Consider the following 115,343-nt stretch of genomic DNA (forward strand, 5'->3'; position numbering starts at 1 on the left):
CAGGACCTGCGCGACTGGGTGCACGGCTTCGCCGCCCAGGTGGTGCGCCCGGCAGCCGCCGAGTGGGACGCCCGCGAGGAGACGCCCTGGCCGGTCATCCAGGAGGCGGCCCGGATCGGACTGTACGGCTTCGAGTCACTGGCCGACATGTACGGCGACCCGTCGGGGCTGTCCCTCCAGATAGCCAACGAGGAACTGTTCTGGGGCGATGCCGGCATCGGCATGGCGCTCTTCGGCACCTCCCTCGCCGTCGCCGGGATCTTCGCCTCCGGCACACCGGACCAGCTCGCCGAGTGGGTGCCGCAGTGCTACGGGGACGAGGACGACCCCAAGGTCGCGGCGTTCTGCGTCTCCGAACCGCAGGCCGGGTCCGACGTCTCCGCGATGGCCACGAAGGCCCGCTACGACGAGGCCAGGGACGAGTGGGTGCTCTCCGGCCAGAAGGCGTGGATCACCAACGGCGGGATCGCCGAGATCCATGTCGTCGTCGCCTCGGTCGACCCGTCGCTCGGGGCGCGGGGACAGGCCGCGTTCATCGTGCCGCCCGCCACGAAGGGCCTTGCCGCGAGCCGCACCATCAAGAAGCTCGGACTGCGCGCCTCGCACACCGCGGACGTCTTCCTCGACGACGTGCGGGTCCCCGGGCACTGCCTGCTCGGCGGAAAGGAGAAGCTGGACGCCCGGCTCGCCCGCGCCCGCGAGGGCACGACCGGCAAGGGCCAGGCGGCGATGGCGACCTTCGAGGTCAGCCGCCCCACCGTCGGGGCACAGGCACTGGGCATCGCGCGTGCGGCGTACGAGTACGCGCTGGAGTACGCGGGACAGCGCGAGGCCTTCGGCCGGCCCATCATCGAGAACCAGTCGATCGCCTTCGCGCTCGCCGACATCCGTACCGAGATCGAGTCCGTGCGGCTGCTGATCTGGCAGGCCGCCTGGATGGCCCGCAACGACCGGACCTTCGACGCGGGGCAGGGTTCCATGTCCAAACTCCGCGCGGGAGAACTCGCCGTCTCCGCGACGGAGAAGGCCGTGCAGATCCTGGGCGGAGCCGGGTACAGCCGCGAGCACCCGGTCGAACGGATGTACCGCGACGCGAAGATCTACACCATCTTCGAGGGGACCAGCGAGATCCAGCGCCTCGTCATCGCGCGGGCGATCTCGGGGCGCCACATCCGCTGACCGGCCGGCCGCGCCCGTCCGGGGCGGAGGCCGCTCATCGAGCGGCCGAGGCCTCCACGGCGGCCTTGATCCGCTGCCCGAAGGCGGGCGCGTCCTTGCGGGCCGCGCCTCCGGCGAACCCGACGAGGAGCTTGCCGATGCCATGGCCCTCCAGTGTGTTGAAGAGCCGGACGCTCGTGCCGCCGTTGGCCGTCGGTTCGAGGTCGTAGCCGCCGTCCACCGCCGTGACGAGGTTCTTCGAACGCTCCTGCCAGCGGATGCGGCCGGGCGCCACGAGTTCGGTGATCTCGAACTCCCGGCTGGACTTCATGCCGGCGTCCTTGACCGTGCTGCGGAAGACGGTGCCGACGGCGGTCGGCCCGGCGGGTTCCTTCTCGATCCGCTGGACCCGCGGGCTGAACTCCGGGTCGTGCGTCCCGTCGGCGAGATAGGCGAAGACCTCGTCGATCGGCCGGTCGATCTCCACCGTCGCGTCGAACCGCGTGGCCATGGCTGCTCCTCGTGATCAGCGCGGGCCGGCATCTCGCCGGTCCGCGTCGCACCGTGTTCCGATCGTAGGCCCGCCGGACGGGGACGGCCCCTCGGCGGCCACGAGGCCACGCACCCGCTCCGCCGAGGCGGCCGCCTCGCCCGCCGTCCTCCCGCTCAGCCGGCGACCGGGGTGAACCGCACCGGCAGCGAACGCGGGCCCCGGGTGAAGACGCCCTCCTCGGACGGGGTGAATCCGTCCGCGAGCCGTACGTCGGGCATCGCGTCCAGCAACTGGTTCACCCCGGTCTCGACCTCGGCCCTGGCCAGCAGCGCGCCCACGCAGAAGTGCCTGCCCAGGGCGAATGCCAGATGGTCGGCCGCCGCGGAGAAGGCGGTGGTGCTGGTCAGGTCGGTGCGGAAGATGTCGAACCGGTCCGGATCGCGGTAGCGGGCCGCGTCCCGGTTGGCCGAGCCGATCAGGCAGGTGACGGTCGACCCCGCGGGCACCCGCCCGCCGCCGAGCTCCACGTCGGTCGCCGTCTGCCGCATGATCATGTGCACCGGCGGGGTGAGACGCAGCGTCTCGGCGAACGCCCGCTCGATGAGGGAGCGGTCCTCCCGTACGGCGGCGAGCTGCTCGGGGTGGGTCAGCAGGTTGGCGAAGATCGAGGCGATGGCCTTGTCGGTGGTCTCGCCGCCCGCAGCCAGCAGCAGACTGCAGAAGGCCTTGATGTCCTCGTCGCTCATCCGGACACCGTCGACCTCGGCCGCACAGAGTACGGAGAGCAGGTCGTCGCCTGGGTCGGCACGCCGCTGCTGGATGACCGGGATCATGTACGCGGCGAATTCCTGCCGGGTCCGTTCGCCGGCCGCCGCCACCTCCTGGTCGCCCGCCAGATTGCCCAGGAAGGCGATGACACTGGTGTACCAGCCGTGGAAGCGGTCGTGGTCCGCCTTGTCCAGACCGAGCATGTCGGCGATGACCAGGACGGGGAAGCGGGTCGCGAACGCGTCGACGAGGTCGGCCTCGCCGGTGTGCCGGAAGGTGTCGATCAGCTCGCGGGCGTTGCGCTCGATGACCGGGAGGAACTTCTCCTGGAGGTCCGTGCCCCGGAAGGCCGGGGCGACCAGGGCCCGGCGCACGGCGTGCTCACGGCCGCTGAGCTGGAGGATGGTCCTGCCGTGGACGGGCTCGATCTGCCAGTCGTAGTTGTCGGTGGTGAATTCCCCGGCCTTGTCCTTGAAGACCCGCTCGACGTCCTCGTACCGGGAGACGATGTAGCTGTCCGTGGCGTCGTGCCTGATCAGCGGGGCACTCTCGCGCATGATCCGGTAGGCCCCGTAGGGATCGGCGGCGAAGGCGGGCGAGAGAATGTCGGGAACGGGCTGCGCTTGCGAGGCGAGCGACTCTTGAGGGGCAGATGACATGACACTCCAGGGTCGTTGACGGGCAACGCCGCCAAGGTTATTGACCGACCGTCCGCTGACACACCCCCTGGGGGAACACCATGGCCGCCGCCGGCCCACGCCCTTCCGTCCTGTTCGTCACCGACCTCGCCTACGAGGCCCGCGGGCGCCGCTACTGCGACGAGGACATCCACCTGACTTCGCGGCTGCGTGAGGACTTCGACGTGGCGCTCTGTCACCCGCGCGACGCCGCCGCGCTGCTGGACGGCTTCGATGCGGTCGTCGTACGCAACAGCGGCCCGGTACTGCACTACCAGGAGGCGTACGACGCCTTCTGCGCACGGGCCAGGGAGCGGGACGCGCGGGTGTACAACCCGCTCACCGGCCGGGGCGACATGGCGGGCAAGCAGTACCTGGTCGACCTGAGCCGCGCCGGCTTCCCGGTGATCCCGACCGTGGACCGGGTGGCGGACCTCGGGCTGCTGCCCGAGGCGGACGGTTATGTGATCAAGCCCAAGCTGGGTGCGGACTCGGTCGGACTGCGGTTCGTACGGCACCCGGAGCTGTCGCCCGAGGAGGACGGGACCCAGCTGATCCAGCCGCGGATCGACTTCCGCTACGAGGTGTCCTTCTACTTCGTCGACCACGACTTCCAGTACGCGCTGCACGCGCCGCACCCGGAGCGGCGGTGGCTGCTGGAACCGTACGCGGCGAGTGCGGCGGATCTGGAGTTCGCCCGGTCGTTCGTGGAGTGGAACACCCTGGACCACGGCATCCAGCGCGTCGACGCCTGCCGCACGGCCCAGGGCGAGCTGCTGCTGGTCGAGCTTGAGGACCTCAATCCCTATCTCTCCCTGGACCGGGTGGCGGAGCCGGTGCGGGAGGCTTTCACCGACCGGATGAAGGCGTCGCTGCGGGATCTGCTGGCCTGACACGACCGGCCGTCCCCGGCATGCGGGTGACGGGGCGTGATGTGAGGGTGCAGACGTGACCACTGCCAGCGAGACCGCCCCCGCCGTGCAGAGTGCCGCCGCGCCGCCGCTGCTCGATCCGCGTCGCAGGAACATCGTCTTCGCCACGATCGTGCTGGGTATTCTGCTGGCCGCCCTGGACCAGACGATCGTGGGAACGGCGCTGCCCACCATCGTCTCGGACCTCGGAGGCGCCGCCCACATGTCCTGGGTGGTCACCGCCTACCTCCTGGCGGAGACGGTGGCGACGGTCCTGGTCGGCAAGTTCGGCGACCTGTTCGGCCGGAAGATCGTCTTCCAGCTCTCGGCGATCATCTTCATCACCGGCTCGTTCCTCTGCGGGCTCGCCACCAACATGACCCTGCTGATCGTGTGGCGCGGTCTGCAGGGCATCGGCGCCGGCGGTCTGATGGTCACGGCGATGGCCCTGATCGCCGATGTGATCCCGCTGCGTGACCGCGGCAAGTACCAGGGGGCGATCGGCGCGGTCTTCGGTGTCTCCACCGTCATCGGACCACTGCTCGGCGGCCTCTTCACCGACCATCTGACCTGGCGCTGGGCGTTCTACGTCAACGTGCCGATCGCCATCGTGGTGGTGATCGCCGCGGCCCGCACCATTCCGTCCGTGAAGGCGGCGGGGCGCCCGGTCATCGACTATCTGGGCATCGCGATGGTCACGGTCGGGGCGAGCTCCCTGATCCTGGCGACGAGCTGGGGCGGCAATCAGTACGCCTGGGGCTCCTCGGTCATCATCGGCCTGTTCGCGCTCGGTCTGGCCGCGCTCGCGCTGTTCTGCCTCGTCGAGTTCCGGGCGAAGGAACCGATGCTGCCGATGCGCCTCTTCGGGAACCCGGTCTTCACGGTCTGCTCGATCCTGAGCTTCATCGTGGGGTTCGCGATGCTCGGCGCGATGATCTTCCTGCCGACGTATCTGCAGTACGTGGACGGGGACTCGGCGACGCTCTCGGGGGTCCGGACACTGCCGATGGTCGTCGGTCTGCTGGCCGCGTCGATCTTCAGCGGCAACGTGGTCAGCAAGACCGGCCGGTACCGGATCTTCCCCATCGTGGGTTCGCTGATCATGGCGGTCGGCCTGTTCCTGCTCTCCCGGATGGGTCCGGACAGCGGGGTGTGGCTGGAGTCGCTGTACATGCTGGTGCTCGGGCTCGGCATCGGGCTCTCCATGCAGGTGCTGACGATCGCGGTGCAGAACACCGTCGACTACTCGGACCTGGGTACGGCGACCTCGGGCGTGACGTTCTTCCGTACGCTCGGCAGCTCCTTCGGCACGGCCGTGTTCGGCACGATCTACGCCAACGCGCTGGGCCCCAACCTGGAGGAGGGCATCGCGGCCGCGGCGCGGGCCGGCGGTGATCCGGCCGTGCTGGCGAAGGCCGCCCAGAGCCCGGAGGGACTGCATGACCTGCCCGGCGCCCAGTCGGCCCCGCTGGCCCAGGCCTACGCCGACACCCTGCACACCGTGTTCCTGTGGACGGTGCCGGTGGCGCTGCTCGGATTCGTCGTGGCGCTGTTCCTGAAACAGGTGAAGCTGCGTGACACGGTGCGCGCCGGCTCGACCGACATGGGTGAGGGGTTCGCCTCGCCGAACACCGGGGACTCCGCCCGGCTGCTCGAATTCTCCGTGGCCAAGATCCTGCGGCGCGCGGACCCGGACACGGCAGCGCGGATCGTGGCCGCTTCGGACACCCGGCTCGACATGGCGGGGGCCTGGGCCGTGATGCAGGTCGAGCTGTTCACCCGCATGGTCGGCCACGCGGGACTCCGGCTGATCGCGGCCCGGCACCGGATCCCGCCGCAGGTGCTGGTGCCCGTCTTCGACCGGATGATCGAGGAGGGCTACCTCACCGGGAACGGCCACGTCTTCACGCACACGGAGGCCGGCGCCAGGGAGGCCGCGACCATCACCCAGGCATGGGCGGACTGGCTCAACGAACAGCTGGGCAACGACGTCGAACGCCCGGACGACGCGCGTCTGCGCGCCGCGGTCGACGTCATCGCCAAGCAGCTGCTGGCGGAGGACCTCACCCAGGAGCTGTCCCCGGTCGCCCCGGCCGGCGCACCGGTCTGACGTGCCGCCCGTGCCTGCCCTGTGCGCGGCCGGCCCGGCTCCTGCACGTCAGTCGGCGAAGACCGCCGACTCGTAGACCCAGGCGCCCTCGTACCGGACGAAGCGGCTCTTCTCGTGGAGCGAGTCGGCGCGGCCGCCGTCCGTGAAGTGGGCCCGGAAGGTGACCGTGCCGGTGGTGTGGAAGGCGCTGCCCTCCGTCGTCTCCAGGATCTCCAGACCCTGCCAGCGCTGTCCGGGATCGAGGTCGAGGACACCGGGCCGGTGGTCCGGATGCCAGGTGCGCAGCAGATACGCAGCGTCCCGCACGACGAAGGCCGCGTACCGCGACCGCATCAGCGCCTCACAGGTCGGCGCAGCGGCCCCGGCGTGCAGCCGCCCGCAGCACTCCGCGTACGTGGCGGGCAGCCCGCAGGGGCACGGCGAGGCCGCCGTGACAGCGGCGGCGGGGGCGGTTCGGGTACGCGCGGCGGACGGCCGCCCGGGGCGTGAGCTGCGTCGGGACATGGGTCCATTGTGGCCTGCGGCGGGTCGGGAACCGCTCGTCAGGGCGCCCGGTGCGCCCGGCAGGCCGAACGGCGCCTCGCACGGAGGGGGTTGACACCGGGAAGGCGGGCGGGTGAGAGTCCCGCCGATGGAGATCACCGAGCTGACCGCCGCCGAACGCCTGGTCCGGGCCGCCTTCCCGAGCGGCTCCCCCGTCGACTTCCGCACCGGGGACGAGGCGGCGGACGACCCGGAGGGCGGGGACGGCTGGGGTGCGGAACGCACGGTGCGCGGCGAGGTGCTGCGCGCGCTGCTGGTGGGCGGCCCGCAGGAGGACGGGGAGGTGGCCGGGCTACGGGTGACCGGCGCGCGCATCACCGGTTCCCTGAACCTGCGGTACGCGGACTCCCTCTGCCCGGTGGTGCTGATCGGCTGCCGGTTCGACCAGGAACCGACGCTGTACGGGGCGCAGCTGCGCCAGCTCAACCTCAGCGACTCGGTGCTGCCCGGCCTCAGGGCGGCCACAGCCCGGATCGACGGGGTGCTCCGGCTCACCGGCTGCCGGATCCCGGGTCCGGTCCGGCTGGGCGGCGCCAAGATCGGCCATGCGCTGTTCGGCGACCGGGCGAGGATCGGGGTGAACGCCGACGGCTCGACCGCGCCGAACGAGGAACCCGTACTCCAGTTGAACCACTCGGTCATCGAGGATGATCTGTGGCTGCCGGAACTCGTAGTGCACGGTGAGTTCGGACTCAGCGGTGCCTCCGTCGCCGGTCAGGTCAGGCTCGACGACGCCCGGCTGCTGAATCCCGGGGCCACGGCCCTGAAGGCGGAGACCCTGACCGTGGGAACGGACCTGCACGGCATGAGGATGCAGGTCCACGGTCGGATGAACGTGCGCGGTATCCGCATACCGGGGCAGTTCAATCTCGCCAAGGCCGGCCTCTTCAATCCCGGCGGGGTAGCCCTGCGGGCGAGCAGTTGCACGGTAGGTGAATTCTGGCTGCGGGAGGCGCCTCCGATGGTGGGCGCCGTGAATCTGCGTCGCGCCCAGATCGACGTCATCCACGCGCACCCGGCAGTCTGGCCCCGCGACGTACAGCTCGACGGGCTGACGTACACGGCACTGCTGCCGCACCTGCCGGCCCGGCAGCGGCTGCCCTTGCTGGAGAGGGAGACGGACGGGTACGTCCCGCACGCGTACGAGCAGTTGACGGCGGCGTACCGGCGGATCGGCGACGACGACGCGGCTCGCACCGTGCTCCTCGCCAAGCAGCGCCGTCACCGCGTCACCCTGTCCGGATACGCCCGTGCCTGGGGTCACCTCCAGGACGTGACCGTGGGATACGGCTTCCGGCCGGTGCGGGCCGCGGCCTGGCTCCTCTCGCTGCTGCTGCTCGGCACACTGACGTACGCGCTGCACCAGCCCGCCCCCCTCAAGGCGGGCGAGGCGCCGCCGTTCAACGCGCCCTTCTACACCCTGGACCTGCTGCTGCCCCTCGTCGACTTCGGGCAGGAGAAGGCGTTCGATCCACAGGGTCCGTACCAGTGGCTGTCATACCTGCTGATCGTGACGGGGTGGCTGCTCGCCACGACGATCGCCGCGGGCATCACCCGCTCGGTCAGCCGTCAGTGAGGACGCGAGCCGCCGCTCAGGCCTTGCGGGCCACGCCCGCGTACCCCGGGATCGGTTCGTCGCCCGGGACGTCGATGACCTCGCCGAGCTCCGGGTGCCAGTCGGCGGAGAGCGAGACGCCGGGGTCCACGAGGTCCAGGCCGTGGAAGAAGGCGGTGAGTTCGGCGCGGCTGCGGGGGCGCAGGGTCATGCCGCGGGCCCGGTACATGGCAGCCGCCTCGGCCGCGCCCTCCGGGTCGAAGTCACCGGTGGTCTGGGAGAGCACCAGGTAGCTGCCCGGCGCGAGCTGGTCGACCAGGCGGTCCACCAGTTCGGCGGCGCCGTCCTCGTCGTCCAGGAAGTGCAGCAGCGCCAGCAGGCTCAGGGCGATGGGTCTGCCGAAGTCGAGGACCTCGCCGGCCGCTGCCAGGATCGCCTCGGGCCTGCGGGCGTCGGCCTGGATGTACTCGGTGGCGCCTTCGGGGGTGGAGCGCAGCAGGGCTGCCGCGTGGGCGAGGACGATCGGGTCGTTGTCGCAGTAGACGACGCGCGCGCCCGGCACGGTCTGCTGGGCGATCTGGTGGAGGTTGGGCTCGGTCGGTATGCCGGTGCCGATGTCCAGGAACTGCCGGATGCCGTTCTCCGCGAGCCAGCGGGTGGCGCGGTGCATGAACGCCCGGTTGACCCGGGCCATATCCCGGCCCCGGGAGTCCAGGGCCAGCAGCTGCCGGGCCATCTGCTCGTCGACCGGGTAGTTGTCCTTGCCGCCCAGGAACCAGTCGTACATCCGCGCGGGATGCGGCTTGCTGGTGTCGATCTCGACGGCGGGGGGCTCGTGCCCGGTCATGGCGCGCTCCTTGGGTCCGTGGGTCGGCGAACAGGGAAGAACGAAGAGGGTGCGCGACGAGCGGGTCCACCGGCGTGCTGCGGGTCAGGTCAGCAGGAAGTCCGCCTGGCCGGCCTTGGCGCCCTGGATGAAAGCGGCGATCTCGCGGTGGGTGTAGATCAGGGCCGGACCGTCGGGGTCGGCGGACTGGCGCATGGCGATTCTTCCGTCGGACAGCTTCATGGCCTCTACGCAGTTGCCGCCGTTGCCGCCGCTCCACGGCTTGTACCAGCCCTCGGAGCCGAGTTCGGCGGCCGGCATGCCGTTGTATATCGGTGTCATCACAGCTCCTTGCGGAAGTCCCGGAGGATTTCCTTCGTGCGTTGTGCAGTCGCGGCCTGGGCCGCCATGCGGTCCATGACCTCGAGGTAGGACGCCACCTCGGGCGCGCGTCGAAGTAGACGGCCCCGGTCAGGTACTCGCTGTAGACCATGTCGGGGAGCTCGGGGACCGCGAACCGGAAAAGCACGAAGGGCCCGTAGGTGCCGGGGTGATGGCCGGTGGAGAACTCAGCGATCTGCAGGGTCACGTTGGGCATCGCGGTCGCCTCCAGCAGCCGGTCGGCCTGGGCGCGCATGGTGTCCGGGCTGCCCACCGGGCGGCGCAGCACCGTCTCGTCCATCACCACCCAGAGCCGTGGGGCGTCCGGCCGGGTGAGGAGGGACTGGCGCTCCATCCGCAGCGCCACATGGCGCTCGATGTCCTCGGGCCTGGTCTGGCCGACGGCTCCGGTGCGCATCACCGACCGTGCGTAGTCCTCGGTCTGCAGCAGCCCGGGCACGAAGTGCGGCTCGTACATGCGCAGCAGGCTCGCGGCGCCTTCCAGGCTGACGTACATGCTGAACCAGTCGGGCAGCACGTCGTGGAAACGCTGCCACCAGCCCGGCTTGTTGGCCTCCTCGGCGAGGTCGGCGAAGGCGTCGGCCTCCTCCTCGGCGATTCCGTAGGCCTTCAGGAGCAGTTGCACATAGGGGATCTTGAGAGAGACCTCGGCCGTCTCCATCCTGCGGATCGTCGCGGGTGCGACGCGCAGCACCTTGGCAGCCTGGTCCCGGCTCAGGCCGACACGCTCCCGCAGATCCTGCAGGCGCTTGCCGAGAACGACCTGACCCACGGTCGGGGCGGACCGCGGTTCACTCACTTCAGACCTCCCCATGCACTGTTTGCGAGCAGTGTGCCATGCGGGTGCCCTCAAGGACACAGTCACTCTGGAAATTTCAGAGTGCCCCTTGCCAAGTGTTCACGACAGGGGGAGAGTTGGTGAGTGAACCAGTTCACTAGTCATGCCCGCTCTCTTCGATGAAGATCGCGAAGCGTGACGCAGCCCCCACTGTGAGGATTCGGTCGTGGCACCTGGCAGTGCGCTCATCCCCCGGCTCATGGACCTCAGCCCCGGGACGGAAGCGCTCCGGTACTGCTTCGCGCTGCCCGCGCACCCGGAGTCGGTGGCCGGTGCCCGGCGGCTGACGCGGGCCCGGCTGGACGAGTGGCGGGTGGACGACGACGCACACGAGGCGGCGGTCCTCATCGTGTCCGAACTGGTCACCAACGCGGTGGTGCACACCGCCAGCTCTCGCGTCGTGTGCGAGCTGCGCTGCCTGGATCACCGGCTGCGCATAGCCGTTCAGGACCAAGGACACCAGCCCGGCGGACCGCGGCTGTGCCGCACCGCCGACGACGAGCACGGACGCGGCCTGCTGCTCGTCGACGCGATGTGCAGCGCCTGGGGGTCCCGCGACGCCGGGGACGGCTCGGGCCGCATCGTCTGGGCAGAACTGCCGCACGGCTCGGAGCGCTCATGCTGAAGAACGCCATGTCCCATTTCCTCGGAGCCCGCCGCTCCCGTGAGCCGGAGTACGCCGGTGCCGGCGGCCGGGTGCAACTGGCGCTCCCGTCAGCCCTCTCCGCCAGCCTCGGCTGCGACGCGGTGGGGGTGCCCGCACGCTACGGCTTCCGGCTGATGTCTCATCTGCCGCGCACCGGCTGCGTCTTCGCGGACGGCGACCGCTGGTGGTGGATCGTCCCGGCGGGCTCCGACCTCGATCTGGACTGGCCCGCACAGGCCGCGTACGTGCGAGGGGCCTACGTCCCCGCGGTGCGGCCCCGGCTGATCCACGAGCCCGACAGCCGTACGCCGTACACCCCGCCCATCCCGCTGTTCCTGATGGTCTGCCAGGTGACCGGGGTGACGCCTTCCTGGGCTGCCGCGGGCGGGCAGCGGGCCGTCTCCGCTCCTTGACATCCCGACCGGACGGAATGGCCGGCCGGCCGGCGGGGGCCGTGCCCGCCCACCGGCGTGCGGCGCGCGTCAGCTCAGGTAGGCGAGCCCCGGATGGACCTTCGTGTAGCCGTCGACCAGCCGGTGGGCGACCGACACCGAGTCGACCAGGGGGTGCAGGGCGAAGGCCCGGACCGCGTCGGCGCGTGAGCCGCTCGCCGCGGCGTCGAGCACCGCGCGTTCGACGGCCTTCACCGAGGTGACCAGGCCGACGGCGTGGTACGGAAGCGGATCCACCGCGACGGGATGGGCGCCGTTCGCGTCGACGAGACACGGCACCTCGATGACGGCATCCGCGTCCAGCACCGAAAGGGTGGTGCGGTTGCGGACGTTGAGGATCAGGGAAGTGCGCTCGTTACGGGCGACGGCCCGCATGAGGGCCAGCGCGACCTGCTCGTAGCCCCCGGAGTCCAGATCGCTCTCGTCGCGCTCTCCGGCCCCTGCGACGTCCCGGTTCTCCGACATGTACGTCGCCTCGCGCTCGGCACGGGTGCGGTCCCAGGTGGCCAGCGCGGCTGTGGCCGGGTCCTTCATCCGGCCGTAGAACCCCTCCTGCTGTTCGCGGAGGAAGGCGCCCCGGGTCTGCTCGGCGTCCTGGTAGGCGCGGACGGCCTCGCGGTTGAAGTAGTAGTAGTGCAGGTATTCGTTGGGGATCGCGCCCAGGGAGCGCAGCCAGTCGGTGCCGAAGAGCCTGCCCTCCTCGAACGAGCCGAGCAGCTCCGGATCGGCGAGCAGGCGCGGCAGTTCGTCCCGGCCCTCGACGTACAGCCCGCGCACCCAGCCGAGGTGGTTGAGGCCGACGTAGTCGACCCGGGCCCGGTCGGGGTCCGCGCCGAGCACCCGGGCGATGCGGCGGCCGAGGCCGACCGGCGAGTCGCAGATGCCGATGACACGGTCGCCGAGGTGCCGGGACATGGCCTCGGTGACCAGGCCCGCGGGGTTGGTGAAGTTGATGACCCAGGCGTGCGGCGCGAGCCGGGCGATGCGCCGGGCCAGCTCGACGGCGACCGGCACGGTGCGCAGCCCGTAGGCGATTCCGCCCGCGCCGACCGTCTCCTGGCCCAGCACGCCTTCGTCGAGGGCTACCCTCTCGTCGGCGGCCCGGCCCGCGAGCCCGCCGACCCGGATCGCCGAGAAGACGAAGTCGGCGCCACGCAACGCCTCGTCGAGCTCGGTGGTGGCGAGGACGGCGGGGGCGTCCGGGACGCCTGCCGCCTGCTCGGTCAGCACCCGGGCGACGGCGGTGAGCCGGTCGGCGTCAGTGTCGTAGAGGGTCACGGCGGTGACCCGGCCCTCGGCGTGATCGGCGAGCAGCGCCCCGTAGACCAGTGGAACCCGGAACCCGCCGCCACCCAGAATTGTCAGCTTCACGCTTCCGCATGGTACGTGGGGCGGGGCGAGGGGGCCCGCGCGACCGGCCGGTGCCCCGGGGCAGCGGGCGGCCCGGGGGCAGCGGGCCTGCTGGTCCGGCGCCCCCGGGCCGTCGTCGTCATCCGCTGCCGGTCAGTAGCCGTTCCACCAGCGGGTCACCGCGCGCCACATCCGGGCCGGAACCGCGGGCCTGCGCTGCTGCGGGATCAGGCCCTGCGCTGTCGGAGGGGCGGACGTGTCCGCCGTCGCCCCGGCCGGTGCCGGAGCCGGGCCCGGCTCCGCCGCGGCGGGTGCGGGTGGCGACGGGACGGGGGCGCGGACCGGGGTCGGCGCGGTGTGGCGTACCGCCGACTGCACCTCCCAGTCCTGGCGCGCCGGGTTCGGCTTGCCCATGGAGGGGGGTGCGCTGTCGTCCTGCGGGGGGCGCGACATGAAATCGGCGGGCAGGTCCACCAGATGGCGGCCCATGATGTTGCCGATCCACTGCAGCTCGCTCTCCTTGACCGCGAGTTCGAGGTCGGGGAGCCGCATCAGCAGGGCGTCGACACCGACGTCCGCGATGGCGCGCCCGATGTCCTGCCCCGGGCATTCGTGCGGGCCCCCGCTGAACGCGAGGTGGGCGCGGTTGCCGTCCATGTTGGCGTTGATGTCGGGACGTACCAGCGGGTCGGTGTTGGCCGGTGCGATGCCGACGATCAACGCGTCACCGGCCTTGATCCGCTGGCCGCCCAGCTCCGTGTCACCGACCGCCCAGCGACCGAACACCGCGGTGAACGGCGGCTCGTCCCACAGGGTCTGCTCGACCGCTTCGGGGACGGTCATGTGTCCGCCGCTGAGCCTGGCCCGGAAGCGGGGATCGGTGAGCACCATGCGGAGCACGTTGGCGATCAGGTTGGCGGTCGACTCGTAGGAGGCGATCAGGATCAGCCGCAGGTGCTCGGCGACCTCCTGGTCGTTCATCGCCGCGGGGTGCTCGACGAGCCAGGTGGCGAAGTCGTCCGCGGGTTCCCGGCGGCGCCGCTCCACCAGGCGGTTCAGGGCGGCGAGCACATAGGCGTTGCTCTGCACCGCGGTCGCGGTCCCGCGGGTCATGTCACGGGCGGCCTGCACCATGCGGTCGTTGTACTCCTCGGGCATGCCGAGGATCGCGCACATCACCATCATGGGCAGCCGCTCGGCGAAGGCGCTGACCAGGTCGACGCGCCCCTCCCGGCAGAAGTCGTTGACGAGCCGGTTGCTGTAGCGGTTGACGTGGCGGCGCACGCCGCGGGTGTCGATGCGCTCCATGGAGTCGGTGACGGCGCCGCGCTGACGCTCGTGGGTCGCACCGTCGGCGAAGGCGCAGATCGGCTGCCAGGTGAAGATCGGGGCCAGCGGGTGGTCCGGCGCGACGCTGCCGTCCTGCAGGGCGCGCCAGCGGCGCGAGTCGCGGGAGAACTGCGAGGGCGTACGGGTCACGTGCAGGTTCTCGCTGTGCCCGAGGACCAGCCAGGCCGGCACGTCGCCGTGCAGCAGGACGGGCGCCACCGTGCCGTGCTCGGCGCGCAGCTTCGCGTACAGGCCGTGCGGGTCCTGTTCGGCCTCGGGTCCGTAGAACCTTCGCAGACCGCCGGGGCCGATGCCGAGGCCGTGGGCCGGGCACTCGGGGGGCGGAAGGGGTCCGGTGGCCGCGCCGGGTTCGTAGTGGAATGGGGATGTCACGATCGCTCCAGGGATCAGGCTGCCAAGGGCCGGACGGATGGGGGCGCGCCGGGGCACGCGGAAGCTGCGGGGGGACATCAGCCGAGCGGGACGGCCAGACTGTGCAGATAGCGCATCAGGGTCATCAGCACATCGCGGCTGGAGGCGCGCAGCCGGGCGTCGCAGTCGATCATCGGCACCTCTTCCGACAGGTCCAGGGCGCTGCGCAGAGCCTCTACCGGGTGATTCGGCGCGTCGGGGAAGGTGTTGACGGCGACGACGAACGGCACACCGCGCTCCTCCAGCCGTCCGATGACGTCGAAGCTGACCTCCAGCCGGCGGGTGTCGATGAGGACGACGGCGCCGAGGGCGCCCTCGAAGAGGCCGTTCCACAGGAACCAGAAGCGTTCCTGTCCCGGGGTGCCGAACAGGTAGAGGATCAGCTCGTCGCTGATGCTGATCCGGCCGAAGTCCATGGCGACGGTGGTGGCGGTCTTGCTCTCCACCCCGAAGTTGTCGTCCACGCCGACGCCGGCCTGGGTCATGGTCTCTTCGGTGGTGAGCGGCCGGATCTCGCTGACGGAGCCGACCATGGTCGTCTTGCCGACCCCGAACCCGCCGACGATCACGACCTTCACCGCGGCGGTGGCCGTGGTGGGAAGGACGTCCTCGCTCCGGGGGCCCGTGATCGTGTCAGAGCTTCTGAAGTCCATGCATCACCGCTTCGAGGAGGGACCTGTCCGGGAGGGTTGCGCGGACGATCGGTGCGCGCGATTCGATCAGGTGCGTCGAGAGGAGCTCGGTGAGGAGCGAGGTCACCACGCTGAAGGGCAGGCTGAGGTAGGCGGACAGCTCGGCGACGGATAAGGGTGCCTGACAGAGCCGCAGGATCACGGCCTGTTCCGGCTGGACCGTCGGGCTGGGCTCCGACTTCGAGACCACCATCGTGACCAGGTCGAGTGCCGCCCGCTCGCTGCCGTCGGGATCGCCGGTGATCACGTACAGCCTTTCCGGGTCGCTCAGCGCCGGATCGGCCTTCCGGCGTTCTCGTCGGGTCGAACTCATCCGGCCTGCCCGTCGTGGCGGGGCGGGCTCGTCAGATGGGCGCCGATCCGTACGACCATGTCGCGCATCCGCGATCCGACGAGCCCGGCGTCCACCGTCTCCCCGGCGAGCACCGCGAGGTACGCGCCGGCCCCGGCGGCCATCAAGTAGAAGAAGCCGCCGGTGACTTCGATGACGACGAGCCGCATCCGGCCGTCGCTGTACGGGATCTCCGAGGCGACCGCGGCGGCCAGGCTCTGCAGCCCGGCGCAGGCGGCCGCGAGGCGGTCGGCGACATCGGGGTCGCCGCCGTGCCGGGCGATGCGCAGACCGTCCGCGGAGAGCACCACGATCTGGTGAATGTCCGGAACGTCGTCGGCCAGCTCTTTGAGCATCCAGTCCATGTTGCCCCGTTGCTGGATCACTCCAGGTCTCCCTTGTCCCACGCGTCATCGGAGTCTTCGTCGGCCCTTGGCTCCCGAGGCACGCCGTTGGCGCCCTTGGTGAACGCCTCCAGCCAGATCCCGGGGGGCGGTTCCTTGCCGTTGTCATGGCCGTTGCCGTGGCCGTTGGTCCGGCCGGCGGTGGGGTCCGCGGCCTGCGCGGGGAGGTTGTGCGAACCCAGCGGTGCGCGGCCGCGGCTGCGGCGCTGCGGGAGTCCGCCCGCGGTCCACTCCGTCACCACGGGGAGCTCGTCCTCCATGGCGACGGCCGGGGTGACGACGGCCGGGCGGGTGGCGGGTGCCACCGGGCCGGTGGACGGACGGACGGCCACGGGGCTCGGCTTGCGGTGGGTGCTTCGTGCCGGCACGACATGCTTCATGTCGGCGAGGTCGATGTCGCTGGTGGGCCGCGACGTGGCGCCGATGCCGTGGGCGATGCCGGGCGCGGGACCGGTGGTGATCATGGCGCGGGGCACGATGAGCACGGCGCGGACCCCGCCGTACGCGGACTGCCGCAGCGAGACCTGGAGGTCGTACATCCGCGACAGCCGGCCGACGACCGCCATGCCGAGGCGCGGGGACTCCCCGAGGTCGTTCATGCTGGAGCCGGCCTGGGCCCTGGCGAGCATGTTCTCGGCCCGTGCGCGGGCCTCCTCGCTGAGGCTGACGCCGCCGTCCTCGATCTCGATGGCGATGCCCGTCTGCACCTCGACCGCGGTGACGTGCACCCGGGTCTGCGGCGGCGAGTACCGGGTGGCGTTGTCGAGGAGTTCGGCGCAGGCGTGGATGAGCGGTTCGACCGCGGTGCCGATGATGGCCACCTTGGCGATCGAGTGCAGATCGACGCGCGGGTACTCCAGGATTCGCGACATCGCGCCGCGCAGCACGCTGAACAGCGGTACGGGCTTGGGCCACTGACGGCTCGGGCGGGCTCCGCCGAGCACCGCGATGGAGTCGGCGAGCCGGCCGATCAGCGCGGTGCCGTGGTCGATGCGGAGCAGGTCGTCGAAGACGTCGGGGTTGCGCCCGTGGTGCTCCTCCATCTCCCGCAGCTCACTGGCCTGGCGGTGGACGATCGCCTGGACCCGCCGGGCGACGTTGACGAAGGCGCGCTGCGCGGAGTCACGCGTCGCCTCCTCGTTGTCGATGATGTCCAGCACCGTGTAGACGAGGGCGCGCTGGGCGTCGGGGAGATGGCGGTAGACCTCGTCGCCGTCCACGACGTCACGCAGCACCTCGTCGGGCGAATTGCCCACGCGCAGCCGGTGGATCGCGGCGGGCAGAAGCTCCTTGCTGATCCGGACGGTCTCCTCGTCGTGGCTGGCGATACGCCGTTCCAGGACGTTGCAGCGCTGCTCGTAGTCGGCGCGCTGCCGGCGGATCGTGCGTCCGCGGCGGGAGAGTTCGGCGGCGAGGGCGGCGACCACAACGGTGGCGAACACGCCGCACCAGACGACTGGAATCCGCGCGGCCTCGGCAACCAGTGCCACGGCGGCGGCAGTAGCGCCCGCCATCACGACGACGGGCAGCAACAAGGCGCGGACGACGGGTGTTTCTCGGTCGATCGGCGGTGATTCAGCACGAACCATCTAAGACCTCTGGCGGTTGATTCGGGAGATATACGCGCTTACAGGGCAGTCGGGAACAAGCGCTCGAATTCGCATCAACTCGACTTCACTGCGCGTGAGCTTAGTCAGATCGAAACAGTGCTTCGGCACATTCACCCAACCCCCTGCGCGAGCACGCCGGCGGTAATACACTCACGAGTTTTTACACGCACCGCCTCCGAGCGTGCGCAGGGAGTGACCATGGGGAGGAACGGCAAGAAACCAACCCCTCACGTCCCACCGTGCGGGACACTTGCTTCCGGTTCCACCCCTCCACGCACCACCGAGCCCGTAAAAACGGCACGGACAACGGGGAGTTGCCGAGCAGATCGATTCACGAGCGATCCCGTCCGTCCCGCACCGAGGGACAGACGCACATGTGATCGAAGCGGATCGAAAGGAGCAGATTCATGACCGACGGAAGGGTGCACGGCGCAATCGCCCCGCAGCACCGGGAACGAAGGGGAACACACGTCTCATGGGGCCGTCGCGGGACCACACGATCGAATCGCTCGACACCGGGCTCCGGCTGATGCAGTTGTTCCTCACCCACGACTCGCTCACCGTCACCGAGGCCGCCGGGCTGCTCTCCATCGGCCGCTCCACCGCCCATCGGGTGCTGAGCACCCTGGAGGGCCGGGGCTTCGCGATCCGGGAGTCCCCGGGCCGCGGCTACTCGGCGGGTCCCGAACTGGCCCGCCTGGGCCGCCCCGCCGGATTCGCCGGCGCCGTCCGGGAACAGGTCGCCGCGGTACTGGAGGACGCGGTGCTGCGCACCGGAGAGACCGTGCAGAGTGCGGCGCTCATCGGCGACCAGATCATGATCACTGACGGCCGCGAGTCCCCGCATCCGGTGCGGGTGATGCTGGAGACGGGCCGCACCCACCCCGCGCACGCCACATCGGGCGGCAAGATGCTGCTCTCCCGGATGACCACGGAACAGCTCTGCACCCTGTATCCGCAGGAGCGGCTGGCCGAGGTCACGCCGCACACGATCACCTCGCGGGCGGCGCTGCTCGCGGAGCTCGCGGACATCCGTGCCTGCGGTTACGCGCTCAGCCGCGGCGAGTCGGTGCGGGGCATGAACGCGGTCGCCGTACCGCTGACCGGCCCCGGCCGGCGGGACCGGCTCGCGCTGACAGCCGCCGCGCCCGCCGACCGGGGCGGCGACGCCGCACTGGTGCGCCGCGCCGAGGAACTGCGGCTCTCCGCCGCGCTGCTGGGCGCGGCCGGCGAGCCCGCCGCGCACCCACACTGACGGCGGCGCCAAGGGCGGTCAGGGGCGGGCGCCGCCGATACGTCCCTCCAGCTGGACGAGCAGTTCGCTGAGCTGGGCGCTGAGCCGCTCGCGGGACGCCGCGTCGAGACCGGAGAGCACCGCGCGTTCGTACGCCAGCTGCTGAGGCAGCAGCCCGTCGACCAGCTCCCGTCCCGTGTCGGTGAGCCGGACATGCGCGACCCGGCGGTCCCGGGCGTCGCCGCGGCGGTCGACGAGGCCGCGCTCCTGGAGGGTCCGCAGCCGCTTGGTCACGGCGGCGCCCGACGAGAAGGTCTTCCTGGCCAGTTCGCCCGGGGTGAGCTCACGGCCGGTACGGCGTACGGCGCCCAGCAGGTCGAACTCCGCGCGGGTCAGTCCGGCCGCCCGCAGCGGGGCGTCCTCGGCCTGCTGGAGCAGGGCGGAACAGCGGTTGATCCGGCCGATGAGCTCCATGGGGCCGGTGTCGAGCTCCGGGTTCACTGCCTGCCACTGCCGTACCACCGAGGCGACGATGTCGTCGGTCACACCGCTCCGTTCTCCGGGGCCGGGGCGATCAGCCCCTGCCGTGTTGCTGTCGCCGCGAGCGTACGGTGTCCTGCCTGCTCGGCCGCCAGTACCTCCTCCTGCGGCAGGGCGCGCTGCCACCATTCGCCCGCCGCCGCGTCGTCCGCCTCCCGCAGTTCGACCAGGGATCCGGTGAGCCTGTGGCGGGCGGCGTCGAGGGCGGCCCGGGTGGACCGGGGAGCCGCGAGGGTCTGCACGGCGTGGAGGCGGGCCAGTTCGGCGGCGGCGAGTGCGGATTCGACCCGGCCGGCGGCGCGGCGGTTGGTGACGAGCACCGCGGCGAGGAAGCCGACGCCGGCGCCGATGACGGTGTCCAGGACCCGGTCGCCGATGAGTTCACCGGCCGGATGGCTGCCGGCGTACTCCAGGACCAGCAGGGCCATCGGGGTCACCGCGACGGAGCCGAGCCAGTAGTTGCGGGTGATCAGGGCCTCGGCGGCGAAGCTGAAGAAGAGGCAGCAGCCGATCAGGGCCGGCGGGCCGGTCCGGGTGACCGGGAGCACGGCGGCGAAGACCAGGACACCGAGGAGGTTGCCGAGGGTGCGCTGCAGGGTCCGGTTCCAGGAGAGCGTGACGTTGGCCTGGTAGAGGGAGGCCGCGGTGACGATCGCCCAGTAGGGGCGGCCCACGCCGGCGGCGGCGGAAAGGGAGCCGGCCAGGGCGCATCCGACGAGGGTGCGGGCCGCGACCGGCAGCAGCGGCGACCCTGGGCCCAGGCGCCGGAGCAGGGCGCGGCGGTCCGCACCGGCGGCGGCAGGGCGCAGGACGGCACGCTCGGCGTCGATGCCGAAGAGTTCGGCGGCGGTTCCGGGTGCGGCCGGCGGCGTGGGCACCGGCCCGCGCCCCCGGGTCCGCACGGCCCAGGCCCGCAGAAGGGCGGGATCGGTTGCGGGGCTTCCGATGCCCACCGCGGGGTCGGCTGCGGGGCTTCCGGTGCCCGCTGCGGGCCCGCCCGCGCCACCGGCCGCGATGGGCGCGCCTGCGGAGAGGGTGGCTTCGGCATGCACGACGAGACGTTCCAGCGCTCGGCGTACGGGGGTGGGGCGGCCGGCGGCGAGGAGGGTCTGCCACGCCGCGTGCACGGCGGTGACCGTGGCGCGCCTGGTGCGGTGGCCGGGCTCGGCGGCGTACGCGGCGGCGGCGTTCAGGGCCCTGGCCGTGGCCTGGCGCTCGGGCCCTTGGCGCCGGATCAGCGCGGGACCGGCGACGGTGACCAGCCAGGAGACCGCACCCGCGCCGAGTGTCAGGGCGAGGTGACCGGGCACCTGGCCGAGCCGCTGCGGGGCGAAGAGGGAGGCGGAGCTGACGAACGAGAAGATCACCGGTCCGGGAGGCCCGATCCGGGTGGCGTCGCAGAGCAGCTTCTGCCCGGCGGCGAGGAGCGCGCCGACGGCGATCAGGACAGCGACGGAATCGGTCAGCGAGGCCGTGACCAGGGAGACCGCCAGGCCGGCGAGCATCCCGAGGACGACCCTGACGACGGTCCGGGCGCGTCGCGCGTAGGGGAGGTTGTGGCCGTACAGCGCACAGAGCGAGCCGGCCATGGTGTACATCACCAGGTCGAGGCGGTCGACGGAGAACAGCACCAGATTGGGTATCGCCGTGGCCACGACCACGCTGGTCGCCGGCTTGAGCCACATGTCCGAGGGCCGCGCCAGGCGAAGCGGACCTGCCAGCGGGAGGCTTCGGGCGGAGGGCCGCCGGGACGGGATGGTTGTATCACTCACCCAAATACCTTAGCAGGTATTACACACGTAAAAGACTTAGACTCGCCCCCTCATCGCATGGCCGCCGCGGTGCGCAGTCATAGCGTTCAGGTACGCGCTGCGGAGTGCCTGCGCAGGCAAGTGCTGCTGAACTGCTGTGAGGTGCTGCTCGCAGGTAGTGCAGGGCGAATGTGGCTGTGCGCAGGAAGTGCACAGCGAATGCGGCTGCCCGCATGTCGACACACCCACGGAGGAGTCCGAATGAAGCTCACCGCCCCGGTGCCCGGTGGTCCCTGCTGGATCGAGCTGAGCACCTCCGACGTACCGGCCGCGAAGTCGTTCTACGCGGCACTCTTCGGCTGGCGGTCCGAGACCGATCCGCGCCCGGAGGCGGGCGGCTACACCATGGCTCACCTCGGGAACGACCGCGTCGCCGCGCTCAGCCCGTCTACCAGCCGGGACAGCCGCCGGCCTGGACGGTCTCGTTCGCCGCCGAGGACACGGACGCCGCGGTCGAGAAGGTGACGGCGGCGGGCGGTTCGCTGCTGGTCGGCCCGATGGACGTCTTCGACCAGGGCAGGTTCGCCGTGGTCGCCGACCCGTCCGGGGCGGTGTTCTCACTCTGGCAGGGCCGCGCCTTCGCGGGCGCCGACCTGTTCAACGCGCCGGGTGCGCTGGGCTGGACCGAGCTCGTCACCCGCGAGAGCGAACCGGCACTCGCCTTCTACCCCGCCGTCTTCGACTGGACGGTCGACGCCTCGGCGGAGTATCCGCAGTGGGGCATCGACGGGGCAGACTTCGGCGGCGTACTGACGATGGACGAGAACTTCCCGCCCGAGGTGCCGCCGCACTGGCTGCCGTACTTCGCCGTCGCGGACGTCGACGCGAGCGCGGCCACCGCACAGGGCGCCGGCGGGGAACTGCTGATGCCGCCGACGAGCATTCCGCACGGCCCGCGGATCGCCGTGATCCGGGACCCGCAGGGCGCCGCGTTCGGCATTCACCGGGTGGCCGAGGAGGAGTAGTCCGCGGCTCGGTACCCTGCCGTCATGATCAACAGGGCAGCGGGGGAAGCGGTCGGCGTCGGCACGGAGGACGAGCAAGGGGGGCCAACACCCTTACCTGGGTGGAGAACGGGCTGCCCGCGGGGGCTCGCGTCGTCGGCGCCGAGCGGCTGCGCGGCGGATGGACCTCGCAGATGCGGCGGCTGAGCGTCGCGGGCGACGGTGCACCGGGGCCGCTGGTGCTGCGCTCCTTCGTCAAGCCGTTCTTCGTCCTGCACGCGGAAGGCCTGCTCACCCGCGAGGCCGACGTCCTGACACTGCTCGGCGACACGGACGTACCGGCGGCCTCCCTGCGCGGGGTGGACGCGACAGCTGCGCATTGCGACCACCCCTCCCTGCTGATGTCCCTGCTGCCCGGAAGCGTGCGTCTGTCCGACGACGGCGCCGACCGGCGGGCCGAGTTGCTGGCGGACCAGTTGGTCCGCATCCACCGGGTCCGGGTCACGGCGCAGAACCGCCCGCGCTCCTACCAGGCCTGGACCGCACCGGAGCGGGTGCGCGTACCGGAGACCACCGAGCGGCCCGAGTTGTGGCAGCGGGCGGTGGACGTCATCCGCCGGGAGGCTCCGGAGTACTGGCCCTGCTTCCTCCACCGGGACTTCCATCCCGGCAACGTGCTGTTCGACGAAGTGGGCGATGCGGAGGGCTTCGGCAGGGAGGGCCACGCGGAGGGCGGTGGCGCGGAGGGCGACGCGGTGAGCGGCGCAGAGTGCCACGCACTGCGCATCAGCGGCGTCGTCGACTGGGTGGAGACCTCCTGGGGGCCGGCCGACCTGGACGTGGCGCATTGCTCGACCGCTCTGGCCCTTCTGCACGGTGCCCACGCCGGCATGCGGTTCGCCGATGCGTACACCGCCGCGGGTGGCCTGCTGACCGAGAAGCCCGGGGACCATCTCTACTGGCGCATGCTGGACGCGCTCGCCTTCGCCCCCGATGCCGAGAAGGTGGCTGGGCCGTGGCGTGAGCTGGGACGCGACGACCTGACGCCGGAGTTGCTCACCCGTCGGCTGGAGGACTACCTCCAGGAGCTGTTCCTCCGCTACGGCTGAGGCACGCCGCACTCCCCGGACCCGGCTGCCGCGCGCCCGGCGCCGGACTCCGTCGGCCCTTGGCGTCGTAAGCCCTCGGCGTCCTCAGCCCTCGGCGTCGTCAGCGCGGACGCGGGCGTGCACGTGCATGTCGTGCCAGCCGTCGGTGTGCAGGTGCCCCCGCCTTCTGGTCCCCTCCAGGACGAAGCCGCATCTGTGGGCGACCCGGCACGACGCCTCGTTCGCGACGGAGTGCGCGAGTTCCAGCCGCTCGAAACCGATCGTCTCGAACGCCCAGCGCGACACGGCGTCGACCGCCCGTGCCGCGACGCCCGTTCCGCGCGCGGCGGGCAGCACCCAGTAGGCGCACTCCGCCAGGCCCATGCCGAGGTTCATCGAGCGGAGCGAGACCCGGCCGAGCACGTTGTCACCCGCTGCGTCCGCCCCTGTGCCCGGCCTGACGACCGCCCAGTGCGCAGCGCTCTCGGCACTCCAGGCGCCCTGCCATTGCGCGATCCAGCCGCGGGCCTCGTCCACCGAATCCGCCCGCCGCACGTGCCAGCGCTGGATGGCCGGATCGGTGAACGCGGCGACGACGGCCGGAGCGTCCGTGGGCTGCCAGGGCCGCAACAGCAGGTCACCGGCCACCGGGAGGAGGGGCTGGGCGGAGCTCGCGAGGCGGCCCTGGGGAATGAGTGGAGGCACCAGGTACGGCATGTGCGGATCATCGCATGGGAGTTCGGGCGCACCCAGCCGCGCGCACCCCGTGCGATCGGGCGCGGCGGTGGACGAGACGCCCGCGCCCTCCGCCCTCCGCCCTCCGCAGGACGGCGGAGGGGCACGGACGGTTTGGTGAACGAGACCGCCCGCGCCCCTTGCGCGACGGCGCGAGGGGCACGGGCGGATTCACGTCAGGGCGGGGCCGCAGGCGGTCCGGGCCGTCGGCCGGAATCAGCCGAGGCCGCGGGCGTCCTGCTTGAGGGCGGTGTCCACCGTCAGCGCCGTCGCCACCACGAGACTCAGCAGCGGCTCGGGCAGCTGGTAGTGGATCTGCAGCACGTAGTTGTCCGCGGTGGTGAACAGCGTCTTCGCGAGGCCTTCCCAGGTCTTGGTGATCCGGGCTATCTCGGCGTCGTTGTGGTCGACGATCGCGAAGTTCCAGGCACGCCAGTTCTCGGCCTTGATCGCGCCGATCTGCTGCCCGTCCACCATGATCGCGAAGTTGATCTTCCCGATGGCGTTCTGCTGGACGATCTCGCCGACCTGCCCGCCGTCCGGCCGCTGCACGATCACCCGGGACTTGATGAACTTCGCCGGGCGGGTGAGCAGCAGCTGCGGCTGACCGTAGGCGTCGCGGATTTCGAGACGGTGGGTCAGGTACTGGTCGATGCTGGTGAGGAACCGCAGGATCTTGCGGAACGCGCCCTGCCCGACCTGGACGACCGAGCCGACGGTGTTGCCCTGCTGGTCGAAGACGCTGTACTCGTTCGTCACCTCGATCAGCTTGGCCTTCTGGTTCACCACCAGGACCTGCTGGTTGAAGAGCGTGCCCGCACCCGGGGCGCCACCCTGCTGCGGCTGAACTCCCTGCTGCGGCACCGCGGACGGCTGCTGGACGGCCGCCTGCTGCTGGTACTGCTGCTGCGCAGCCGCCTGCGGCTGGTGCTGCGGGGCCGCCTGCTGCTGGTACTGCTGCGGCTGCTGGTGCTGGACCTGCTGCTGCGGGGCCGCCTGCTGCTGCGGCACCTGGGCCTGAGCGGGGTTCTGGCCCTGGGCCGGAGCCTGCTGACCGCCGGCCGGGTTGGTGTGCTCGGTCCACTGGGAGCCGTCCCAGTAGCGCAGCAGCTGGGGCGCGCCGTGCGGATCCGGATACCAGCCCGCAGATACGTTCGAGTGCGTTGTCACCGGGGCACACTATCCCGCCGCACCTTGGACGGAACCCCCTCCCCGCACATCCACAGGTTCGCGATCAGGCACCCGTACTCATTGAAACTTCACACACCGCGTACGATGTCCGGGATGAACAGTCGGAGTGGACGGACGGACCGGTGGCGCGGTGCCCGTGCCCCGATGGTGCTCGGCTGGGTGTTCGTCCTGCTCGCCATGGTGTCGTGCTGTTCGCTCACGTCCACGCAGCCGACTCCCCCGCATCACGGCCCCTTCTCCCTCGCCGCCCCCCGGACCACCGCCCCTGCGCCGCCCGCTGTCGGCACCGTGGTGGCCGAAGCCCCCGGAGCACGGGGCATCGGGAGTTCCTGCCACCACGCGTCCGAGCACGCGACACCGGTCGTGCTGCCCGCCCAGCCGGCGCCGGCCGCGCTCCCCTCCGCCACGACCGCTCTCGCGGCCGGGACCCTGACCGGCTCCGCCGGTATCCGCGGCCCCACCAATGACGCCGTCAGCGACGTCGACCACTTGCGCCTTCAGGTTCAACGGATCTAGGGCCTCTCGTTCGGATCGTGCCGGGCTCGCATGCCCCGGCACCGCACCTCGCGGCGTTGTCCGAACGAAAGACCCCGGCAGCAGGCCCCGTTCCCCGGCCCGCCCGAGGACACCACCGCCTGCCGGCAACCCGTCCGTCTTGTCGAACCCAAGGACGCAAGGACCCACCATGGCCTCCGCCAAGAAGCAGCACAGCCCTGCCACCGCCCGCCGCGCCAAGCTGGAGGAGGCCCGCCGCAAGGAACGGGCCCGCGAGCGCCGCAGCCGCCTGATCACGCTCACCGCCGCCGTAGCCGTCGTGGCCGGCCTCGTCGTGGGCGGCGGGTATCTGATGAACGCCGCCGATGAGCAGGACAAGGCCGAGACGGCCGCCAAGTCCTCACCCGTCCAGGGTGAGAAGAGCTGGGACAAGCTCACCCAGAACCATGTCGAGAAGAAGGTCGACTACCCGATGAACCCGCCCGTCGGCGGCGACCACGACCCGGTGTGGATGAACTGCGACGCCGACGTCTACACGGAGGCGATACCGAAGGAGAACGCGGTCCACTCGCTGGAGCACGGCGCCGTCTGGGTCACGTACACCGGGAAGGCGAAGCCCACCGACGTCAAGAAGCTCGGCGAACGGGTCGCGGCCACCCCGTACTCCCTGATGAGCCCCGTCGAGGACCAGGCCGCCCCGCTGATGCTCAGCGCCTGGGGCAAGCAGCTGACCGTGCAGAGCGCCTCCGACGCCCGGGTGGCGCAGTTCTTCACGAAGTACGTCCAGGGCCCGCAGACCCCCGAGCCGGGCGCGGCCTGCAGCGGCGGGGTCGCGAAGTGACGTCCGCGGCACGTGTGTCACGCCCGCTGGTGGCGGCCGGGGGTGCGGTGCTGCTGCTGGCGCTGGCCCTCGTCGCGCTGATGCTGGTGCGGCCCTCCTCCTCGGCCCCCGCCACCACGTCCTCGTCGTCGGCCCCCGCCGAGACCTCGGCAGACGTGGGGTTCGCCCGCGACATGGCGGTCCACCACCAGCAGGCGGTCGAGATGGCGTTCATCGTCCGCGACCGCACCTCCGATGTGGCGGTGCGCCGGCTCGCGTTCGACATCATCAACACCCAGGCCAATCAGCGCGGCATGATGCTGGGCTGGCTGGAGATGTGGGGCCGCGCGAAGAGTTCCCCCCGGCCGCCCATGGAGTGGATGGGCCACCCCGTCACCCCGAGGGGCGACGGGGCGCTGATGCCCGGCATGGCGACCGACGCCGAACTCGACGCGCTGCGGGCGGCCCGTGGCAGGGACGCCGAGGTGCGGTTCCTGCGGCTGATGACGGCGCACCACCGGGCCGGTGCGGACATGGCACAGGCCGCGTCGGCCGCGGCGAGCAGCGACGAGATCAGGAACCTGGCGTCGGGCATGGTCCTCGGTCAGCGGTCGGAGATCGCGCTCATGGCGGACATGATCGAGGAGCGCGGGGCCGCGGCCTGAGCCCGGGGTCCCGGGTCCCCCCGTGCGCGGGGTGGCCCCGGGACCCGGGATGCCCGGATCGCGACCGTACTGACGTGCGGGATCGCATAGGCTCGGGACCGATATGAAGAGCAACCTCACGCCGCTGGGGCCCAAGGCCGACAAGGACACCGTCCGGCGCAGCAACCTCAGCCTCGTGCTGCGGGCCGTCCGTGACGAGGGCGAGGGCGAGGCGACCCGGGCCGGGGTCGCCGCGCGGGTGGGGCTGACCCGGGCCGCCGTGTCCTCGCTGGTCGAGCAGCTGCTCGACAGCGGGTTCCTCACCGAGTCCGGCAAGACGTTCAGCGGGCAGGCGGGCCGGCCCGGCACCGCACTCAAGATGGCCCGCACCGGTCCGGCCGGACTCGGCGTCGAGGTCAACATCGACTACGTGTCGGTGTGCGTCGTCGATCTGGCCGGCACCGGCCGGGTCCGGCTCACCGAGCACCTCGACAACCGCGGCGCACCGCCCGACGAGGTGCTGGCGCGCGCGGCCCGGATCGCCGCACGCACCCTCGAATCGGCGCGCGAGCAGGAACTGTTCCCGGTCGGTGTGACTCTCGCCCTGCCCGGCCTGGTCTCCGACGGGTCGGTGCGCCAGGCTCCCAACCTGGGCTGGAACCAGGTCCCGGCCCAGGAGCTGTTCGCGGCCTCGCTGGCCGCCGAGCGCCCCGGCCACGAGCCGCTGACCGTGAGTTCGGAGAACGAGGCCAACCTGGCGGCGCTGGCCGAGCTCTGGTTCGGCGGGCTGGAGCGGATCCGGAACTTTCTGTATCTGACCGGCGAGATCGGCGTCGGCGGCGCCCTGGTGATCAACGGCGAGCTGCTGCGCGGGGCGCACGGGTTCGCCGGGGAGATCGGGCATGTCGTGGTGGACTCGGACGGCCCGCAGTGCCGGTGCGGTTCGCGCGGCTGCCTGGAGCAGTACGCGGGACAGGCGGCGCTCCTGCGGGCGGCCGGGATCGAGGAGAGCGGCAGCGGCATCGCGGTCACCGAACTGGAACGGCGCGCCCGGGCCGGGGACGAGCGGGCGGTGGCCGCGGTCGCCGGTGCGGGCCGGATGCTGGGGCGGGTGCTGTCCGGGGCGGTGAATCTGCTGGACCCCGACGCCGTGGTGCTCGGCGGGATCTACCGCAACCTGATGCCGTGGCTGTCACCGCCCGTCGACCAGGAGCTGACGGACCGGGTGGTGTCCGGTCTGTGGACCCCGGGCAACGGCAGGCTGCGCGCCTCATCCGTCGCGGGTGACGCGGCGCGGGGTGCGGCGGCGCTGGTGATGACGGACGTGCTCGCCGACCCGGTCGCGTACGCGGGGCGGGCCACGGCCTGAGCGGGTGACGGGGGCGGACGCGCTGTGCGCCCACCCCCGCTGTCAGTGCTTCACCCGTGCGGCCGGGTCAGCGGATGCCGAGCAGGTGGTCCATGGCCAGCTGGTCCAGGGCCTCGAACGCCATGCCGCGCTCCGCAGCCGCGGTCACGTCGAAGTCCTCGTAGGCGGAGCGGTCGGCCAGCAGTCCGGCCACGCCGTCCTCGGCGGTGCGCTGTGCCAGCTCGTCCAGCCGGGACGCGCGCAGCGCCTCCTGCACCGCCGGGTCGGCGCGGAAGGCCGCGGCGCGCTCCTTGAGGATCAGGTAGTTGCGCATGCAGCCCGCGGCCGAGGCCCAGACGCCGTCGTAGTCCTCGGTCCGCGGCGGCTTGAAGTCGAAGTGGCGCGGGCCCTCGTAGCCGGCCGTCTCCAGCAGGTCGACCAGCCAGAACGCCTGGCGCAGGTCACCGGCGCCGAAGCGGAGGTCCTGGTCGTACTTGATGCCGGACTGGCCGTTGAGGTCGATGTGGAAGAGCTTGCCCGCCCAGATCGCCTGCGCGATGCCGTGCGGGAAGTTCAGCCCCGCCATCTGCTCGTGGCCGGTCTCCGGGTTGACGCCCACCATCTCCGGGCGCTCCAGGCGCTCGATGAAGGCGAGGGCGTGGCCGATCGTCGGCAGCAGGATGTCGCCGCGCGGCTCGTTCGGCTTGGGCTCGATGGCGAACCGGAGGTCGTAGCCCTGTTCGGTGACGTAGTCGCCCAGCAGGTCGAAGGCCTCCTTCATCCGGTCGAGCGCGACCCGGATGTCCTTGGCGGCGCCGGACTCGGAGCCCTCGCGGCCGCCCCAGGCGACATAGGTGGTGGCGCCGAGCTCGACGGCGAGGTCGATGTTGCGGATGACCTTGCGCAGCGCGTACCGGCGGACGTCGAGGTCGTTGGAGGTGAACGCGCCGTCCTTGAAGACGGGGTGGGTGAAGAGGTTCGTGGTGGCCATGGGGACGACGAGCCCGGCGGCGTCCAGCGCCTGCCGGAACCGCTTCACGATGCCTTCGCGCTCGGAGTCCGACGAGCCGAACGGGATCAGGTCGTCGTCGTGGAACGTCACACCGTAGGCGCCGAGCTCCGCGAGCCGCTGGACGGAGTCCACCGGGTCGATCGCCGCCCGGGTCGCGTCGCCGAACGGGTCGCGCCCCTGCCAGCCCACGGTCCACAGACCGAAGGTGAACCTGTCCTGCGGGGTGGGGGTGAAGCGTTCCGTCATGCCTGCCGCCTTCGCGCCATGGGCCCGTAGCCGGCCGGGCGGCCGGACCTCAATTTGTTCACTGTCATGACTAATCATGCACGGACCACCCCGCTGACGTAACCCCTCCATCGCCGGAAAACCGTGACGCCCCCTGTGCCGACCGGGATCGATCGCGTAATTTGTTTTTCTTACGATCAAATCCCGCCGGGCGAGAACCGGCAGCCCGGGAACCCCCGAACCAGAGAATGAGGTCGCCCATGCCGCCGCAGACAGTCGTCATCGGTGTGGACAGCTCCACCCAGTCCACCAAAGCGGCGTTCGTCGACAGCGCCACCGGCCGGCTGCTCGCCGTCGGCCGCGCCCCGCACGTCGTCACCGGCGAGGCCGGGGCCCGCGAGAGCGACCCCGAGGTGTGGTGGCAGGCACTGCGTGACGCGGTCGCGGCCGGGCTGAAGGAGTCCGGCGTCGCCCCTGCGGACATCGCCGGGATCGCCGTCGCCGGGCAGCAGCACGGCCTGGTCGTCCTCGACGCGGCGGGCCGCCCGCTGCGTCCGGCGCTGCTCTGGAACGACACCCGCTCCGCCCCGCAGGCCGCGGCACTCACCGCGGCGCTGGGCGGGGACGACGCCTGGACGGCACGCACCGGATCGGTGCCGGTGGCCGCGATGACCGCCTCGAAGTGGCAGTGGCTGCGGGAGAACGAACCGGAGACCGCCGCCGCGACCGCGGCGATCCGCCTGCCCCACGACTTCCTGACCGAGCGGCTGTCCGGCCGCGCCGTCACCGACCCCGGCGACGCGTCCGGCACCTGCTGGTACTCCACCGCCACCGGCGCCTATGACCCGGAGCTGCTCGAACTCCTCGCCATCGACGTCGCGGCGCTGCCGGAGGTGGCGGCGAGCGGGGCGGCCCGCATCGGCGCGCTGACCGCCGAGGCGGCACAGGCGCTCGGCCTGCCCGCAGGTATCGCAGTCGCGGCGGGCACCGGTGACAACATGAGCGCCGCCGTCGGCCTCGGGCTCGGCGGCGCCGGACTCCTGGACCACCCGGTCCTCAGCCTCGGCACCTCCGGCACGGTCTTCGCCGCCTCCCGGACCAGGCCCGCCTCCCCCGCGCTCTCCGGCTTCGCCGCGGCCGACGGTACGTACCTCCCGCTGGCCTGCACCCTCAACTGCACGCTCGCCGTGGACAAGGTCGCCGCACTGCTGGGCCTGGACCGCGAGGACGCCGCCCCCGGCGGCGAGGCCGTCCTCCTCCCCTACCTGGACGGCGAACGCACCCCCGACCTCCCCACCGCCGCGGGCCTCCTCACCGGCCTGCGGCACGACACCACCCCCAGCAGCTCCTGGGCGCCGCCTACGAGGGCGCGGTCTTCACGGTGCTGCGGGCGCTGGACGAACTGCTGCGGGCCTGCGGACTCGACCCGGCCGATCCCGAGGTGGCGGCCCGGCCACTGCGGCTGATCGGCGGCGGCGCCCAGGGTCGTCAGTGGGTGGAGACCGTGCGGCGGCTGTCCGGCCGGCCGGTGACCGTGCCGGCCGGCGGGGAGCTCGTCGCCGTGGGCGCTGCCGCGCTCGCGGCAGCGGCGGCCACCGGCAAGGACCCGGTCGCGATCGCCTCCGGCTGGGGCACCGGCGAGGACCTGCAACTGGAGGCGGTGGAAAGGGATCTGGCCGGCTGGACACGGATCGGCTCGGTACTGGACCGGGCGTCCGCTCCCCTGCTGGGCAAGGACCGGCGGGGCTGAGCGGCAGACCACCGGAGCCGGGCCGGACCGCTCCGCGGCTGACCTGTTGTCACATTTCGCGACACCTGCCGCGCGGGCGGGCGGGACGGCCAACGACCCGTTTTGGAAAGCGAACTGATGTTCACTACTATCCGGCGATGATCATAAGAAGAAGGCTGACGGTCGGGGTGGGCATTCTGCTCGCCACCCTGACCGCCGGGCTCGGCTCGGCCCTCCCCGCCGCGGCCGATGAAACCCCCACCAAAGCCGCCCCAAGGTCGAGCTGGTGCTCGACGTCAGTGGCTCCATGCGGACCCGGGACATCGACGGCCAGTCCCGGATGACCGCGGCGAAGCAGGCCTTCAACGAGGTCCTCGACTCGGTGCCCGAGCAGGTGCAGCTCGGCATCCGTACCCTCGGTGCCGACTACCCCGGCGACGACCGCAAGGTCGGCTGCAAGGACACCAAGCAGCTCTACCCGGTCGGCCCGCTGGACCGCACCGAGGCCAAGACCGCGGTGGCCACCCTGGCGCCCACCGGCTGGACCCCGATCGGCCCTGCGCTGCTGGGCGCAGCCGACGACCTGGACGGCGGTGACTCCACCCGCCGGATCGTGCTGATCAGCGACGGCGAGGACACCTGCGGGCCGCTCGACCCGTGCGAAGTGGCACGTGACATCGCGGCGCGCGGCATCCACCTGGTCATCGACACCCTCGGCCTGGTGCCGAACGCGAAGATCCGCAAGCAGCTGACCTGCATCGCGGAGGCCACCGGCGGCACCTACACCGCCGTCCAGCACACCGATCAACTCTCCGGCCGTGTGAAGCAGTTGGTGGACCGGGCGGCCGAACCCGTCGTCACCCCGGTCGCGACCGAGGGCGCGGGCAGCTGCACCGACGCCCCGCAGCTCAAGCCCGGTCTCTACACCGACCGCGAGAAGTTCGCCGAGCACCGCTGGTACCGGGTCGACGTGCTGCCCGGTCAGGAACTGCGCGCCTCGGTCAGTGTCTTCGCCGACCGCGCCGTCAACAACGACTACGGCATGCTGCTGCGCGCGGTGACGGTGCACGGCAGAGAGATCGTCAGGGGTTCGGAGTCCGGCACCGGACGCACGGACGCCATCTCGTCCGGGCTGCGATACCCGAAGCCCGACGAGGACACGGACGGTGACGTGAAGCCCGCAGCGGAGACCGTGTGTCTCCAGGTCAGCAACTCCTTCTCGGCCCCCGCCTCGGTGAAGACCGCACCCGGCATGCCGGTCGAGCTGACCGTCGACGTCGTGGACGCCCCCGACGCCGCGGCCGACCCCGCCGCGTTCGGTCTCGGCCGCGGCTGGTGGCTGCTCGGCGTGCTGGTCCTCACCGGACTGATCGCCGGCCTGCTGACCGGCTGGATCTCGCGCTGGCGCATCGCCGTCTGGAGGACCAACCGATGATCCGTACGACACGCGTGCTCGCGGGCGCGCTGCTCACCGGCCTCGCCCTGCTCACCGGGGCGGGGGCCGCGGTCGCGGACGACCCGTCGGCGAGTCCGAGCCCCGGTTCCTCCGCCGAGGGCTCCGGCCCCACCGAGGCGGGCACCACCTTCCGTACCGCCACGGCGATCCAGCAGGACCAGACCGCCACCGCCGGGGGCTCCACGGGCGACTACCTCTACTGGGTGTTCCCGGCCGACGCGGGCCAGCGGGCCACGGTCAAGGCGAAGGTCACCCTGCCCGAGAGCGCCACCCGGCACGGCGCCTCGACCTGGCAGGTCGATGTGTACGACGGGCTGCGCCGCCGCCAGGCCTGCATGTACGGCCGGCAGACCGGCACGGCCGCGGCCGACGCCACCGCGGTCGAGCTCACCTGCGTCCTGCGCACCGTCAGGGCCTGGTCGGAGCCGTGGGCCAACGACCCGCTGCCCGGCAGCTACTACGTCCGCCTCACGGTCGTCGACCTGCCTTCGGCGGATCTCGGGCTTCCGGTACGGACCGAGGTCGAGGTCACGTCGGCCGGCCAGGGCGGCGCCGGGGACGTCGACGGCACGCTGTCCGAACCGCTGGTGCCCGGCGTGTCCTCGGTCGGGCAGGCGACCCACGACGCGTCGTCCGGCTCGGTCCCGGCCGCCGGTGAACCCGAGGACGGCTGGGCCTCCGGCTGGTGGACCGACCGCTGGCTGTGGACCGTCGGCGGCGGGGTGCTGGGCGCGTTCGCGGCCGTCTTCGGCTACTCGCTGACCCGCGGCAACGGCCGCCCGTCCCGGGTCCCGCCGGGCGCCTGACGCCGGGCCGTCAGCCGGACCGGCCCGCTCCCGGGCCCGGCTGACGGCTCCGCGCACCCTGTCCGAGCTCCGGAGCCCGCGGCCGCGGCCGCTCATGGTGCCGGATGCCCCTCCGCCCCGGCCCGCCCCGGTCAGGAGGCCCGGTCCGCGGCGAACGGGCCTCCCTGGGCGAAGGCGAGGGCCGCGAAGCGGTCACCGATGCGGCGGTGGGTGGCGGCGTCCGGGTGGATCTGGTCCGGCAGCGGCAGTTCGGCGAAGTCCTCCTCGCCGTAGAGGCTGCGGCCGTCGAGGTAGTGCAGGTGCGGGTCGTCGGCCGAGCGCTGCTTCACCAGTCGGCTCAGCTCGTCCCTGATGACGTTGAGCGTCAGCTTCCCGGCGGCCCGCTCGGCAGGGTCGCCCACGGCCACGAACTGGAGCCTTCCCTCACCGAGGTTACTGAAGTCCGGGGCACTGGGGCCCGGGGTGTCCTCGTGGATGGGGCACAGGAGGGGCGAGACGACCAGGAGCGGCGTGCTGGGGTGCCCCTCGCGGATGGTGTCGAGGAAGCCGTGCACCGCCGGGGTGAAGGCGCGCAGCCGCATCAGATCGACGTTGACGAGGTTGATGCCGATCTTGACGCTGATCAGGTCCGCGGGGGTGTCGCGCATGGCCCGGGCGGTGAACGGGTCGAGCAGGGCGCTGCCGCCCAGGCCCAGGTTGATCAGCTCCACCCCGCCGAGCGAGGCGGCGAGTGCGGGCCAGGTGGTGGTGGGGCTCGCCGCGTCGGAGCCGTGGCTGATCGAACTCCCGTGGTGCAGCCACACCTTGCGGCCGCTGTCCGGTGCGGGCTCGACAGGGGCGTCGGTGCGCAGCTCGACGAGCTCGGCGGTCTCGTTGTACGGCAGCCAGATCTCGACGTCCTTGTCACCGTCGGGCAGCCCGGAGAACCCGACACTGCCGACCGGGCCGGGCCGGAACTCCCTGGACCCCTTGGTCATGTCGACCGTGAGGACGTTGCCGCCGGTAGCACTCCCCTGCCCTGCGAGTCGGCCGTCGACGAGCAGGTCGTACACACCGTCCGGGCGTGCCGGCACGCCCTCGTAGGCGGTCCTGGTCCGGAGTACGGCCAGCTCCAACGCCGTGGCCCGGGTACGGAACACCAGCCGTACGCCGGAGGGCTGGGCCTCCACCATGGCCAGCTGCCCGTCGTCGCACTGCGCGCGGGCCCGGTCGGGCAGCCGGTGCGGACGCAGCCCGCGCTCGGTGCGCTCCAGGTCGAGCGCGCCGCGCAGGAGGGCCGCGGTGATCGGTGTGGTGATCCAGTCGGTCTCGGTGTGCATGTCTCCACCCGTCGCTCAGTGTCTGTGTAGGGGGGCTTCGCTCTCGCCGGCGGGCGGTCAGGCCGGCCGGCGCGGTGTTCCTGTCAGGGTGCGGGCCAGTTCCGCAGGAGGGCGTCGAGCGCGTCCAGCACCCGCGCCCAGCTTTCCTGCGAGTCCGGGGCGCTGTGGCTGAACCCGCCCTGCATCTCCAGGCTCACGTAGCCGTGGAAGACGCTGCCCAGCAGCCGTACGGCGTGCGTCTGGTCGGGCTCGGTCAGGTCGTACCCGCGCAGGATCGCCCGGGTCATCTGCGCGTGCCTGCCGCCCGCGCTGGCTGCCGCCGCCTCCGGATCGAGCCGCAACTGGGCCGCGGCGTAGCGGCCGGGGTGCTCCCGGGCGTAGTCGCGGTAGACGTCGGCGAAGGCGCTCAGGGCGTCCTTGCCGGCCCTCCCGGCCAGGGCGGCGGCGCCCCGGTCGGCGAGCTCCTCCAGGGCGAGCAGGGCGATTCTGGTCTTGAGGTCGTGGGAGTTCTTCAGGTGCGAGTACAGGCTCGCGACCTTGACGTCGAACTGCCGGGCGAGCGCCGAGACGGTCACCTGGTCGAAGCCGACCTCGTCGGCCAGCTCGGCCCCGGCCTGGGCCAGACGTTCCGCGGTCAGTCCTGCACGCACCATACTCATCCCCTTGTTCGGCATCACCCATTATGCAGGTGCCTAATACCTTTAGGCAAATGAGCGAGTAACGCCGGTGCACCTGACCGGCCGGGGCCGGATCCGGCCGTAGCGGCACGACCACCCCCCACTCCGTGCCACCGCCCGGCTACCCTCGACAACTCACGTACTCCACAAGGCCGGTGACGGATCCAGGGTCAGCGGATCCACCGGAGTCATGTCACCGCGCACCGACCGTGGTGCGCCCCATGGAGCGGAGAGCTCACATGTCCACGGAGACCGGCCCGGCCGTCGATGCCGAGGCGCGCGGCCACCGGATCGTGCCGGGCCCGAAAGGGCTGCCGCTCCTCGGGAACATGCCGCAGTTCGCCAGGAACCCCCTCGCGTTCTTCGAGCGGCTGCGCGGCCACGGGGACATGGTCCGGTGGCGCTTCGGCCCCAACTCCTGTGTTTTCGTGGCCGATCCCGAGTGCATAGGCGAACTGCTCACCGAGACGGAACGCACCTTCGACCAGCCGGCCCTCGGTATCGCGTTCCGCACCGTGATGGGCAATGGAGTCGTGGTGGCGCGCGGGTCCGACTGGCGGCGCAAGCGTTCACTGGTGCAGCCGTCCGTGCGGCCCAAGCAGGTGCGCTCGTACGCGGCGACCATGGCGGGCAGCACGGTGGAGCTGGCCGACACCTGGTCGGGGGGTGAACGCATCGACATCAAGCGGGAGATGGCGGCGCTGACGCAGAAGATCGCCGTCCGCACCATCTTCGGCGTCGACACACCCGCCGACGCCGAGGCGATGGGCCGGGCCATGGACGTGGCCCAGACGGAGATCGGCAAGGAGTTCGCCGGAATCGGCGCCCTGCTGCCGGACTGGGTGCCCACCCCGGGACGGGCCAGGATCCGGAAGGCCGCCGCGGTCATCGACGCCGAGGTGGGCCGGGTGGTCGCCCGCCACCGCGACGGCGGGGACGACCGCCCGGACCTGCTCAGCCGGCTGCTCACCGCGGTGGACGAGACGGGCGCCCGGCTCACGGACCAGGAGATCCGCGACGAGACGGTCACGCTGTACATCGGCGGCCACGAGACGACGAGTTCGACACTGGTGTGGGCGTGGTACCTGCTCTCCCGCAACCCGCGGGCGCGCGCCGCACTCAGCGAGGAGCTGGACCTGGTACTCGGCGACCGCGAGCCGGAGTTCGACGACTACGCACGGCTGACGTACACCCAGGCGGTCGTCAAGGAGACGCTGCGGCTGTACCCGACGATATGGCTGGTCACCGGGGTCGCCAAGGAGGGGCACGGATCGGCGGCGTGCCCATGGCGCAGGGCACCCGGGTGTGGAGCAGCCAGTGGGCCACACACCGTGACGAGAGGTGGTTCCCCGAACCGGAGGAGTTCCGCCCGGAGCGCTGGGCCGCGGACGCGGACGCGGCCGACGAGATCGCGGAGTACGCCTGGTTCCCGTTCGGCGGCGGCCCCGGGTCTGCCTGGGCACACGGTTCGCGATGGTCGAGGCGGTGCTGGTACTGGCAGTGCTCGCCCGCCGGTTCGAGCTGGACGTGGACCCCGGCACGATCAACCCCGTGCCGACACTGACGCTGCAGCCGGACCGCGAGGTGCGGGCCACGGTGCGTGCGAGGTAACGCCGGCGGCAGCGGTCAGCGCGTACGGTCCGGCCGGGAGCCGGGAGCCAGGAGGGGGATCGGGAGCCAGGAGCCGGAGGCCGCTGGAGCTGCGGTCGGGCATCCCCGTCGCCGCCTCGGCCCGTCACGAGGCACGGCGCGCCGAGGTACGGGTGAATGGGGGCGTTTCCCCGGCCCGGTCGCTTTGCTGACCGGGCAGCACCCCCCCACCCCCCAGCCAAGGACAGCAACCATGCGCATGCGTACCGCTCTCGCACTCCCCGCGCTCGCCGTCATCGCGATCGTCGGCCTGGCCGGCACGGCCGCGGCCGACGGCGACGCCGGCAACGGCAACGGTGACGGCACCACCGCGACCCAGACGGTCAGCGGCAACACGGTCTCCGACTCGGAGTTCCTGGGGCACGTGTTCCACGTGGGCAACACCGGCATCCAGCAGACGCCGATCACGGTCACGTTCGCCGGGATCAGCCACTGACGACGCCTCCCGCGCACCGGCCGCACGGCAGCCGCCGGGCGGCCGGTGCGCGCTCGGGAGCCGTGGGCGGGCGCCGGCCGAGCGACAGATACTGAACCGATATGTCCGATCTATCGCCAAGAACGCGGCATACCGTCCAGAATGTCCCTGTCGGCCTCATCGGCCACCGAGGCCCTCCGGCCACGACCGCAGGCTGTCGATCCAAGGGGAGAAACATCATGCGTCTGTGCTCCACCCTCACCGCCGCCCTCACCGCCGCGGCCGCCGTGACCCTGACGGCCACTGGGGCCTCCGCCGCCCCGGGCTCCGCCTCCGCCGGGAGTTCGAGCCGCCCGGCCGTCTGCCAGGAGAAGGCCCTCAGGATCTCCGCCTCGCCCGGCGGGCGACAGAACACCGCCCGGATCGCCGTGACCAACCGGGGCGGCCGCACCTGTGTGGTGGACCGGATCCCGACCGTCACCTTCCGGGGTCTGGACGGCTCGGCCCAGCCCGTACCGCCCGCCACCAGCGGCTCCTACGTGCTCTCGCCCGGCGAGCACGGATACGCCGCCGTGCGTACGGCGGCGCCGCGGACCCGCGAGGGGCACGTCGTGCGCAGCCTGTCCGTGGCAGCCGACCCCTCGCACTACGGGGTGACCTTCGGCGCCGCGAAGGTGGGCATGGACCGCGGCATCCGGGTGTGGGAGCCGGTCACCACGCTGTGGCACACCTCCCGGGGCGCGGCCGACCGCGCGTTGGCCGCGGCGACGCGCTGAACCACCGGGACGGGACCGGGCCCGCCCGTCCGCAGCCGTATCCGGGGCCCCGCCCAAAACGGGACCCCGCACCCCGCACCCGTCAGGCGCCTCGCACCGTCACCGTGCCGGACCCCTCCCCGGTGGCTCCCGTCGTCTCCGCGACCACCCGGAACAGCCGGTCCGTGCCTTCGGCGGTGACGGTCAGGGCGCCCCCGTTCTCCTGCGCCCGGAACGTCGCGGCGGGCGCGCCCGTCAGGTCCGGCACCGTCACCACGGCGCCGGCGGCCGCGGTCGCGGGGCCGAACACCCGCAGGGTGAGGCCGTCCAGCCAGTCGCCGTCCGGGCGCCGGTCGTCCGAGCCCCAGGGCAGCACCGCGCCCGGCCGCACCAGGACCGGCAGGCTGTCGAAGCCGTGGGTCTCGTGGCGCCAGCCCGGTCCGGTGACCGTCTCGCCGGTCAGCAGGGACGTCCAGGCGCCCTCCGGGACGTAGTACTCGACCTGCCCGTCCTCCGTGAACACCGGCGCGATCAGCAGGTCAGGTCCGAGCATGTACTGGCGGTCCAGCATCCGGGTCGTCGGATCGCCCGGGAACTCCAACAGCATGGGGCGCATCATCGGGACGCCCGTCCGGTGGGCGGTGGCCGCGGCCCCGTACAGGTACGGCATCAGCCGGTGCTTGAGCAGCGTGAACTTCCGGGTGACGTCGACCGCCTCCTCGCCGAACGCCCACGGCACCCGGTACGACACGTTGCCGTGCAGCCTGCTGTGCGAGGACATCAGGCCGAAGGCGAGCCAGCGCTTGAAGACGGCGGGGTCGGGGGTGCCCTCGAAGCCGCCGATGTCGTGGCTCCAGAAGCCGAAGCCGGACAGGCTCAGCGAGAGCCCGCCGCGCAGCGACTCGGCCATCGCGGTGAACGAGGCGAAGCAGTCGCCGCCCCAGTGCACCGGGAACTGCTGGCCGCCGGCCGTCGCGGAACGGGCGAAGAGCACCGCCTCACCGTGACCGCGCTCCTTCTCCAGGAGTTCGAAGACCGTGCGGTTGTAGATCTGCGCGTAGTAGTTGTGCATCCGCTCCGGGTCGGAGCCGTCGTGCCAGACGACGTCGGTGGGGATGCGCTCGCCGAAGTCCGTCTTGAAGCAGTCGACGCCCTGGTCCAGCAGGACCCGCAGCTTGCTGTTGTACCAGTCCCGCGCCGCGGGATCGGTGAAGTCGACCAGCGCCATGCCCGGCTGCCACAGGTCCCACTGCCAGATGTCGCCGTCGGCCCGGCGCACCAGGTAGCCGAGTTCGGCGGCCTCCGCGAACAGCGAGGACTTCTGGGCGATGTAGGGGTTGATCCACATGCTGATCCGCAGACCGCGTTCCTTGAGCCGGGCCAGCATGCCCTCCGGGTCGGGGAACACCTCCGGGTCCCAGAGGAAGTCCGACCACTGGTACTCGCGCATCCAGAAACAGTCGAAGTGGAAGACGGACAACGGGATCTCGCGCTCGGCCATGCCGTCGACGAACGAGGTGACGGTCGCCTCGTCGTACGACGTGCAGAACGACGTGGTCAGCCAGAGGCCGAACGACCAGGCCGGCGGCAGGGCCGGGCGGCCGGTGAGGGCGGTGTAGCGGGCCAGCACCTCCTTGGGTGTCGGCCCGGCCACCACGTAGTACTCCAACGACTGGTCCTCGACGCTGAACTGCACCTGGCCCACCGACTCCGAACCGATCTCGAAGGAGACCTTGCCGGGGTGGTTGACGAAGACGCCGTAGCCGCGCGAGGAGAGGTAGAACGGGATGTTCTTGTAGGCCTGTTCGCTGCTCGTGCCGCCGTCCGCCTGCCAGATGTCGACGCTCTGGCCGTTCTTCACGTACGGGGTGAAGCGCTCGCCCAGGCCGTAGACGTTCTCGCCGATGTCCAGGGCGAGTTGGGCGATCATGTGGTGGGTGCCGTCCGGGGCGGTGGCGAAGGCGGTGCCCTTGGCGTCGACTCCGGTGAGGCGGCGTCCGTCGGCGTCGAGGAAGGTCATGCCCCAGGGGCCGTCGCCGTCCGTGCGCAGGGTCAGCGGTCCGCTGGTCAGTTCGGTGACCGCCCCGTCCCGGCGGGTACGGGCGCCGGCGGCTGCCGGGTCCAGGCCGGGCAGGCCGAAATCGGGTCCGCGGTGCACCTTTCCGGCGTGGTGCGTGGCGCGGACCCCGATGATTCCCTCCGCCGGGGAGAAGCACTCGACCGTGATGAGCGGGGTGTTGAGGGTGTCGCCGCGTCCGGAGACGTGCTTGACCGCGGCATGGGCGGTGAACCGGTCGGCGCTGACGCGCAGATCGCGGATCTCGGTCGCGTAGCAGGCGGTGACGCCCTCACGCATGAGCCAGAAGCCGTCGGTGAACTTCATGCGGACTCCTTGCCGGGGGCAACTGGAGGAGGAGGGAGGGGGACGGGCCGGGCGATCCGGTTCACTCGGCGGCCGCCGTGAAGGTGATCCCGGCCAGACGTACTGCGCCGCGCAGGGTGACGCGCAGGTCGCGGATGCCGGAGGCGCTGAGCTCGGCCCGCAGGGTGCGGTAGTCGTACGGTCCGTCGGTGGCGGCGACCGGGACGGTGACGGTGGTGCCGTCGACGGTGATCAGCACCGCCCCCTCCCCCGACGCCGACACCGCGACGCCGCCCGCTCCGGCTGCGAAGTCGCAGCGTCGGTAGAGGAGTTCGTTGCCCGTGACGAGGGCGGTGACCGCGTCGCCGTCCGTCCTCGCCCGGTCGACGATCTCGGTGCCCAGCTGCTCGTCGTAGTCGGCCGCCGCCACGCCGCGCGCCATCACGGGTCGCGGTCCGGTCGGTTCGCCGTCGACGGTGACGACGGCCGCGATCCGGATGTCCGCGCTGGACGCGCCGGCCTGGATCTCGTACGCGCCCGGCTCGACGGTCCAGCGGCCGTGCGCCACGTCCCAGTGGCCGAGTTCGGCCACCGGCACCGTGAAGTCGACACGTGCGCCCGCCCCGGGTGCCAGGTGCAGCCTGCGGTGCCCGGCCAGCTGGCGCAGCGGCCGGACGACGGACGGCGCCACCTCCCGTACGTACAGCTGGGCGACCTCGTCGGCGGCGACGCCGCCGGTGTTGGTGACGGTCAGCGACACCCGCAGCAGGTCCCCCTCGCGCTCGGCGGTCAGGGAGTCGTAGCCGAAGTCGCTGTACGAGAGCCCGTGGCCGAACGGGTAGAGCGGGGTGCCCCGGTAGTAGAGGTAGGTCTGGCGGGAGCCGATGATGTCGTAGTCCAGCAGGCCGGGCAGTTCCGCGTCGGATGCGTACCAGGTCTGCGGCAGCCGGCCTGCCGGGGAGACGTCGCCGGCCAGGACGCGGGCGAGGGCCGTGCCGGCGGCCTGGCCGCCGTGCGCGGTCCACAGCATTGCGGGGAGTGCGGCAGCCGCGTCGGCGAGGGCGTACGGGTAGGCGGAGGTGACCGCCAGGACCGTGCGCGGGTTGGCCGCATGAGCGGCGCGCCAGAGGCGTTCCTGCTGTGGGGGCAAGTCGAGGGTGGCGCGGTCCTCGGTCTCGCGCCCGTTGATGTGCGCGTCGTTGCCGACGACGACGACCACCGTGTCGGCCGCGGCGGCGGCGCGGGCCACGGCGTCCTCGCCGCGTTCGGTCACCTCGATCTCGAAGACGGTTCCGTCGGCCCTGCCCGGTCCGGAAGTTATCTCGCCCGGGGCGGCAACCTTTACGCCGTCGGCGGCGACAGAGACATACCTACCCGTTCCGATGTGCAGAAGGCGCTGACCGCCGTCATGACCCTCCACCGCTTCCAGCCGGAACGTCTCCTGGACGATCCAGCCGCCCGGTTCGTCCGCGGAGGCGCGCACGAAGCCGTCCTCGGCCACCGACAGGTAACGTCCGGCGGGTTCCCGCAGGGTGAGCACGCCGTTGCCCCAGTCCACAAGTGCCAGCTCCGACGGGGTGTCACCGCAGGTCAGCGGAGGCAGGTCGGTGCGGCCCGCGAGCAGCGCCGGGTCGAGCGCGCCCTCCGTGCCGCGGACCGGCTCCCGGTCCGCGTCCGCCGCGGGAATCCGCAGCCAGCCCTCCGCGCACTTCAGCCGGACCAGGTCGGCGCCCTCCGCGAAGACGACGTGCTCGGCGCCGAAGCGTTCCCTGAGCCCGTCGAGCGGGGTGGAGCGGTGGATCAGCGTGCCGCTGTACCAGTCGAGCTTGCAGGCGTCCGCGAGGAGCCCGACCACGGCGACGGTCCTGCCCGCGGTGGGGTCCAGGGGCAGCAGGCCGTCGTTCTTGAGCAGCACGACGGCCTGCTCGGCGGCCTCCAGGGCGAGCGCCCGGTGGTCTTCGGTGTCGAAGTCGGCGGTGTCCGCGTACGGATCGATGTCCGGGTCGAACTCGCCCAGCGAGAAGCGCAGTTCGAGCAGCCGGCGGACGGCCGTGTCGATGTCGTGCTCGTCGAGCAGGCCGCGTTCCAGGGCGCCGCGGATGCGGCCGGTCATCACGGCGGAGTCCTGTCCGTGGTCGGTAAAGCTGTCGACACCGGCCCGCAGTGCGGCGGCCGTCGCCTCCTCGTGGGTGTCGAAGTAGTGCTCGGAGTCGACGAGGTTGGACGGCGCCCCGGCGTCGGAGCAGACCACCAGGGACCGCTCGGTCCAGCTGCGCAACTGCTGGGCGAGCAGCGGCGAGAGGTGGTTGGGCCGCCCGTTGACCAGGTTGTACGCGGGCATGACCCCGGCCACCGCACCTGCCTGCACAGCGCCGCGGAAGGCCTTGAGGTCGTACTCGTGCAGGACTCGCGGGCGGACCGAGGAGGAGGCGGTGTCGCGGTCGGTCTCGTTGTTGTGGGCGAGCCAGTGCTTGAGGACCGGGGCGGTCCGCCAGTAGAGCGGATGGTCGCCGCGCAGCCCCCGGGTGTACGCGACCGCGAGGGCGGAGGTCAGGCCGGCGTCCTCGGAGTACCCCTCCTCGCCGCGTCCCCACAGCGGGTTGCGCAGCAGATTCACGGTCGGGGCCCAGACGTTGAGCCCGACCCGGTCGTCCTCGGCCCGCTTGGCCCGCACCTCGTTGCCGACCGCCTCACCGACCCGGCGCACCAGCTCGTCGTTCCAGGTGGCCCCGAGCCCGACGGCCTGCGGGAAGACCGTGGCCGGACCCATCCAGGCGACGCCGTGCAGGGCCTCCTGGCCGGTCCTGAAGGCACCGAGACCGAGCCGGTCGACCGCCGGGGCGAACTGGTGCAGCATCGCGACGCGCTCGTCGAGCGTGAGCCGCTGAAGCAGATCGTCGATGCGCTTGGCGAAGGGCAGCTGCGGGTCGCGGAAGGGCTGCGGTTGTTCCGTCACGTGCGGGTCCCCTTGGAGAGGTGGGAGGTATTCCGGTGCCAGGACCTCTTCGGAGCCCTCACGGAGCGTCGGAAGATCCTTCGAAGCGCTTCGATGCTCCGTGGCCGACCCCGCGCGTGTCAAGGGTCCGCCCGTGACCTCCGTACCGTCCAGGCTTACATTGCGCCAGGAAACGGTTCGGAAACAGGTCGGAGGAATCTGGAAACGGACTCTTGTGCGGCCGGGGCCCTTCACTTAACCTCGCTGCAACATCGAAGCGCTTCGACAGAGCTTCGACGGGGCGCCCGGCGCCCTTGACCTCCCGGGACGGTGACAGGCTCTGCCGCCTCCCTGTTGAACCGCTTCACCTGCGGCCGGTCATACCGGCTCAGTCAGCAACGCTCCACCTCAGACACAGGAACCGAGCGGCGGTCACCCGCCACGTGTCGTCCTGGTGCGCCTCGAAGGGTTGACGCAATGACGCCGAATTCCTCCCCTCCTCCACGGCTCCGAGCCGGCGAAGCTTCCTCGCCACGGGCGCGGTCGCCGCCGTCGCCGTGGCCGGCGGGGTGCCGCTGCTCGCCGCGTGCGGCGGCTCCGGTTCCGGTTCCAAGGACAAGGAGGGCACGACCTCGGGCAAGGCTCTGAAGAAGGTCGTGCCGGCCTTCGCTCCGCTGAACCTGGTCGAGCCCGATGTCGCGAGCGTCAACGGTTCGAGCCCCGGCTTCACCAAGCTGCCTGACCCGCTGGTCGTCTCGGTCAAGTCCGTTCCGGGCAAGGGCTCGAAGTTCCGGGTCATGACACCGCTGTGGGGAACCGTTCCGAAGAAGAACAACCCGTACTACACGGCGGTGAACAAGGCGGTCGGCGCGACGCTGAACTTCGACCCGCAGGACGGCAACACCTACCAGGACAAGATCGGCGCGGTGCTGGCCGGTTCGGACATCCCGGATGTCATGACCATCCCGGGCTGGAACATGGTGGGCCAGATCCGCAACGCGATCAGCGCCAAGTTCGCAGACCTGTCCCCCTACTTGGCGGGCGACGCCGTCAAGAAGTACCCGAACCTGGCGAACATCCCCACGGGCGCCTGGCAGTTCTCCGTGTTCGGCGGGAAGCTGCGCGGACTGCCCATGCCGACGCCGGTCATCGGCAACGCGATCTTCTACCGCAAGGACCTGATCGGTTCCGGCGCCGTACCGGCCAGCGCGGACGACCTGCTGGCCTTCGGCAAGGAGTACACCGCTCCCCGGAAGAAGGTGTGGGCCTTCGACGACCTCTGGACCGTCATCCAGAAGATCTACGGACTGCTGCCCGACGCGCCGCACTACTGGCAGTTGGAGAACGGCAAGCTGGTCCACAAGATCGAGACGAAGGAGTACCGCGAGGCGCTCGCCTTCGCCCGCAAGCTCCACGACGGCGGGTACGTCCACCCGGACGCCGAGGCCAACAAGGACGCCGACTCCAAGATCCGCTTCACCAGCGGCCACGTGGTGATGTACAACGACGGCACCGGTGGCTGGAAGGGCATGGTCACCGAGCAGGCGACCGCCAACCCCGACTTCGACATGCAGGCGCTGGACCTGTTCAACCACGACGGCGGCAAGCCGATCCTGTGGCAGGACGACCCGGCGGGCATCTTCACCTTCCTCAGCAAGAAGCTCTCCAAGGCACAGATCGAGGAGTTCCTCGCGATCGCCGACTACGCGGCCGCGCCGTACGGCACCGAGGAGTTCATGCTCACCAACTACGGCGTGAAGGGCACCCACTACACGATCAAGGACGGCGCCCCGACCTTCACCCCGCAGGGTGTCCAGGAGGCGCAGCCCTCCACCTTCCTGTACCTCGCCTCGCCGCCGACCTCGATCGCCTACCCGGACCAGCCGCAGCTGGCCAAGGACTACGCGGGCTGGATGGCACGTCAGGCCCCGCACATCAAGAAGCCGCTCTTCTTCGGCATGCAGGTCGTCGAACCGCAGCGCTACGCCTCCCTGTACACCCCCTTCGACGACCTGCAGAAGGACATCCGCCGCGGCCGCAAGAAGGTCAGCGACATCGACGACGCGGTGGAGACCTGGAAGAAGAGCGGCGGCGAGAAGCTGCGCGCCTGGTACCAGGACATTTTCGACAAGAACGGCTCCGGCAACTGACGCGTACGACGCGCGACACCCGTACGCAGGACAGCAACGACCGGATGAGGTCGTCAGAGGGCCGCCGGGCGCACGAAGCCCGGCGGCCGGGGCGGAGAGCACGACATGGGGAGCACACGGTGAAGCCACGGGCCACGGTCGCGACCGACCCGGACCGCACCTGCGACGGGGCCGGCGCCCCGGCCGGCGGCGGCAGCGGTGACGGCAGGGACGGCAACGGCGGTCGGACGGGCAGGTCCCGGGCGATCGGTACCCGCAACTCCGGTACGAGGAGGAGCGGACCGGCGAGGAAGGGGCCAACGGGCACCGGACCGCGGGCGGGCGGCATCACCTGGCGCCAGCGGCTGCACCGCGACCGCACCCTGGTGCTGATGACGCTGCCGGCCATCGCCCTGCTGCTGGTCTTCAACTACATCCCGCTGCTCGGCAACATCGTGGCCTTCCAGGACTACGACGTCTACGACCTGGGCATCACCGGCAGTCCGTTCGTCGGCTTCGACAACTTCACCCGGATCTTCGAGGACTACCGCTTCTGGGAAGTCCTCATCAACACCCTGGTCATCTTCCTCACCCAGCTCGTCCTCTTCTTCCCCATCCCGATCGCCATCGCGCTGCTGCTCAACACGATCATGAGCGCACGGGTGCGGGCCTGGGTCCAGGCGGTCGTTTATCTGCCGCATTTCTTCTCGTGGGTGCTCGTCGTCACCGTCTTCCAGCAGATGTTCGGCGGCGCGGGCCTGGTCGCCCAGTGGCTGCGCGAGCACGGTCATGAGGGTTTCGACCTGATGACCGATCCGGGCTTCTTCAAGTTCCTGGTCTCCGCCCAGGCCGTGTGGAAGGACGCCGGCTGGGGTGTGATCGTCTTCCTCGCCGCGCTCGCCGCCGTCAACACCGACCTCTACGAGGCCGCGGCGGTGGACGGCGCGGGCCGCTGGCGCCGGATGTGGCACGTGACGCTGCCCGCCCTGCGTCCGGTCATCGCGCTGCTGCTCGTGCTCCGGGTGGGCAGCGCGCTCAACCTCGACTTCGAACAGATCCTGCTCCAGCGCGACCAGGTCGGCGCCGGCGCTTCGGAAATCCTCGACACCTACATCTGGTGGACGGGCATCAAGACCGGCGACTTCGGCTACGCCGCCGCCGCCGGGATCTTCAAGGGGCTGTTCAGCGTCGCCATGGTGCTGGGTGCCAACAAGGTCGCCCACATGCTGGGCGAGCAGGGGGTGTACTCCAAAAAATGACAACTCTCCTGGAACTCGAGAAGGACCCCACGGGGCCGGCACCCCGCGCGGAGACCCCGCTCCAGCGCGCGCTGCGCATGGAACCGCGCCCCGTGTGGGAGGAGGAGCCCACCAAGGCGGGTCTCGCCTTCAAGGGCGTCGGTCTCGTCGCGATCTGCGCCGTCGTCATCGTCCCGATCTGGGTGGTGCTCGTCACCAGCCTCTCCGACACCCGGACGATCAACGACGCCGGCGGTCTGGTCGTCTGGCCGAAACACCTCACCTTCGTCGCCTACAAGGAGCTCCTCAGCGGGGGCGCGGTGACCCGCGCGGCCGCCGTGAGCGTGGGCCTCACCGCCGTCGGCACGGTGGTCAGCATGGTGGTCTCGATCCTGTGCGCGTACGGGCTGAGCCGCCGCGACTCGTACGCCCACCGGCCGCTGCTGATGACCCTGATGGCGACGATGTTCTTCGGCGCCGGGCTCATCCCCACGTATCTGCTGGTCACGGGCATCGGGCTGAGCGACAGCTACTGGTCGATGATCCTGCCGAGCGCGATCAGCGTCTTCAACGTGCTGGTGCTGCGCGGCTTCTTCATGGACACCGCGCCCGAACTGATCGACGCGGCCCGGATCGACGGCGCCGGCGAGTGGCGGATCCTGCTCCAGATCATCATGCCGCTGTCGCGTGCGGTGATCGCCGTGATCTCGCTGTTCTACGCGGTCGGGTACTGGAGCCAGTGGTTCAACGCGATGCTCTACATCCAGGACAGCGAGAAGTACCCGCTGCAGATGATCCTGCGTCAGCTGGTCCTCCAGCACCAGGTGCCGCCCGGCGCCATGGGCGCGGCGGTCAGCGACGGGTCGATCAACAGCCTCGCCGTGCAGATGGCGGTCATGATCCTCGCGCTGATCCCGGTGGCGGTGCTGTCGCCGTTCGTCCAGAAGCACTTCCAGAAGGGCATGCTCACCGGCGCCGTGAAGGGCTGATCCCCCCGGCACCCGGGCCGGACCGGCCGGTCCCCCGGCCCGGCACCGCTCCTCCTCCCCTCCCCCGTCCGGAAGGTGTTCGTCATGCGCGCTTCGTCCGCGCCCACGCCCAGCCGCCGTACCGTGCTCGCCGGGGCGGCCGTCGCCGCCGCTGCCGTGGCACTGCCTGCCGCGGCCCCCGCCGCTGCCGCCCCGGCCCGCCGCCACGACGACAGCCATCAGCCGCACCGCTGGCGGACGGCCGCGATCGGCGGGACCGGATTCGTCACCGGGCTGCTCTTCCACCCGGCCGTGCCGGGACTCGTCTACGCCCGCACCGACATCGGGGGCGCCTACCGGTGGGACGCGTCGAAGGCCCGCTGGACCGCGCTCACCGACCACCTCGGCTGGGACGACTGGAACCTCCTGGGCATCGAGGCGCTCGCCGTCGACCCCGCGCACCCGGACCGCCTCTATCTCGCCTGCGGTACCTACGCCCAGGACTGGGCGGGCCCCGGCGCGGTACTGCGTTCCGAGGACCGGGGGGCGAGCTGGCAGCGGGCCGACCTGACCGTGCGTCTCGGCGCCAACGAGGACGGGCGCGGCGCCGGCGAGCGGCTGCTGGTGGATCCCCGGGACAGCGGGACGCTCTGGCTGGGCACCCGGCACGACGGTCTGCTGCGCTCCACCGACCGGGGGGCGACCTGGGCGCCCGCCGCCTTCCCCGCCACGCCTTCGGCGAGCGGCCAGGGCGTCGTGTTCCTCACCGCGGCGGGCCGCACGGTGTACGCGGGCTGGGGCGACGGCTCCACCACGCTCTACCGTACGGACGGGGCCGGCGGCTGGCAGGCGGTGCCGGGCCGGCCGTCGGGAAGCGCGGCGACGAAGGTGCCGATCCGGGCCGCGTACGACGCCCGCGGCCGGGCGCTGTACGTCACCTACGCGGATGCCCCGGGCCCCAACGGCCAGTCCGACGGCTCGGTGCACCGGCTGGACACGGTGAGCGACACCTGGAGCGAGGTCACGCCGGTGAAGCCCGACGCCGCGGCCGGGGACGGCTTCGGCTACGGCGGCGTGGCGGTCGACGCGCGCCGCGCCGGCACCCTGGTCGTCACCACCGACAACCGCTGGTCGCAGGTCGACACCGTGTTCCGGTCCACCGACGGCGGCGCGAGCTGGACCTCGCTCAAGGACACCGCGGTGCTCGACGTGTCGGAGACGCCGTACCTGCGCTGGGGCGAGGCCGAGGCGAAGTTCGGCTGGTGGATCCAGTCCGTGGCGGTGGACCCGTTCGACTCGAAGCACGTCGTGTTCGGGACCGGCGCCACGGTCTTCGGGACCCGGGACCTGGTCCACTGGGCCCCGGAGATCCGGGGCCTGGAGGAGTCTGCGGTCAAGTTCCTCATCGCCCCGCCCGGGAAGGGTGCCCGGCTCCTCAGCGGTCTTGGCGACATCGGGGTGATGTACCACGACTCGCTCACCGCCTCCCCGTCCCGCGGCATGGCGTCGAACCCGGTCTCCGGCACGGCCACCGGGCTCGCCCTGGCGGCGCTCAGGCCCTCGTACGTCGTACGGACGGGCTGGCCGTCCGGCGCAGGCGCGGCGGGCGCCTCGTCCCTCGACGGCGGCCGGAGCTGGCAGCCGTTCGCCGCCCAGCCGGAGATCGCGGCGTCGGCCCCCGGGCCGGTCGCGGTCTCGGCGGACGGGGCGACGCTGCTCTGGTCCTTCATCCACTGGGACGGCACGAAGTATCCGGCGCACCGGTCCACGGACGGCGGTGCGAGCTGGACCGAGGTCACGACCTTCCCCAAGGGCGGCACCCCGGTCGCCGATCCGCTCGATCCCCGGCGCTTCTACGTCTACGACACCGACACCGGCGCGGTCTTCCTGTCCGGTGACGCCGGGGCGACCTTCACCCGGGGCGCGACCGGACTCCCGTCGGGCGACGTGCAGTTCAAGGTGGCGGCCGCGCCGGGCCGCAGCGGTGACCTGTGGCTGTCGGCGAAGGACCACGGACTGTTCCGCTCGACGGACGGCGGGGTGACGTTCACGGCGGTGGCCGGCTGCCAGGCCTCGCACGCCCTGGGCTTCGGCCGGGCGGCTCCGGTCAGGGGCAGGAAGCGGCCCGGCGCCGGGTATCCCGCCGTCTTCCAGACCGGACGGGTCTCCGCGACGTTCGACGGCGTGGCGGTGCTGCGCTCCGACGACGCGGGTGCCACCTGGGTCCGGATCAACGACGACACCCATCAGTGGGGCTGGACCGGCGAAGTGATCACCGGTGACCCCCGTGTCCACGGCCGGGTCCATCTGGGCACCAACGGCCGCGGCATCCAGTACGCAGAACCGGAATAAGGAACGAGAGACGCCATGCCGTCCCTGCGCGACGCGGCCCGTGGCCGCATCCTCTTCGGAGGCGACTACAACCCCGAACAGTGGCCCGAGGACGTGTGGGAGGACGACGCCCGGCTGATGAAGGAGGCCGGGGTCAACTCCGTCACCCTCGGCGTCTTCTCCTGGGCGAAGATGGAACCACGCCCAGGTGAGCGGGAGTTCGGCTGGCTGGACCGGCTGATGGACCTGATGCACGCCCATGGCATCGGTGTCGTGCTCGCCACGCCGACCGCGTCCCCGCCGCCCTGGATGGGGGCCCGGCATCCGGAGACCCTGCCGCGCACGGAGGACGGGGCGGTCGTCTGGTACGGGTCGCGGCAGCAGTTCTGTGCGAGCTCCCCCGTCTACCGGCGCTACGCCGCGGCGCTCACCGAGGACCTCGCGGCGCGGTACGCGAACCACCCGGCGCTCACCGTGTGGCACATCAACAACGAGTACTGCACCCACTGCTGGTGCGACGGAACGGCCGCGCACTTCCGCCGCTGGCTGCGGAGCCGGTACGGCACGGTCGGTGCTCTCAACGAGGCCTGGGGCACGGCGTTCTGGAGCCAGCGCTACGACACCTGGGAGGAGATCCTGCCGCCGCGCAAGGCGCAGTACATGAGGAACCCTGCGCAGGTGCTGGACTTCAAGCGGTTCACGTCCGACGCGCTGATGGAGTGCTACGTCGCCGAGCGCGACATCGTCGCCCGGCACACCCCGCACATTCCGGTGACGACCAACTTCATGCCGCTGTGGTCGGGGCAGGACGCCTGGGCCTGGTCGGCCCAGGAGGACATCGTCTCCGTCGACATCTATCCGGACCCCAGGGACCCGCAGGGCGGGCAGTACAACGCGATGCTCGCCGACATGACGCGTTCGCAGGCCGCCGGGCCGTGGATGCTCATGGAACAGGCGGCCGGCCCGGTCAACTGGCGGGGTGTCAACCATCCCAAGCCCGAAGGTCTCAACCGGCTCTGGTCGCTGCAGTCGGTGGCGCGCGGCGCGGACGCCGTCTGCTACTTCCAGTGGCGGCAGTCCCGGCAGGGCTCGGAGAAGTTCCACTCCGGGATGCTCACCCACGCCGGCGAACAGGGGCGTACCTTCCGCGAGATCAAGCGGCTCGGGGCGGAACTGGCCGCGATCGGCCCGGCGGTCGGCGGCAGCGACGTGCCCGCCGAGGTGGCGATCCTGCACGACTGGGACTCCTGGTGGGCAGGCGCGCAGGAGGGCCGGCCGTCCTCGCTGCTGGACTACGCGGAGGTCGTGCAGAGCTGGCACCGGGCGCTGTGGGAGAACGGCGTCGTCACGGAGTTCGCCCGCCCCGACGCCGATCTGAGCCGGTTCAGGGCCGTGGCCGTGCCGCACCTGTATCTGCTGACGGACCGCGCCGTCGAGAACCTCGTGGCGTACGTGCGCGGCGGCGGGACGCTGGTCTGCGGCTTCTTCAGCGGGGTCGCGGACGTGGACGACCGGATCAGGCCGGGTGGCATGGACGCACGGCTGCGTGAGCTGTTCGGCATCCGCACACTGCATGAGTGGTGGCCGCTCGACGCGGGCTCGTCCGTGGAGTGCGACGGCTTCCGCGGCGGGATCTGGTCGGAGGAGCTGGAGGCGGAGGCGGACACCGAGGTGGTGGCCGCCTACCGCGACGGTGAGCTCGCCGGGCTGCCCGCGGTGCTGCGCAGGGGCCGGGCCTGGTACCTGTCGACACTGCCCGAACCGAAGGCGCTGCGCGCACTGCTCGGCGGGGTGGTGCGGGAGGCCGGTGCGGAACCGGTGCTGCCGGGGCTGCCCGACGGCGTGGAGGCGGTCCGCCGCGGCGAGCTGCTCTTCCTGCTCAACCACGGCAGGGCCGCGGTCACCGTGACCGTGCCGGGCGGCGCCCAGGAGGACCTGCTGACCGGCCGCGCGGTGGACGGACCGGTCGAGCTGGGCCGGTACGGCGTGGCCGTGCTGCGAAGCGCCGCGCCATGACCGGCCGCTCGCCCATCGACGGCACGTGGGAGCCGCGCCCCGCCACCCGCTGGGAGGACGCCTTCCTCAGCGGCAACGGCCGGCACGGCGCGATGGTGTACGGGGACCCGGCCGACGACCGGGTCGTCGTCAACCACCACACCCTGGTCAGGCCGAACGGCAGCGAGCACACCCGTCCGCCCGAGCTCGCGGACCGGCTGGACCGGCTGCGGGACTCCCTGCTTGCCGGGGACACCACGGCCGCCGAGCGGTTCGGCGCGGGACGGCCGCTGGTGTGGGTGCAGCCCTTCCACCCGGCGTTCCAGACCCGGATCCGTCCGGCCTCCGGCTCAGGCTCCGGGCACGTGTCCGGCTCCGGCTCCGCCGAGGAGGCGCCGCCGGCCGGCTACCGCCGCACGGTCGACTTCGCCACCGGGGAGGTCACGGCCGTCTGCGAGGGCCGGCGCAGCCAGGTCTTCGTCTCCCGCGCCGACGACGTGATCGTCCAGTACGTCGCAGGCCCCGGGCTCGCGGTGGACCTGACCCTGGACCACGCACTGCCCGGGGCGCCGCCGGGACTGGGCATCGGGCGCAGCACCGTACTGGCTCCGGGCGGCGGCCGGCTGGCGCTGCGCGTGGGCTACCCGGACAGCGAGCTCGGCTACACGGGTGTGACCGTGGTCCGGGCGGACGGCGGCAGGGTGTCGGTGGCCGGTGAGGGCGTCCGCGTCGAGGGGGCCCGGAGTCTGCTGCTGCTCACCCGGGTGCGCCGCCACGCGGGCGACCTCGACCTCGCGGCGGAGTGCGCCGCGCTCCCTCGCGACGACTACCCGACGCTGCTCGCCCGGCACCGTTCGCTACACCGCAAGGCGTTCCGGCGGGCCTCCCTCACCCTGGACGCGGAGCCGACCGAACGCCTGCTGCCCGGGAGCGAGTTGACCCGCCTGGCCGGCAGTCCCGCACTCCTGGAGCGGCTGTTCGCGGCCGGGCGCTACCACCTGCTCTCGTCCTCGGGCGTGCTGCCGCCCCGGCTGACCGGTCTGTGGACGGGCGACTGGGACACGGCGTGGTCGGGGGCGTTCACCACCAATGCCAACCTCAACCTCCAGATCGCGTCGGCCGCGGCCGCTGCGCTCCCCGAGGTCTCCCTGGCCCACGCCGCCCTGGTGTACGGACAGCTGGGCGACTGGCGGGACAACGCCCGGGCGATCTTCGGCGCGCGGGGAATCGTCGCCCCGTCCCACACCGACGGTGAGTCCGGCCACACCCGGCACTACCAGCGCGCGTATCCGCTGCACCTGTGGACGGCCGGCGCGGACTGGCTCCTGCACCCGCTGCTCGAACACGCGGAGACCAGCGGGGTGACGGACCCCCGGCTGGTGGAGGCGCTGCATGAAGCCGCCCTGTTCTACGAGGACTTCCTCACCCGCACCGCCCCCGACGGCACCGTCGCCGTCGTGCCGTCGTACTCGCCGGAGAACCGCCCGGCCAACGCGAGCTGGGGGACGGTCAACGCGACGATGGACCTCGCGGCCGCCCGCCACGCGCTGACCACGTCGGCAGCCCACTGCCCCGCCCCTTCGGTGGCCGTGCGCCGGCGCGCTCTGGCGGACCGGCTGCCCGGCCACCTCGTCAACGAGGACGGCGCACTCGCCGAATGGGCGTGGCCGGGTCTCAGGGAGAGTTACGACCACCGCCACCTCAGCCATCTCTACCCGGTGTGGCCGCTGGACGCGGTCAACCCGTACGACACCCCGGAGCTGTCGGCCGCCGCACACCGCGCCCTGGAGCTGCGCGGCCCGGAGAACGACTCCGCCCACGGCCATCTGCACCACGCCCTGATCGCCGCGCGGCTGCGGGACGGCGCGCGGGCCTCCGCGGCGCTGGGCGCGGTGCTGGCGGGCGACTACTTCCACGATTCCCTGATGAGCGCGCACTATCCGTCCCGCGACGTCTACAACGCGGACGCCGCCCATGCGCTGCCCGCGGCGGTGATCGAGTCGCTCGTCCAGTCGACACCGCACCGGCTGGTCCTGCTGCCCGCACCGCTGTCCGGCTGCCCGAGCGGTGAACTGCGCGGTGTCCGCACCAGGTTCGGAGCGGGCCTGGACCTGCGCTGGTCCGCCGACGGCACCGCGACCGCGGTGCTGCACCCCACCCGTGACGCCCGGGTCGATGTCCGTACGGGCGACGGGAGCATCCTCACCGATTCCTCCGCCGGCAGCACCGCGGCTCCGCTGGAGCTGACAGCCGGCGTGGACCGCATCCTCGAACTGAGGCCGCGGTAGCACTCCCCCCACCCCATCCCCCCACCATGGAAGGGACAACCATGGCAACACACACCCGCACCCGCACCCTCAGCAGGTTCGCGATGGCTCCGATAACGGCATTGGCGGCCCTCATCGGCTTCGCCGCCGCCCCCGCCCAGGCCGCGATCTGGTCCTCCTCGGACCAGTGGGGCAACTACACCACCTCCGACGGCTACACCCTGTACAACAACATCTGGGGTTCCGGCGCGGGCTCGCAGTCCATCTGGGCCAACTCCTCCAGCAACTGGGGCGTCTCGGCCGACCACCCGAACACCGGCGGCATCAAGTCGTACCCCAACGCCAAGAAGGTCGTCGGCAAGTCCATCACCTCGCTGGCGTCGCTGACCAGCAACTACAACGTCACCGTCCCGTCGTCCGGCGCGTACAACACCTCGTACGACATCTGGGACACCGACTACGACTACGAGGTCATGCTCTGGGTCAACTACAACGGCGCGGTGGGTCCGCTCGGCACCTCGCAGGGCACGGTGAGCCTCGGCGGTCACTCCTGGACCGTCTACAAGGGCGACAACGGGGCCAACCAGGTCTTCTCGTTCCTGCGCACCTCGGACTCCACCTCGGGTTCGGTGGACATCCTGCCGATCCTGAAGTGGATCAAGGACACCAAGGGCTGGTGGGGCAACGAGACCATCGGTGACGTGCAGTTCGGCTACGAGGTCACCTCGTCCGCGGGCGGCCTGGACTTCACGACGAACGGGTTCGGCGTCTCCGCGAGCTGAGCCGTACGCACAAGGAGCCGGCTCCCTCGCGGGGGCCGGCTCGTGCGCGCGCTCACCTCGGGGCGGGGCCGGTACTCTCCCGTACCGTCAACTCCGGTGCCAGCAGCTCCACTTCGTCCGTGCCCCGACCGGAGAGCTTGGCGACGACCTGTTCGACCGCGCGGCGCCCCATCTCCTGGGCGGGTATGGCCACCGAGGTCAGGCGCACCGAGGCCTGCGAGGCCACCTGCTCGGGGCAGATCGCGACCACGGACACGTCCTCGGGTACGGCCCGGCCCTGCTGGCGCAGCAGGTTGAGCAGCGGCTCCACCGCCGACTCGTTCTGCACGATGAACCCGGTGGTGCCGGGGCGCTCGTCGAATATCCGCGACAGGGTCTGCGCCATCGCCGGATAGCCGCCCTCGCAGGGCCGGTGCAGGACCCGCACGCCGGCCTCCTGCGCCTTGGCCCGAACGCCGTCGACGGTCCGCTCGGCGAAGCCGGTGTGCCGTTCGTACACCGCGGCCGCCTCGCCGATCACGGCGACCTCGCGGTGCCCGAGACCGGCGAGGTGCTCCACGCAGAGCGCTCCGGTCGCCTCGAAGTCGAGGTCCACACAGGTGAGCCCGTCGGTGCCGGCGGGCAGCCCGATGAGCACGGCCGTGCGCTCGGTCTCCCGCAGCAGCGGCAGCCGTTCGTCGTGCAGCTCGACGTCCATCAGGATCATGGCGTCGGCGAGCGAGCTCCCGGCGATACGCCGTACCGCGGCGGGACCCTCCTCGCCGGTGAGGAGAAGGACGTCGTAGCCGTGGGTGCGGGCCGTGGTGGCGACCGCTATGGCGATCTCCATCATCACCGGGACGTACATGTCGGTGCGCAGCGGCACCATCAGCGCGATGATGTTCGACCGGCTGCTCGCGAGGGCGCGTGCGCCCGCGTTGGGGTGGTAGCCGAGCTGCTGGATGCTCCGCTCCACCCGCTCCCTGGTGGGTACCGAGATGGACCGCTTCCCGCTGAGGACGTAGCTCACCGTGCTTGCGGAGACTCCGGCGTGCTGCGCGACCTCGGCAAGGGTGACCATTCGGCTCTCCATCACAGGACGACTCGGCAACCGGCACACCTGCCGGCCGGGCCGGCAGCCACGACGAGATGCGGCGAAGCGCTTCGACTTCCTGCCATCTACCTGTGACATGCACGGATGATGCGAAGCCTAGACCTGGATACAGAGCGTGTCCATAGCACTGTCGAAGCGCTTCGACTCCTGGCCCCGAGCCCGTACGGACAGTCACGGTCGAGCCGACGCTCACGGTCAACCGTACGGCCACCGCCACGATATGCCCGACTCCCGGCCCCGGACACCGTCGGCACCGGGATCTCCCTGGCCCAGGAAGGGCCGGCAGGGGCTCAGGAGGCCGACGGGGTCCAGCCTCCCAGCCAGTCGGCGGTCTCCTGTCCGGCCGCCTGGGCATCCGTCAGCTGCGGCCGGTCACCGCTCGCCGGACCCGAACCCGGCCCGCTGTTGCGGTACTCGGCGAACCGGTCGTCCTTCCAGGAGAAGCCGCTCATGTCGGTCCACGGCGCCGCCTTGACCGCGGCGCTCAGGGTGGTGTTACGGAAGGTGGCCATCGGGTCCAGCGAGGCGTCGCCGCCGGCGTGCCAGGGGCGGCCGAGGTAGAAGGAGGCCCCGGAGACACTCCCCTCGACCGTGCAGTCGTTGATCAGGAAGCCCTTGCGGCCGGCGGCCGTACTGGGCGCGGTGACGTACCCCGCCGAGCTCCCGTCCCACCGCTTCTTCAGGGTGATCACCGACGCGTCGATCACCGCGCTCGCCCGGCCGAAGACGAAGTCCACGTTGCCCACGACGGACGAGCCGGTCATGTAGACCCGGCCCGGCCTGTCCTTGGACGCGGTGTCGAGCAGCAGGGTGTCCTGGTCGCCCTCGGTGACGATCGAGTCGAGGAACACCTTGTCGGCCGCGGTGCGCAGCGCGACCGCCTGCAGTCCGCTCATGCCCTGGTGGGAGGCCTCGTCGAAGTCGTTGGAGATGGTGAGGTTGCGGGCCTGGAAGCCGTCCGCCTCGGCCGCGACGGTCGCGCTGCCGCTCGTGCCGTACGTCCCCGAACCGTCGGGCTTCTCGGTGCCTGAGGCGTTGTCGTGGACGATGACGGTGCTCGTGCGGCTGGGGCCGCTGCCCTGCAGGGTGACGTTCTGCTTGGTGGCGGGGACCTTCACCGTCTCGCGGTACGTCCCGGGCGCGATGGAGATGACGGTCCGGGCCGTGTTGCCGGCGGGCACGGCGTCCACGGCGGCCTGCACGGTGGTGTACCGGCCGCTGCCGTCCTTGGCGACGGTGAGCGTGCTCGCGGCGGGGGCCTCGGGTGCGGCCTCCGCCCGGACCGAGGAGGCGGCCGCCGTCACGGCGGTGACGCCGGCGGTGTCCGGCACCTTCGGCGCACCGGTCGCCGTGGTGGCGGCGAAGGCGGCCGCCAGGGCGGTGCCGGCCGCTGTCGCCACTCCCAGCCCGGTTCTGCGGCTGAGGTGACTGCTGCGGCGCTTACCGCCTGCGGACATGTGGGGGGCGTGCTGCGCCGTTCGGCAATCCGCTGTCATGACCTGAACCGTTCCGTCGGGGGAAGAGGGCGTTCAGGTACTGGTTGCCGCCGGGCGGCCGGATGGTTGCTGCCCGCACCCGGCCGTCCGCGTGGTGCGGCTCGGGCGCGGGCAGGGTCAGTAGGCGACGGGCCAACCGCTGCTCCAGTTCAGGAGGTTGACCCCGAGCTTCGGGGTCCCGTTGTCCTGGCCGTCGTAGTAGTGGTAGACGAGCAGATCGCCGTCGGAGTCGGCCAGCACCGACTGCCCGCCGGGACCGATGTAGCGGCCGTGCGACTCCAGCACCGCCGTACCGCCGTTGTTCAACATGTTCACGCCGTCGCGGTCGTAGTACGGACCGGTGACAGCGGTGGCACGGCCGACCTTGACCTTGTACGTGGAGGAAGTGCCCGCGCAGCACGTGTCGTACGAGGCGAACAGGTAGTAGTAGCCGCCCCGTTTCACGACGGACGGCGCCTCGACCGCCTTGGTCCCGGTGGGGCGGGAGGCCAGTGCGCGGCGGGCGGTGTCACCGGCGTACTGCTTGCCGGTCGACGGATCGAGCCGGATCATCTTGATCCCGGTCCACCAGGAGCCGAAGGACAGCCACCACTTCCCGTCGTCGTCCACGAAGAGGTTGGGGTCGATGGCGTTGTAGTCGCTCGACGCGCCCGAGGTGTAGACCGTGCCGCTGTCCGTCCAGCTGCCCGGCTGCCCGGTGGTGGAGACGGCCAGCCCGATGGCGGAGGTGTTCGACCCGAAGGACGAGACCGCGTAGTACATCAGGTACTTGCCACCGTGATACGAGATGTCCGGCGCCCACGGGTCGGAGGCGGAGGAGTACTTCGTCCACCAGCTCGGCGGTGCGGTAAACGCGGATCCGGAACGGCCGAAGGCGGTGCGGTCGGTGGAGGTGCGCAGCTGGAGGTTGTCGCCGGTGGAGTAGAGCAGGTACTGGCCCGAGGGCGTGCGCACCATCGAGGGGTCGTGGACGACGATGTCGCCGGTGACGGCGCCCGGGTTGGGGTAGGCGGACGCACTGCCTGGCACGAGGGCCAGGAGGAACGCGGCGGTGATGACGGCGAGGGACCTGCTGCGGATGGTGCGGCTCATGAGGGGGCCTCCTGCGTTCGATTTACGGGAGGAGCGTGGGGTCGCAAAGCAGTCGTCGCCGGACGAGTTCCGGTTGCCATGAACGCGACACAATTCACCGCTGCTTCGGCGCCGCTCCTGAGTGCAGCAGCAGGCCGGGCCCCTCCGGCTTCATCCCGTGCCCTCCTCGGGCCTCCGTCCCCAGACGGTGAACATGCCGGCCGACAGCGCGGCGCACTCTTCGGACCCCAGATACTCGACCGCCTCGTCAACGGCCGCATCGTCGACCAGGCCGGTGGCGAGCATCGCCGCCCTGCTGCGCTCCCAGGTGTCCACCCAGAACCGGCTGAGGGCACTGTCCGGCAGCAGCGGCGGCGCATGGAGTTCGGCCGCGACGGGCTTGAGCCCCACCCCGCGCAGCAGTTGCGGGTACGAGGGCACCCAGCTGACATCGGTGCCGATCGTGGCGCGCAGCCCCTGCCACATCGCCCGCATCGCCGCGGAGTACGGCGTCGCGGGCGTACGGTCGCTCGTCAGGTCGACCGCGTCGCTGAGCACCAGCACACCGCCGGGTGCGACGAGTTCGGCCAGCGCCGCGATCAGTCGCTCGCGCCCGGGCACGTGCATCAGCACGAAGCGGGCGTGGACCAGCTGGAACCGGCCGGAGACGAAGTCCGGGGCGGTGATGTCGGCCTCCAGCACGTCGAGTCCGGGCAGCGGCCGCTCCCTGAGGAACCGTACGTCGCGGTCCACGGCGAGCACGCTGTCCACCCCGGCCTCGTCCAGCAGCCGGCGGGAGACGGTTCCGGTGCCGGCTCCGACGTCGAGACAGCGCCACCCCGGGCCGGCCCCGACCGCCCGCAGCCGGGCCATGGTGATGTCGTCGTAGGCGAGGGCCCCGAAGTCGATGCGTTCCCCCTCCCCCGCCTGTTCGGGACGGAAGACGGCCTCTCCGTAGCGGCCGTCGCCCGGCACGGCGCTCACGCCTCCTCCGGCGCGAGCGTGTCGTCCTTGACGAGTCCCCGCGCCTGGGCGGCAAGGGACGGAAACAGCGGGTCGCAAGACGGTTTCATGACCGGGCCTCTCCACGCGGTGGGCGGTGCCGGGCAGCCCACCCGGGGCCGCCGCGCCACCGATCCTGCACCGGAGGCCGCCCCCACGGCCGAGGCGCGCCGCGCCTGAGCCGATCAGCCCTGGGGCGCGGCACACGGAGCAGCCACGGTTGGTGACCTTCGCGCCCCGGTCCGGGCTCACGCTTGCCGCCCCGCTCTCGCGGCCGGAAGGGACGGGGCAGGTATTTAATCGGATGTGCGCGGGGCGCGGGGTTGTTAGGTTCGCCGTGTGCCGAAGCTGAATCAGATCATCGCAGTCGAAAAGGGCGTCAAGTCCAAGGCCCTCCAAGAGCTCACCCAGGCTCACCAGGACGTGCAGAAGCCCGCCCTGCTGGCCGGAATCTCCCGGACCTACCAGCCCAAGGACGAGGAGGGCGAGCAGCTGCCGCCCGAGTCCACCCGGGTGCAGATCAAGGCCGAGGACGCCCTGCGGGCGACCGCCGGGACGCTGACGCGGCTCTTCGACGTCACCGCGACGAAGGACTGGGCGAACCGGTCCGCGGTCGCGGACGTGGTGGTCGACGGTACGGTGCTGCTGCCCCAGGTGCCCGTCCCGTACCTGTTGTTCCTGGAGAAGCAACTCACCGACCTGCACACCTTCGTGCGCAAGCTGCCGGTGCTCGACGCCTCCGAGTCGTGGAACCTGGACCCCTCGACGGACTCGTGGAAGACGGACCCGGTGCGGACCATCCGCACGAAGAAGGTTCCGCGCAACCACGTGAAGGCCGAGGCCACGGAGAAGCACCCGGCGCAGGTCGAGGTGTACTACGAGGACGTCCCGGTCGGTTACTGGACCACGGTGAAGTTCTCCGGCGCGCTGCCCGCCCGGCGGGTCAACGAGCTCCTCGATCGCGTCGAGAAGCTCCAGCAGTCCGTCAAGTTCGCCCGCGAGGAGGCGAACAGCACAGAGGTCACCGACCAGCGGGTCGGTGACGCGGTATTCGGCTACCTCTTCCGGTAGCCCCCACATACGCCCTCCGTCGCGAGCGGAGGGTGCGCGATGAGCGCAAGCTGAAACTGATGTTGAAGCTGATGAAGGGGTGTCAGTTGGGGGTTCGAATCCCTCTCCCCGCACCACATGCGGGGGTGGCCCAAGCCTGGCAGAGGCGGCCCCGTGAAACTCAGATTCTCGCTCCAGTCTCAGTATTCGCCGCCGAACACCGGATCGACCGAGCGTGGGCGAACATCGACGGATGGGGGTTCAAGTCCCCTCGGCGCCTCTCTCGTGGCGCTGTAGTTCAAAGGCAGAACACGTCGATCTCAACATGACCCGCGGTTCTTAAACGCCGCCGGTGTGCGCAAATGGGTGGCAAGCTGGAGCCCGGGAGCTGGACATGCTCCCGGGCTCCGTCACGTTCCGGCCCGCGGCTTGTGCGGTGACCGGGACGGTTCCCCGGGTTGAGGGGTCAGGCCGCGGTGGGCGGGGGTCCCCCGCCCCAGGGGATGCTTCTTTCCCTGCGGATTCGCCGATTCCACTCGGGGCGGTCGGTCAAGGCAGGATCTCGATGTACCCGCCGGTTCCGTGCACCCGGATCCGCTGTCCGTCCCGGATCAGCCGGGTGGCCTGCTCCACGCCCACGACGGCCGGCAGACCGTACTCCCGGGCGATCACCGCCCCATGGGTCATCAGGCCGCCCACCTCCGTCACCAGGCCCGCGATCCCGACGAACAGCGGGGACCAGCTGGGGTCCGTGAAGGTCGTGACCAGGATGTCGTCCGCTTCGAGATCGGCATCCGCCATGTCGAGGATGACGCGGGCCCGCCCCTCGATCGTCCCGGTGGAGACCGCCAGACCGATCAGCGCGCCGGCCGGGACGTCGTCGCGCCGGTACGCCCCGCTGATGGCCTCACCGTCCGAGGTGAGCACCCGGGGCGGTGTGAGCGCCCGGTAGGACCGGAAGGCGTCCTTGCGCTGCTGGACGAGCTGTTCATCCGCCCGGTCCGAGCGCACGACGTCGTGGAGTTCCTGAAACGTGAGGTAGAAGATGTCCTCCGCCTCGCGGAGCACGTCGGCCCGCACGAGGCGCTCCGCCTCCGCCAGCAGCGCCTGCTTGTAGACGGAGTAGCGGCTGATGATGCCGTACTTCGGGTACTCCCGGTACCCGATGAAGGTCCTGACCCGGTCGATCATCCGCTTGGCCTCGTCGGCCTTCCGGTCCCCGTCCGGCAGGGCCCGCAGGCGTGTCAGCACGTCCAGTTCCTTCTTCTGCGCCTTCAGCCGCCCTTGTTCGAAGCGCCGCTCGGCGGCGCCCGGCTCGAAGTTCCTGACGTTGTCGAGGATCACGGGCACGAGGGTGCTGGGGCGTTCGCGCCAGCGTGGCCTCGTGATGTCGATCTCGGCGACGCAGCGCATGCCGTACCGGTCGAGGTAGGCCTCGATGGCGTCGCGCGCTGCCGTCCCGCCCGCGAGCTTGGCCAGCTCGTCCAGGAAGCCGTCGTCCTCGACGCCCTGCAGGAACTCGACCACCTCCGGCAGCGGGCGGATCACGTCCGCGACGTCGAGCAGCGCCAGTCCCATCTCCGACGTGATGTTGCCGGGGGCGGACAGCGTGAGCGTGTCAGCCGCGTTCTTCTCGCCGAGCCACTCCTGCAGCTTGTCGTTGAGCCACCAGGTGGCCTCCATCCCCGCCATGATCACCTGCATGCTCAGCGGATCGCTGAGGACCCGCTTGTGCTCCTCGAACGCCTCCAGCAGGAAGTCGAACAGCGCCGGGCCCGCCTTCGTCCGGATGTCGCGCTCCAGGGCGGCGACGGACACCTGGCTGCGCTCGATCAGCTCGGTGACGAGGGCCGGATCGGTCTCGATCGGGGCGGACCGACCGCGGGCCGGCGCAGCGCCGGGAGCCGCGTCCGGGAGCGACGGGACGAAGCCGTCGCGGTCGAGGACGGTCTCCAGCGCGTCCCTGACCAGCGGATCGCCTTTCCCCATGACGTCCAGCAGAGCGGCGCGGCTCGCGGGCGAGGCCAGGCGCCCGGTGACGTCGACGAAGAGCCGCCCGCCGGCCTCGTGCATCGCCACCATGGCCGTCCGCTGCCACATGGAGTACCCAGAGGCCTCATGGCGTCGGTCATCATCTGCTGATGGCCGACGGACACGTAGACGTGGTTCTCCTCGTCGCCGGTCTCGGGGACGGGGACGGGGAACAGTGTCGTGATCGGCCGGCTCTGAACGATCCGGAAGCCGTCATCGGCCAGGCACCATTCGATGTCCTGCGGGCTGCCGAAGTGCGCTTCGATCCGCCGCCCGAGCTCCACCAGCCGCACGGCCTGCGCGTCCGTCAGCGCCGGCTGCTCCTGCCGCTCCGAGCCGATCGCCACTTCCTGCGTACCGCCGGCCGGCAGCGCCTCGACGGCACGCTGCTTGGCGGCGATCGTCCTGGCCTCGACCTCGCCGTTTCGCACCTTGAAGACGTCCGGGTTCACCAGGCCGGAGACCAGTGCCTCGCCGAGGCCGAAGCCGGCGTCCACGGTGGCGACCTTCCGGTTGCCGGTGACGGGGTCGGCCGTGAACAGGATGCCGGACGCGTGCGGGAAGACCATCCGCTGCACGACCACGGCCATGTGGACCGTGCGGTGGTCGATGCCGTTCCGCCGGCGGTAGGTCACGGCCCGCTCGGTGAACAGCGAGGCCCAGCAACGACTGAGGTGCTGGAGGATCGCCGCAGGCCCCACGACGTTCAGGTACGTGTCCTGCTGGCCCGCGAAGGAGGCCGTCGGCAGGTCCTCCGCCGTCGCGCTGGACCGGACGGCGTACGCGGCCTGCTCGCCGAGCCGGGAGAGCGCGCGCGTGACCGCCGTCGCGAGATCGCCCGGAATCGCAGTCCCTTCGACGGCCCGGCGGATCTGCGCGCTGAGCGTGCGGATCGCCTCCCGGTCGTCCGGGTTCACGCGCGACAGCTCTTCAAGCAGCTCGTCGATCGACGGCACTTGCGCCATGATCCGGCGGAAGGCGTCCGTCGTCACGCAGAAGCCATCAGGCACGGCGATGCCGTCGATCCGCGACAGCCCGCCCAGGTGGGCGCCCTTGCCGCCGACGACGGCGACCTGCGTCTCCTCGATGTCCTGAAGATCCAGCACGTACTGCCCGGTCATCGCGATACCTCCGAGGCAGTCGTGCTCCGTCGCGCTGCGGTGGCCGATCGGATCACCGACGCCTCCCACCCTGTCGAGCCATTGGTCGAGCACTTCCTCATCCTTGGTTGCCTTCGCTCAGCCGAACCGGCCGGCCGCTCCGCCGAGCCGCCGACGCGTACCCCCGCACCTGCGCGCCGAGCACCCGCAACTGCACTGCCGGTCCCGGTCCCTCCGCTGGTTCGACGTCTCCTCGTCCCTCATACGTCGGCAACAGCACACGCACGTCGTGGCCCCATTTCCGCAAATTGTGGCATCGGCCGACGATTGTGCACCGCGACCAGGGCCTTGCGGCAAGCCCCCCAGTGCGCTATAAGTTGAGAGTGGCAAGGAGAGCTCTCTCCTTGCCTTTTGTTTTTTGCCGCCCCTGGGACCTGACAAGCACCTCGCGAAGCGGGCGGTGGTGCCTCGCGTACGGATACACGGCCGTCGGCCGCGGCACTGCCGTGGTGTCCGCCATCCGCCTCCGGGTCAGGCGCGTGCCCGATGGAGCGACACCTGGGCAGCCATCGGTCAGCGACCGGGCTGGACCACGGACCGGTAGAGGTGCTCCCGCCCGTCGTTGTCCTCGAACTCCAGGGTGAAGGGCATGCCCAGCTCCTTCAGGGCCGCCAGCAGGACAGTGAGGCGGCCGGGGTCCACGAACCCGCTGAACAGCACGGGATCCGCCGGCATCAGCTCAAGCTCGGCGAAGGAACTCCCGACCTCGAAATCGGTCCAGCTCGACCGGCGGACCGCCCAGCCGGCGGAGTGAAAGACCTCGGCCGCGTGTGGAGCGCCGGCTGTTGCCGTGAGGGATCCCCAGATGTTGTTCCCACGACCGGCCTGCGCCCTGGCAGCCGCGTCGAGGCCCGGCCCGCCTGTCCCGCCGGAGGTGAAGTCCACGCCGGACGGTAGCAGGCGGCCCTGCCCGGGTGTACCGCCCCGTGAGGTCGGTCAGTACTCCGGCCGCAGTTCGTGGTGACGCGTGGGGCAGAGTGGGGGCATGGCTACGTACGAGACGATGTCGTTCCGGCTCGAGACCGAGCGGTTGGTACTGCGGCCGTGGGCCGAGTCGGACGCCGCTGAGTTCCGCGACCTGCTCTGCGAACGCGGCAAGGGGACCCCCACGGTTGAGCACGCCCGGACGTCGATCGCGAAGCTGCTCACCGCGACGGCGACAACGGGGATCGCCCTGCTGCCCATCCAGCGCCGCGACGAAGGTGACTTCATAGGCTATTGCGGGTTGATCATCGGCCGCTCCAGCCTGGAGGAACCCGAGATCGCGTATGAGCTGTTCCAGCGCGTGCACGGGCGTGGCTACGCCACCGAGGCAGCCGGCGCGGTACTCGACGCCGCTGCTGCGACCGGACGCAGGCGGCTCTGGTCGACCGTCGGCGCGTGGAACGCACCGTCGTTGCGCGTCCTTGAGAAGCTCGGCTTCGACCGGGATCACGTCTCCACGGAAGACAGCGGTGAAGTGGTATGGCTCACGCGCGAGTTGCCGTGACGCGCGGTCGCGCCCCCGCGGTTTCGCGCCCACATGATCGCGTGGGCTGGGGCGGCTAGGTGTATTGATCACGAGCGTTGTTGACACTCGGCAGGTCTTGAACATGACGAAGACCTCCGATGTGGTGGAGCTGTCTAGGACTGCACCACACGGAGGTCTTCGTGTCCCACCGTAATGCCCGGCTGACCGTTCACGGCAGGCGGATCCTGGTCGAACGAGTCCTTGCGGGCCGTCCGGTCGCCCACATCGCCGCGGAGATGGGCATATCGCGGCCCACCGCCCATAAATGGGTCCGCAGGTGGCGGGTCGAGGGCGAGGCCGGCCTGCACGACCGCTCCAGCCGTCCGCACTCGACGCCGCACCGCACGGCCTCCGACACGGAAGCCGCCGTCTGTGATCTGCGGCAGGCCCGCAAACTCGGCCCGGCCCGCATCGGCCCGATTCTGGGGCTGCCCGCCTCCACAGTCCACCGGATCCTTACTCGCCACGGCCTGAACCGGCTGGCCTGGCTGGACCGGCCGACCGGAGAGCCGATCCGCCGCTACGAGCGCGACCGCCCCGGCGAGCTGGTCCACGTCGACATCAAGAAACTCGGCAACATTCCCGACGGCGGCGGCTGGCGCACCGTCGGCCGCACAGCCGGCGACCACAACCGCCAGGCCACCACCGACCAGCGCAAGAGCTGCAAACCAGTGATCGGCTACAGCTACATCCACTCCGCCGTCGACGACCACTCCCGCCTCGCCTACAGCGAAGTCCTCACCAACGAAAGGCAGGAAACCGCAGCCGGATTCTGGCAACGGGCCCAAGCGTTCTTCACCGCCCACGGCATCACCGTCGAACGCGTCCTGACCGACAACGGCTCCTGCTACAAATCCAGGCTCTTCACCCAGACCCTGGCCGCGGCTGGCATCACCCACAAGAAGATCAGGCCCTACCGACCGCAGACCAACGGCAAAGTCGAGCGCTTCAACCGCACCCTGCTGGACGAGTGGGCCTACCTACGGCCGTACACCACCAACACCGAACGAACCCAAGCCCTGGCAGACTTCCTCCACACCTACAACCACCACCGCTGCCACACCGCACTCGGAGGCCAGCCCCGATCAGCCGAGTGAACAACGCTCCGGGTCAATACAGCTAGGGCGTGTTTTGAAAGTAGCGTCCGCCGCCGGGCAGGCGGGACTTTCAAAACACGCCCTAAGGGCGGGGACAGCCCTTAGGACGAGGTCAGTCGCCGAGGATCCGCTCCCACAGCAGGCCGTCCCGCCAGCTCCCGTCGAGGAAGATCGCGGAGTGCGTGACTCCGTACGGGTGGAACCCGTTGCGGCGCAGCACCCGCTGCGACGGCAGGTTCTCCAGATTCGTGGACGCCTCGGCGCGGTGCAGCCCGAGTTCGTCCGTCATCACCCGGAGCACAAGCCCGACGGCGTGCCCGGCGTGCCCCTGGTTCTGGGCGATGCCGGCGATCCAGTAGCCGACGGAGCCGCGGCGCAGGTGCGGCTGCGGCAGAATGCCTCCGACCGTGACCTGTCCGATCACCTGGCCGTCGGCGAGCACCACGCCCGGCCAGACCGTGCCGGCCCGGTGTCCCGCCAGCAGGCTGTCGATCCGCTGCGCCTGGCCCTGCGGGGTGAAGAAGTCGGCCGGCTGGGCCGGTTCCCACGGCCGGAAAGCCTCGAAGTCCCGCTCCCGGTGCGCGGCGATGGCGGCGGCGTCGGCGGGCTCGATCAGACGGATCGTGGTGCCGCTGTGCATGGGCTGGTCCTCGTCACGGTGCGTCGGATGGCGCGGCAATCCTAAGCGCGGGGGCCCGCGCCTCCGCAGCCGCGTCCGCAGGAGGACCGAAATCCCCTCGCGGGCCCGCCCTGCCGCTTCCGGCGTCAGGAAGGACCCCCAGCCAGCCGCCCCCGTACCGGCCGGCCCTGCGGAGTCCGGCGGGCGCGCTGCCGGCGAGCCGCATGTCCAGGGGCGTTGCGGGCAGCGGCCCGATCCGTGCGGACGCGACCGTGAGGTACTCCCCGGCGAAGTCGACGACTTCCCCGCTCAGCGCGGCCCGCAGCAGCTCCAGGGACTCATCGATTCAGTAGTGGAGCAGTTCGGCCGACGAGTGGATTCAGGCGTTGAGCAGAACGGGAAACGCCTCCATGTCGTTCTGGGTCATCACGGGAAGCTTGCGGATGTCCGCATCCGGCACCGCGAGCCGCAGTCCGGGGAAGCGGGCGAAGAGGGCGGGCAGGGCGATCCCCGCCTCGACGCGGGACAGCGCCGCCCCGGGGCAGATGTGCGGGCCGTGGCCGAAGGTCATGTGCCGGATGGGGGTGGGGCGGGTGATGTCGAAGGCGTCCGCGTCGGCACCGTGCTGCTCGACGTCCCGGCCGATCGCCCGGTACGAGATGACCACTCCCTCGCCCTTGGCGATGACACCGTCACCGACCTGGATGTCCTCGGTGGCGAATCGCATCAGCAGATGGGTGGTCGGGGTGTCCCAGCGCAGCGTCTCCTCGATGACGGTCTCCCACGGGACCTCCCCGTCGAGGACCATCCGCAACTGCTCCGGGTGGGAGAGCAGGGCCCGTACGGCGTTGAGGATGAGCCCGATGGTGGTCTCGTGCCCGGCCGCGACCATCGCCTTGAGGTTGCCGACCACCTCTTCCTCGGTGAGGGGCTCGCCGCCCTCGTCGGCCAGGATCAGCGCGGAGGTCAGGTCGTCGGTGGGCCGTGCGGTCTTCTCGCGCACGAGCCCGGCGTAGAAGACATCCAACTCGGCCAGCAGGGCGAGGCGTTCGTCCTGCGGGGTGAGCATGGAGAAGAAGGCCTTGTACTGCCTGGTGAGCATGGCGTTCTCGGCGGGATCCACACCCATCAGCATGCCGACGACCCGCATGGGCAGCGGCTGGGCGAACACGGACTTGAGGTCGACGACGGCCCCGTCCCTGCCGCCTTCGGCAAGCGCGTCGAGCAGTTCCTCGGTGAACTTCTCGATGTCAGGCCGTATCGCCTCCAGCCGGCGAGGGGTGAGCGCCTGGGAGGTCTTGGTGCGCAGCCGCCGGTGCTCGGCTCCGTCCACGGTGAACATGGACCGTCCGGCGTCGATCATCCCGATGAGCGGCCACGCGTGCGTGACCTCGCCGCTCTGCCACAGCCCCCAGGCGTCGAGGTCCTTCACGAGCCGCGGGTCGACGAGGAGCTGACGGGCGTCAGCGTACCGGGTGATGGTCCAGGCGGGTACGCCGAGCAGCTCGATCCGGGCGAGCCGCCCGGCGTCGCGCAGCCGCTCCGTCTCCCCGTCCAGGTCCTGGACCATGGGGTCGATGACGACGGTCCCGGCGTCCGGGCCGGCGGCGTGAGGGCAGGTCACGAGAGGTCTCCTGTCATGTGTACGGGGGTGAACCGAACGGGGAGCGAGGTACTGCCGCGCAGGAACGCCGAAGGCCGCCGCGTGAGTTCCCCTACGGCGACACCGAGTTCGAGGTCGGGCAACCGGTCGAGAAGCACCTCGATACCGGTACGGGCGATGATCTCGGCGATCTCCTGGGCCGGGAACGGGCAGCGGTACTCGCCGTGGCTGAAGGCGAGATGGGCGCCGTTGCCTCCTTGGCCGGGGTTCCGTCGCCGGACAGGCCCTGCCGGATCAGCGGATCGGTGTTGGCCGCGCCGAGGCCGAGGAGCAGCATGTCCCCCGCCTTGATGCGCTGACCGCCGAGCTGCGTGTCCCGGACGGCCCAGCGTCCGGCCAGGATCTGGGTGGGTCCGTCCTCCCAGAGCACTTCGTTCATGGTCTCGGCCACGCTGCGCCGGCCGCCGGCCATCGAATCGGCGAACTCGTCCTCGGTGAGCATCAGCCGCAGCGAGTTGCTGATCCAGTCCGCGGTGGTGAGGTGCCCGGCAGCCGTGATGGCCATCAGGTCGAGCATGTACTCCTCGTCGGTGAACGCCTCGGGGAAGGCGAGCATGCGGGAGGTCACGTCGTCACCGGGCACGGCGCGCTTGGCGGCCACCAGCCGCTGCATGTGCGCCCCGAAGCTCAGGTGGGCCTCCTGTGCGCCAGGACCGCCGTCGGCCAGATCCTGCAGAACCTGGGCGATGTCCGCGCCTTCGTCGTCGGGGAACCCGACCAGTCGTGCGAGGACGAGCACGGGGAGGGGTACGCAGAAGTCGGCGACGAGATCGGCCGTGCCCCGGCTGCACACGGCGTCGATCAGCCGGTCGGCCAGCTGCTCGCAGTGTTTCCGGATCTCGAACGGGTCGACCCCTTCGAGGGCCGGCCCGACCATCCGGGCGTGCCGGCGGTGTTCCTCCCCCGCGCTGAAGTAGATGGACGGCAGGGGCTGGCCGACCATGGGCAGCAGCGGCCAGTCGTCGGGGATGTGCGGCCACTGGTTCCACAGGCCGACGTCACGCGGGAACAGTTCGCCGTCGCTGGTGACCTGGTGGAGTTCGCGGTACCCGATGACGAGCCAGGCGGGGAACCCGCCCGGGAGCTCGACCGGGACGACCGGCCCGTGATCACGCCGCATGGCGCGGTAGACGGCCTGCGGCTCGGTCTGGAAGGAGGGACCGCTGAGCGGGACGGCCCCCGCCCGGCGTGCGCGGGGCACCCGGGGGCGGAGAGGCGGGCGCGGGCTCTGCGGAGGATGGGCGCGTCATCGTCCTGACTCCTGTGGCGGTGGCTTCACGCGTCACGATCATGCGATCAACGCACGTTCACTATAAGGATTTTATGTGACGCCAAAGCGGTCTACGGCGATCAAATTTGCGACCCGAGCGAAACGGCAGGGCGACATCTCAGCACAATTGACCAGCTTCTCGGATCACTGATCCTGCGATCACAGACCCTGCGTCCCGCCCGCTCCGCGCGGCCTGCCGCGACCGGCGGCGGCGATCGAGCCAACCCTGCCGGTCCTGCCGGTCACGGCATTTCTCACGGCAGACCGCCGCTCGCGCCGCCCCTTCCCCTACGGCCTACCCCTGACCGGAGCCGGCACCGCCGCACAACTCGCCGCCCTCGAAAGCGACGTTGACCAGACCGGCAACCCGGGCGTCGCCGTCCACGAGCTTCAGCGCATGCCAACGGGACAGCCAGTACACGCGTCCGCGGTGACCGGCGAGTGTCTCCCGCAGTACGTCCGGAGCGTGCGTCCACACTGCGGGAAGCCCGCCCGCGTAATCGAAGGCGGGACGCAGTTCCACCCACCCGTCTTCCCGGACGTCACCGGCGGTGAGCAGGATCTCGACGGCCTGCCCCGGTTCCTGCCGGCACTTCTTGGCATGGATCCAGTGCACGTGATGACCCGCTGCGTACCGGGCGCAGCCGTCGCTCCGGACAAGGTCGTGCTGGGTGAGATGACGCAGCATGGTGAGAGGTCTCGCCTTCCGGGGCCGGTGGACCCCGAGCGCTCTGCACCGCGGTCCGCTGTTCCCCGTACCTCGCGCACGGGGCAGGTCGTCACCCGGAGCACCCGCAGCGGAGCGGGGTGCCGTCCAGCCAGCCGGGGCTACGCGCTGGAACTCATGACCCGACGGAGAAGTCTAGCTCACGAGCGCTGCCCGGACGACGAGCGGAGCCGCCGATCCGACGGGTGGTCAGGAGCACACGGGGCCGGGCCCCCTGCGCTCCCTCCCGCCCTCGGTCAGGTCCGTCAGCCGACGACGAAGCCCGGGTCACTCGTGCCTGCCGCGCCCGTCTCGACATGCCCGGCGAAGCGGCGAAGGAACGAGGCGTTCGCGTCGGAGACCACCGTGACGTCGTACCAGCGCTTGCTCCCCCGCAGGTCAACGGAGTGCTTCACGGTCGCTCCCGCGCGCACGGCGAACGTCTGCGCCCCTCCACCGTAGGCAGCCGCGCTACTGACGGTGAGCTGAACAGTCGCGGTTCCGGTGTTGCTCAACGTGAGGTCGAGGCCTCCGGTCGTGGAGTTGTGACGCGCCGTCACCTCAGGGCCCGCCGCCTTGCCGGGCCCGCGGAAGGCACGCAGGAATCCGTTCGGACCGTGCACGGTGAGGTCGGTCACCTGCTTGGAGAAGGCCGTGTTCCAACTGTCCGAGAGCGACTTGCCCGCCTCGGTGGTGTAGGTCCAGGGCCCGTCGGTGCGGTTCGCGGACGTCACCAGGAACTGCGCCCCGGCCGCCCCGCCCCGGTGAAGGTGAGCCGGTACTTCCCGGTGGCCGGGTCGGCGGCACCGTCGACGAAGGGGGCGTAGCGAAGCGGCCGGGTGGGACGTGCCCCCTTCTCCTGCTTCGGCACGCTGCCGGTGGCCGGCGGCGCCGGCACGTAGTCGGGGTGCCGGTCGCCGTCCGGGGGCGCGTACCCGTCCACGGAGGGCAGCGAGACGGCCGCGGTGTCCGAGCGGCGGAAGTCGAAGGCGGAGGTGAGATCGCCGCAGACGGCACGCCGCCAGGGCGAGATGTTGGGCTCGTGCACGCCGAAGCGCTGCTCGATGAACCGGATGACGGAGGTGTGGTCGAAGACCTCCGAACACGCGTAACCGCCGGTGCTCCACGGCGACACGACCATCATGGGCACGCGCTGGCCGAGCCCGTACGATCCGGCCGTGTAGCGGATGTCGCCAGGGAAGTAGTCGGCGGAGGTGTCCACCGTGGACAGCCCCTGCGCGGCCCCGGACGGCACGAACGGCGGCACGATGTGATCGAAGAAGCCGTCGTTCTCGTCGTAGGTGATGAAGAGGGCGGTCCGGCCCCACACCTCGGGGTCGGAGGTCAGTGCGTCCAGCACCTGTGAGATGTACCAGGCGCCGTAGTTGGCGGGCCAGTTGGGGTGTTCGCTGAAGGCCTCGGGCGCCACCACCCAGGAGACCTTGGGAAGCGTCCCGGCCTTGATGTCCGCCTTCAGGTCGTCCAGGAGCTTTCCGCCGTTCTTGACGTCGGACCCGGTGCGGGCCTTGTCGTAGAGCGGGTCCCCGGGCTGCGCGTTGCGGTACTTGTTGAAATAGAGGAGCGAGTTGTCCCCGTAGGTCCCCCGGTAGGCGTCGTCGATCCACCCCCAGGACCCGTCGGCGTCGAGCCCGTCACCGACGTCCTGGTAGACCTTCCACGAGACCCCGGCTTCCTCGAGCCGCTCGGGATACGTCGTCCAGCCGTACCCGGCCTCGTCGTTGCCGAGCACGGGCCCGCCACCGGTGCCGTCGTTGCCCGTGTACCCGCTCCACAGGTAGTAGCGGTTCGGGTCCGTCGAGCCGAGGAACGAGCAGTGGTACGCGTCGCAGACGGTGAACGCGTCGGCGAGCGCGTAGTGGAACGGGATGTCCTCACGGGTGAGGTGCGCCATCGTCGTCGCGGTCTTGGCGGGCACCCACTGGTCGTAGGCGCCCTTGTTGAGCGCGCGGTGACCGCCGGCCCAGTCGTGGTTCAGGTCCTGGAGGAACTGCAGTCCGAGATCGTCGGCCTCGGGCCGGAACGGCAGCACCTCCTTGCCGAGGCTGTCCTTCTGGTGCCAGACCGGCTTCCCGCTGGGAAGCGTCACCGGACGGGGGTCACCGAAGCCGCGCACACCCTTCATGGTGCCGAAGTAGTGGTCGAAGGAACGATTCTCCTGCATCAGGACGACGATGTGCTCGACATCCTTGAGCGTTCCCGTACGGCCCTTCGCGGGGAGCGACGCGGCACGGGCGATGCTGCTCGACAACGCGGAGAAGGCGACCGTGCCTCCGGCGAGTTGCAGGAGACTGCGGCGATTCAGTTCTGCCATGAGTGGGGGCCTCTGAAAAGTTAGGAGACGTGGGGGCGAAAGCGACTGGAGTGTTCCAGAATCGGCATGCCCAACGGAAGACCCACGCGGTGTGCACACGATGGCATTCGGCCGAACAGTCGGCGACGGAAAGGGCGGGGAACACCCTCACGGCCGGACAGGAGGCCAGACGGCGCAACGGCCCCGCGATCGGCACGGGGGCGCCCCGCCCTCGGCCGCTGTGGGTGACTCGTCACGCAGGTTGCCGGAAACAGACGGTTGCACGACCCGGGGCTTCCGAATCCCTTGTCCCCGGTTCACACCGCAACCGCGTCGAGGCGGGGCGGCATGAGAGCGGATCAGCCGCCCTCCTCCTGGCTCCCGCCCGATTCCTGCCTCAGGTGGCGCTGCGCTCGCTGGCCTCGCGCAGGTCGCGCTCCACCGTGCGGTCGTGAGCCGCTCCGGGCTTGCCCGGGGGCCTGGTGGGGCGGCCCGTGCGCAGCAGTTCCCGCCAGCGTTCGGGGCTCCAGTTCGCCGGCGTCGTGGTGCGCATGAAGTTCTCCACCAGGGCGCAGAAGCGGGCCGGATCCGCGTGGAAGGGGAAGTGGCCGGCGCCCTCGAAGATCTCCAGGCGGCTGCCCGGCATCGCCGCGTGGGCGCCGTGGGCGTGGCGTACCGGGACGACGCTGTCGCGGGAGCCCCAGAGCAGCAGCGTGGGCATGCCCTCGGTGAGGTAGCAGCGGTCGAGCATGGTGACGACCTGGCCCCTCCAGTCGACCACCGAGCGCAGTGTGCTGATGAACGCGGCGCGGGACGTGGCGTCGGGCAGGGCGTCCACGACGTTCAGCAACTCCGCGGCGTCCTGGCCCAGGTCGGTGTCCAGAAGCTTCATCAGGCCGGTGAAGACGCCGACTTGGGTACGCATGCCAGGCAGGCGGAGGGCGGAGAGCAGGAGGTCCGCGCCTGGCAGCGACACCGCGCGCAGGACCGGGGTGACCTCGCGGCCCACGCCGCCCGCGCTGACCAGGATGAGGCGGTCCGTGCGCTCGGGGAACTGGTAGGCGAACTGCATGGCCACACCGCCGCCCAGGGAGTGGCCGACCAGCGTGGCGCGCTCGATGCCGAGGACGCCCAGGAGATCGCGCATCCCGTTCGCGTACCCGGCCACCGAGTAGTCGGCCCGCGGCTTGTCGGAGTCCCCGTGGCCCAGGAGGTCCGGCGCGATGACGGTGTGGTTGCGGGCCAGCTCGGGATGAGGTGCGCCCAGGTCGCGGAGGAGTCGCCGATGCCGTGGATCAGGAGGATCGCGGGGCCCTTGCCTGCGATCCGGTAGGCACGGCGGTAGCCGTGCACCGTGTGGTGACTGAGGCGGACCGGCTCCTCGGGCACCGATTGCAGCGGGTTCGAGTGCGGCGGAAGGTGCGGTGCGGCCTTGGCGGAGCTGGTCACGAGATCGCCTCCCGTCGTCGCTGGCTCGTCGTACGAGCCTAGGACCTCCGACGTCGCCGGGCATTTCCGCGAAGTTTCGGGCAGCGTCAGAGGTTCCCGGGGTATCTGTCCCCCCAGGCGCCCCTAGGTGCCACCCGGCACCCCGGTACCCCTGGGGGTATCGAAGTACCCCGACACCCCCAGGCACCCCTAGGCAAGCCCTGGGGATAACCCCCAGGAAGGTCGGGGAGAAACCGGGTCGTCCGGAGGACGCCCGGTCCGTAGGTTCTGGAGTGGAATGAACGCACCGCTCCACACAGCCTTCGGAGGCACCTCGTGACCGCCCCTTCGCACCAGCCGACGCGCACGATTCACCCGCTTGTCGCGGCCTTCGTGCGCTTTGTGATCTGTGGCGGCGGGGTCGGGGTCGCTTCCAGCGGCGTTCTGGTCCTGCTCCACGACCGGATGCCGCTGGCCGTGGCCAACGCACTGGTCACCGTCGTGTCCACGGTGCTCGCGACCGAACTGCACAGCCGGGTCTCGTTCCGCAGCGGGCGCAGGGGGTGGGGTGTCCACCTGCAGTCCGGGCTGACCGTCGCCGTGAGCTACGCCTTCACGACCGGGGCGCTGCTGTGCCTGTACGCGGTCCGGTCCGAGCCCTCCACGCTCGTCCAGCAGAGTGTGTACCTGTCGGCGTCGGCACTGGCGGGGATCGGAAGGTTCGCGCTCCTGCGGGTGGTGGTCTTCGGGGAGGGCAAGGCGGCCGGTACCCGTGAGGCCTCGCTCGGCAAGGCGTCCGTGGCGATGGCTGCCTGAGCAGGTCGTCGAGGGTCGGTGGACCTGTGCGGCTCGGTCGTCGTGCCCGTCCATCGGCTTTCATGACGGGCGGGCAGTTGTCCGGCCCGTGAGTCGAGCAGGGCGCAGCCGGCACGGGGCGGGCCGGGCGGGGAAACTCCGGTGCGTCGGCTCGCACACCTCTGCGATCATCCCCGAATGGCGCACAGTCTCGAATCGCTGGTCATCCGGCACACCCGTCGGCTCCCCTCCCCCGACGGGTCCGCCGGGGACGGAAGCACGGCCGCGCGACAGTTCGACGCGGCGCTGACGTCCGTGGGCTTCAAGCTCTCGGCGGAGCTGCTGGAGCGGCTGTCGGGGCTGTCCGAGGCCACGGTCGTGCGCACCGCCAGGCAGACGCTGCACCTCGTGACCGAGATGGTGGGCGACCACGTCCGGCACAACTCGTACTTCATCGACTTTCCGGCGAACGTGCCGGACACCGAAGAGTTCTGGATGGAGTGCGTGACCAAGGCGCTCGGCGACGAGAAGTCCCGGGCGAACGTCCTGACACAGCTGGCACACGGGGCGCTGGACCTGCTCAGCCTTCCCACGTACGGCCGCTACCAGCACACCTACGAGGAGATGCTCGCGGCGCAGGCCGAGCTGATCGCCTCGGCGGGTGACCGGGTGACCGTTCTGCACCTCGGGCGGGACCTGGACGACGAACTCACCGACCTGTACCAGGCCCTGGCGGGCAGCGCGACGCCGCTGGGCGAGGAGCACCTGAGTGACCTCGGGACCCTCGCCGCGCGGTGCGTGCTCGGTCCCCAGCCCGATTCGATCCCGGTCCGGGAGAACCGGGCGGTCGTCAACGAGGCCCGTCTCGGCGTCGGCGCGGACCTCCTGCTGGACACCGTGACCGATGCATTGCGGCTGGCCTGCGCGCTGTCGGGCGGCGACGTGACCCTGCAGCAGCCGACCCGGTTCCGGGCTCTCCCGCGGCCGGTGCGCCGTGCGCTGCTCGCGGGCCTGGACGCCGTGATCGCGGCCGACCCCGCCAAGCTGGCCGATGTGCATGCGCACCGCGAGCCCTTCAAACGGCTCGGCGAGCGCCTGCACCCGCACGAGCACCCGCGCTGGCCGCACGCCGCCGACGTGTTCGCCGTGGCGCGGGGCGAGAAGGAGGCGCGGACCTTCGACAGCCGGGTCGAGAAGCTCCTCGACGAGTTCGACGTCCTCGGGGCGGTGCGGCTGCTGAAGTCCGCTCCCGGCAAGCTGTTCCGCGCCCTTGACCTCCTGCTGCGAATCGCCGCCGGCCAAGGGGAGCGGGACGCCGTGGTGGCCGCAGCGGTGCAGGTCGCTCCCGAGGTCTCCGGGCGCGTCGTGCTGGCGGTACGCGAGCACTTCCAGAACCGCGAGCACGAGACCGCCGAACCCCGGGTCTTCGTCAACCGCCGGGGCTGTGGCTGGGTCACCCCGACTACCGGCCGCCGGTCCCCGCCGCCGACCGTGATCGTCTGATCGCCGCCCTCGACGACGAGATGCGCCGCAGGATTCCCGCACCCGCCCGGCTGCTGCTCGACCCCGCCGTGCTCGACGTGGCGCTCCCGCTCAGCGGCAGGGCGACCACGGGCGGGCTCGGCGTACTGCCACGAGGGTCCGTCTCGGCGGTCGACGGCGAACAACTGCGCTTCTTCGTCTACTGGAAGGAAACCGCGGACCGGACGGACTACGACCTCGCCGCGCTGCTCCTCCACACCGACTACAGCACCGACTCCTGGCTCTCCTACACCTCCCTCAAGGCTGTCGGTGGCGAGCACTCCGGCGATGTCACCGAGGCGCCCGACGGTGCGTCGGAATTCATCAGCCTCTCCCTCGACCGGGTACGCGGCGCGTTCATCGTTCCGCAGGTCAACATCTTCGCCGGCGAGAACTTCGAGGAGGTCGAGGAGTCGTTCTTCGGTTTCATGGTGCGGGACGGCGACCAGAAGGGCCGGCCGTTCGAGCCGCGCACGGTGCGCATGAAGTCGGAGCTTCGCGGGGTGGGCCGGGTGGCACTGCCGCTGGTCTTCCGGCGCGGGGACGACGGCCGCTGGCACGCGAAGTGGCTCCACCTGTACCTGCGAGGCCTCCCGGCAGCCAACCGGGTCGAGGAGAACCAGATCTCGGTGGCCGAGTTGGTGCGCGCCATGGTGGAGCACGAGTACCTGACCGTGCGGTACCTGATCGGCCTGCTGCCGGGTGAGAGCACGGCCGTGGACCTGTGGGACGGCGGGCCCGTCCCGGACGAGCCCGTGACGTACATCGGTCTCGAACGCCCCGAGGGGCTGCACCCGGACTCCCGGGTCATCACCCGTGAAAACCTGAGCGACTTGATCCCGGGCTGAGTGCTAGCGTTCACCACGGGCGAGGCCATGAGGGGACTTCCTTCTCACAACTCACTGAAAATAGTTCCTTCGCTTTCCTTGCCCTCGACGTCGCTCGGGCGGCGCCCGCTTTCACCGCGCGGGCGCCGCCCGAACGTCTTCCCCCCGTCCCGCACGCCGGAACACGGCACACCCTCGTTGTTATCCTGACGACCGTTCCAGGTGATCGCGGTGGGCCCGGTCGGCCGCCGGAGCGGGCTGCGCGCCCGTCGAGGGGGAGAGACACGTGCAGGGTGCAGCCGCGAGTCGTGGGTCGGTCAGGAAATCCGAGCAGGCGTGGAGTCAGGCGATGCTGCTGATGCAGCACGGGGACACCACGGGCGCGGCCGCACAGTTCGCGCTCGCCACGTCGCACGATCCGGCCGCCGCCGACGCCTGGCTCGGGCTGCACGCGACCGGGCAGGGGCAGCAGGAGGCGCTCGACGCCACGCTCCGGTGCTCCGGGGCCTTCGGTGCGCTGCGTACGAAGTTCGGGCTGCCGCTGCGGTCCACCTTCCAGATCGGCCACTACGTCACCTTCCGGCTGGAGAACGCGCGCGACCTGTGGCTGGCGGCCATGTCCTCGCTGCTGGACAGAGGGCAGCTCGACGAGGCCTGGGCCGGGTTGTCCACTGCGCAGCTGGACTGCGACGAGACGCGGTTCGTCTGCACGCGTTATGCGTTCCTCAAGGAGGACTGGGCCCTCGTCCTGAGGTTCGCCACCGGGATCGGTGACGCGTTCCTGTACGACGAGGCGCAGTTGTACGTCGGCGCCTCGCTCTTCGCCCAGGGTGTTTACCACGAGGCACTGAACGTCCTCGCCCTCTCCCCGGAAAGCTGGAGAAGGGGAGCCGGTTCGACGCCGAGACCAAGTACTTCACGGGGCGGTCGCTGGAGGAACTGGGCCGGAAGGAGGAGGCGTTGAAGCGCTATCAGTACGCCTTCCGGTGTGCTCCGGGTCTCTTCGACGTGGATGTCCGCGCCCAGGCCCGCCCGATTCCCGCCCCGGCCGCGCCGCCGGTCCCGGTCGCCAGGGTCGCCGCCGACGCCGCCCCGGACGTCCCGCCCGCACGACAGCCCGGCGGGTCGCCCGCTAGCGTTCCGGCCGGCTCCGGGTCCTCGTCGGCGCAGGACGCGCCCGCGAGCGGAGAGAAGAGCGGCAGCGCGGACGGGCCGTCGGCCGAGGAGCGGGCCGCTCTGCTGGCCGAGGCGCAGAAGTCGCTCGACGGCATGATCGGCCTTGAGCCCGTGAAGCGCCAAGTGCGCACCATGATGGCTCAGTTGCGCATGGCCGCGCTGCGGGAGGAGCAGGGCCTGCCCGGTGGGGCCAAGCCGCGGCACTTCGTCTTCGCGGGGCCGCCCGGTACCGGCAAGACGACCGTCGCCCGCATCATCGGCAAGGTCTTCGCCGGCCTCGGGCTGCTGAGTTCCGGTCATGTCATCGAGGCCCAGCGCGTCGACCTCGTCGGGCAGCACCTCGGGTCCACCGCCATCAAGACCAGCAAGGTCATCGACTCGGCAATGAACGGGGTGCTGTTCATCGACGAGGCGTACGCCCTGTCCAACAGCGGTTACAGCGGCGGCGACGCGTTCGGGGACGAGGCCCTGCAGGTGCTCCTGAAGCGGGCCGAGGACGACCGGGACCGGCTCGTTGTCGTGCTCGCCGGATACCGCGACGAGATGGTCGGCCTGCTCGCGGCCAACCCCGGTCTGGTGTCCCGCTTCACCACCCGGGTCGACTTCCCGTCGTACTCCGCGGAGGAACTGGTCCGGATCACCCGGTCCGTACTGGCCGCTCAGGGCGACGAGCCCGATGCCGAGGCTGTCGAGGTCCTCGGTTCCTTCTGCACGGCGATCGTGGACGGCGGGATGGCCGACACCGTGGGCAACGCCCGCTTCGCCCGTGAGCTCTGCCAGAAGACCGCCGCGCAGCGGGATCTCCGGCTGTACGCCAAGCACGCCGACAGCATCCCCACCCGGGAGGAGATCGTGACGGTGCTCGCCGAGGACGTGGTGGCCGCGCACACCGAGCTCATGGAGTCGCACGGGAACGGCTGAGGGCTGTCCCCTTCTCCGCCTGCTCTCAGGGCCTCTCCGCCCGCCCTCACGGCGCCTTGAAGTACTCCGGAAAGCGCGGGCCGATCCACGGCTTGCGGCCCCACGCGAGGACCCGTCCCCTGGCCATGGCCCCACCGGGGCACAGCGGCCGAGCGCCATCAGCAGGAAGGTGACCGGCTCGATGGAGATCGTGCAGTCCGGGCGGTCCGGCAGCTCGTGTCCCACGGTCGTCGTACCGTCGGTGAACGTCACCCCGAAGCGGCCGCCGCCCCACAGCCGGACCGCGTAGCGGGCGGTCAGTCCCGCGGTGGTCCTGGCGTCGGTCACCCGCGGCATGGCCTGGATCATGAACGGGAGCGTCAGCGCGACCCGGGCGCGGTCGAGCATGTGCGGGCGCTTGAGTGCGCGGGCCAGGTCGTAACCGTGGCCCAGCATGTGCGTCAGGAGGTACGACCCGAGGACGGCTCGGTTCATCGGGCCCATCGGCGTCATCAGCGTCTCGTCCGCGGGGTGCCGGCCGACGGCGTCCAGATACGCGGCGGCCTGCGTCACGATCATCGCGGCCAGCGGTTCCGCGTCGCGCTCGCCGAAGGCCGCAAGTGCCTGCTCGTTGGCTGCCGCGATGCTCTGCGGGGTGCCGTCGCCATGGCTTCGGGGCCGGCCTGCCGCCACCTCGGCCATCAGTGCGTTGGCCTGGGCCAGATGCGCGGCCAACTCTCCCACCGACCACTCCAGTCCCGGCACGGGAGCGCCGGTGTCGGGGGCGCCGCGCAGCAGCTCCGCGATCTCCCCGGCGGTCGCGCGTATCGCGTCGGCCAGTCCCTCGGGCAGCGTGCCCCGTACGTCCTGCCCCACCGCTGACTCCACCCTGCTACCGCCCTCGTGAACGCCGCTCCACACCTGTTACCTGCGAGTACACAAGACCAGTCGGCGGGCTGCACGGCAAGAGGCCGGCGGTCTCCTGTTCGAACCCCCTCTACGATCGAGCGCGTGTGCGCAGACGTGATAGTCGCCGAAGACGACGAGAAGCAGGCCGAACTCCTCCGCCGATACCTCGAACGGGAGGGGCACTCCGTCACCCTGGTCGGTGACGGCCTCGCGGCCCTCGACGCCGTCCGGCACCGGGAACCGGATCTGCTGGTCCTCGACGTGATGATGCCCCGGGCCGACGGACTGGATGTGGTGCGCGTCCTGCGCGCCGAGTGCCGGGAGCTGCCGGTGCTGATGCTGACCGCGCGGTCGACCGAGGACGATCTGCTGCTCGGGCTCGATCTCGGTGCGGACGACTACGTGACCAAGCCGTACAGTCCGCGCGAGCTCATGGCCCGGGTGCGTACGCTGCTGCGCCGCAACCGGCGCGCGTCGGGTACCGACCTGGCCACGGCCGGTCTGCTGGTGGTGGGCGCGCTGACGGTCGACCCGCACCGGCATGTGGTGTCGGTCGACGGCGCGCCCGTGGAGTGCACACCCGGTGAGTTCAGAATCCTTGCGGCCCTGGCCGCCGAGCCCGAACGGGTCTTCTCGCGGCAGCAGTTGCTCGCGGAACTGCACGGATTCGACCGGTACATCAGCGATCGGACGGTCGACGTGCACATCATGAATCTGCGCAAGAAGATCGAACCCGCCCCGCGCCGGCCGGCCCGGCTGCTCACCGTCTTCGGTGTCGGCTACAAGCTGACGGACCCGGCGAAGGCGGCGACGCGTGCCTCGTGACAGCGGCAGCGGCAGCGGCAGCGGCAGCGGCAATGGCAACGGCAAGCGGGCACGTCTGCCGCTGCGCAAGAGTCTCTTCGCCCAACTCCTCGCCGTGTCGGCCCTCGTGGCGGCGTGTTCGGTGGCGGCCACCGCCTGGCTCGCCGTCCAGACGACCTCCGGCGCGATTCTGCAGGAGCAGGGACAGAATCTCACCGCCGACGCCCGGATCTACCACAGCCTGCTCGGTTACGCGGCGGCCCACCCCACCTGGGACGGCGTCGGGAAGACGGTGCGCGAGCTGGCCGAGCAGTCCGGCCGCCGGATCGCGCTGACGACGCAGCAGCGTGCGCCGCTCGCCGACTCGGCCGCGCCCGGATCGGCGGCCGCGCTGCCGTCCCAGGCATCGGCGATCGTCGACCCGTTGTCCGTGGACTCCGCACTGGCGGCCGAGAACGCCGGCGCGTCCGGCGCTCCCGCCGACCGGGTCGACCCACGTGCGGTCGGACCGTTCCGGCTGCCGGCGTCGGAGCGTACGCGCCTGCAGCAGGTGGCGAAGCGGAACGTGGACTGCCTCAGCGCGTCCGGGATCGCCTCGGACGTCGTCCGGAGCGCGAGCGGGCGCCCCCGCATACAGGTGGTGGGCAACGACCCCGACCGTCTCCAGGGCACTCGCTGCAGCACCGATTCCCTGGACACTCCGACAGCGACCGAGAAGAAGGCGCTCAAGGCTCTCAACCAGCTGGCCGACGCCTGCCTCAAGCGCCAGGACCGCGCAGGCGTCGACCTGAACCTCGATCTTTCCTGGGGGCAGTCGCCGGAGCCCGTGGCCGCCGATGCGGTTCCCTCGATGCCGCCGGGCGAGGAGCCCAGGGCCGCGCAGGACTACGCGCCCACCCCGGCGCCGATGCCCTCGGCCAGCGCCGCACCGAGTGTTGCGCCGGGCACCGGCCCCTCATCGGCGTCCGGCAACGGCGAGGACGACCGGGCCATCGCCTCCTGTGTCGGCACCGCCCGCCGTGAACAGCTCAGCTCCTACGTCGCCTCGCCCGCGCTGCTGTTCATCAGCGACACCGGCGGCACCACGGTGCCCGGCTTCGATCTCTCCCCCGCGAACACCGCCAGGATCGCTGGCACTGCCGCCCTCGTACTGGCGCTCACCGTCGGCGCGTCGGTGCTCGCCGGCGCCCGGCTGGTGCGGCCGCTGCGCGCCCTGACGGGTGCCGCCCAGCACATGCGGGACGGCGAGGACACCGCCCCCGTGCTGGTCACCGCGGACAACGAGATCGGGCGGCTCGCCGCCACCTTCAACGACATGTCCGCCCACCGTGCGCGGCTGGAGTCCCAGCGCAAGGCCATGGTCAGCGACGTCGCCCATGAACTGCGCACCCCGCTCAGCAACATCCGCGGCTGGTTGGAAGCGGCGCAGGACGGGGTGGCCGAACCGGATCCGGCGTTCATCGCCTCCCTGCACGAGGAGGCGGTGCAGCTGCAGCACATCATCGACGACCTCCAGGACCTCGCCCAGGCCGACGCGGGCGCGCTGCGGCTGCACGCCGGACCCGTGCGGATCGAGGAGCTGTTGGGCCAGGTCGGCGCGGCGCACCAGGCCCGGGCCGAGACGGCCGGGGTCGCGCTGACGGTGCTGGCCGCACCTCCGGACCGCCCGGTTCCGGGGCTGACGGCCGATCCGGTCCGGCTCCGCCAGGCCATCGGCAATCTGGTCTCGAACGCGGTCCGCCACACGCCGGCGGGTGGGACGGTCACCCTGCGGCCGTACGGCTCCGAGGACGGGGCCTCGGTGATGGTGGACGTCTCCGACACGGGCAACGGCATTCCGCCCGAGGACCTCGCCCGCGTCTTCGACCGATTCTGGCGCGGCGAGAAGTCACGCAGCCGCCGCACGGGGGGCAGCGGTCTCGGACTGGCGATCGTACGGAAGCTCGCGGAGGCGCACGGAGGGGCAGCGTCGGCGGTGAGTGTGCCGGGGCAGGGGTCGGTGTTCACCCTTCGCCTTCCGGCCGACCGCCACGGCTCCCTCGGGGACGACTCCGGTCGCGACCGCTCCCCCGACGACGGAGAAGAAGGCGGAGCCGCGGACGGACCGTCGGACGGAGCCGGGGGCCGAGCCGGATCGCATCTCGACGGTTCGCCCACGGCCGGACCGGGTCAGGGCCAGGGCCAGGGGCGGGTTCACAAGGGATTGCCCACCGTCGGCCCGGACCACGCCGGTTCGCCCACCATCGGCTCGGATCACGGCCCCGGCCAGCCCTGATGCGATGACCACAGCGTTCTGACAGCTTCTTCATAACTTCAGGCCAGCCTGTCGGCACGCCTCACGCCGCGGTGCGAGTCCGCACCGCGGCGCCGTCGAGGCCGACCTGGAACGGAGCCATCTTCATGCCCCTGCGTTCGTCCTTGCGTACCGTCGTCCTTGCCGCTGTCGCGGCCGGCGCGGTATGCGTCCCCGCCACCTCGGCCTTCGCCGACGCGACCCCCGCCCCCTCCCCCTCCCAGGCGTCACGGAGCGCCGAGCCCTCCGCCGCCCCTCCGCCGCCCCCTCCGCCGCACCCTCCGTCGCGGACTCCGCGGTGCCGTCCGCGGCGCCTCGTGGTGGCGTGGCCGCGGGCGAGAGCCCCTCCCCCGCCCCGCCGACAGGGCACGGCCGTCGGCCGCACCGCGCGGCGGAGTCGCGGCGGGCGAGCGCCCCGTCGGCGCGTCCGGTGACCACAGCACTGCCGTGATGGGTTCTGCCGTGGCAGCCCTCATGGTCGGCGGCGCCGGAACCGTCGTACTGCGCCGCCGCTCCGCCGTCCGCCGCAACGGCTGACCACCCCTCAGCCGATGAGCGGGCAGTGGCGCCGCCCTGCACAGGGGCGGCGCCACTGCCGTCGCTCGATCCCTCTGGAGCCCGCTCTCATGTCCGTACGCCCCAGTCCCTCCGGCGCACCGCGCTGCCCGTGTACACCTGCCTGATCCTGACCGCACTGACCGCGCTGACCGGCTGCACCGACGCCGCCTCGCCGAAGCCCTCGGCCGCGGCCCGAGGCACTGAGTCTGCCGCGACGGGCAAAACGCCCGCGCCCGGACCCGGAACCGCTTCCGCCCCCTCGTCCAGCCGGTCCGCCGCGCCGCCGGTCCATGTCACCGTCCCGTCCCTCGGCATCGACAGCGCGGTCATGCGCCTCGGACTCAACCCCGACCGCACGGTCGAAGTGCCGCCGGCCGACAAGGGCATGACGGTCGGCTGGTACACCGGCGGCGCGGTGCCCGGCGAACCGGGACCCGCCGTACTGATCGGCCACAACGACACCCGCTTCGGCCGGGCCGTCTTCCACGACCTCAAGAAGATCACCAAAGGGGCGGACATCGCCGTCCGCGACGACCGAGGCAAGGAGATCCACTTCAAGGTGACCTTCCGCGAGACGGCGAGCAAGAAGGCGTTCCCCACCGCGCGGGTCTACGGACGCACCGAGACCCGGGCCCTGCGGCTGATCACCTGCGACGGCTCGTTCGACGCCGCGGGCCACCCCGTGGACAACCTCATCGTGTACGCCGAGCGGAGCTGACGGGCCGGCACCTGGAGCCGACGGCGTGCGGGAGATGACGGCACCCGTAGGCCACAGGCACCTGATGGACGGGCGCGGGCCGGGCTCACGGCACCTGCCGTCTACCCATGGGTAACTCCGCCTGCTTTCATGGGGCCAGGACGCGACCACCCCCAACTGCATCAGCAGAATCAGGAGTTCCTGTGCCGCACTCCGCGCTCCGCCGAATCTCCGGCGTATCCCTGTCCGCAGCACTCGCCGCCGTCACGCTGACCGTCGGCGCACCGCAGGCGTCGGCCGCCGACACCCCGTCGCTGCGGGTGCTCACGTACAACACGTTCCTGATGAGCACGAGCCTCTACCCGAACTGGGGGCAGGCGCACCGGGCCGCCGAGATCCCGAAGGCCGGCTTCTTCCGGGGCAATGACGTGGTGGTACTGGAGGAGGCGTTCGACAACTCCACGTCGGACGCCCTGACGCGCAACGCCTCCGTCCCGTACCCGTTCCACACACCGGTGGTCGGCCGGAGCAGGAGCGGCTGGGACGCCACCAGTGGGTCCTACTCGGCCACCACCCCGGAGGACGGCGGCGTCACCGTCCTGAGCAAGTGGCCGATCGTCCGGCAGGAGCAGCACATCTACCAGGACGCCTGCGGCAGCGACTGGTGGTCCAACAAGGGCTTCGCCTATGCCCAGTTGAACGTCAACGGTGCTCGGGTGCACATCGTCGGCACGCACACCCAGTCGACCGATTCGGGGTGCGGTGCCGGCGAGGCGGCAGAGATCCGGGGCCGGCAGTTCCGGCAGATCGACGCGTTCCTCGACGCCAAGAACATCCCGGCGTCCGAGGAGGTCATCGTGGCCGGCGACCTCAACGTCGACTCCCACTCCCCCGAGTACGCGTCGATGCTGGCGAACGCGGGGCTCGCCGGAGCGGATGCCCGTACCGGACATGCGTACTCCTTCGACACCCAGGACAACTCGATAGCCGCCGAGCGCTACCCCGACGACCCCCGCGAGGACCTCGATTACGTCCTGCACCGCACGGGCCACGCGCGGCCGGCGGGGTGGACGAACGAGGTGGTCAAGGAGGAGAGCGCACCGTGGACCGTCTCCAGCTGGGGCACGGCGTACACGTACACGAACCTCTCGGATCACTACCCGCTGGTCGCGTCGGCGCAGTAGCCGCCGCCGGACCCGGGCGGCGAGCCGCGCCGCCCGGGGCACCGGGTCCCCGGCTCGCCGCCCGGGTCCGGCCGGGCGACCATGGAGGGAGGACCGGCCAGTCGCTGGGAGGTACTCGTGGGGAACACGCGGACGACCGACGTACTGATCGCGGGCGCCGGCCCCGTCGGACTGAGCGCCGCCGCCGAACTCCGCCGCCACGGTGTGCGCTGCCGGCTCGTCGACCGGCTGCCGGCCCGTCTGCCGTTCGCCAAGGCGGTCGGCATCCAGCCGCGCACCCTGGAGCTCTGGGACCGGATGGGACTGGCCCGCACGGTGCTGGAAGCCGCCATCCCGATCAGCGGGCAGCTGGTCTTCGTCAACGGGGTCGAGCGGGCCCGGTTCGAGCTCACGCTGCCGCCCGAGGTGCCCTACGGTTTCGCGGCGCTTCCCCAGTACGAGACGGAACGCATCCTTGAGGCGTACGTGGCCGACCTGGGGACGGAGATCGAGCGCGGCACCGAACTGCTGTCGTTCGCCCAGGACCCGGACGGCGTGACCGCCCGGCTGCGAACGGCCTCCGGCGCGTCCGAGGAGGTACGTGCCGGCTACCTGATCGGCTGCGACGGCGCGCACAGCGTCGTCCGCAAGGCCCTGGGTCTCGGCTTCGAGGGCGGCGCGTTCCCCGAGGAGTACATGCTGGCCGACGTCGAGGCCGACTGGGACCTGCCGCACGACTACACGGTGCGCTCCAGCCACCTCACCGACGACGGCTCCACCGACGACCTGCTTGTCTGCATCCCGCTGCCCGGCACGGGCCGCTACCGCATGTCGACGCTGGTCCCGCCCGAACTCTCCGCCGCCGCGACGGACCCGGTCGGCGCCCCGGGCGACGGCGTGACACATGGGCTGGAGAGCGGCCGGGCCCCTGAGCTGTCCGACATCCAGGCCGTTGTCGACCGCCTGGCCCCCAGGCCGGCCACCCTCTCCCGGATGCGGTGGGCATCCGTCTTCCGCATCAGCCACCGGATCGTCGACCGTTACGCCGACGGCCGGGTCTTCGTGGCCGGCGACGCCGCCCACATCCACCCGCCCACCGGCGCGCAGGGCATGAACACCGGCATCCAGGACGCCTGCAACCTGGCCTGGAAGCTCGCCCTCGCCGTCCGTGGGGAGGGCGGACCCGCCCTGCTCGCCGGCTACGACGCCGAACGCCGCCCGGTCGGCGAGGAGGTCGTCGGCCGCACCGTCCGGCATGCCCGCCAGGGCGTCCAGGCCGATCCCGACGACCCGCGCACCCTGATGCTCCGGGAGGCCCAGCTGCTGGTCGGCTACCGGCACAGCCCGCTCATCGGCACCCCGTACGGCCCGTCCGACGCACCCCAGCCCGGCGACCGGGCGCCCGACTGCGGGGGCCTCACCGCGGCCGTCGCCGCCTACCCGCTGCGCCTGCTGGACATCCTGCGCGGCCGCACGGGGCATGTGCTGATCCGGTACCCGGGCGACGAGGCCGCTGACCCCGACGCGGGAGTCGCAGCGGCGACGGAGGCCGGTCTGGAGGTCGTCACCCTGCTGTGCCGCGAAGCGGCGCCGACGATCCCCGGGTACCGGGACACCGGCAAGGAGTTCGCCCGGCTCTACCGCCCCGACGGCCCGACGGGCTTCCTCGTGCGCCCGGACGGCCAGCTCGGTGCCCGCTTCCCGCTCTCCGAGACCGCGGCGCTCGTCACGTCCTACTTCTCGGCGCTGTCGGCACCGGCCTGAACGCAAAGAACTCCCAGTTCGGAAGGACCGAACTGGGAGTCAGATGAAGCAAGACGGGCATTTACCGAAAACTTCGGAAAGACCCTGGTGTCCGAGGGGGGACTTGAACCCCCACGCCCGATAAAGGGCACTAGCACCTCAAGCTAGCGCGTCTGCCATTCCGCCACCCGGACTGGGTGGTCGACCGCGGTCTCCCGTGGCGACAAAGAAAACAATACCAGGGGTTTGGGGTCTGCCTCACCTGCATTTGCGGAGGTCAGTGCCCTGGTCAGCGGGGTGCAAGGTCATCGGAGAGGTCTCCCGGGCATGGCGGCCCGGTATTCGCGTACGGTCCGTCGCCGGTCACGTACGCGCAGTGCGCCCGGAGGGTCGGCGGCGGGGTCCGCTCAGGCGTGGACGGGCCGGGTTACGTTCGCGGCATGAGTGATCGCGGCTACCGGCCTCCCCGCGCGCTGTCGCCGTTGCGCGAGCATCTGCGCGAGACCTTCTGGTTCGCTCCGACGCTGGCGCTGGTGTGCGCCTTCGTGCTCTGGCTCGGGGCCGTGGAACTGGACGCGCAGCTCCTCGGCTTCCTGAGGGACCAGCAGGCGTACGACGAGATCCAGGACCTGGTCTCGGTCGCCGAGGACACGAAGACGATCGTTGCCACGGTCAGCTCGGCGATGATGACCTTCATCGGTGTGGTCTTCAGCATTTCGCTGGTGGCCGTGCAGATGGCGAGCGGGCAGCTCACGCCCCGGGTGGTGCGGATCTTCGTACGGAGCCGGATCAGCAAGCTCACCCTGTCGGTCTTCCTGGCGACGTTCGTGTTCTCGCTGCTGGTCCTGAGCTCGTACGAGAGCGAGACGGACCCGCGCCAGGTGACGTCCGTGCCCTTCGTGCAGAGCGTGCTGACGGCCGCGCTCGTCGCGCTCAGTCTGCTGCTCTTCATCGCCTACGTGAGCTCCACGCTGCGTCTGATGCAGGTCGGCCCCGTCGTCGACCGCATCACCCGGGACTCCTTGCGGGTGCTGGGGCGGATGCCGGCCGGCCGGCCGCAGGAGGAACCGCTCGCGGCGGAGACCGGGCAGCTCGTGCACGAGGGGCGGGCCGGGGTGCTGCGGGACGTGAACGTGGCGCGGCTGGTGCGGTCCGCGCGCCAGCAGGATGTCGTGCTCCGCCTGATCCCGCGGCTCGGGGACTTCGTCGTGCCCGGGACGCCGGTGCTGGCGGTGCACGGCGGGGCCGCGCCGCCCCGGCGCAGACTGCGGTACACGGTGTCCGTCGGTGTCGAGCGCACGCTGCACCAGGACCTGGCGTTCGGGCTGCGCCAGCTGTCGGACATCGCCCTGCGTGCCCTTTCGCCGGCGGTGGCCGACCCGACCACCGCCGTGCAGTGCCTGGACCGGATCGTGCAGTTCCTCGCCGCCGTCGTCGATCTGCCCCTGGGCGCGGTCCACCACCGCGACCGTGCGGGGATCGTGCGCCTGGTGCAGGACGTGCCGGGGTGGACGGATCTGGTGGACCTGGGGTTCGAGGAGATCCGGCGGTGTGCCGCCGGCAGTCCGCAGGTCACCCGACGGCTGCTGGCCGGGATCGACGACCTCGTGCTGCTGGCCGGTCCGGAACGGCAGAAGCCGCTGATCCGGCACCGTGCGCTGCTGGTCCAGGCGGTGGAGCGCACGGTGCCCGATGCGGCCGAGCGGGAGTTCGCGCTGCTTCCCGACCGTCAGGGGATCGGGTGAGCGGCGCGTGCCGGGTGCGGTGAGGCAGGTCGGGCCTCCCCGCGCATGTGCGGGGAGGCCCGGCCTACGAGGCGCGACGGGGCCGGGCCCGCCGGGAAGGTGCTACTTGCGCAGCGCCGCCAGGCCCTCGTAGCTGATCCGTGCCTGGTTCAGGGACTGCGCGAGGTCCGTCGAGCTCGGTGCGGTGTCCTGCTCGACCATCGGGTTGCGGTAGTTCGCCTCCCCGACGCGGCGGAAGAACGTCCGGTAGTCGATGACCCCGGTGCCGAAGGGGACCATCTCGTAGCCGTCGCCGTTGGTGGTGCTGGCGACGCCGTCCTTGGCGTGGAAGAGCGGGTAGCGCTTGTTGTTGCGGCGGACCACTGCCGCGGGGTCGAAGACGTTCTCCACCGACGACCCGTCGAGGGCGGTGTAGGTGTGGAACTTGTACTGGGCGACGTGCGCCCAGAAGACGTCCATCTCCAGCCACACGGTCTTGGGGTCGGTGACCTTGAGGAAGTACTCCAGCTTGCGGATGCCGGAGCTGCGGGTGGGCCGCCCCTGTGCGTCCGGCGGGCCGCCGTCGAGCAGGAAGCCGTAGGCCGCGTCGTGGTTGTGGGTGTACAGCTTGATGCCCGCCCGATGAGCGATCTGCCCCAGGGAGTTCCACTTGTCGGCGGCCACGTCCCAGTCGGCACGGTAGGCGCTGCCGGTGGGGTCGCCGCCGGTACCCATGTGGTCCGTGCCGAGGATGTTCGCTATTTCGAGGTGCCGCTTGAACTGGTCCAGGTCGCTCTGGTTCACCGGCCAGGACGACGGGATGAAGCCGTGGTTGCCCTGGGCGCGCAGGCCGTACTCGTCCAGCCACGAGCGCAGCAGCTTGGCACCCTCCACCGTTTCGAGGTTGCTTCCGCCGGGTGCGTTGGCGTGCTGGCCGTACCCGGCGAACTCGACCTGCTTGTAGCCGTAGCGGGCCAGCTGCTTGAAGACCTCGCGGAAGCCCGAGGGGAGGTCGGTGCTGAGCGGATCCCGGGCCGTGGCGTCGCGCACGGTGTACAGGATGATTCCCCGCTTCGCCGCCGGGACCAGAGCCTGGCCGTGGCCGTGGCCATGACCGTGGTCGTGGTCGTGGTCGTGCCCCTGGTGGGGAGCGGGCTGGGCGAAGGCCGGCGATGCGCCGAAGACGGGCGCGGCGATCGCCGTCGCCGCAGCGGCGGTGCAGGTGCTGAGGAAGCTGCGGCGGCTGACGCCGAGGCTGCGGCGCAGGGCGCCGTCCGTTGCGGATTCGTCGTGGTACACGGTCACGGTCTCTCTCTTTCTCGAAGATGTTCGCAGTGCTGTGCACGGACCGAGCTCATGCGAGGCCGGCAAGCGTGAGGAGCAGGGACTTCACCTCGGTGGCCCGGACCGGGCCGTTGAACGCGTGGGGGGTGGAGCAGAGGATGAGCGGACCTTCCTCCTCGCTCAGGGGGAGGCGGCCGTGGCTGCCCCGGATCGGTGACGGGTCCAGCGGGACGACGGCCATGCGGTAGCGCATGCCGAGCTTCTTGCGGGCGACGGCCGTGGCCGCCTTGACCCGGACGTACGGGTCCTGGGGGTCCAGGAAGAGCTCGACGGGGTCGTAGCCGGGTTTGCGGTGGATCTCGACGAGCTGCGCGAAGTCGGGCGCGCGGTCGTCGTCGAGCCAGTAGTAGTACGTGAACCAGGCGTCGGGGTCGGCGACGGCGACCAGTTCACCGGAGCGCGGATGGTCGAGTCCGTGGGCCTTCTTGCCCTCGTCGTCGAGCAGCTGCTCGATGCCCGGGAGGTCCGCCAGGGCTTCCCGGGCCGCTTCGAGGTCCTCGGGCCGGCGCACGTAGATGTGGGCGATCTGGTGGTCGGCGACGGCGAAGGCCCGGGAGGTCATCGGGTCCAGGTACTCCATGCCGTCCTGGGTGTGGACCTCCAGGAGGCCGGCCCTGCGCAGGGCGCGGTTGATGTCGACGGGCCGCTCCACCCGGGTGATGCCGTACTCGGAGAGGGCGACGACGGTACGGCCCTCGCGGCGCGCGTCGTCCAGGAGCGGGGCCACGGCCCGGTCGAGGTCGGCGGCGGCCTTGAAGGCGCGCGGGTCGTCGGGGCCGAAGCGCTGCAGGTCGTAGTCGAGGTGCGGGAGGTAGCACAGGGCCAGGTCGGGGTGGCGGGTGTCGAGGATGTGCCGGGTCGCGTCGATGATCCACTGCGAGGAGACGAGGTCGGCGCCGGGTCCCCAGAAGTGGAAGAGCGGGAAGGTGCCGAGCTTGTCGGTGAGTTCGTCGTGGAGGGCCGGCGGGCGGGTGTAGCAGTCGGGTTCCTTGCGGCCGTCGGCGTAGTAGACGGGGCGCGGGGTGACGGTCCAGTCGGTGTCGGCGCCCATCGCGTACCACCAGCAGATGTTGGCGACGGTGTAGCCGGGGTGGGCGCGGCGGGCGGCGTCCCAGATCTTGTCGCCCTCGACGAGTCCGTTGTGCTGGCGCCACAGGAGGACGTCGCCGAGTTCGCGGAAGTACCAGCCGTTGGCGACGATGCCGTGCTCGGCGGGGGTGGTGCCGGTGAGGAAGGTGGACTGGGCGGCGCAGGTCACGGCGGGGAGCACGGTGCCGAGTGGGGCGTGGGTGCCGGCCTGTCCGAGGGCCTTGAGGTGCGGCATGTGGTCCAGGAGGCGGGGGGTGAGTCCCACCACGTCCAGGACCAGGAGGGGGCTGGGTGAGCTGGTCGTCCCGGCAGTGGTCATGGCAGCTCCTTGAGGCCGAGGTCGACCAGGAGGTCGCGGGCGAGGGTGAGTTCGGCGGCGATCCCGTCGGCGAGCTGGGCGCGGGTGCGGGGGCGCAGTTCGGCGGGGAGCGCCTGCCAGGTGTAGGTCTCGACCTCCAGGTGCCGGGTGAGCGGCTGCGGACCGCCGACGAGTCGGGCCAGCGTGGACCGGAGAACGGGCAGGGTGGAGGTGAGCGGTGGGGCGGGCGGGGCGTGCAGGGGTACGTGGAAGTGGGCGCGCCAGGGGGCGCTGTCCGGCAGCGATTCGCCGGTGACCGCCTGGTCGAGGTCGTCGGTGCCGCGCAGCCCGGCGGCGGTGGCGGTGCGGGTCTGGTGGAGGAAGCGGGGTTCGGCGAACGCGGCGAGCGCGGTGCGTACCTCGGGGAGGTGGGGGTGTTCGGCGTGCAGGGCCGCGGAGAGCTGTGCCTTGACGACCGGGATCCCGGCGGCGGTGAGCGCGTCCAGTGCGGTGTCCGGGTCCTCGAAGGACGTGGCGAGGTGGCAGGTGTCGATGCAGATGCCGATGCGGTCGTGGCCGACGGCGGTGAGGGGCGCCAGTGCGTCGGCAGTGGTCTCGACGGTGCATCCGGGCTCCGGTTCGAGGCCGATCCGGATGGACTTGCCCGTGAGTTCGGCCAGTGCGTCGAGGCGTTCGCCGAGCGTGGTGAGGGCGGCCAGTGCGGTACGCGCCGCTTCGGGGTCGCCCGTGTACGGGGTGCGCCAGGCGAGGGGCAGGGTCGAGACGGAGCCGTCGGTGACGTCGTCGGGGAGGAGGGTGGCCAGGAGCCGGGCGAGGTCGGTGGTGTGGGCGAGCCGTTCGGGATCCGTCCAGTCCGGTTTGTAGACCCGGTACTTGACCTCCTCGGCGCCGAACCCTTCGTACGGGAAGCCGTTGAGGGTGACGACCTCCAGTCCGCGGCGGTCCAGCTCGGTGCGCAGGGCGCGCAGTTGCGACGGGTCGTTGATCAGGGTGCGGGCGGCGTCCCTGGCGAGCCAGAGGCCGATGCCGAGGCGGTCGCGGCCGAGGCGCCTGCGTACCGGCTCGCAGTGGTCGCGCAGTTGGGCCCGGACGCCTTCGAGGGTTTCCGCGGGGTGGACGTTGGTGCAGTACGCAAGGTGGACGACGGTGCCGTCCGGGTGGCGGAAGCGCATGGCCTCACTCCCCGCCGCGGAGGATGGAATTGCCCTCGTGGAGCGGTTCGGGGGCGGCGGTGTCCAGGTGGAGGCGGCCGCTCTGGCCGTAGAAGGCGACGGGGTTGCGCCACAGCACCTGGTCGACGTCGTCCTCGCTGAATCCGGCGGCGAGCATGGCGTCGCCGACGCTGCGGGTCTTGAGCGGGTCGCTGCGGCCCCAGTCGGCGGCCGAGTTGACCAGGATCTTCTCGGTGCCGTGCAGCTTGAGGACGGCGATCATGCGGTCCTCGTCCATCTTGGTGTCGGGGTAGATGGAGAAGCCGGCCCAGCAGCCGCTGTCGATGGCGTCCTTCACGGTCGTCTCGTTGAGGTGGTCGAGGAGGACCAGTTCCGGGGCGAGGTGCGATTCGCGGACGACGTCGATGGTGCGGCGCAGCCCGGCGAGCTTGTCGCGGTGCGGGGTGTGGACCAGTGCGGGCAGTGCGTGGTCGGCGGCGAGCTGGAGCTGGGTGGCCAGCGCGGTGTCCTCGGCCGGGGTCATGGAGTCGTAGCCGATCTCGCCGACGGCGACGACGGAGTCCTTGACGAGGTAGCGGGGCAGGGCGTCCAGCACGGGGGTGCAGCGGGGGTCGTTCGCCTCCTTGGGGTTGAGGGCGAGCGTGCAGTGGTGGGCGATGCCGTACTGGGCGGCGCGGAAGGGCTCCCAGCCGAGCAGGGCGTCGAAGTAGTCGAAGAAGCTCGCGGGCGAGGTACGGGGCTGGCCGAGCCAGAAGGACGGCTCGACGAGGGCGCGGACCCCGGCGTCGTACATCGCCTGGTAGTCGTCGGTGGTGCGGGAGGTCATGTGGATGTGGGGGTCGAAGATGCGCATCAGGACTCCTCCGTGGGGACCGTGGGGGCGGCGGGACCGGTGGCGGTCGCTGCGGGGCCGGCGTTCGGGCCGGGGGCCGTGAGGGCGAGCACCCGGTGCAGGTCGGCCGGGACGGGACGGCCTGCCGCGATCCGCTCGGCCGCGTAGTCGCCGAGCATCCGGGCGAGTTCCGCGTCGCCGCGGGAGCGCCCGGCCAGCTGGTCGACGACGGCGACGGGGACGCCGGTGAAGAGGCACTTGAGGACGGCGTGGCGCCAGTTGTGCGGATCGAGGTGCGCGCCGCCGTACGGGCCGACGGCGGCGGCGACGAGCGTGGTGTCGTTGGCGCGCAGGGCGTCCTGGACGAGGGGCACGGCGGTGGCGCCGAGGTCCAGTGCGGGCAGGGCCAGCAGGACGGCGCGCCGTTCGGCGGCGGTGCCCTGTTCGTAGAGCCGAGTCAGGGCGGACAGCCCGGCCCGGGCCTCCGTGAGCAGCAGGGCGCGTACGGAGTCGGCGTGTTCGAGTCCGCAGTGCCGGCCGGCGGCGGCGTACCGCAGCTCCCACGGGGGGACGGCGTAGGTGTTGCCCGAGGGTTCGGTGTCCGGGTGGGCGGCGGCGTGGGCGGCCTCGGCGAGGGCTTCGTCGAGCCAGGCGCGTGCGGCTCCGCCGAGCTGTGCGTCGAGTTCCTTGCGGGTCAGCAGCGGGGCGTCCGGCGCGGTCATCGGCATGGCGTTGCTCCCTTCGGCGGTGTCAGTGGCCCGACGGACTGTGCTTGCGCAGGAATTCGATGGAGGTGCGGGCCTGTTCGGGGCCCGCGTGGGAGTGGCGTGGCAGCTCCACGACGGTCAGTCCGGCGTATCCGCTGTCGCCGAGGGCGTCGAGTGCGGCGAGCACGGGCGGGAAGTCGATCTCGCCGTCGCCGAACGGAAGGTGTTCGTGGACGCCTCGGCGCATGTCCTCGATCTGGACGTGTCGCAGCCAGGGGGCGGCTTCGCGTACGCAGTCGACGGGCAGGGCGGGCTCCAGGCACTGGCAGTGGCCGATGTCGAGGGTGAGTCCGAGCGGTGCCGGGTCGCCGGTCAGGACGCGCAGGTGGTGGAAGTCGGCGAGGTTGGCGAGGAGGTGTCCGGGCTCGGGCTCGATCGCCAGCGGCACACCGGCCCGCCCGGCCGCGTCGAGTACCGGGGCGAGGGCTTCGGTGAGCCGCTGCCAGGCGGTGTCGGGGGCGGTGTCCGGCGGGGTGATGCCGCTGAAGCAGTGCACGGCGTGGGCGCCGAGTTCGACGGCGACGTCGACCGCCCGCAGCAGCAGGCCGGTACGTGCGGCGCGCGCCGCGGGGTCCGGGTCGAGGAGGGAGGGGCCGTGCTTGCGGCGCGGGTCCAGGACGTAGCGGGCCCCGGTCTCCACGGTGACGCCGAGCCCCAGCTGCTGGAGTCTGGCGGCGGCTGCGCGGGTGCGGGCGGCGAGGTCCGGGCCCATCGGGTCGAGGTGCATGTGGTCGAGGGTCAGTCCGACCCCGTCGTAGCCGAGGTCGGCGAGGAGGCCGAGGGCGTCGCCGAGGCGGAGGTCGGTGAGCCCGTTGGTGCCGTAGCCGAGGCGGATCGTCATGTGGGGCTCACCTTCCGGGCGAGGCTGCGGGCGAGCGGGACGAGGCCCATGACGGCGAGCGCGGTCCCGGACGCTCCGGCGCGGGCGGCGAGGGCTGCCTGGAGCGGGATCATCGCCCGGATGCCGCTGCCGACGGCGCGCTGGGTGAGCGGCGGCGAGGGGTTGAGCGCGGCGTGGACGAGTGGGCGTGCGGCGGTGCGGAGGTAGGCGCCGGTGAGGGCGGTGAGCAGGAGGCGGTCGGAGGCGGTTGCTCCGGCGCGTCGGCCAGGAGCGGCGCCGGCCCCGCCACTTCCGGGCTGACGGACAGGAGGGGTGCGGTCCTCGCCCCCACCGGTGCGTCGGCCAGAAAGGGCACCCGCCCCGCCGCCTCCGGCACGATGGCCCGGCATGACACCGCCCCAACCGCCTCCGGCGCGAAGGTCAGTGGCGCCGGCCGCACCACTTCCGGCGCTACGGTCAGTGGCGCCGGCCGCGCCGCCGTCTCCGGCGCGAGGGCCGGAGGTGGCGTCGCTGTCTGCTGCGCCTAGGGACCACCGCGTGGCCCCGCGCGGCTCGCGCACGGCGATGCCGCCGAGCGCGACGACCGCCGCGAGAGCGGCGAGCGGGACGGCCGTGGAGCCGCCCTGCGCCTCGTGGCGCGAGACCGCGGTGACGGCGTAGGTGTGCGCGGTCAGCAGGGCGGCGGCCGGCAGAGCGGCGCGGGCCTGGGCAGTCGCGTGGCCGGCGCGGGGTGTGCGGGGCGGGGACGACTTCGATCGGGCGCCCGGAGCACGACCGGAGCCCGGAGCGGGACCCGGAACGGAACCGGTAGCCGGACCCGCGGGAGCGCCACCTCCGGCCGCCCCCGCGCCCGACGCCGTGGCCGCCCCCGCGCCCGATGCCGTGGCCGTCGCGCCCAGGAGCAGGTCCAGGCCCCGGCCGCCGCCATCGCCGCCGGGCCTGCCGGAGTGTGTTTCAGGTGCAGGTCGTACGCCCAGACCGTGGCCGCGAGGCCGGTGGCGACCGTCAGGGCCGGGCGGCCCGCGCGGCCGGCGAGGGCCAGACCCGCCGCCGTCAGGGCCCCGGCCGCCACGAGCGCCGCGCGGGGTGTGATCCGGCCCGAGGGGATCGGGCGGTGCGGGCGGTCCACGGCGTCCTCGTCGCGGTCGGCCCAGTCGTTGAGCGCCATGCCCGCCTCGTACAGACAGAGCGAGGCGCCGACGGCGAGGGCGGTGGAGCGGTTGGGGCGCCGGCCGAGCGCCGCCGCGCCGGCGAGGGCGTCGCCCGGCACGGTGAACAGCGCGGAGACCCTGAGCAGCTCCGCCCAGGCGCGTACCTTCACTTCTCGCCCCGCAGCCGCTCCGCGAAGGCGAGCAGCGCCAGATACTGCTCGGACAGTGCGGCCGGTCCGCCGTCCGGGTCCTTGAAGTAGAAGCCGAGTTCGGGGCGCGGGCCGCTCAGGCCGCTCTCGTGGGCGCGGGCCAGCAGCCGGGCCAGGTCCAGTACCAGCGGTGCGGCGAGTGCCGAGTCGCACCCCTGCCAGGTCGTCTGGAGCACCATGCGCGCCCCGAGGAAGCCGTCGAACGCGATGTGGTCCCAGGCCGTCTTCCAGTCGCCGAGCGCCGGGACGTCGTCGATGTGGACCTCGCCCTCGGGGGCGGAGCCGAGGGTGTCGGCGAGGACGCGTTCCTTGCCGGCGTTCTTCGCGGCGGCCGCGGCCGGGTCGGCCAGGGCCGCGCCGTCCCCGCCGCCCAGCAGGTTGGTACCGGACCAGGCCCGTACGGGCAGTGCGCGCTGCACGAACATCGGCGCGAGCACGGAGCGCAGGAGCGTCTGGCCCGTCTTGCCGTCGCGGCCCGCGTGAGGAAGTCCGCAGTCCGCGACGGCGTCCTGGAGGGCGGGGGTACGCAGCCCGGTGGAGGGGGTGAAGTTGACGTACGGACAGCCGGCCCGAAGTGCCGCCGCGGCGTAGAGAGAGCTGGCCGGCAGCCGCTGCGCGCCGGGCTCCGGGGCGGGTTCGGTGGAGGCGACGTTGACGACGACGGTCCTGGCCAGGCCGTTGCGGCGGCCGAAGTCGACGAGGTCGGCGGCGAACGCGGTGATGAGTTCCTCGTCCGTGCGGGTGTCGCCGGGGAGGGGTCCGCCGGGGCGTATCTCCGCGTCGGCCGCGGCGAGTTCGGACCGGACCGCCGAGGGGAGGCCGTGCGGCAGCACTCCCCCGGCGGCGAGTGCCTCGGCCCGTTTGGGGAGCGGACAGTCCAGGGTGTCGTGTCCGCCGAAGACGAGTGAGGTGACGGGGGCAGACCGCTCCCGGCGAACGGTGCGGTCTCGGTGACCATGCCGGCGGCCGGGTGGAGGCCCGCCGCGACGGCTGCGCACCCCGCCGTGGCGGTGGTGGCGACGGAGCCGCGTGCTCCGATGAACCAGACTCCGGTACGAACGGCGTGTGCTGACACGGGCTGCCTCCCTGGCTGGGGGTCCTGGCTTGGCTGGTGGCGCTGTACGTGAGGGGAAGGGGCCGCGGGCGGCGGGCGGGGACTGCTGCCCCGCCCGCCGTCCGGGCGGTGGCCCTAGGGTCTTTCGTTTGGATCAGGCCGGATAAGGGAGCGGGGTCCGGTGCCGCGCCTCGCAAGGCGGAGGAGGGAGCCGACGCGGAGCGTCGGCGACCGACGACAACGCCGCGAGGTGCGGCACCGGGGCACGCGAGCCCGGCATCATCCGAACGAGAGGCCCTACGCCGAGGGCAGTTCCTTCAGCTGGATGTTGCGGAAGGACACCTGGTCGTCGGCCCCGTGGTTCTGGAGGCCGATGTAGCCGTCCTTGAGGCTGCGGGCCGGGTCGGTGTTGGTGAAGTCGTTGATCTTCACTCCGTTGAGGAAGATCTGGAGACGTTCGCCCTGGACCTTGATCTCGTAGCTGTTCCACTGGCCGGGCGGCCTGAGGACCTGGTCGCGTGCCTTGGTGTTGGCCGCCTTGAAGGTGTAGACGGAGCCGGTGGTGCGGTCGACGGCGTCGGAGGCGTCGATCTGCACCTCGTAGCCCTTGTCCACCGCGGACCAGGGGTCGTCGGACTCCGGGAAGCCGACGAAGACTCCGGAGTTGTCGTCACCCGCCAGCTTCCAGTCGAGCTTCAGCGAGTAGGACTTCAGCTCCTTGGCCTGGTAGGTCAGCAGGCCCATGCCGCCGTCGGAACGCAGCTCGCCGTCGACGACGTCGAACTTGCCGGGGCCTGCCTGCTTCCAGCCTGCGAGCGTCTTGCCGTTGAAGATCGACCGGTAGCCGGTGTCGGGCTTGCAGTCGGCCTTGATCTGGCCGGCCGCGTACCGCAGCCCGCCGAGCAGGAGTCCACGGAAGTCCGGGTCGGCGTACGACTCCTTGGTGTGGCCGAGGCCGGTGTAGAAGGAGCGGCCGCCCTGGTAGGCCTGGCACCAGGTGATCGGGTGGTCGCCCTTCATGTTGCCGCCGGTGTAGGTCGTCTCGTCGAGAGTGGCGAGGACCTTGACCTTGCCACGCGGGTTGGTGCGGTAGTTGTACAGCTCGTCGGTGCGGTCCCAGGCGTCGCCCAGGTGCGCGGTGGCCGGGTTCTTGTGGTCCTCCACGCGGACGGTGACGGGCTGGATGGCCGGGTGACTGTCGAAGTACGCGCCGACGAGTCCGCCGTAGAACGGCCAGTCGTACTCGGTGTCGGCGGCGGCGTGCACGCCCAGGAAGCCGCCACCGGAGGACACGTAGTTCTCGAAGGCCTTCTGCTGGGCGTCGTTGAGGACGTCACCCGTGGTCGACATGAAGGCGACGGCGTCGTAGCGGGCCAGGTTGGCGGTGGTGAACTGGCCGGCCTCCTCCGTGGCGTCGACCGTGATGTTGCTGTCCTTGCCGAGTTCCTTCAGCGCGGCGATGCCTTCGGGTATCGCATCGTGGCGGAAGCCGGCGGTCTTGGAGAAGACCAGGACCCGCTTGGCGGTCTTGTCGGGCGGGGTGTTGGAGAGCTCGAAGTCGTCGAGGTCGTAGAGCGCGCCCTCGCCGCCCTTGAAGACCAGGAAGAGCTCGGTGGCCTTCTTCGGGACGCCGCGCAGGGGCACGTCGATGTCCTGGAAGGTCTCCCAGCCGCCGGTCACCGGGACCGGTGCGGAGCCGAGGATCGTGCCGGTCGCCGAGCCGGCCCGTACTTCGAGGAAGCCGCCCGCGCCGCCGGAGGAGATCCGGGCGGTGAGCTTGGTGGAGTCGCCGAGGATGTACGGCTTGAAGGAGATCCAGTCGTCGTTGTCGATGTCGCCGACGGTCTTGCCGCCCTCGGCGTTGGCCTTGTCGTACGTCTTGATGCCGGACGAGTCGTTGAAGTGCTCGGCCTGGCGGTGGCGCGGCTGGAGCTGCGACTGGTCGTGACCGGTCAGTGCGGCCTGGCCGCCGCCCCCGTCGTCGGTGTACGAGGCGTCGATGACTCCGAAGATGTTGGCGTTCGGGTCGTGCCCGCCGTCCATCTCGGTCTTGATGGTGCCGGTGCAGCCGTGCGCCGAGGTGATCGGGTGGCCGTGGCTGTCGTGGCCGAGGACGAAGCGGACCTCGACCTTGGAGCAGTCGATCGTGCCGTCCTCGGGGTCGGTCACGGTCACCTTGAACGGGATCTCGTCGCCGAAGGTGAACAGCTGCCCGTCACCGGGGAGTTCCAGGTTCACCTTCGGCGCGGTGTTGCCCACGGTGACATGGACGCTGGCCGAGCCGGTCCGCCCGGAGGGGTCCGTGGCGGTGACGGTCGCCGCGTAGGTGCCGTTCTTCTTGTACGTGTACGCGGGGTTCGCCGCCGTGGACGTGCCGCCGTCGCCGAAGTCCCAGGCGTAGGTCAGGGCGTCCTCGTCGGCGTCCGCGGTGCCGGCCGAGGAGAACTGCACCTTCAGCGGTGCGGTTCCGGAGGTCTTGTTGGCCGTGGCCTCCGCGATCGGGGAGTGTCCGCCGGTGGCGTTCTCGATCCGGTAGAGGGCGGAGTTCTCGTCGCCGCCGAACCAGGAGAGGCCGTAGTCCAGGACGTACAGCGCCCCGTCGGGTCCGAAGGCCATGTCCATCACCTGGGTGCCGGACCACGGGATGTCGTTGATGGACTGCACGCCGCCGTCGGCGTCCTGCTCGATGCGCTTGATCCACTGCCGGCCGAACTCGCCGGCGAAGAAGTCGCCGTCGTACGCCTCGGGGAACTTCACGGGCGAGTCGAGGTCCGCGTCGTAGTGGTAGACCGGTCCGCCCATCGGGGACTCGGATCCGGTGCCGAACTCCGGGACGGAGGCGCCGTCGTACGGGATCCAGGCGGGCTGCGCCGGCGGCAGGTCGACGATGCCGGTGTTGTTCGGCGAGGTGTTCTTCGGGGCCGCGCAGTCGAAGGCGGCGCCGGAGGTCTTGGTGGCGAAGTCGTAGTCGACGTAAGGGTCGTTGTTGCCGGTGCAGAACGGCCAGCCGAAGTTGCCGGCCTTGGTGACCTTGGCGAACTCGACCTGTCCGGCCGGTCCGCGCTTGGGGTCGGCCGCTCCCGCGTCGGGCCCGTAGTCACCCACGTACACGGTGCCGGTGGGCTTGTCGACGGTGAAGCGGAACGGGTTGCGGAACCCCATCGCGTAGATCTCGGGGCGGGTCTTGTCCGTACCGGGGGCGAAGAGGTTGCCGTCCGGGACGGTGTACGAACCGTCGTCGGCGACCTTGATGCGGAGGATCTTGCCGCGCAGGTCGTTGCTGTTGCCCGCGGAGCGGCGGGCGTCGAACGCCGGGTTGCGGTCCGGGCGTTCGTCGATGGGGGTGAAGCCGTCGGAGGCGAAGGGGTTGGAGTCGTCACCGGTCGACAGATACAGATTGCCGTCGGCGTCGAAGTCGATGTCGCCGCCGACGTGGCAGCAGGTGCCGCGGGACGTCTTGACGTCGAGGACCTTCTTCTCGCTGCCCAGGTCGAGCGTGCCGTCCTCCTTGAGGACGAAGCGGGAGAGCCGGTTGACGCCGTCGAACTTGGCGAAGTCGGCCGCGGTGCCGGTCTCGGGGGCGTCGCCCTCGGGGTGTCCAGCGGGGGTGCGTAGTACAGGTAGATCGCCCGGTTCTCACTGAACTTCGGGTCGACCCCGACGCCCTGGAGGCCTTCCTCGTCGTGCGAGTAGACGGGGATGACGCCGGCGACGCTGGTGTTGCCCGTGCTGTCGGTGAGGCGCAGCTCGCCGCTGCGCGCGGTGTGCAGCACGCTGCGGTCGGGGAGCACGGCGAGCGTCATGGGCTCGCCGGTCTCCGCGGCGCCCTTGGCGAGGGTGACCTGCTGGAAGTCCTCGGCGGCCGGGGCCGGGTCGGGGGGCACCGGGTGGGCGGAGGCCGTGCCGGTCAGGGTGAGGGTGGCCGCGGCGAGCAGGCCACCGGTGAGCAGAGCGAGTGACTTACGCAAGCGGAGCCTGTTCCTGCTCCTGGCTGCGCTCCTGCTCCCGTTTCGGGTGAAGTGCACGAGTGTCCTCCGGAGAGTGCCGGTTGTACGGGCGGGTGCTGCCGTGCCGTTCCGCGCGGGGACTGCCGCGCAGGTCAGTCGGGGACCGTGTGACCCCGGTGACGAGAGTCATGTCATGTACACGTTCTGGACGGTAGACCTGTTCGTCCGGGACGGAAAGCCCTTGCGCAGCGATCTCGTTGAACTTTTCCCTTGGTCAGGACAAAGAGGGGTGGGGGCATGGGGTGCCGGCCCGACGGCGTGTTCGTCTGCCGTCGGGCGGGCTTTCCCCTGCCCGGCCTCTTCCCGGGCCTGGACTCCGCCCCGGCCCCGCGCCTCAGGTGCCGGCGGGGCCGGAAGTGCCGCCCCGCCGGAGGGGCGGGGGTCCGGGGGCGCAGGCCCCGGGAGCGGGCCGCGCCCCGGGGTGGCTCAGTCCCTGCCGCCGAACGCCGCGTCGAACGACGCGCTCGGCGGGTCGAAATCGAACCGCTTCAGCGCCGCCAGCGCCTCCGGCGCGCCCGTCAGACGGTCCATGCCCGCGTCCTCCCACTCCACGGAGACGGGCCCGTCGTACCCGATGTAACGCAGCATCCGGAAGACGTCCTCCCACGGCACATCGCCGTGCCCCACCGAGACGAAGTCCCAGCCGCGGCGCGGGTCGCCCCAGGGCAGATGGGAGCCGAGCCGGCCGTTGCGGCCGTCGAGGCGCTTACGGGCCTCCTTGCAGTCCACGTGGTAGATCCGGTCCCGGAAGTCGTACAGGAAGCCGACCGGATCCAGGTCCTGCCACACGAAGTGGCTCGGGTCGAAGTTCAGCCCGAACGCGGGCCGGTGGCCCACCGCCTCCAGGGCGCGGTGCGTGGTCCAGTAGTCGTACGCGATCTCGCTCGGGTGCACCTCGTGGGCGAAGCGCACCCCCTCCGCGTCGAAGACGTCCAGGATCGGGTTCCAGCGCTCGGCGAAGTCCTCGTACCCGCGCTCGATCATGTGCGGCGGGACCGGCGGGAACATCGCCACCAGGTGCCAGATCGACGAACCGGTGAACCCGATGACCGTGTGCACGCCGAAGGCGGCGGCCGCCCGCGCGGTGTCCTTCATTTCCTCGGCGGCCCGTCGGCGCACCCCCTCGGGCTCCCCGTCGCCCCAGATCCGGGCGGGCAGGATGGCCTGATGGCGCTCGTCGATCGGGTTGTCGCAGACGGCCTGGCCGACGAGGTGGTTGGAGACCGCCCAGCACTTCAGCCCGTACTTGTCGAGCAACTGCCGTCGCCCGTCCAGATAGCCCGGGTCGGCGAGCGCTTTGTCGACCTCGAAGTGATCGCCCCAGCAGGCGAGTTCGAGGCCTTCGTAACCGAAGTCGCGTGCGTACCGGCAGACCTCCTCCAGTGGCAGGTCGGCCCACTGGCCGGTGAAGAGGGTGAAGGGACGGGGCATGCGCAGGACCTCCTAGAGCTGTGCGGGGATGTGGACGGGGGTCTGTACCGAGTTCTTCGCGGCGCTCTCCTCCACCGCCGCGAGCACCCGCTGCACCTGCAGCCCGTCGGCGAACGACGGTGTGGGCGCGGCCCCTTCGGCGATCGTCCGGACCACGTCACGGGCCTGGTGGATGAAGGTGTGCTCGTAGCCGAGCGCGTGCCCGGGCGGCCACCAGGCCTCCAGGTAGGGATGCGCGGGCTCGGTGACCAGGATGCGCCGGAAGCCGGCGGTCGTGGCGGGCTCGGTGTGGTCGTGGTAGGAGAGTTCGTTCAGCCGCTCCAGGTCGAAGGCGAGCGAGCCGCGCTCCCCGTTGATCTCGATCCGAAGCGCGTTCTTCCGTCCGGCCGCCATCCGTGTCGTCTCGAAGGAGGCCAGTGCGCCGGAGGCGAGGCGGCCGGTGAACAGCGCCGTGTCGTCGACCGTCACCGCCCCCTTCGCCCCGGTGACCGCCACCCCGCCCAGACCCGCCGACCGTCCCGCCTGCAGCGGGCGTTCGCGTACGAAGGTCTCGGTCACCGCCGACACCCCGACCAGCAGCTCCCCCGCCAGGTACTGGGCGAGGTCCACGATGTGCGCCCCGAGGTCGCCGAGCGCGCCCGACCCCGCGTGCTCGCGCTCCAGCCGCCAGGTGAGCGGTGACTCGGGGTCGACCAGCCAGTCCTGGAGGTAAGTGGCCCGGACGTGCCGCAGGGTGCCGAGCCGGCCCTCGGCGATCAGCTTCCGGGCGTAGGTGATGGCGGGCACCTTGCGGTAGTTGAACCCGACGATCGCCACCTGACCGCGGGCGGCGGCGCGCTCCGCCGCCTCGGCCATGGCCTCCGCCTCCGCGACGGTGTTGGCGAGCGGCTTCTCGCACAGCACGTGCTTGCCCGCCTCCAGCGCCGCGATGGCGATCTCCGCATGGCTGTCGCCGGGGGTGCAGATGTCGACGAGCTGCACGTCGTCCCGCGCGATCATGGCGCGCCAGTCGGTCTCCGCCGCCGCCCAGCCGTGCCGGTCGGCGGCGGCCTCGACCGCCGTGCGGTCGCGTCCGCAGATCGCGGCGAGAGCCGGCCGCATCGGCAGCTCGAAGACATGGCCCGCGGTGCGCCACCCCTGCGAGTGGGCGGCGCCCATGAACGCGTATCCGACCATGCCGACCCCGAGCGTCGGTGCGCTCGCCATCGGCCGGTACGTCGGCGGCGCCGCCGCCTCCTGCTCCGTCTCTTCCCTACGGGCCATCCGGGCTTCCTCCTCATCGGTGGTTCGGTGGGTGCGGCGGGAGGGTCAGCACCCTCCCGCGGGGCCGGTCAGTTGAAGCCCGTCGGCAGGTACTGGTCGATGTTCTCCTTGGTGACCACGGCCGAGTAGAGCGTGAGGTTGGTCGGGATCTCCAGCTCGGAGAGCCCGGAGAGCCCCTTGCTCTGGGCGAGCGCGCGGGCCAGGTCGATGGCCGACGCGGCCATGGTCGGCGGGTAGAGAACGGTGGCCTTCAGCACGCTGTTGTCGGCCTTGATGGCGTCCATCGCGGACTTGGCCCCGGCCCCGCCGACCATCAGGAACTCGTCCCGGCCGGCCTGCTGGATGGCGCGCAGCGCGCCCACGCCCTGGTCGTCGTCGTGATTCCACAGGGCGTCGAACTTCTTCTGCGCCTGGAGGAGCTGGGCCATCTTGGCCTGGCCGGACTCGACGGTGAAGTCGGCGGCCTGACGGGCCACCAGCTTGATGTTGGAGTAGTTCTTCAGCGCGTCGGCGAAACCCTTGCTGCGCTGCTTGGTGAGCTCCAGGTTGTCGAGGCCCGCGAGCTCGACCACCTTGGCGTTCGGCTTGTCCTTGAGCTGTTCGCCGATGTACGTGCCTGCGTTGAGGCCCATCCCGTAGTTGTCGCCGCCGACCCAGCAGCGGTACGCCTGCGGGGAGGCGAAGATCCGGTCGAGGTTGATCACGGGAATGCCTGCCCGCATCGCCTCCAGACCCACCTGGGTGAGCGCCTTCCCGTCGGCCGGGAGGATGACGAGGACGTCGACCTTCTTGTTGATGAGGGTCTTGACCTGGCCGATCTGGGCCGCGGTGTCGTTGGAGCCCTCGGTGGTCTCCAGCGTCACCTCGGAGTACTTCTTCGCCCGCGACCTGGCGTTCTCGTTGATCGCGTTGAGCCAGCCGTGGTCGGCCTGCGGTCCGGCGAAGCCGATGGTGACGGGCTTGCCCGGCTTGTCGTCGGCGGCGGGTGCGTTGCTCTGCGCCGCGGTGTCCTTCTCCTTCGGGTCGTTGCTGGTACATGCGGTGAGGAAGGCGCCCGCCGAGACTGCTGCGGTCCCGAAGAGCAGTCCTCTGCGACTGGTTTCTGGCATGGCTGTCAAACCCTTCATCCGGTGCGTGGCATGCGGAACAGGCTGGGGTGGAAGGGGGGGTGACCTCAGTCAGGTCTCGCCGCGGGCCGAGGTCCGGCCCTGGACCAGGACCGCGGCGACGATGATCGCGCCCTTGGCGATCTGCTGGACGTCGCTCTGCAGGTTGTTGAGCGCGAAGATGTTGGTGATCGTGGTGAAGACGAGGACACCGAGGACGGAGCCGACGATCGTGCCCCGGCCACCGCTGAGCAGAGTGCCGCCGATGATCGCGGCGGCGATGGCGTCGAGCTCGTACAGGTTGCCGTTGGTGTTCTGGCCGGAGCCGGCCAGGATGATCAGCATGAACGCGGCGATGCCGCAGCACAGCCCGGAGAGCAGGTAGAGGTAGAGGCGCTGGCGTCGTACGTCGATGCCGGCCAGCCGGGCCGCTTCGGCGTTGCCGCCGACGGCGACCGTGCGCCGGCCGAAGGTCGTACGGTTCAGCAGCAGCCAGCCGATGACGGTGACCACGGCGAACATCATGACCAGCGGCGGGATGCCGAGGATGTACGAGTCGGGAAGACCCAGGTCCAGGACCGACTTGACGGTGACGATCTGCGTCTTGCCGTCGGTGATGAGGAGCGCGAGTCCGCGGGCGGAGGCGAGCATCGCCAGCGTCGCGATGAACGGCACCATCCGGCCGTACGCGATCAGCACCCCGTTGACGAGTCCGGCACCGAGGCCGACGAGCACCGCGGTGAACAGGATGCCCGCGAAACCGAAGTCCTGGGTGGCGAGGGTCGTCGCCCAGACGGAGGCGAGGGCGACCATGGCGCCGACGGAGAGGTCGATGCCGCCGCTGGTGATGACGAAGGTGACGCCGACGGTGACGACACCGATCACGGACGCCTGGGTCAGGATGAGCTGGAGGTTCCCGGTGTCCAGGAAGGCGTCGGGCTCGGTGATGCCGCCGACGACTATCAGGGCGACGAGGACGCCGAGGAGCGAGAGGTTGCGGACGTCCCAGCGCAGCCCGGAGGCGCGCGGGGACGATCCTTCCTTCTTCGGGGAAGCGGGGGCGGACAGGGGCGCGGGGCCCTTGTCCGGCCCGCTCTGCTGCGCCGAGGAGACGGGCTGGGTCATGACGTCGGGCTCCCTTCCATCACGAGGTCGAGTACGCGGTGCTCGTCGAGCTCCCGGGCGTCCGCCGTATGCACGACGTGACCCTCACGGAGCACCAGCACCCGGTCGGCGAGGCCCAGGACTTCGGGCACTTCACTGGAGACCAGCAGGACGGCGAGGCCTTCGTCGGCCAGCCGGCGGATCACGGCGTAGAGCTCGGCGCGGGCGCCGACGTCCACCCCGCGGGTCGGTTCGTCGAGCAGCAGCACCCGGCAGCCGCGGAGCAGCCAGCGGGCCAGCACCGCCTTCTGCTGGTTGCCGCCGGAGAGGGTGCGGACGGGGGTGTCCGGGTTGTCGGGGCGCAGCGAGAGCTCGCGGGTCGCGGCGCGGGCGGCCTTGCGTTCGGCGCCTCGGTTGAGCCAACCACCCGTGGAGAAGCGGGACATGGAGGAGACGGAGACATTGCGGGTGACGGATTCGAGCATCAGCAGGGCCTGCGCCTTGCGCTCCTCGGGGGCGAGGCCGATACCGGCCGCGACGGCGGCGCGGACGCTGCCGGGCCGCAGCGGCCGGCCCGCGACCGTGACCTGTCCGGCGGTGGCGCGGCGGGCACCGTAGATGGTCTCCAGGATCTCGGAGCGACCGGAGCCGACCAGTCCGGCGAGGCCGACGATCTCGCCGGGCCTCAGCTCCAGGTCGACGGGGGCGAACTCGCCCTTCCTGGTGAGGCCTTCGACCTTGAGTACGGGTTCGCCGCCGGACCCCGCCGGGACGGCGTCGGGCCTGGGCGGGAAGACGTACTCGACATTGCGGCCGGTCATCATGGCAACGATGTCGCGGGTCGGTGTGGACTCGGCGGGGAGCCCGACGGCGACGGCCCGGCCGTCCTTGAGCACGGTCACCCGGTCGCCGATCCGGCGGATCTCCTCCAGGCGGTGGGAGATGTAGACGACGGCTACCCCGTCGGCGGTCAGGGAGGCGACGATCCGGAAGAGGTTGGCGACCTCGTCGGGGTCGAGGGCCGCGGACGGCTCGTCCATCACGATGAGCCGGACGTCGTGGGAGAGCGCCCTGGCCATCGAGACGATCTGCTGCTGGGCGGCCGAGAGTTCACCGACCGGCCGGGCCGGGTCGATCTCCGGGTGACCCAGGCGCCGCAGCAGTGCGGCGGCCGCGGTGCGGCCCGCACCGGTGCGGACGACGAAGCCGGCGCTGGTGGGTTCGTGACCGAGGAAGACGTTCTCGGCGACCGACAGCCCCTCCACCAGGTCGAGTTCCTGGTAGATGGTGGCGATGCCGAGACGCATCGCGGTGATGGGTGACTTGAGTACCGCCGGTGAGCCGCGCCAGGTGATCTCGCCGTCGTCGGGCTGGTGGGCGCCGGCGAGCACCTTGATGAGGGTGGACTTGCCGGCCCCGTTCTGGCCGAGCAGACAGTGGACCTCGCCGGCCTGGACCTCCAGGTCGACGCCGTCGAGTGCGCGCACGCCGGGGAATGACTTGGTGATGCCGGACATGGTGAGCAGAGGTGGTTCTGGAGCCATGACAAATCCCCTCGGCGAATGGGGTCTCCCGGCTCGGACGGTGCCGAGAGCCCGGGAGGGCCGGTGAGCGGGCAGGGCGAAGTGCTGTCCCGGGGTATACCCGGACCCCGGCCTGTGGCGCGGGGACGGTGCCTTGTTGCTGACCGGCCGAGGATCGGGCCGGCGGGAAACAGATCGAACCGGTGGGACAGGGGCCGGCCCGGTGGACGTGCACAGGGGCGGCCGGCAGGACGAGCGATCCGGGCGGTGGGAAGGGATCAGGCCGGTGAGAAGAGGTGGTCGCTGATGAGTCTGGCCGCGCCGATCACTCCGGCGGCAGGTCCCAACTCGCCCAGCACGATGGGGAGGTTGCCGGTGGCCAGCGGCAACGACTGCCGGTAGACCTGGGTCCGGACACTGGCCAGCAGCGTGTGGCCGAGGCCGGTCACCCCGCCGCCGATCACCACCAGACCGGGGTTGAAGAAGCTGACGAGTCCGGCGATGACCTGACCGACCCGGTTGCCGCCTTCGCGGATCAGGTCGAGCGAGGTGGCGTCGCCGGCGGCCGCGGCTGCGGCCACGTCGACGGCGGTGAGTCTCCCGGACGCCTCCAGCCGGGCCGCGAGCTCCGCGGACTGTCCGGCGCGGGCCGCGTCCTCGGCGTCGCGGGCCAGTGCTGCGCCGCTGAAGTGTGCTTCCAGGCAGCCCCGGTTGCCACAGGCGCAGGGGCGCCCGTCCGGTTCGACCTGGATGTGGCCGATGTCGCCCGCGCTGCCCGTCGTACCGCGGTGGACGTTTCCGCCGACGACGATGCCGCAGCCGATGCCGGTACCGATCTTGACGCAGAGGAAGTCGCCCACGGAGCGGGCGACACCCGCGTGCTGCTCCCCCATCGCCATCAGGTTCACGTCGTTGTCGACCATGACGGGGCAGCCCAGTTCCTGACTGAGTGCCTCGCGGACCGGGAAACCGTCCCAGCCGGGCATGATCGGCGGTGCGACCGGGATTCCCTCGGGGAAGCGGACCGGACCCGGTACGCCGATTCCGGCGCCGTCGAACCCTTCGGCGAGCCCGGAGGCCCGGAGCTTGGCCGCCATCGACAGCACCTGCTCGAAGATGGCGACGGGCCCTTCGCGTACGTCCATGGGGTGGTTGAGGTGTCCCAGGACCTCCAGCTCAGCGTTGGTGACCGCCACATCGACCGATGTGGCACCGATGTCGACGCCGAGGAAGCGCAGTGCCGGGGCGAGCCGGATGTTGTGCGAGCGACGCCCGCCGCGGGATGCGGCGAGTCCGTCGGCCACCACAAGGCCGGTCTCCAGCAGTCTGTCCACCTCGACGGCGAGCTTGGAGCGGGAGAGATCGACCTGATCCCCCAGCTGCGCTCGTGAGTTGGGCCCGCCGTCGCGCAACAGTCTGAGCAGTCGCGCCTGATGCGCATTCGCGGGTCGTGCCGTCATACGTCTCACGCGCCCCTCCCCGCCACATCGGCCTGTCCGTCGGGCTTTGGAGGGGAACGTAGCAGCGCTTGCCGGGAGTGGGAAGAAGTTGCGCAGGAATCCGCCTCAACTTTCTCCACCCTGAGGACAAAGGGGTGCGGACGGCGGCTCCGAAGGGACCGCCGGGAAGGCGGTGCGGCGGACGCGCAGATGCCCCCGATCGCCTTGCGGCCTGGTTGCTCAGCCAGCGTTCGAGGGCATGGACAGCGAAGGCTTCAGCTCTCTTCGCGCTCGTGGTAGGTCCGGCGGGTGTGTTCCGTGTGCGCCCGCATGATCGCCGTGGCCTGCTGCTCGTCGCGCGAGGAGATCGCGGCGATCAGGGAGCGGTGCTCGATCCAGGACCCGGTGCCACGCTGGCGGGCGACAGGGGTGTAGTACCAGCGGACCCGCCGGTCCACCTGGCCGGCCAGTTCGGCGAGCACGACGTTGCCCGCCAGCTCCATGACCTTGGCGTGGAAGGCCGCGTTGGTCGCGACTGCCAGGTCCACGTCGTCGGCGGCGACCGCCTGCTCACCCTTCGCGCACAGCTCTTCCAGCGCGGCGATGCCCGCCGTTCCGGCGTTGGCGGCGGCGAGCCGGGCGGCCTCGGCCTCCAGGAGCGTACGGACCGAGAGCAGCTGGTCCGCCTCCTCCTCCGTGGGCTCGTGGACGAAGGCGCCCTGTGCGGGACGCAGATCGACCCAGCCCTCGGTGTTGAGCCGCTGCAACGCCTCGCGCACCGGCTGGCGGGACACGCCCAGGTGGCCGGCCAGTTCGCTCTCGACCAGGTGCTGGCCGGGGCGCAGTGCCCGGGTGGTGATGAGTTCGAGCAGTGCGTCGTAGACCCGCTCGCGCAGCGGACCGGGCCGTTCCAGCTTGGGCACAGCCCCTTGCGGCAGTCCTGTGGACAACATTGCGGTCCCCCTCCGAGCGACGAGCAATTGCTTATCGTCTACAGTCTACCGAGCACAACTCCGCTCAGGGACAGCGGATCACCTGACCCGCGTAACTGAGGTTCCCGCCGAAGCCGAAGAGCAGCGCCGGAGCGCCGGTCGCAATCTCTCCTCGCTCCACCAGCTTGGACAGGGCCATCGGGATCGAGGCGGCGGATGTATTGCCGGAATCCACCACATCCCGGGCGATGACCGCGTTGATCGCGCCGATCTTCCTGGCGACCGGCTCGATGATCCGCAGATTGGCCTGATGCAGCACGACCGCGGCGAGATCCTCGGGGGTGATTCCGGCCTTCTCACACACCTTGCGGGCAATGGGCGGCAGCTGGGTGGTCGCCCAGCGGTAGACCGACTGCCCCTCCTGGGCGAAGCGCGGCGGCGTCCCCTCGATCCGTACCGCGTCCCCCATTCCGGGGACGGAACCCCACAGCACCGGTCCGATACCGGGCCGGTCCGCCGCCCCCGAGTCGGCGACCACGACCGCCGCGCCCGCACCGTCGCCCATCAGCACGCAGCTGGAGCGGTCGGTCCAGTCGACGATGTCCCCCATCTTGTCGGCGCCGATCACGAGCGCGCGGGTGGCCGCACCGGCGCGCACGGCGTGGTCGGCGGTGGCGAGGGCGTGGGTGAAACCGGAACACACCACGTTGATGTCCATCACCGCGGGCGACGTCATACCGAGACGTGCCGCGACCCGGGCCGACATGCTCGGTGACCGGTCGATCGCCGTGGAGGTGGCGACCAGCACCAGGTCGATGTCCGTCGGCTGCAGGCCGGCGGCGGCGAGGGCCTTGGCCGCCGCGTGCGCGGCCAGCTCGTCGACCGGCTCGTCGGGGCCGCCGAGGTGGCGGGTCTTGATGCCGACGCGGCTGGTGATCCATTCGTCGCTGGTGTCGACCATGGCCGCCAGATCGTGGTTGGTGAGCACCTTGGCGGGCTGATAGTGGCCGAGCGCCACGACACGTGTGCCGGTCATATTCAGGATCCCCTCGCTACATATGGCAGGAACCATCCAGTCTTGGTCGCTACTGCCGGGTACAGGGGCACGTGATCCCACAGGATTCCCGCCCGAGGCTTGGAGACTTGACGACAGCTTTGCCGTTCCGGCGGCATACCGTAGACAATATTCTGTCGACTGACGTCCCTGCGGAGTCGGCCGCGACGTCACGCTCCATGTGCAGGACAATGCTCACGTGAAGGTCACCTCACCGCGCGCCAACCCGGTGACCCACGGCAACCTCCGCATCAAGGGCCGCTTCGGCTTCCCGCACGCACAGAATCGGGTCCAACAGTCATGGGACGGGTCACCGAGCGCCGCCGCACCATCCGTATCCGGGACGGGGCCGTCTCCACCCGCCCCGACACGCTCGTCGCCGAGGAGCCACTGGAGATCCGGCTGAACGGCAAGCCGCTCGCCATCACGATGCGCACCCCGGGCGACGACTTCGCGCTGGCGGCGGGCTTCCTGGTGAGCGAGGGCGTGCTCGGCGAGGGCGGCGAGGTGCAGTCGATCGCGTACTGCGCGGGGGCGACCGCCGACGGCGTCAACACGTACAACGTGGTGGACGTGCGGCTCGCACCCGGTGTGGTGGTCCCGGACATCACGCTGGAGCGCAACGTCTACACGACGTCCTCCTGCGGGCTGTGCGGGAAGGCCAGCCTGGACGCGGTCCGCACCACGACCCGGCACCCCGTCGCCGACCTTCCCCCGGTGCGGGTCGAGCCCGCGCTGCTGGCCGCCCTTCCCGACCGGTTGCGCGCCGCACAGCAGGTGTTCGACCGGACCGGTGGCCTGCACGCCGCCGCACTGTTCTCCGAGACGGGCGAGCTGGTCGACATCCGGGAGGACGTGGGCCGGCACAACGCCGTCGACAAGCTGGTCGGCCGCGCGCTCACCGACGGCCGGCTGCCGCTGTCCCGGTCGATCCTGCTGGTTTCGGGCCGGGCCTCGTTCGAGCTGGCGCAGAAGGCGGTGATGGCCGGCATCCCGATGCTGGCGGCCGTGTCCGCGCCGTCGTCCCTCGCCGTCGACCTGGCGGCCGAGACCGGCCTGACCCTGGTCGGCTTCCTGCGGGGTCCCTCCATGAACGTGTACGCGGGTGAGCACCGCATCGTCCTGGAGGCGACGGCCGCCCGGGGCTGAGCCGCCCCGCCGCCGCACGGCTCAGGGGTCCGGCCGTCGGGGAGCCCCCTGCGCCGGCCGGCCTCAGTTCACCGTGACGGCCCGGCTCTCCACCCTGCCGCCGTCCGCCGGCTCCTCCTGCGGGTCCCTGGCACGCCGCTTCGCGATCACCGCGCACACCATGAGCTGCATCTGGTGGAAGAGCATCAGCGGCAGCACGGCAAGGCTCGCCTGCGCGCCGAACAGGACGCTGGCCATGGGCAGGCCCGCGGCCAGGCTCTTCTTCGAACCGGCGAACTGGATGGCGATGCGGTCCTCCCGGCCGAAGCCGAGCCGCTTCGCCCCGTACCAGCTCAGCGAGAGCATGACGGCGAGCAGCACCGCCTCGGCGCCGAGCAGTGCGGCGAGCCGGGCGGGGGTGACCTGGTGCCAGATCCCGGCGACCATGCCCTCGCTGAACGCCGTGTAGACGACCAGCAGGATCGAGCCGCGGTCGACATAGCCGAGCACCTTCTTGTGCCGGGCGAGGAAGCCGCCGATCCAGCGGCGCAGCAGCTGGCCCGCCACGAACGGCAGCAGCAGCTGGACGGCGATCTTCGCCAGCGCGTCGCCGGAGAACCCGCCGCCGCTGCTGCCGAGCAGCGCGGCCGCGAGCAGCGGCGTGAGGAAGATGCCGGCGATCGAGGAGAAGGAGCCCGCGCAGATCGCCGCGGGCACGTTGCCGCGGGCGATCGAGGTGAAGGCGATCGACGACTGGATCGTGGAGGGAATGAGGCAGAGGAAGAGGAATCCGCCCTGCAGCTGCGGCGTCAGTATGTGCGGCACCAGCCCCTTGCTCGCCAGTCCCAGCAGCGGGAAGACGACGAACGTGCAGGTCAGGACGGTGAGATGGAGCCGCCAGTGCCGCAGGCCGTCGAGCGCCTCGGCGGTGGAGAGCCGCGCGCCGTAGAGGAAGAAGAGGAACGCCACCGCTCCGGTGGAGACGCCGCCCGCCACATCGGCGGCCGCGCCGGAGGCGGGCAGCAGTGCCGCGAGTACGACGGTGCCGATCAACGCCAGGATGTACGGGTCGATCGGCAGCCAGGACGGCAACTGCAGGGTGCGGCGGCTCATGTGCTCCACGTGTTCTCTCGTTCAGGGTCGTGCCCTCCCCCATCCTGCTCGTGATCCCCTAAATCGGGAATCCGGTATACCGCTCTGACTGTCATCACGGTTCGCGATAACGTGGCCCCATGTACGACCCCGCTCAGCTGCGCACTTTTCTCGCCGTCGCCCAGACCCTGAGCTTCACCCGGGCCGCCCGCCGGCTCGGGGTGCGGCAGTCCACGGTGAGCCAGCACGTGCGGCGGCTGGAGGAGGCGACCGGGCGGCAGCTCTTCACCCGTGACACGCACCGGGTCGATCTCACCGTGGACGGCGAGGCGATGCTCGCCTTCGCCCGGACGATCCTGGAGGCCCACGAGCGGGCGTCGGCGTTCTTCACCGGCACCCGGCTGCGCGGGCGGCTCCGGTTCGGGGCCTCGGAGGACTTCG

At 71.3% G+C, this 115,343-nt stretch carries 81 protein-coding genes, 1 tRNA gene, 17 pseudogenes and 1 riboswitch (2 of these 100 only partly in view); of the genes and pseudogenes, 44 read left to right on the top strand and 55 right to left on the bottom strand.

What is annotated here, in order from left to right; all coding sequences use genetic code 11:
- A protein-coding gene (locus LNW71_RS01045; protein WP_250966481.1) for an acyl-CoA dehydrogenase family protein crosses the window boundary here: on the top strand, positions 1-1,179 show its 3' portion. The gene continues 36 nt to the left of window position 1, outside the view; 1,179 of the gene's 1,215 nt are visible here — the last part of the coding sequence; its start codon lies beyond the left edge, outside the window; its stop codon occupies positions 1,177-1,179.
- Positions 1,180-1,213: 34 nt separating this feature from the next.
- Here LNW71_RS01045 and LNW71_RS01050 read toward each other — a convergent pair whose 3' ends face one another.
- Positions 1,214-1,669: an SRPBCC family protein gene (locus LNW71_RS01050; RefSeq protein WP_250966482.1), complete on the bottom strand. Its 456-nt coding sequence runs from the start codon at positions 1,667-1,669 to the stop codon at positions 1,214-1,216.
- A gap of 155 nt (positions 1,670-1,824) precedes the next feature.
- Positions 1,825-3,078 carry a cytochrome P450 gene (locus LNW71_RS01055; protein ID WP_250966483.1) on the bottom strand — a complete coding sequence of 418 codons (1,254 nt, stop codon included), beginning with the start codon at positions 3,076-3,078 and terminating at the stop codon, positions 1,825-1,827.
- 80 nt (positions 3,079-3,158) lie between these two features.
- On the opposite strand from LNW71_RS01055, the gene LNW71_RS01060 reads away from it, so the two are divergent.
- Positions 3,159-3,989 carry a hypothetical protein gene (locus tag LNW71_RS01060; protein ID WP_250966484.1) on the top strand — a complete coding sequence of 277 codons (831 nt, stop codon included), beginning with the start codon at positions 3,159-3,161 and terminating at the stop codon, positions 3,987-3,989.
- Between the two features lie 55 nt (positions 3,990-4,044).
- A complete protein-coding gene (locus tag LNW71_RS01065) occupies positions 4,045-6,117 on the top strand; it encodes an MDR family MFS transporter (protein WP_250966485.1) in 2,073 nt (690 codons plus the stop codon).
- A gap of 48 nt (positions 6,118-6,165) precedes the next feature.
- Here LNW71_RS01065 and LNW71_RS01070 read toward each other — a convergent pair whose 3' ends face one another.
- Positions 6,166-6,621 (bottom strand): YchJ family metal-binding protein, encoded by a 456-nt coding sequence (locus tag LNW71_RS01070; RefSeq protein ID WP_250966486.1) that lies wholly within the window; start codon positions 6,619-6,621, stop codon positions 6,166-6,168.
- Positions 6,622-6,748: 127 nt separating this feature from the next.
- On the opposite strand from LNW71_RS01070, the gene LNW71_RS01075 reads away from it, so the two are divergent.
- Positions 6,749-8,236, top strand: coding sequence for a membrane-associated oxidoreductase (locus tag LNW71_RS01075; RefSeq protein ID WP_250966487.1), 1,488 nt, complete (start codon positions 6,749-6,751; stop codon positions 8,234-8,236).
- Positions 8,237-8,252: 16 nt separating this feature from the next.
- On the opposite strand, the gene LNW71_RS01080 is transcribed toward LNW71_RS01075, so the two are convergent.
- From LNW71_RS01080 to LNW71_RS01090, 3 genes and pseudogenes are all read right to left on the bottom strand, one after another.
- On the bottom strand, positions 8,253-9,062 hold the full coding sequence (locus LNW71_RS01080) for an SAM-dependent methyltransferase (protein ID WP_250966488.1): 810 nt from the start codon (positions 9,060-9,062) through the stop codon (positions 8,253-8,255).
- A gap of 84 nt (positions 9,063-9,146) precedes the next feature.
- A complete protein-coding gene (locus LNW71_RS01085; protein ID WP_024490276.1) occupies positions 9,147-9,383 on the bottom strand; it encodes a DUF397 domain-containing protein in 237 nt (78 codons plus the stop codon).
- Positions 9,383-10,242, bottom strand: a pseudogene (locus tag LNW71_RS01090) (helix-turn-helix domain-containing protein). The gene LNW71_RS01085 and the pseudogene LNW71_RS01090 overlap by 1 nt, the downstream one beginning before the upstream one ends.
- Before the next feature lie 205 nt (positions 10,243-10,447).
- Here LNW71_RS01090 and LNW71_RS01095 point away from each other — a divergent pair.
- Both LNW71_RS01095 and LNW71_RS01100 read left to right on the top strand, forming a co-directional pair.
- Complete coding sequence (locus LNW71_RS01095) at positions 10,448-10,906, top strand: ATP-binding protein (RefSeq protein ID WP_250966489.1); 459 nt, start codon at positions 10,448-10,450, stop codon at positions 10,904-10,906.
- Positions 10,900-11,340, top strand: a complete 441-nt coding sequence (locus tag LNW71_RS01100) for a hypothetical protein (RefSeq protein WP_250966490.1) — start codon at positions 10,900-10,902, stop codon at positions 11,338-11,340. Before LNW71_RS01095 ends, LNW71_RS01100 begins: the two co-directional genes overlap by 7 nt.
- 69 nt (positions 11,341-11,409) lie before the next feature.
- Here the strand turns inward: LNW71_RS01100 and LNW71_RS01105 are convergent, their stop codons facing one another.
- From LNW71_RS01105 to LNW71_RS01130, 6 genes are all read right to left on the bottom strand, one after another.
- Positions 11,410-12,750, bottom strand: coding sequence for a 6-phospho-beta-glucosidase (locus tag LNW71_RS01105; RefSeq protein ID WP_250966491.1), 1,341 nt, complete (start codon positions 12,748-12,750; stop codon positions 11,410-11,412).
- Between the two features lie 132 nt (positions 12,751-12,882).
- Positions 12,883-14,451, bottom strand: a complete 1,569-nt coding sequence (locus LNW71_RS01110; protein ID WP_250966492.1) for a cytochrome P450 — start codon at positions 14,449-14,451, stop codon at positions 12,883-12,885.
- Positions 14,452-14,528: 77 nt separating this feature from the next.
- Positions 14,529-15,143, bottom strand: a complete 615-nt coding sequence (locus LNW71_RS01115; RefSeq protein ID WP_250966493.1) for an ATP/GTP-binding protein — start codon at positions 15,141-15,143, stop codon at positions 14,529-14,531.
- Positions 15,124-15,495 carry a DUF742 domain-containing protein gene (locus LNW71_RS01120; protein WP_250966494.1) on the bottom strand — a complete coding sequence of 124 codons (372 nt, stop codon included), beginning with the start codon at positions 15,493-15,495 and terminating at the stop codon, positions 15,124-15,126. The genes LNW71_RS01115 and LNW71_RS01120 overlap by 20 nt, the downstream gene beginning before the upstream one ends.
- Entirely contained in the window at positions 15,492-15,899 is a 408-nt protein-coding gene (locus tag LNW71_RS01125) for a roadblock/LC7 domain-containing protein (RefSeq protein ID WP_024494673.1), read from the bottom strand. The genes LNW71_RS01120 and LNW71_RS01125 overlap by 4 nt, the downstream gene beginning before the upstream one ends.
- Positions 15,896-17,506: an ATP-binding protein gene (locus tag LNW71_RS01130; protein ID WP_250966495.1), complete on the bottom strand. Its 1,611-nt coding sequence runs from the start codon at positions 17,504-17,506 to the stop codon at positions 15,896-15,898. Before LNW71_RS01130 ends, LNW71_RS01125 begins: the two co-directional genes overlap by 4 nt.
- A 496-nt stretch (positions 17,507-18,002) precedes the next feature.
- Here LNW71_RS01130 and LNW71_RS01135 point away from each other — a divergent pair, with 496 nt between their 5' ends.
- Positions 18,003-18,782: an IclR family transcriptional regulator gene (locus LNW71_RS01135; protein ID WP_250966496.1), complete on the top strand. Its 780-nt coding sequence runs from the start codon at positions 18,003-18,005 to the stop codon at positions 18,780-18,782.
- An 18-nt stretch (positions 18,783-18,800) separates the two neighbouring features.
- Here the strand turns inward: LNW71_RS01135 and LNW71_RS01140 are convergent, their stop codons facing one another.
- On the bottom strand, positions 18,801-19,307 hold the full coding sequence (locus tag LNW71_RS01140) for a MarR family transcriptional regulator (protein WP_250966497.1): 507 nt from the start codon (positions 19,305-19,307) through the stop codon (positions 18,801-18,803).
- Positions 19,304-21,073: an FUSC family protein gene (locus LNW71_RS01145; protein ID WP_250966498.1), complete on the bottom strand. Its 1,770-nt coding sequence runs from the start codon at positions 21,071-21,073 to the stop codon at positions 19,304-19,306. The genes LNW71_RS01140 and LNW71_RS01145 overlap by 4 nt, the downstream gene beginning before the upstream one ends.
- A 240-nt stretch (positions 21,074-21,313) precedes the next feature.
- Between LNW71_RS01145 and LNW71_RS01150 the strand changes: the two are divergent.
- Together LNW71_RS01150 and LNW71_RS01155 are read left to right on the top strand one after the other, a co-directional pair.
- Positions 21,314-22,077 (top strand): annotated as a pseudogene (locus LNW71_RS01150) (VOC family protein).
- A 101-nt stretch (positions 22,078-22,178) separates the two neighbouring features.
- Positions 22,179-23,165: a phosphotransferase gene (locus LNW71_RS01155; protein WP_250966499.1), complete on the top strand. Its 987-nt coding sequence runs from the start codon at positions 22,179-22,181 to the stop codon at positions 23,163-23,165.
- Between the two features lie 84 nt (positions 23,166-23,249).
- Here the strand turns inward: LNW71_RS01155 and LNW71_RS01160 are convergent, their stop codons facing one another.
- Positions 23,250-23,861 (bottom strand): GNAT family N-acetyltransferase, encoded by a 612-nt coding sequence (locus LNW71_RS01160; RefSeq protein ID WP_250966500.1) that lies wholly within the window; start codon positions 23,859-23,861, stop codon positions 23,250-23,252.
- Between the two features lie 234 nt (positions 23,862-24,095).
- Entirely contained in the window at positions 24,096-25,049 is a 954-nt protein-coding gene (locus LNW71_RS01165; protein WP_250966501.1) for a phospholipid scramblase-related protein, read from the bottom strand.
- Between the two features lie 114 nt (positions 25,050-25,163).
- On the opposite strand from LNW71_RS01165, the gene LNW71_RS01170 reads away from it, so the two are divergent.
- From LNW71_RS01170 to LNW71_RS01185, 4 genes are all read left to right on the top strand, one after another.
- Positions 25,164-25,586, top strand: coding sequence for a hypothetical protein (locus LNW71_RS01170; RefSeq protein WP_250966502.1), 423 nt, complete (start codon positions 25,164-25,166; stop codon positions 25,584-25,586).
- 169 nt (positions 25,587-25,755) lie between these two features.
- On the top strand, positions 25,756-26,406 hold the full coding sequence (locus LNW71_RS01175) for a DUF3105 domain-containing protein (protein ID WP_250966503.1): 651 nt from the start codon (positions 25,756-25,758) through the stop codon (positions 26,404-26,406).
- Complete coding sequence (locus LNW71_RS01180) at positions 26,403-27,050, top strand: DUF305 domain-containing protein (protein ID WP_250966504.1); 648 nt, start codon at positions 26,403-26,405, stop codon at positions 27,048-27,050. The genes LNW71_RS01175 and LNW71_RS01180 overlap by 4 nt, the downstream gene beginning before the upstream one ends.
- A gap of 103 nt (positions 27,051-27,153) precedes the next feature.
- Entirely contained in the window at positions 27,154-28,398 is a 1,245-nt protein-coding gene (locus tag LNW71_RS01185; protein WP_250966505.1) for an ROK family protein, read from the top strand.
- Positions 28,399-28,465: 67 nt separating this feature from the next.
- Here LNW71_RS01185 and xylA read toward each other — a convergent pair whose 3' ends face one another.
- Positions 28,466-29,635, bottom strand: a complete 1,170-nt coding sequence (gene xylA / locus LNW71_RS01190) for a xylose isomerase (protein ID WP_250966506.1) — start codon at positions 29,633-29,635, stop codon at positions 28,466-28,468.
- Positions 29,636-29,874: 239 nt separating this feature from the next.
- On the opposite strand from xylA, the pseudogene LNW71_RS01195 reads away from it, so the two are divergent.
- The 4 genes and pseudogenes from LNW71_RS01195 to LNW71_RS01210 form a co-directional block, all read left to right on the top strand.
- Positions 29,875-30,570, top strand: a pseudogene (locus LNW71_RS01195) (FGGY family carbohydrate kinase); the annotation flags it as partial.
- A gap of 218 nt (positions 30,571-30,788) precedes the next feature.
- Positions 30,789-31,364: an FGGY-family carbohydrate kinase gene (locus LNW71_RS01200; RefSeq protein WP_250971852.1), complete on the top strand. Its 576-nt coding sequence runs from the start codon at positions 30,789-30,791 to the stop codon at positions 31,362-31,364.
- A gap of 137 nt (positions 31,365-31,501) precedes the next feature.
- Positions 31,502-32,778 (top strand): annotated as a pseudogene (locus LNW71_RS01205) (VWA domain-containing protein).
- Entirely contained in the window at positions 32,775-33,605 is an 831-nt protein-coding gene (locus LNW71_RS01210) for a hypothetical protein (RefSeq protein WP_250966507.1), read from the top strand. The pseudogene LNW71_RS01205 and the gene LNW71_RS01210 overlap by 4 nt, the downstream one beginning before the upstream one ends.
- Before the next feature lie 131 nt (positions 33,606-33,736).
- On the opposite strand, the gene LNW71_RS01215 is transcribed toward LNW71_RS01210, so the two are convergent.
- Positions 33,737-34,924: a GDSL-type esterase/lipase family protein gene (locus LNW71_RS01215; protein ID WP_250966508.1), complete on the bottom strand. Its 1,188-nt coding sequence runs from the start codon at positions 34,922-34,924 to the stop codon at positions 33,737-33,739.
- 83 nt (positions 34,925-35,007) lie between these two features.
- The gene (locus LNW71_RS01220; protein WP_250966509.1) at positions 35,008-35,577 is read right to left on the bottom strand and encodes a TetR-like C-terminal domain-containing protein; all 570 of its coding nucleotides are present in this window, start codon (positions 35,575-35,577) and stop codon (positions 35,008-35,010) included.
- Positions 35,578-35,840: 263 nt separating this feature from the next.
- On the opposite strand from LNW71_RS01220, the pseudogene LNW71_RS01225 reads away from it, so the two are divergent.
- The 3 genes and pseudogenes from LNW71_RS01225 to LNW71_RS01235 all read left to right on the top strand — a co-directional run bounded on the left by LNW71_RS01225 (position 35,841) and on the right by LNW71_RS01235 (position 38,442).
- A pseudogene (locus LNW71_RS01225) lies at positions 35,841-37,212 on the top strand (cytochrome P450).
- Between the two features lie 232 nt (positions 37,213-37,444).
- The gene (locus LNW71_RS01230) at positions 37,445-37,687 is read left to right on the top strand and encodes a hypothetical protein (protein ID WP_250966510.1); all 243 of its coding nucleotides are present in this window, start codon (positions 37,445-37,447) and stop codon (positions 37,685-37,687) included.
- A 218-nt stretch (positions 37,688-37,905) separates the two neighbouring features.
- Positions 37,906-38,442, top strand: coding sequence for a DUF4232 domain-containing protein (locus tag LNW71_RS01235; protein WP_250966511.1), 537 nt, complete (start codon positions 37,906-37,908; stop codon positions 38,440-38,442).
- Between the two features lie 82 nt (positions 38,443-38,524).
- On the opposite strand, the gene yicI is transcribed toward LNW71_RS01235, so the two are convergent.
- Positions 38,525-40,804, bottom strand: a complete 2,280-nt coding sequence (gene yicI, locus LNW71_RS01240) for an alpha-xylosidase (RefSeq protein ID WP_250966512.1) — start codon at positions 40,802-40,804, stop codon at positions 38,525-38,527.
- A gap of 61 nt (positions 40,805-40,865) precedes the next feature.
- Positions 40,866-43,739, bottom strand: a complete 2,874-nt coding sequence (locus LNW71_RS01245) for a glycoside hydrolase family 3 C-terminal domain-containing protein (RefSeq protein ID WP_250966513.1) — start codon at positions 43,737-43,739, stop codon at positions 40,866-40,868.
- A 536-nt stretch (positions 43,740-44,275) separates the two neighbouring features.
- On the opposite strand from LNW71_RS01245, the gene LNW71_RS01250 reads away from it, so the two are divergent.
- The 7 genes from LNW71_RS01250 (at position 44,276) to LNW71_RS01280 (ending at position 55,428) form a co-directional block, all read left to right on the top strand.
- Positions 44,276-45,868 carry an extracellular solute-binding protein gene (locus LNW71_RS01250; RefSeq protein WP_250966514.1) on the top strand — a complete coding sequence of 531 codons (1,593 nt, stop codon included), beginning with the start codon at positions 44,276-44,278 and terminating at the stop codon, positions 45,866-45,868.
- A gap of 119 nt (positions 45,869-45,987) precedes the next feature.
- On the top strand, positions 45,988-47,106 hold the full coding sequence (locus tag LNW71_RS01255; protein ID WP_250966515.1) for an ABC transporter permease subunit: 1,119 nt from the start codon (positions 45,988-45,990) through the stop codon (positions 47,104-47,106).
- Positions 47,103-48,074 carry a carbohydrate ABC transporter permease gene (locus tag LNW71_RS01260; RefSeq protein WP_250966516.1) on the top strand — a complete coding sequence of 324 codons (972 nt, stop codon included), beginning with the start codon at positions 47,103-47,105 and terminating at the stop codon, positions 48,072-48,074. Before LNW71_RS01255 ends, LNW71_RS01260 begins: the two co-directional genes overlap by 4 nt.
- An 84-nt stretch (positions 48,075-48,158) precedes the next feature.
- On the top strand, positions 48,159-50,405 hold the full coding sequence (locus LNW71_RS01265) for a 1,4-beta-glucanase (protein ID WP_250966517.1): 2,247 nt from the start codon (positions 48,159-48,161) through the stop codon (positions 50,403-50,405).
- Between the two features lie 15 nt (positions 50,406-50,420).
- Entirely contained in the window at positions 50,421-52,400 is a 1,980-nt protein-coding gene (locus LNW71_RS01270) for a beta-galactosidase (protein WP_250966518.1), read from the top strand.
- Positions 52,397-54,667: a glycoside hydrolase N-terminal domain-containing protein gene (locus LNW71_RS01275; protein WP_250966519.1), complete on the top strand. Its 2,271-nt coding sequence runs from the start codon at positions 52,397-52,399 to the stop codon at positions 54,665-54,667. The genes LNW71_RS01270 and LNW71_RS01275 overlap by 4 nt, the downstream gene beginning before the upstream one ends.
- 41 nt (positions 54,668-54,708) lie before the next feature.
- Positions 54,709-55,428 carry a hypothetical protein gene (locus tag LNW71_RS01280; RefSeq protein ID WP_250966520.1) on the top strand — a complete coding sequence of 240 codons (720 nt, stop codon included), beginning with the start codon at positions 54,709-54,711 and terminating at the stop codon, positions 55,426-55,428.
- 52 nt (positions 55,429-55,480) lie between these two features.
- Here LNW71_RS01280 and LNW71_RS01285 read toward each other — a convergent pair whose 3' ends face one another.
- The 4 genes from LNW71_RS01285 to LNW71_RS01300 form a co-directional block, all read right to left on the bottom strand.
- Positions 55,481-56,488, bottom strand: a complete 1,008-nt coding sequence (locus LNW71_RS01285; RefSeq protein WP_250966521.1) for a LacI family DNA-binding transcriptional regulator — start codon at positions 56,486-56,488, stop codon at positions 55,481-55,483.
- Positions 56,489-56,811: 323 nt separating this feature from the next.
- Positions 56,812-57,978 (bottom strand): pectinesterase family protein, encoded by a 1,167-nt coding sequence (locus LNW71_RS01290; RefSeq protein WP_250966522.1) that lies wholly within the window; start codon positions 57,976-57,978, stop codon positions 56,812-56,814.
- A 156-nt stretch (positions 57,979-58,134) separates the two neighbouring features.
- On the bottom strand, positions 58,135-59,109 hold the full coding sequence (locus LNW71_RS01295; RefSeq protein ID WP_250966523.1) for an arabinan endo-1,5-alpha-L-arabinosidase: 975 nt from the start codon (positions 59,107-59,109) through the stop codon (positions 58,135-58,137).
- Positions 59,110-59,259: 150 nt separating this feature from the next.
- Positions 59,260-60,072 carry a class I SAM-dependent methyltransferase gene (locus tag LNW71_RS01300; protein WP_250966524.1) on the bottom strand — a complete coding sequence of 271 codons (813 nt, stop codon included), beginning with the start codon at positions 60,070-60,072 and terminating at the stop codon, positions 59,260-59,262.
- A gap of 357 nt (positions 60,073-60,429) precedes the next feature.
- Between LNW71_RS01300 and LNW71_RS01305 the strand changes: the two genes are divergently transcribed.
- On the top strand, positions 60,430-61,161 hold the full coding sequence (locus tag LNW71_RS01305; RefSeq protein ID WP_250966525.1) for a hypothetical protein: 732 nt from the start codon (positions 60,430-60,432) through the stop codon (positions 61,159-61,161).
- A gap of 528 nt (positions 61,162-61,689) precedes the next feature.
- Here the strand turns inward: LNW71_RS01305 and rph are convergent.
- Both rph and LNW71_RS01315 read right to left on the bottom strand, forming a co-directional pair.
- Positions 61,690-64,292, bottom strand: a pseudogene (gene rph, locus LNW71_RS01310) (rifamycin-inactivating phosphotransferase).
- 552 nt (positions 64,293-64,844) lie between these two features.
- Complete coding sequence (locus LNW71_RS01315; RefSeq protein WP_250966526.1) at positions 64,845-65,216, bottom strand: hypothetical protein; 372 nt, start codon at positions 65,214-65,216, stop codon at positions 64,845-64,847.
- A 100-nt stretch (positions 65,217-65,316) separates the two neighbouring features.
- Here LNW71_RS01315 and LNW71_RS01320 point away from each other — a divergent pair, with 100 nt between their 5' ends.
- Together LNW71_RS01320 and LNW71_RS01325 are read left to right on the top strand one after the other, a co-directional pair.
- Positions 65,317-65,820 (top strand): GNAT family N-acetyltransferase, encoded by a 504-nt coding sequence (locus tag LNW71_RS01320; protein ID WP_250966527.1) that lies wholly within the window; start codon positions 65,317-65,319, stop codon positions 65,818-65,820.
- A 161-nt stretch (positions 65,821-65,981) separates the two neighbouring features.
- Positions 65,982-66,964, top strand: a pseudogene (locus LNW71_RS01325) (IS481 family transposase).
- Positions 66,965-67,050: 86 nt separating this feature from the next.
- On the opposite strand, the gene LNW71_RS01330 reads toward LNW71_RS01325, so the two are convergent.
- The 7 genes and pseudogenes from LNW71_RS01330 to LNW71_RS01355 all read right to left on the bottom strand — a co-directional run bounded on the left by LNW71_RS01330 (position 67,051) and on the right by LNW71_RS01355 (position 74,905).
- The gene (locus LNW71_RS01330; RefSeq protein WP_250966528.1) at positions 67,051-67,578 is read right to left on the bottom strand and encodes a GNAT family N-acetyltransferase; all 528 of its coding nucleotides are present in this window, start codon (positions 67,576-67,578) and stop codon (positions 67,051-67,053) included.
- 13 nt (positions 67,579-67,591) lie between these two features.
- On the bottom strand, positions 67,592-67,903 hold the full coding sequence (locus tag LNW71_RS36745; RefSeq protein ID WP_374119502.1) for an LLM class flavin-dependent oxidoreductase: 312 nt from the start codon (positions 67,901-67,903) through the stop codon (positions 67,592-67,594).
- Positions 67,904-67,936: 33 nt separating this feature from the next.
- Positions 67,937-69,181: a cytochrome P450 gene (locus LNW71_RS01335; RefSeq protein WP_250966529.1), complete on the bottom strand. Its 1,245-nt coding sequence runs from the start codon at positions 69,179-69,181 to the stop codon at positions 67,937-67,939.
- A pseudogene (locus LNW71_RS01340) lies at positions 69,178-70,470 on the bottom strand (cytochrome P450). Before LNW71_RS01340 ends, LNW71_RS01335 begins: the two are co-directional and overlap by 4 nt.
- A gap of 315 nt (positions 70,471-70,785) precedes the next feature.
- Positions 70,786-71,178, bottom strand: a complete 393-nt coding sequence (locus LNW71_RS01345; RefSeq protein ID WP_250966530.1) for a hypothetical protein — start codon at positions 71,176-71,178, stop codon at positions 70,786-70,788.
- A gap of 52 nt (positions 71,179-71,230) precedes the next feature.
- A riboswitch (SAM riboswitch) is annotated at positions 71,231-71,340 on the bottom strand.
- A 122-nt stretch (positions 71,341-71,462) separates the two neighbouring features.
- A pseudogene (locus LNW71_RS01350) lies at positions 71,463-73,528 on the bottom strand (phosphocholine-specific phospholipase C).
- 376 nt (positions 73,529-73,904) lie between these two features.
- Positions 73,905-74,905: pseudogene (locus LNW71_RS01355) on the bottom strand (alpha/beta fold hydrolase).
- Between the two features lie 366 nt (positions 74,906-75,271).
- Here LNW71_RS01355 and LNW71_RS01360 point away from each other — a divergent pair.
- The 4 genes and pseudogenes from LNW71_RS01360 (at position 75,272) to LNW71_RS01375 (ending at position 80,175) form a co-directional block, all read left to right on the top strand.
- On the top strand, positions 75,272-75,751 hold the full coding sequence (locus LNW71_RS01360; protein WP_250966531.1) for a hypothetical protein: 480 nt from the start codon (positions 75,272-75,274) through the stop codon (positions 75,749-75,751).
- Between the two features lie 177 nt (positions 75,752-75,928).
- Positions 75,929-78,099, top strand: a pseudogene (locus tag LNW71_RS01365) (hypothetical protein).
- A 328-nt stretch (positions 78,100-78,427) separates the two neighbouring features.
- Positions 78,428-79,042, top strand: coding sequence for a hypothetical protein (locus LNW71_RS01370; RefSeq protein ID WP_250966532.1), 615 nt, complete (start codon positions 78,428-78,430; stop codon positions 79,040-79,042).
- The gene (locus LNW71_RS01375) at positions 79,039-80,175 is read left to right on the top strand and encodes an AAA family ATPase (RefSeq protein ID WP_250966533.1); all 1,137 of its coding nucleotides are present in this window, start codon (positions 79,039-79,041) and stop codon (positions 80,173-80,175) included. The genes LNW71_RS01370 and LNW71_RS01375 overlap by 4 nt, the downstream gene beginning before the upstream one ends.
- 46 nt (positions 80,176-80,221) lie before the next feature.
- Here the strand turns inward: LNW71_RS01375 and LNW71_RS01380 are convergent.
- Positions 80,222-81,042 (bottom strand): annotated as a pseudogene (locus tag LNW71_RS01380) (maleylpyruvate isomerase family mycothiol-dependent enzyme).
- Between the two features lie 123 nt (positions 81,043-81,165).
- Between LNW71_RS01380 and LNW71_RS01385 the strand changes: the two are divergent.
- The 6 genes and pseudogenes from LNW71_RS01385 (at position 81,166) to LNW71_RS01410 (ending at position 88,342) form a co-directional block, all read left to right on the top strand.
- Positions 81,166-81,888 carry a response regulator transcription factor gene (locus LNW71_RS01385; protein WP_250966534.1) on the top strand — a complete coding sequence of 241 codons (723 nt, stop codon included), beginning with the start codon at positions 81,166-81,168 and terminating at the stop codon, positions 81,886-81,888.
- 94 nt (positions 81,889-81,982) lie between these two features.
- Positions 81,983-84,142 carry a HAMP domain-containing sensor histidine kinase gene (locus LNW71_RS01390; RefSeq protein ID WP_250971853.1) on the top strand — a complete coding sequence of 720 codons (2,160 nt, stop codon included), beginning with the start codon at positions 81,983-81,985 and terminating at the stop codon, positions 84,140-84,142.
- 125 nt (positions 84,143-84,267) lie between these two features.
- Positions 84,268-84,697: pseudogene (locus LNW71_RS01395) on the top strand (sortase-dependent protein).
- Positions 84,698-84,827: 130 nt separating this feature from the next.
- Complete coding sequence (locus tag LNW71_RS01400; protein WP_250966535.1) at positions 84,828-85,436, top strand: class F sortase; 609 nt, start codon at positions 84,828-84,830, stop codon at positions 85,434-85,436.
- Positions 85,437-85,618: 182 nt separating this feature from the next.
- Positions 85,619-86,599, top strand: a complete 981-nt coding sequence (gene sph / locus LNW71_RS01405; protein ID WP_250966536.1) for a sphingomyelin phosphodiesterase — start codon at positions 85,619-85,621, stop codon at positions 86,597-86,599.
- Positions 86,600-86,680: 81 nt separating this feature from the next.
- Positions 86,681-88,342 carry an FAD-dependent monooxygenase gene (locus LNW71_RS01410; RefSeq protein ID WP_374119318.1) on the top strand — a complete coding sequence of 554 codons (1,662 nt, stop codon included), beginning with the start codon at positions 86,681-86,683 and terminating at the stop codon, positions 88,340-88,342.
- Between the two features lie 85 nt (positions 88,343-88,427).
- Here LNW71_RS01410 and LNW71_RS01415 read toward each other — a convergent pair.
- Positions 88,428-88,515, bottom strand: a tRNA-Leu gene (locus tag LNW71_RS01415).
- A gap of 246 nt (positions 88,516-88,761) precedes the next feature.
- Here LNW71_RS01415 and LNW71_RS01420 point away from each other — a divergent pair.
- On the top strand, positions 88,762-90,066 hold the full coding sequence (locus tag LNW71_RS01420; protein WP_250966538.1) for a DUF2254 domain-containing protein: 1,305 nt from the start codon (positions 88,762-88,764) through the stop codon (positions 90,064-90,066).
- 102 nt (positions 90,067-90,168) lie between these two features.
- Here LNW71_RS01420 and LNW71_RS01425 read toward each other — a convergent pair whose 3' ends face one another.
- From LNW71_RS01425 to LNW71_RS01505, 18 genes and pseudogenes are all read right to left on the bottom strand, one after another.
- Positions 90,169-91,350, bottom strand: a complete 1,182-nt coding sequence (locus tag LNW71_RS01425) for a sugar phosphate isomerase/epimerase family protein (RefSeq protein WP_250966539.1) — start codon at positions 91,348-91,350, stop codon at positions 90,169-90,171.
- 49 nt (positions 91,351-91,399) lie between these two features.
- Positions 91,400-92,797: a nucleotide pyrophosphatase/phosphodiesterase family protein gene (locus tag LNW71_RS01430; RefSeq protein ID WP_250966540.1), complete on the bottom strand. Its 1,398-nt coding sequence runs from the start codon at positions 92,795-92,797 to the stop codon at positions 91,400-91,402.
- Entirely contained in the window at positions 92,794-93,969 is a 1,176-nt protein-coding gene (eboE, locus tag LNW71_RS01435; RefSeq protein WP_250966541.1) for a metabolite traffic protein EboE, read from the bottom strand. The genes LNW71_RS01430 and eboE overlap by 4 nt, the downstream gene beginning before the upstream one ends.
- A 4-nt stretch (positions 93,970-93,973) precedes the next feature.
- Positions 93,974-94,822, bottom strand: coding sequence for a TatD family hydrolase (locus tag LNW71_RS01440; protein ID WP_250966542.1), 849 nt, complete (start codon positions 94,820-94,822; stop codon positions 93,974-93,976).
- Positions 94,822-95,529: an EboA domain-containing protein gene (locus LNW71_RS01445; protein ID WP_250966543.1), complete on the bottom strand. Its 708-nt coding sequence runs from the start codon at positions 95,527-95,529 to the stop codon at positions 94,822-94,824. The genes LNW71_RS01440 and LNW71_RS01445 overlap by 1 nt, the downstream gene beginning before the upstream one ends.
- A gap of 22 nt (positions 95,530-95,551) precedes the next feature.
- A complete protein-coding gene (locus tag LNW71_RS01450; RefSeq protein WP_250966544.1) occupies positions 95,552-96,409 on the bottom strand; it encodes a sugar phosphate isomerase/epimerase family protein in 858 nt (285 codons plus the stop codon).
- Positions 96,406-96,798 (bottom strand): hypothetical protein, encoded by a 393-nt coding sequence (locus LNW71_RS36750; protein WP_374119546.1) that lies wholly within the window; start codon positions 96,796-96,798, stop codon positions 96,406-96,408. The genes LNW71_RS01450 and LNW71_RS36750 overlap by 4 nt, the downstream gene beginning before the upstream one ends.
- A gap of 210 nt (positions 96,799-97,008) precedes the next feature.
- A pseudogene (locus LNW71_RS36755) lies at positions 97,009-97,730 on the bottom strand (SCO3242 family prenyltransferase); the annotation flags it as partial.
- Positions 97,727-98,844, bottom strand: a pseudogene (locus tag LNW71_RS01460) (inositol-3-phosphate synthase). The pseudogenes LNW71_RS01460 and LNW71_RS36755, both read right to left, overlap by 4 nt.
- Before the next feature lie 276 nt (positions 98,845-99,120).
- Positions 99,121-102,848, bottom strand: a pseudogene (locus LNW71_RS01465) (ThuA domain-containing protein).
- A gap of 408 nt (positions 102,849-103,256) precedes the next feature.
- Positions 103,257-104,261 carry a sugar phosphate isomerase/epimerase family protein gene (locus LNW71_RS01470; protein ID WP_250966545.1) on the bottom strand — a complete coding sequence of 335 codons (1,005 nt, stop codon included), beginning with the start codon at positions 104,259-104,261 and terminating at the stop codon, positions 103,257-103,259.
- 12 nt (positions 104,262-104,273) lie between these two features.
- Positions 104,274-105,524 (bottom strand): Gfo/Idh/MocA family protein, encoded by a 1,251-nt coding sequence (locus tag LNW71_RS01475; RefSeq protein ID WP_250966546.1) that lies wholly within the window; start codon positions 105,522-105,524, stop codon positions 104,274-104,276.
- 68 nt (positions 105,525-105,592) lie between these two features.
- On the bottom strand, positions 105,593-106,633 hold the full coding sequence (locus tag LNW71_RS01480) for a substrate-binding domain-containing protein (protein ID WP_250966547.1): 1,041 nt from the start codon (positions 106,631-106,633) through the stop codon (positions 105,593-105,595).
- 69 nt (positions 106,634-106,702) lie between these two features.
- On the bottom strand, positions 106,703-107,755 hold the full coding sequence (locus LNW71_RS01485; RefSeq protein ID WP_250966548.1) for an ABC transporter permease: 1,053 nt from the start codon (positions 107,753-107,755) through the stop codon (positions 106,703-106,705).
- The gene (locus LNW71_RS01490; protein WP_250966549.1) at positions 107,752-109,278 is read right to left on the bottom strand and encodes a sugar ABC transporter ATP-binding protein; all 1,527 of its coding nucleotides are present in this window, start codon (positions 109,276-109,278) and stop codon (positions 107,752-107,754) included. The genes LNW71_RS01485 and LNW71_RS01490 overlap by 4 nt, the downstream gene beginning before the upstream one ends.
- 257 nt (positions 109,279-109,535) lie before the next feature.
- Entirely contained in the window at positions 109,536-110,717 is a 1,182-nt protein-coding gene (locus LNW71_RS01495; protein ID WP_250966550.1) for an ROK family transcriptional regulator, read from the bottom strand.
- 254 nt (positions 110,718-110,971) lie between these two features.
- On the bottom strand, positions 110,972-111,649 hold the full coding sequence (locus tag LNW71_RS01500) for a GntR family transcriptional regulator (protein ID WP_250966551.1): 678 nt from the start codon (positions 111,647-111,649) through the stop codon (positions 110,972-110,974).
- Between the two features lie 64 nt (positions 111,650-111,713).
- Positions 111,714-112,664 (bottom strand): beta-ketoacyl-ACP synthase III, encoded by a 951-nt coding sequence (locus LNW71_RS01505; protein WP_250966552.1) that lies wholly within the window; start codon positions 112,662-112,664, stop codon positions 111,714-111,716.
- Positions 112,665-112,833: 169 nt separating this feature from the next.
- Here LNW71_RS01505 and LNW71_RS01510 point away from each other — a divergent pair.
- Positions 112,834-112,971 (top strand): annotated as a pseudogene (locus tag LNW71_RS01510) (Fe-S-binding domain-containing protein); the annotation flags it as partial.
- A gap of 11 nt (positions 112,972-112,982) precedes the next feature.
- A complete protein-coding gene (gene fdhD / locus LNW71_RS01515) occupies positions 112,983-113,831 on the top strand; it encodes a formate dehydrogenase accessory sulfurtransferase FdhD (RefSeq protein ID WP_250966553.1) in 849 nt (282 codons plus the stop codon).
- Positions 113,832-113,894: 63 nt separating this feature from the next.
- Here the strand turns inward: fdhD and LNW71_RS01520 are convergent, their stop codons facing one another.
- Positions 113,895-114,923, bottom strand: a complete 1,029-nt coding sequence (locus tag LNW71_RS01520) for a bile acid:sodium symporter family protein (RefSeq protein ID WP_250971854.1) — start codon at positions 114,921-114,923, stop codon at positions 113,895-113,897.
- Positions 114,924-115,042: 119 nt separating this feature from the next.
- Here LNW71_RS01520 and LNW71_RS01525 point away from each other — a divergent pair, with 119 nt between their 5' ends.
- On the top strand, positions 115,043-115,343 hold the start of the coding sequence (locus LNW71_RS01525) for a LysR substrate-binding domain-containing protein (protein ID WP_250966554.1). The gene runs 593 nt beyond the window's last position; 301 of the gene's 894 nt are visible here — the first part of the coding sequence; it begins with the start codon at positions 115,043-115,045; its stop codon lies off the right edge, out of view.

It is taken from the genome of Streptomyces sp. RKAG290 (assembly GCF_023701695.1).
Classification (GTDB): Bacteria; Actinomycetota; Actinomycetes; order Streptomycetales; family Streptomycetaceae; genus Streptomyces.

Coding starts and splice junctions, on each gene's coding strand:
- LNW71_RS01050 (WP_250966482.1), bottom strand. CDS start 1,669: ATGGCCACGCGGTTCGACGCGACGGTGGAGATCGACCGGCCGATCGAC.
- LNW71_RS01055 (WP_250966483.1), bottom strand. CDS start 3,078: ATGTCATCTGCCCCTCAAGAGTCGCTCGCCTCGCAAGCGCAGCCCGTT.
- LNW71_RS01060 (WP_250966484.1), top strand. CDS start 3,159: ATGGCCGCCGCCGGCCCACGCCCTTCCGTCCTGTTCGTCACCGACCTC.
- LNW71_RS01070 (WP_250966486.1), bottom strand. CDS start 6,621: ATGTCCCGACGCAGCTCACGCCCCGGGCGGCCGTCCGCCGCGCGTACC.
- LNW71_RS01075 (WP_250966487.1), top strand. CDS start 6,749: ATGGAGATCACCGAGCTGACCGCCGCCGAACGCCTGGTCCGGGCCGCC.
- LNW71_RS01080 (WP_250966488.1), bottom strand. CDS start 9,062: ATGACCGGGCACGAGCCCCCCGCCGTCGAGATCGACACCAGCAAGCCG.
- LNW71_RS01085 (WP_024490276.1), bottom strand. CDS start 9,383: ATGACACCGATATACAACGGCATGCCGGCCGCCGAACTCGGCTCCGAG.
- LNW71_RS01100 (WP_250966490.1), top strand. CDS start 10,900: ATGCTGAAGAACGCCATGTCCCATTTCCTCGGAGCCCGCCGCTCCCGT.
- LNW71_RS01115 (WP_250966493.1), bottom strand. CDS start 15,143: ATGGACTTCAGAAGCTCTGACACGATCACGGGCCCCCGGAGCGAGGAC.
- LNW71_RS01120 (WP_250966494.1), bottom strand. CDS start 15,495: ATGAGTTCGACCCGACGAGAACGCCGGAAGGCCGATCCGGCGCTGAGC.
- LNW71_RS01130 (WP_250966495.1), bottom strand. CDS start 17,506: ATGGTTCGTGCTGAATCACCGCCGATCGACCGAGAAACACCCGTCGTC.
- LNW71_RS01135 (WP_250966496.1), top strand. CDS start 18,003: ATGGGGCCGTCGCGGGACCACACGATCGAATCGCTCGACACCGGGCTC.
- LNW71_RS01160 (WP_250966500.1), bottom strand. CDS start 23,861: ATGCCGTACCTGGTGCCTCCACTCATTCCCCAGGGCCGCCTCGCGAGC.
- LNW71_RS01170 (WP_250966502.1), top strand. CDS start 25,164: ATGAACAGTCGGAGTGGACGGACGGACCGGTGGCGCGGTGCCCGTGCC.
- LNW71_RS01175 (WP_250966503.1), top strand. CDS start 25,756: ATGGCCTCCGCCAAGAAGCAGCACAGCCCTGCCACCGCCCGCCGCGCC.
- LNW71_RS01185 (WP_250966505.1), top strand. CDS start 27,154: ATGAAGAGCAACCTCACGCCGCTGGGGCCCAAGGCCGACAAGGACACC.
- xylA (WP_250966506.1), bottom strand. CDS start 29,635: ATGACGGAACGCTTCACCCCCACCCCGCAGGACAGGTTCACCTTCGGT.
- LNW71_RS01210 (WP_250966507.1), top strand. CDS start 32,775: ATGATCCGTACGACACGCGTGCTCGCGGGCGCGCTGCTCACCGGCCTC.
- LNW71_RS01215 (WP_250966508.1), bottom strand. CDS start 34,924: ATGCACACCGAGACCGACTGGATCACCACACCGATCACCGCGGCCCTC.
- LNW71_RS01220 (WP_250966509.1), bottom strand. CDS start 35,577: ATGGTGCGTGCAGGACTGACCGCGGAACGTCTGGCCCAGGCCGGGGCC.
- LNW71_RS01230 (WP_250966510.1), top strand. CDS start 37,445: ATGCGCATGCGTACCGCTCTCGCACTCCCCGCGCTCGCCGTCATCGCG.
- LNW71_RS01235 (WP_250966511.1), top strand. CDS start 37,906: ATGCGTCTGTGCTCCACCCTCACCGCCGCCCTCACCGCCGCGGCCGCC.
- yicI (WP_250966512.1), bottom strand. CDS start 40,804: ATGAAGTTCACCGACGGCTTCTGGCTCATGCGTGAGGGCGTCACCGCC.
- LNW71_RS01260 (WP_250966516.1), top strand. CDS start 47,103: ATGACAACTCTCCTGGAACTCGAGAAGGACCCCACGGGGCCGGCACCC.
- LNW71_RS01265 (WP_250966517.1), top strand. CDS start 48,159: ATGCGCGCTTCGTCCGCGCCCACGCCCAGCCGCCGTACCGTGCTCGCC.
- LNW71_RS01270 (WP_250966518.1), top strand. CDS start 50,421: ATGCCGTCCCTGCGCGACGCGGCCCGTGGCCGCATCCTCTTCGGAGGC.
- LNW71_RS01275 (WP_250966519.1), top strand. CDS start 52,397: ATGACCGGCCGCTCGCCCATCGACGGCACGTGGGAGCCGCGCCCCGCC.
- LNW71_RS01280 (WP_250966520.1), top strand. CDS start 54,709: ATGGCAACACACACCCGCACCCGCACCCTCAGCAGGTTCGCGATGGCT.
- LNW71_RS01285 (WP_250966521.1), bottom strand. CDS start 56,488: ATGGTCACCCTTGCCGAGGTCGCGCAGCACGCCGGAGTCTCCGCAAGC.
- LNW71_RS01290 (WP_250966522.1), bottom strand. CDS start 57,978: ATGTCCGCAGGCGGTAAGCGCCGCAGCAGTCACCTCAGCCGCAGAACC.
- LNW71_RS01295 (WP_250966523.1), bottom strand. CDS start 59,109: ATGAGCCGCACCATCCGCAGCAGGTCCCTCGCCGTCATCACCGCCGCG.
- LNW71_RS01320 (WP_250966527.1), top strand. CDS start 65,317: ATGGCTACGTACGAGACGATGTCGTTCCGGCTCGAGACCGAGCGGTTG.
- LNW71_RS01330 (WP_250966528.1), bottom strand. CDS start 67,578: ATGCACAGCGGCACCACGATCCGTCTGATCGAGCCCGCCGACGCCGCC.
- LNW71_RS01345 (WP_250966530.1), bottom strand. CDS start 71,178: ATGCTGCGTCATCTCACCCAGCACGACCTTGTCCGGAGCGACGGCTGC.
- LNW71_RS01370 (WP_250966532.1), top strand. CDS start 78,428: ATGCTGCTGATGCAGCACGGGGACACCACGGGCGCGGCCGCACAGTTC.
- LNW71_RS01410 (WP_374119318.1), top strand. CDS start 86,681: ATGGAGGGAGGACCGGCCAGTCGCTGGGAGGTACTCGTGGGGAACACG.
- LNW71_RS01420 (WP_250966538.1), top strand. CDS start 88,762: ATGAGTGATCGCGGCTACCGGCCTCCCCGCGCGCTGTCGCCGTTGCGC.
- LNW71_RS01430 (WP_250966540.1), bottom strand. CDS start 92,797: ATGACCACTGCCGGGACGACCAGCTCACCCAGCCCCCTCCTGGTCCTG.
- eboE (WP_250966541.1), bottom strand. CDS start 93,969: ATGCGCTTCCGCCACCCGGACGGCACCGTCGTCCACCTTGCGTACTGC.
- LNW71_RS01440 (WP_250966542.1), bottom strand. CDS start 94,822: ATGCGCATCTTCGACCCCCACATCCACATGACCTCCCGCACCACCGAC.
- LNW71_RS01445 (WP_250966543.1), bottom strand. CDS start 95,529: ATGCCGATGACCGCGCCGGACGCCCCGCTGCTGACCCGCAAGGAACTC.
- LNW71_RS01450 (WP_250966544.1), bottom strand. CDS start 96,409: ATGACGATCCGCCTCGGCTACGGCACCAACGGGCTCACCGACCTCCGC.
- LNW71_RS36750 (WP_374119546.1), bottom strand. CDS start 96,798: ATGCCGGGCCATCGTGCCGGAGGCGGCGGGGCGGGTGCCCTTTCTGGC.
- LNW71_RS01470 (WP_250966545.1), bottom strand. CDS start 104,261: ATGCCCCGTCCCTTCACCCTCTTCACCGGCCAGTGGGCCGACCTGCCA.
- LNW71_RS01475 (WP_250966546.1), bottom strand. CDS start 105,524: ATGGCCCGTAGGGAAGAGACGGAGCAGGAGGCGGCGGCGCCGCCGACG.
- LNW71_RS01480 (WP_250966547.1), bottom strand. CDS start 106,633: ATGCCAGAAACCAGTCGCAGAGGACTGCTCTTCGGGACCGCAGCAGTC.
- LNW71_RS01485 (WP_250966548.1), bottom strand. CDS start 107,755: ATGACCCAGCCCGTCTCCTCGGCGCAGCAGAGCGGGCCGGACAAGGGC.
- LNW71_RS01490 (WP_250966549.1), bottom strand. CDS start 109,278: ATGGCTCCAGAACCACCTCTGCTCACCATGTCCGGCATCACCAAGTCA.
- LNW71_RS01495 (WP_250966550.1), bottom strand. CDS start 110,717: ATGACGGCACGACCCGCGAATGCGCATCAGGCGCGACTGCTCAGACTG.
- LNW71_RS01500 (WP_250966551.1), bottom strand. CDS start 111,649: ATGTTGTCCACAGGACTGCCGCAAGGGGCTGTGCCCAAGCTGGAACGG.
- LNW71_RS01505 (WP_250966552.1), bottom strand. CDS start 112,664: ATGACCGGCACACGTGTCGTGGCGCTCGGCCACTATCAGCCCGCCAAG.
- fdhD (WP_250966553.1), top strand. CDS start 112,983: ATGGGACGGGTCACCGAGCGCCGCCGCACCATCCGTATCCGGGACGGG.
- LNW71_RS01520 (WP_250971854.1), bottom strand. CDS start 114,923: ATGAGCCGCCGCACCCTGCAGTTGCCGTCCTGGCTGCCGATCGACCCG.